The organism is Oceanicola sp. 22II-s10i (assembly GCF_002210105.1).
GTDB lineage: Bacteria > Pseudomonadota > Alphaproteobacteria > Rhodobacterales > Rhodobacteraceae > Pseudooceanicola.
This window is the reverse complement of the sequence record NZ_AQQU01000001.1, coordinates 669,431-782,788: the sequence shown is the minus strand read 5'-3', so window position 1 is coordinate 782,788 and position 113,358 is coordinate 669,431. Positions and strand designations below refer to the sequence as shown.

Genomic DNA, 113,358 nt, shown 5'->3' with positions numbered 1-113,358 from the left:
CGCTCGTCGGGGCCCTGATGACCGCCGTCGTCACCTCGCTGCCCGAGCTGGTCACGACACTTGCCGCCGTCCGGCGCGGCGCGCTGCAGCTTGCGGTCGGGGGGATCATCGGCGGCAACACGTTCGACACGCTGTTCCTGACCGCCGCCGACACCGCCTATCGCGACGGATCGCTCTACCACGCGGCGGGGATGCAGGACTATTTCTGGCTGACCACCGCCGCGCTGATGACCGCCGTGCTGCTCGGCGGGCTGATCGTGCGGGAACGGCGTGGCCCGGCGGGGATCGGGGTGGAAAGCGTGTTGATGCTGGCGATCTACGCCGGCGCCATCGCGATCCAGACGAGCACCGGTTAGTCGCCCTGCAGCTTCAGCCGCAGTTCGCGCAGGATTGGCAGGGCGGCGCGGACGTTCTCCTCGCCCATGTCGCCCACCAGTTCGCGGATCATGGGGGTGATCGCGCTCAGCGCCGTGTCCCGCGCCAGACGCCCGGCGGGCGAGATCGTCACCATCTTGCGCCGCGCGTCGTCCCAGTCGGGCCGGACGTGGATGTAGCCCGACGTTTCCAGCCGGTTCAGCGTGTTGGTCATCGCCCCGCGCGTGACGTGGAACGTCTTGGCCAGCTGCGCCGGGCTGCGTTCGCCCCCGGTCCGGGCAAGGTGGTTCAGGACCGAGAAATGGCTGATCTCCATCCCGCGCGGCAGGACCTTGCCCAGCCGGTTCCGCACCAGCTGGTCAGAGGTCAGGATCTCGCTGAACAGCGTGACCGCGAGAGAGTGGGTCGGGTCATTCATCCGTCCAGCGTGAACTCCCGGTCGTGGGTGATCGAGGGCACCTTGGCCCGCGCCTCGTCCACCCTGGCGATGTCCAGGTCGACATAGGCGATCCCCGGCTCGGTCCCCTGGTCCACGACGACCTCGCCCCAGGGCGCGACCGCGATACCGTGTCCGTGGGTCGACCGGGCCCGGCCGCGCGAGGCCTCGTGCGTGCCGCACTGCGCGGGGGCCAGCACCCAGCACCCGTTCTCGATCGCGCGGGCGCGCAGCAGGCTTTCCCAGTGCGCCTGCCCGGTCAGCGGAGAGAAGGCGGCGGGGATCGTCAGCACCTGCGCCCCGGCATGGGCCAGCGTGCGGTAGAGCCTGGGGAACCGGATGTCATAGCAGACGGTCATCCCGATCTTGGCGAACCCGGCATCGGCCACCACCGCCCGGTCGCCCGGCCGGTAGCCCGCCGATTCGCGATAGGTCTCGGTTTCCGACACCTGCACGTCGAACATGTGGATCTTGTCGTACCACGCCACCTGCGCGCCCTCGGGCGAGATCAGGAAGGAGCGGTTGGCGAAACGCCCGTCGGGATCGGTCGTCTTGACCCCGAGCGAGCCGATCAGCAGCCAGATGCCCAGTTCACGGCAGAGGTCCGGCATGGCGGCGAGGAAGATATCTTCCTCCGGCATGGTCAGCACCTCTTCCTGCCGGGTCCGGCTGGCCGAGACGCAGTTCGTGACCTCGGGCGTCAGGACAAAGCCCGCGCCGTTCGCCGCCGCCTCGCGGATCATCGCGGTCACGGTGGCAAGGTTCGCCGCCGGATCGTCCGACGAGGTGATCTGGAGCAGCGCGGCCTTCATGCGTCGGCCAGCAGCGGGTCGAGCTTGCCCGCCCGGTCGAGCGCATAGAGATCGTCGCAGCCGCCGACATGGGTCTCGCCCACGAAAATCTGCGGCACGGTGTGACGGCCGTGCGCGCGGTCCATCATCTCCTGCCGCCTGTCAGGGGCGCGCATCACGTCGATTTCGTTGAACGCCACGCCCTTCTCGGACAGCAGGCGCTTGGCGGCGTGGCAGAAGCCACAGATCGGGGTTGTGTAGATATCCACGGGTTTCATGGGAGCCTCCGTGCGGAAAACGCTTCCGCCGGAACTTAGGCGCCTTTGGCCACGCGCGCCAGTAGCGCCACGGTCACATCCTGCGCACTGGCGCCGAGTGCGGCCATTGTGCAGGCGGTGAGGGTGGCCCCCGCGGTCATCACGTCGTCGACGATCAGCACCCTTTTGCCCCGCGCGATCCCCTCCCGCCGGGGATGCACCGCGATCGCACCGTCGAGCGTGGTGAACCGCGCCTCGGCCCCCAACCCGTCCAGAACAGGCGTGTGTCGTGTGCGGATCAGCAGATCGGGACAGACCTCCGCCCCCAGTTCCGCCGCCAGCGCCCGCGCCAGCAGCGCCGACTGGTTGTAGCGCCGGCGGATCAATCGTCGCCGGCTGAGCGGCACGGGCGCGACCAGCAGGTCGGAGGTGTCCACATCGTGGAGCGCCTGCGCCATCCAATGACCGCAGGGTCGGGCGAGGTCCTGCCGGTCGCCATGCTTCAGCGCCAGCACCAGCCGTCGCGCGTTGCCGTCGTAGAGCATCGCCGCCCGCCCCTGCCGCCACGGCCGGGTGCGGATCATGCAGTCGTCGCACTGCGCGACCTCTCCGGTGCGCCCGCCGGGCAGCGGCAGGCCGCAGAGATCGCAGCGGAAACCGTCGATGAAGGGCGTGTCCCGCCAGCAGGGCCCGCAGAGGCCGAAGTCGCTTTCCACCATCTCGCCGCAGGTGAGGCAGCGGGGCGGGTAGACCACGCGCAGAACCGTTTGAAAGTTCGCCCTAGCAGGCATACCTAGCTGCCATGTCGACCCCGCCCCGCCTGTCCGATCCGAAAGCCATCGCACGCAACCACGCGCGTCTGCGCGACGAGGCCCTTTTCCTGAAGGATGCGGCTGCGGACGAGATCGAGTATCGGCTGCAACTGGTTAACAGAACCTTTACTGCCCCGCTGATCGTCGGACCCCTCGCCGCTCGCTTCGCCACGCGTCTCGGCCTGCCCGACGCTGTCTGCGTCGACGCGGACGAGGTGCTGGACGTCACCCCCGGCGCACATGACCTCGCCATCCACGCGATGGCCCTGCACTGGGCCAACGACCCCGTCGGCCAGCTGATCCAGACCCGCCGCGCGCTGAAACCGGACGGCCTGCTGCTGGCCTGCCTCTTCGGTGGCCAGACGCTGCACGAACTGCGCGCCGCGCTGGCCGAGGCCGAATCGCGCCTCACCGGGGGCCTGTCCCCCCGCGTCGCCCCGATGGCCGAGATCCGCGACCTCGGCGCCCTGCTCCAGCGCGCGGGCCTCGCCCTGCCCGTGGCCGACAGCGACCGCCTGACCGTCACCTACCCGGACGCGTTCGCCCTGATGCGCGACCTGCGCCACATGGGCGAGGCGAACGCCTTGCACCACCGCCTGCGCCGCCCCACCCGCCGGGCGGTGCTGGCCGAGGCCGCCCGCATCTACGCCGAGACCCATGCCGATGCCGACGGCCGCATCCCCGCGACCTTCGAGATCATCCACCTGTCCGGCTGGGCCCCCGACGACAGCCAGCCGCAGCCCTTGCGGCCCGGATCAGCGACGCATCGTCTCGCCCAGGCCCTCGGGACCGCGGAAACCCCGCTCGAGGATTGACCGCCCGGCGAAAGCCTCTATCTCCGGCGCGACGGACAGGAGAGACATGATGCAAGCCGACGCGAGCCGCCCGACACATGCACCCGCGGACCACCCCGCCATCCCGCGCGAGAAGGTGGGAATCCTGATCGCCAACCTCGGAACCCCGGACGGCACCGACTACTGGTCGATGCGCCGCTACCTGAACGAGTTCCTGTCGGACCAGCGCGTGATCGACTATCCCAAGTGGAAATGGCAGCCGATCCTGCAGGGCATCGTCCTGACCGTCCGCCCGCGCAAGTCCGGCGCCGCCTACCGGTCGATCTGGAACACCGAGGCGAACGAAAGCCCGCTGATGACGATCTCCAAGGCACAGCTGGTCAAGCTGAAGGCCTCGCTGACGGAGGCCTACGGCAACCGGGTGATGGTCGACCTCTGCATGCGCTACGGGAACCCCTCCACCGCGTCCAAGGTCCGCGAGATGGTGGCGGCGGGCTGCACCCGGATCCTGTTCTGCCCGCTCTACCCGCAATACGCCGGGGCCACGACGGCGACCGCGAACGATCAGTTCTTCCGCGCGCTGATGGCCGAGAAGTGGCAGCCCGCCTCGCGCACCCTGCCGCCCTACTACGACGACCCGGATTATATCGACGCGCTCGCCCAGTCCGTGGAACGCGCCTATGCCAAGCTGGAGACCAAGCCGGACATCCTCGTCTGCTCCTACCACGGGCTGCCGTTCCGCTATCTGACCGAGGGCGACCCCTACCACTGCCAGTGCGTGAAGACGACGCGACTGTTGAAGGAACGGCTGGGCTGGGACGATGAAAAAATCACCAGCACCTTCCAGTCCAAGTTCGGACCCGAGGAATGGCTAAAGCCCTACACCGTCGAGGAAGTCGCGGAACTGGCCCGCAGGGGCAAGAAACGAATCGCCGTCATCGCGCCCGCCTTCTCGGCGGACTGCATCGAGACGCTGGAAGAGATCAACGAGGAGATCCGCGAGAGCTTCGAACATGCGGGCGGCGAAAGCTTCACCTACATCCCCTGCCTGAACGACGACGATGCGCATATCGCGGCGCTGACCGGGCGCATCCGCGCGAACCTGTCCGGCTGGCTGGACTGAGGCCGGTCCGGCCCTGTCCGGGGTCGCAAATCACTCCGGATCACGACCTCGGGACAAGAAAAAAGGCGGTGGAAAACCACCGCCTTTTCTTTTGAATTCTTGCCGAAGCAGAATATCAGGCGTTCACTGCAACCACGATGCCGATCACGACCAGCATCAGCAGCGGGATCAGGAGACCCGAAGAGGAGCTGGTGGTTTCTTCGACGATCACCGGTGCTTCGATGACCGGCTCGGCCATGGAGCCTGCGTATGCGGTCGAAGCGGCGGCAACCATGGCAGCAGCGAGAACGAGTTTCTTCATGTTATCCTCCAGATATGCGCCCGATGCCCCCAACAGGTGAAAGGACATGGAGCACCCAAGACTTACCTCGTGCTTTTGTTCTAACCAGCAAAGCTTCGTGATTGCAATTGCCCTTTGCGAGCGGTCAGAAGCACTTGGCCGGAATGTCGTCAAATAAGCAACACTTGCGTGCCTACATTGGTCAGGCCAAACAGCTCTTCGATGTGCTCGTTGTAAAGCCCGATGCATCCGTTGGAGGATCGCCGCCCGATCTTGCGCGTGTCGTGGGTGCCGTGGATGCGGTAGTAGGTCCAGCTCAGGTAAAGCGCGTGCGTGCCCAAGGGGTTGTCCGGCCCCGGCCCGACATAGTCCGGCCATTCAGGGTTGCGCTGCTTCATCTCGGGCGTCGGCCGCCACTCGGGTCCGACGACCTTGCGGACGATGTCGGTCCGGCCGCGGCGGGTCAGCTCTTCGGTCAGCGGAACAGACGTCGGATACAGCTTGTAGACCGACTGATCCTCGGACCAGAAATGCAGGGCCCGGCTGGTGATGTCGACCAGCACCGCGCCGTTCTTCGTGTTCGAGAAATACGGCCGCCAGTCGAGCGAGCGGAAGGACGAAATGTTGCGGCGCACGACCTCGTTCGGATCCCGCTCGACCTCGGTCGAGTTTGCGAAGGGCGCGTTGTAGGCGGCCGTCTGCTGCGCGATGGCGGGCGCGGCCAGCATGGCCGCACCGCTCGCCAGAAAGGCGCGTCGGCCGAGCTTGTTCGATGTGATGGACATTGGTGACTCCTGAACCGGAACTCCACGGGGCTGCACTTTATGGCGACGAAGCCGCAGTCGCAATTCAAACCCCCGTGCCATCCCGATCTCGCGGAGTTGTGGGTTTGTCAAGCAACGCCCCCTGCGCTAAGTGACCCGAACGCTGTACTGACCGGGGGTGTTCCATGCGTTTGCCGCTTCTTCTCGTTCCTGCCCTGATGTTCCTCGCGGCCTGCGATACGCCGACGCCCGCACGTCTGGGCCCGGACGGGAAACCGCTGCCGCGCGTCTACCGCATCGCCAACGGGCAGGAGGCGCGGATCCAGTACGAGATGCTGGATGCGGTCAACGCGCTGCGCCAGGCCTCGGGCGCGACGCCCGTCCAGCTCGATCCCCGGCTGAACGCAGCCGCGGCCACCCATTCCCGCGACATGGCCAACCAGAACCGGCCTTGGCACTTCGGGTCCGACGGGTCCTCGCCCATCGACCGGGTGCGGCGGGTCGGCTACTATGGCGCCATGCTGGGCGAAAACATCTCGGAAACCTACGAAACCGAGATCGAAACCCTGTCGGCCTGGATGGAACAGCCGGACACCCGAGAGGTCGTCCTGGACCGCCGCGCGCAGGACCTCGGGTTCGCTTGGCATCAGGAACCCAACGGCAAGATCTGGTGGACCCTGCTCATGGGCGGCGGCATCCCGGCGACGACGCCGGGGTCGTAAGCCCTTACGGATAAATCGAAATCGGCGTGCCGTCGCGGACCATCGCGTAGATGTCCTCGATCTCCTTGTTGGTCACCGCGATGCAGCCAGCCGTCCAGTCCTGACCGCCCTTGCGATACTTCCAAGGCCGCCCGTGGATGAAGATATCGCCGCCGGGGCTCTTGCCCTGCGAGGACGCAAATTCTCGATCCAGCTTGTTCGGGTAGGAGATGCCGATCGACAGGTGGAACTCCGAATTGGGGTTCCGGCGGTCGATGGTGTATTCGCCTTCGGGCGTCTTGCCGTCATTGCGGAACTGCTTGTGCCCGACCGGGGTGAAGCCGAGACCGAAGTCATAGGCCTTTAGCACCTCCTGATTGTGCAGCAGGTACATCTTGCGCTGCTCCTTGTAGACCACCACGCGGGTCACTTCGGGCCCGTCGTAATGCTTGAACTTGGAACACGCCGTGACGCCGAGCGTCAGCGCGAGAATCACGAGTATGCGCAGGAATGCCATGTCCGAACTGCCTTTGGAGATCTTGGTCGCCTTACGCGCCTTTTACCTTTTGCCGGGCGATTTGCGAAGTCCCGATCCGCTCACGCCATCGTGAAGCCGGCGACCAGCTCCACATGCCCTGACCACCGGAACTGGTCCACCACCGTGACCGGCCCCATGTCGTAGCCGGCAGCGATCAGCACCGCCGCCTCGCGGGCGAAGGTCGCAGGGTTGCAGGACACATGCGCGACCATCGGCACCCGCGCTTTCGCGATCTCCGCCACCTGCGCCTGAGCCCCCGCGCGCGGCGGGTCGATGACCACGGCATCGAACCGTTTCAGCTCGTCAGGCATGAGCGGCCGCCGGAACAGGTCGCGCGCCTCGTGCGTCACGCGCTTCAGCCCCTGCGCCTGCCGCCATCCCTTGTCGAGCGCGTCCAGCATCGCCGCATCGCCCTCGACGGCATGAACCTCGGCCCCTTCGGCCATCGGCAGGCTGAATGTCCCGCATCCCGCGAACAGGTCGGCGATGGCGGTTTTCCCCTGCACCAGGGCCGAAACCGCCGCCAGCAGCGCCGCTTCGCCATCCGCCGTCGCCTGCAGGAAGGCACCCGGCGGCGGCACCACACGCACGCGGCCGAACACCTGCACCGGCGGATGCGCCATCGCCACGACTTCGTCGTCCCATGCCAGCCGCGCCAGTCCCAGCCGTTCCGCCTCGGCCGCCAGCGCGATCCTGAGCGGCCCGTCCAGCGGCTTGCCACCGGTCACGGCCACGTCCAGACCGGAGAGCGACAGCGTCGCCGCGACCGACAGCTCGCCCTTGCGCGACCCTCCGGCGACCGCCAGCGCCTCGGCCACCGGCAGGGCGGCCATCAGGTCGGGGTGCAGCAGGTGGCAGTCCGGGATCTCGACGATGACATCCGATCCTCGCGCATGAAACCCTGCCATCGCCCCCTTCTTGGTCCGCCGCACCGACAAGGTCGCACGCCGCCGCGACCGGGCGGGCGAGGTGTGAACAGAGCCGATTTCGCCTGAAATCCCCTGCGCACTCAGCGCCTGACGCACGACATCGGCCTTCCATCCGGCGATGAACTCCGGCGCGGCGTGCTGCAGGGAACAGCCGCCGCAGGTCCGGAAATGCCGGCAGGGCGCGGATATACGCTCGGCCGAAGGAGTGACGATCTTCACCTCCTCCAGCCGCTGGCCGTCGAGCCGCCCGGTCACCTCTTCGCCCGGCAAGGTCAGGGGTGCAAAGACCGGGCCGGGGGCGATGCCGTCCCCGTGCTGGCCAAGCCGTTCTATGCGATATGTCTCCATCCCCGCCCGATACAGCGCCGGCACCGACGCCGCCAAGCCCTATTCGGCGGCATCCGCGTTCAGGAACCCGCCCGACTGCCGCGACCAGAACCGGGCATATAGCCCGTCGCGCGCCAGCAGCTCGTCATGCGTCCCGCTCTCGGCGATCCGGCCCGCGTCCATGACAACGATCCGGTCCATGTGGCTGATCGTCGACAGCCGGTGCGCGATGGCGATAACGGTCTTGCCGCGCATCACCCGCTCCAGCGCCTCCTGGATCTCGGCCTCGACCTCGGAATCCAGCGCCGATGTCGCCTCGTCCAGCACCAGCACCGGCGCGTCCTTGAGGATCGCCCGCGCGATCGCCACCCGCTGCCGCTGTCCGCCCGACAGCTTCACGCCCCGCTCACCCAGATGCGCGTCATACCCCTCGCGCCCGCGGTGATCGCGCAGCTCGCGGATGAAGCCGTCGGCGGCGGCATTGCGCGCGGCCTCCTCGACCTCGGCATCCGTCGCCTCGGGACGGCCATAGCGGATGTTCTCCAGCGCGGAGCGATTGAACATCGCCGTCTCCTGCCGGACCACAGCGATCTGCCGCCGCAGCGCCTCCTGCGTGATGTCGCGGATGTCGGTGCCGCCGAACAGAATGCGACCCTGTTCCACGTCATACAGCCGCAGCAGCAGCGACATCGCCGTCGATTTCCCCGCGCCCGAGGCACCGACCAGCGCGATCTTCTCGCCCGGTTTCACGGTCAGGTCGAAGTCGTCCAGCGCCGGCTGGCCGGGCCGCCCGAAGGTGAATGTCAGATGCTCGAACCGCAGCCCGTCGCGCAACGGCGCCTCGGTCGCCGCGCCCTCGCGATCCGCAATCTCGTGCGGCGGGGTCAGGGTCGCGATCCCGTCCTGCACCTCGCCGAGGTTGGTGAAGATCGACACCGCCGCCCGGCCCATCCGGTTCGTCACCATCGACAGCCGGGTCGAGGCCATGGACGCCATCGCGATGTCCCCCGCCGTCGCCGCGCCGCGCGACCAGAGCCACAGCGACCCGCCAAGTGCGATCAGCGGCAGCAGCCCGCCCAGCGTCAGCAGCACCAGCCGATAGGTCACCGACAGCATCCCGAAGTCGAGCGCCCGTTCGAGGAACCGTTTCAGCGCGGACAGGGTCGCACGGTCCTCGTGGTCGTGATGCGCGAAAAGCTTGACCGTCGTGATGTTCGACAGCGTGTCGACCACCTGCCCCGTCACCGCGGCCCGTGCCCCCGCGCGATGTGCCGCGCTCGCCTGCACGCGCGGGATGAACCACACCAGCGCGGCGATATAGAACGCGCCCCAGACGATGAACCCCAGCAGCAGCCGCGCGTCGATCGAGGCCAGCAGGAACATCGTCCCGATGAAGATCGCGAAGCCGTAGAAAAACGCGTCCGAGAACTCCAACACGATGTCGGTCAGCGCGCGGGCGGTCTGCATCGCCTTCTGGCTGATCCGCCCGGCGAAATCGTTGTCGAAGAACCGCATCGAATGACCCAGCGTCCAGCGGTTCAGCCGTTGCAGGATCAGCGGGAACAGGTGCGGGCCGATCAGCAAGCTGGTCGTCGCTGAATCGACGGCAAAGATCACTGGTCGGACGGCGAGGTAGAACAGCGCCATCGCCAGCAGAAGCGGCCAGTAGAGCGTGATCAAGTCGCCCGGCCCCTGCTCCGTCGCCGTGTCGATGACCCAGCCGGTCAACCAGGCCGCGAAGACCTCGGTCGAGCCCGCCAGAAGCGAGATGCCGTAGGTCAGCGCCAGCGCCGGGCCAGCGCCGCGCAGCGCCCAGCGGACGAAGGGGAACAGCCGCGAGGGCGGCGGCCCGTCGGCCGGGCGAAAGGCGTCGATCATCGACAGAAGCTTGCGAACCGGTGCGATCATTCCGCGGCGTCCGCCTGATCCTTGAGGCCGAGGAACCCGCCCGACTGCCGCGACCAGTACCGCGCATACAGCCCGTCCTGCGCCAGAAGCTCTTCGTGAGAGCCGATTTCCGCGATCCGCCCCGCCTCCAGCACCACGATCCGGTCCATGTGGCTGATGGTCGACAGCCGGTGCGCGATGGCCAGCACCGTCTTGCCTTCCATCACCCGCTCCAGCGCGCCCTGGATCGCCGCCTCGACCTCGGAATCGAGCGCCGAGGTCGCCTCGTCCAGCACGAGGATCGGCGCGTCCTTTAGGATGGCGCGGGCCAGCGCGATCCGTTGACGCTGGCCGCCCGACAGCTTGACGCCGCGCTCGCCCAGCCGGGCCTCGTAACCCTCGCGCCCGGTGTGGTCGATCAGGTCGCCGATGAAGTCATGCGCCTCGGCCTTCTCGGCCGCGCGGACCAGATCGTCCTCACCCGCCTCCGGATTGCCGTAGAGGATGTTGTCCCGCGCCGAGCGGTTGAACATCATCGTTTCCTGCGTGACCATGCCGATCTGCCGCCTCAGGCTGACCTGCGTCACGTCGCGGATGTCCTGTCCGTCGATCAGGATGCGACCCTGTTCCGGGTCGTACATGCGCAGCAGCAACGCCACGAGCGTCGATTTCCCGGCCCCCGAAGCGCCCACGATCCCCAGCTTTTCGCCCGGCGCGATGTCCAGCGCGATGTCCTGCACCCCGCCCTTTTCGCGGCCGTAGGCGAAGCCCACGTTCTCGAAGGTCACGAGCCCTTCCGTCACCCGCAGCACGTTCGCACCCGGTTCATCCTCCAGCCGCACGGACCGCGCGAGCGTGCGCATCCCGTCCTCGACCTCGCCGATATTGGCGTAGGTGTTCATCAGCGCGAAACTGACCCACCCGGTCATCTGCGCCACCCGCATCGCGATCGTCCCGGCGGCCACCGCATCGCCAATCGTCGCCTGCCCCAGCGACCACAGCCACAGCGATCCGCCGACAAGGAACAGCGGCAGGGTCCCCGCCAGCGCGTTCAGCAGCACGCGGAAGGTCGCGGCGAGATATCCGAACTCCAGCACCCGCGTCCGAAAACCGCCCATGGCATTCAGCGCCGCGCGGTCCTCGTGGTCGTCATGGGCGAACAGCTTGACCGTCTTGATGTTGGTGATCGTGTCGACGATCTGCCCGGTCACCATCGCCCGCGCCGCCGCACGGGTTTTCGCCCGTTCGCGGATACGGGGCAGGAAATAGCGGATCAGGGCGAGATAGACACAGAGCCAGACCACGAACCCAAGCGCCAGACGCCAGTCGATCCCCACGATCAGCGCCACGGCCCCGACCAGCGAGGCGAGCGCGAAGGCGACCGTGTTGATCATCTCGACCGTCACGTCGGTCAGCGCGCGGGCGGCCTGCATCTGCTTCTGCGCGATGCGCCCGGCGAAGTCGTTGTCGAAGAACACGACCGACTGCCCCAGCGTCCAGCGATGCAGCCGCGCCAGAACCATCGTGTCGACATTGGGCGAGACGACGATGGACCCGGCCGCCGAGGACAGGCCAAAGAACAGCGGGCGCGCGATCAGGAAGAAGCCGACGGACAGCACCAGAAGGCCGATGTTCTCGGGCGCGAAGAAGCCCTCCGACCCGGTTTCCGTCGCACGGTCGATGACCTTGCCGAGGATCCACGCCGTTCCCGCCTCCATCGCGCCCGCGAGCGCCGACAGGAACGCCGCCAGCCACAGCGCCGGGAAGGCGCCGCGCAGGGACCAGCGGATAAAGCGCATGAGCGTCGTGGGGGGCGGCCCTTCGGCGGGCCGGAACGCGTCGATCAACCTGTCCGGCCGCATCGGTATCTCCTTTGCCGGGGATACTGACGTTCCGGCGGGCGGGGTCAAGCCACGCTCACGCGCCGTTCAACAGCTCACTGCGCGTCAATGCGAAACCCGAGGCGATCCAGCGCGCCTCGATCTCCTTCAGCTTCGCGCCAAGCGCCGCGCCCTCGTATTCGGGTATGAGGTCCTCCGCCCTCACTGGCAGTGTCCTCTGCGCCCCGCGGATGGTGAGGTCCAGCGCGTCGGGGGCCGGGGGCTGGCCGAGACTGGCGGCGAGGATCAGGACGGCATCGCGTGCGGCCTCGACGCCGTGGCGATAGCCCAGCACTTCCGGTCCTGCGCCGTCATCGACCGCCCGCGCGATGTGGTCCAGCCGCTTTGCCTCGGCCCGGCTGAGGCGCAGGCGGTCGTCGACGCTCTCTCCGCCCAGCGCAGCCAGACGGCGCATGGCGTCCGGCGCGACAGCCGCCTCAGCTTCCAGGTGGACCAGCGGGGCAAGTGCCCGATCGTCCGCTCCCGGCAGAACCTGCATCAGCACCCCGGTCGCCCGCATCGCGGCGACCGAGGGCGCCGGGTCCGGCGCGCCGAGCAGACGCTTGATCTCGTGGCCGATCCGCTCGGCCGAAAGTGTCTCTATTCCGCCCGAAAGCGCGGCAATCGCGGCCAGCGCATCGGCGTCCATCCCGGCGTCGGGGTCGCCGTACCAGGCGTGAAACCGGAAGAACCGCAGGATACGCAGATAGTCCTCGCGGATCCGCACTTCCGGATCCTCGATGAACCGCACCCGCCGCGCGGCGAGGTCCCTGAGCCCCGAGCCGAGGGGATCGGAGACCGCACCCCGCGCATCGGCATAAAGCGCGTTCATCGTGAAATCGCGCCGCCGGGCGTCCTCCTCGACCGTATCGGCGAAGGCGACCACGGCGCGGCGGCCATCCGTCTCCACGTCCCGGCGAAAGGTCGTGACTTCGTGCGGCACGCCGTCCGACACCACCGTCACCGTTCCGTGGTCGATCCCCGTCGGCACCGCGCGCAACCCCGCCGCCCCGGCCAGCGCCGTCACCACCTCGGGCCGCGCATCCGTCGCGATGTCGATATCGCCCACCGCGCGCCCGACCAATGCGTCGCGGACGCAGCCACCGACGAACAGCGCCCTGTGCCCCGCGTCCTCAAGCATCCGGCACACGGCCTGTGTCGCGGGCCGGTCCAGCCAGTCGCCCGCGATCCGTGTCACGGCGCCACCCGGTCCGCCAGCACCCGCAACATGCGCGCCGTGGCGCCCCAGATGTAGTAGGGTCCGTAGGGCACGACGTAATACAGCCGCCGCGTCCCGCGCCAGCGGCGACCCTCTTTCATGTAGTTCGACGGCTCCGCCAGATGCGACAGCGGCACGGCAAAGACCTCGGCCACCTCGCCCGGTTCGGCAATCGGCGTGAACGGCGCCAGAACCTTCGCCACAACGGGCCGGACGCGGAAGTTGGTCACCGTGTCATGCTCGGGCAGGAACCCCAGCACCTCCACGTTGTCGCGCGGCAGGCCGATCTCTTCCTCGGCCTCGCGCAGCGCGGCATCGGTGGCGTCACGATCCACCGGATCGACCTTGCCGCCGGGAAAGGCGATCTGGCCCGGATGATGTTTCAGGGCCGACGACCGCTTGGTCAGCCAGACGAACGGCTCGCCCCCGCGCATCTCGATGGCGATCAGCACGCCGGCCGGGCGGGTCGGCTTGTCGGGGACGAAAACGCCGGGGTTCAGTTCGTAATCCGAGGTGGGCTTGCCCTCCTCCCCGAGGGTGCGCCGCAGATGCTCGAAAACGTCACTCACCCGTGTCGTCCCCCTTTTCCGCCTCGAACCCGACCGTCTTGGGGTCCAGCACGTAATGCGCCCCGCAGAACTGGCAGTCGGCGGTGACCGTGCCCTCGTCGGTGGTCATCTTCTGGATGTCCTTGGCCGAGTAGATCGACAGCGACTGCCGCACCTTGTCCTCGGAGCACGAGCAGCCGAACCGCACCGGCTGCGCGTCGAAAACGCGTGGCTGCTCCTCGTGGAACAGGCGGACCAGCAGGTCGGTCGGGGCCACGGTCGGGCCGGTCAGCTCCATCGCCTCGACGGTGTCGAGGTGGAAGTTGACGCGATTCCAGTCCTCTTCCTGATCGCCGTCGACCAGATCGGCGGCGAGGATCAGCCCGCCCTCGCCGGACCCGCCGCCCGACAGGGGGCTGGCCTTGGGCATGGTCTGGATCATAACACCGCCGCCGCGCCAGTGCTCGGCCCCACCCGCCTCGGTCGACAGGCCGAAGCTGAGCGAAAAGCGGGTCGGCAGCTGTTCGGACTGCGCGAAATAGGCCTCGGCACTGCGGGCCAGACCGCCGGGGGTGATCGGGGTGATGCCCTGATAGGGGGTCATCCCCTCACCCTGGTCCAGCATGATCGCGAAATACCCGTTGCCGACCTGCTCCATCGGGACGTCGCCGGTGATCCGGTCGCGGTCGAAGCTGGCATACGCGCGGATGCGCGCCGGCTCGCCTTCTTCCTCGGGGCCGTAGTAGTCGCAGGCGATCATCCGGACCGGGCCATCCGACTGAAGTTGCAGCTGCAATTTCCAGCGCAGCTTGATCGACTGTCCGATGAGGGCCGCAAGCAGCGCCATTTCCGCCACCAGTGCCTCGACAACCACGGGGTAATCGTGTTGCTTCAGGATGCCGTCCAGCACGCCATCGAGGCGCGCGACGCGGCCCCGAATATCCGAATTGTCCAGCTGGAACGGCAGAACCGTGTCGTCCCAGGCCAGTTTGGAACCTATTGTCATTGGGTGTCCTTTGCGCTTGTCCCTGTCCTAAACCGACAGGCAGGCAGCGGCAAGAAGCCCCCCGCGGAAGGATGGATCACGATGCGGCGTTTCGGAGACCCGGTCAGGCCCGATGTCAGCTACACGCACCGGCCCGGTGTCTATGCCATCCTGCCGCGCGACGGCGCACTGCTGCTGACCCACCAGTTGGAGCCGGAGCCCGAGTTCCAGCTGCCCGGCGGCGGCATCGATCCCGGCGAATCACCGATGCGGGCGCTGCACCGCGAGGTCTACGAGGAAACCGGCTGGCGCATCGGCACGCCGCGCCGCGTGGGGGTCTACAAGCGGTTCGCCTACATGCCCGAATATGACCTGTGGGCCGAGAAGATCTGCACCATCTGGATGGCCCGCCCGATCCGGCCGATGGGGCCGCCGACCGAACCGGGGCACATGGCGCTCTGGACCCCCGCCGAAGCCGCGCTGGAGCTGCTGGCCAACGACGGCGAGCGGGCGATCCTCGCTCAGATCCTCGCCGCCGCGCCGCGGTAGTCGAACAGCACACCGGAAATATCGTCGGGGAAGTCGGCCCCGCCACCCTGTTCGCCGAGCATCCAGACCAGCGTTTCCATCAGGGCCGGGCCCTCTGTCGTGGCGAGTGCCTCTAGCATCCCCGCCAGCCGCACCTCGCCCACGATGCCTCCGTCCGCATCGGGGCATTCGATCATCCCGTCGGACACGATGAGCAGCCGGTCGCCGGGCCCCAGCCGCAGCGACACTGTGTCGAACCGCGCATCCTCGATCAGGCCGACAGGCAGGCCGCCGCCGCCCACGGGTTCGATCCGCCCGTCGGCCCGCTGGATCAGCGGATGCGGATGACCCGCCTGCACCAGCTCGACCACGCCGGAGCCGAGATCGCACAGGGCGAGAACCATCGTCAGGTAGTGTTCGCCCCCCGCCTCCTCCAGCACGAGGCGACTGAGCTGGGCGACCACCTCGTCGGGCGCGCGCGCCGCATAGCCTGTGCGCGTGCGTTTCAGGGCAAGGTTCTGATCCGGCGCGGCGGCCGAGAAATAGCCGGCCAGCCGCGCGGTCATAAGCGCGGAGCTGATCCCGTGCCCCGCCACGTCGAGCGCGAAAAGCCCCAGCCGACCCTCTTCCGCGGGAAAGAACCCGACGAGGTCGCCGCCGACGCGCCCGGCGGGCGACAGCATCAGCGACACCTGCGCGCTGCCAAAGTCGCGGAACCGTTCCCGAACAAGGCTCTGCTGCAGCTTGCGCGCCTCGATCAGGTCGCCGTCGATGGAATCGTGGATCGCCTGCAGTTCCGCCAGCGTTGCACTGAGCAGGCGGTTGTTGTCCGCCAGCCGCCGCTGCATTGCTGTCAGCCGCTCCCCCGCCCGGATGCGCGCACGCAGTTCGTCGGCATTCACCGGCTTGGTCAGGAAGTCGTCGGCGCCGGAGTCCAGCCCCTCGGCCACATGGGCCTTGTCGCTTTTCGAGGTCAGCAGGATGAAATAGCCATAGCTGTCCCCCTCGAGCGCGCGAAAGGCGCGGCAGAATTCCAGCCCGTCCATGCTGGGCATCATCCAGTCCGACAGGATCATGCAGGGCGGCCGGTCGCGGCATATCTCTAGCGCGTCGGCGCCGCTGGCCGCCTCTTCCACTTCGTAGCCCCAACGGGTCAGCATGGCGCGCAGCACCCGGCGCTGAAGGCGGCTGTCGTCCACCACCAGCACCCGGCGCGGACTGTCCGTGGCCAGCCCCGCGCCCGAAGGGTTCAGTCGTTTTGCCTGCACGATCCTGCCTTTCCCGGCCCTGCGGCTTGGTAGGCCCACCGGCTTAAAACGCGGTAAAGACGCGACCCGCGTCCCGGTCAGGCAGATGTTAAGCCCCCGCCGTTAGAGTCCCGGCACTGGACAGGAGGATGCGATGATCGACTGGACCCGGCTTGCCGCCCTGGCCGATGAGGTCGGGCAGGATGATTTCGACGACGTGGTGGACCTGTTCCTGACGGACACGGCAGACACGGTCGATGCCCTGCTGCCCGGCCCCGGCCTGCCCGACCGTCTGCATTATCTGAAAGGCAGCGCCGCGACCCTGGGCTTTGTCGCGCTGGCCCGGCTCTGCGGGCGGGCGGAACAGACCGCGCTGGCGGGCGGAGCGGTCGACCTGGCGGCGATCCGCGACACTTTCCGCGCCTCGCGGGATCTGCTTATGGAAACCGGCCAAACCGCGGCGCTGACCCCGACCGGGCCGGATCAGATCAGGAACTCGGCCAGGATCTGATCGTCCGTCGTATCGCGATAGACAAAGCCCGTGTCATCCAGCCGCCGGAACAGCGCGTCGAAATTGCCCGCCTGCTTGGTCTCGATCCCGATCAGGACCGACCCGAAGTTGCGCGCGGATTTCTTGAGGTATTCGAACCGCGTGATGTCGTCCTCGGGCCCCAGCACGTCCAGAAACTCGTGCAGCGCGCCGGGGCGCTGCGGCAGCCGCAGGATCAGGTACTTCTTCAGACCCGCATAGCGCTGCGCCCGTTCCTTCACGTCCGGCAGGCGTTCGAAGTCGAAATTCCCGCCCGAGGTGATGCAGACCACCCGCGTGCCGACGATTTCATCCGCGATGTCCTTCAGGGCATCGACCGCAAGCGCCCCCGCCGGTTCCAGAACGATCCCCTCGACATTCAGCATGTCGAGGATCGTGGTGCAGATCCGGTTCTCGGGCGCCGCCAGGATATCACCGCGCGGTGTGTCCTTCAGCACCTCCCACGGCGCGGCACCGATCCGCGCGACCGCGGCGCCGTCGACGAAATTGTCCACCTTGTTGAGCGTGACCGGCCCCCCGGCCTCGATCGCGGCGGCAAAGCTCTTGCCGCCTTCGGGTTCCACGAAGGTCAGCGCGACCTCATCGCCGAAATACGACCGGATGCCCGCCGCCAGGCCACCGCCGCCCACCGGCAGCACGATCCGATCCGGCAGTGCGTCCATCTGCGCTTCAATCTCCACCGCGACGCTGGCCTGCCCCTCGATCACGTCGCGATCGTCGAACGGGGCGAGGAAATGCCCCCCGACCCGCGCGCAGAAGGCCTGCGCCTCTCCTAACGTTGCGTCAAAATAGTCACCCACCAGACGAATTTCGATAAATTCTCCGCCGAAAATCCGGGTCTTGTCGATCTTCTGCTGGGGCGTGGTGACGGGCATGAAAACCACCCCCGGAACCCCGAAGTGACGGCACATATAGGCCATCCCCTGCGCGTGGTTACCAGCGCTTGCGCAAACGAACATAGACGCCTGTTCCACCTTGCGCATGGCATTGAACGCGCCGCGCAGCTTATAACTGCGCACAGGGCTGAGATCCTCGCGTTTCAGCCATATGTCGGCGCGGAACAAAGCCGAGAGGTGATCGTTCCTCTGACACGGCGTCTGCGGAAAGACGACGCGCATGTCCTGTGTGGCCCGTTGGGCGGATGAGCGGAAAGCTTGCATGGGATACCAATGAACCCTGTGCGCATGGCGTTCAAGCGGTTGGGACAAATACAGCTTTGGTTTTCTGCGCCACGCGGGGAACAGGGGTAGAAGAATGACAAATATGCGCATGGCATGCGCGACACTTGCGATTGCGGCGCTCTGCATCTCGCCGCTCGCCACATCCGTGCCCCTTGTCGGGGCAGCACCGGCCTTTGCGAAAGGGCCCGGTGGCGGCGGAGGCGGCGGCAATGGAGGCGGTAACGGCGGTGGCAATGGCGGCGGCAGCGCGAACGGCGGTGGCAAGGGCCAAGGCGCCGGCAAGAGCAATGCCGGCGGCAACGGGCGTGGCAATGGCAATGGCAAATCCCACGGCAACGGATCCAACGGCATAGGCAAGGCGCTCGGCGCCATTTTCGGCGCCCCCGTGGGTCAGGCGAAACGCGGGACGGGGTCCAAGACCACCGTGAATCGCGGCCCGCGCGTCAGAACGGCTGTCCCCACCTCGCCGCGTCCGAAATCACGGCCCGAGCACAGCAACGGTGCGATAGCCTCGGAGCTCAAATCCCTGAACGCGGCCCATGCCAGCCCGGTCGCCTACAGCAACGCCGCCGCCACCAGCCGCGTCGGTCAGATCGCGGCATATGCCATCGCGGCGCAGAAGGCGGCCTCGACCGAAGAGGATCTGGCCGCCGCCCGGTCCGAGCTTGAGGCGGCCAAGACCAAGCAGGCCGATCTGGAACAGCGCCTCGAGGCCCGCCAGCAACAGCTGAAGGATGCGCAGGCGGTCGAGAATCCCGACCTCGGCCAGATCGACGCGCTGAAATCCGACGTCAGGTATGCAGAGGACGCGGCGGCGGAAAACGCCGAACGCATCAAATCGCTCGAAGATCAGGTCCGGACGCTGGAATCCGAGCTGGAAGAGGCGAGCCTTGTCGGTGAGGACGCCTTTGCCAAGGCATCGGGCGGCCGCACCATCGAGGACCTGTCCCCCGAGGCCCGCGAAGCGTTCGAGGGTCTGATCGACGGCAAGACCACGCCCGAGGACGCCGTCGGCATCCTCGACGCTCAGGACGACTATGCGCGCGAAACGGTCGTGCCGACCGACGATTACCTGATCGTCCCGGTCGTGGACGACTGATCGGCATCCGCCGGACCCCGCCCGGCCCTTGTTCCCCGCCCGAAAACGCGCTACGCGCCTGACCGTTCAAGTCAGGAGCTGCCCATGTCCGCGCCCAAGAAAGTCGTACTTGCCTATTCCGGCGGTCTCGACACCTCGATCATCCTGAAATGGCTGCAGGTTCAGTACCAGTGCGAGGTCGTGACCTTCACTGCCGACCTCGGCCAGGGTGAAGAGCTTGAGCCGGCGCGACAGAAGGCCGAACTGCTGGGCATCAACCCGGCGAACATCTATATCGAGGACGTGCGCGAGGAATTCGTCCGCGACTTCGTCTTCCCGATGTTCCGCGCCAACGCCACCTACGAAGGTCTCTACCTGCTCGGCACCTCGATCGCCCGCCCGCTGATCTCCAAGCGGCTGGTGGAAATCGCCGCCGAAACCGGGGCCGATGCCGTGGCGCACGGCGCGACCGGCAAGGGCAACGACCAAGTCCGCTTCGAACTGAGCGCCTACGCGCTGAACCCCGACATCAAGGTGATCGCGCCCTGGCGTCTGTGGGACCTGACCTCGCGCACGAAACTCATCGAGTTCGCCGAGAAGAACCAGATCCCTATCGCCAAGGACAAGCGCGGCGAGGCGCCGTTCTCGGTCGACGCGAACCTGCTGCACACCTCGTCCGAGGGCAAGGTTCTGGAAGATCCCGCCGAAATGGCCCCGGACTATGTCTACCAGCGCACCGACGATCCGGTCGGCGCGCCGGACCAGCCGGAATACATCGAGATCACCTTCGAAAAGGGCGACGCGGTCGCGATCAACGGCGAGGCGATGAGCCCGGCGACGATCCTCACCAAGCTGAACGCCTACGGCAAGACCCACGGGATCGGCCGTCTCGACTTTGTCGAGAACCGGTTCGTCGGGATGAAGTCGCGCGGGATCTACGAAACCCCCGGCGGCACCATCCTGCTCGAGGCGCATCGCGGGATCGAACAGATCACGCTCGACCCCGGCGCGGGGCACCTGAAGGACTCGATCATGCCGCGCTACGCGGAACTGATCTACAACGGCTTCTGGTTCAGCCCGGAGCGCGAGATGCTGCAGGCGCTGATCGACAAGAGCCAGGAATACGTGTCGGGCACCGTTCGCCTGATGCTGTACAAGGGCGCCGCCCGCACCGTCGCCCGCTGGTCTGACGCCTCGCTCTATTCCGAAGCGCATGTGACCTTCGAAGAGGACGCGGGCGCCTACGACCAGAAGGACGCGCAGGGCTTCATCCAGCTCAACGCGCTGCGGCTGAAGCTGCTGGCCTCGCGCAAGCGTCGCCTGGGCTGAGCGGACCGGATTTCAGGAAAGGGCGCGCGGCACGAGCGGCGCGCCCTTTTCCGTGTCCATGGCGTTGACCCAAAGGCAACTGCGGCCGACACTGTCCCCTTTCCCGAGGAGGACACGATGTTCAAAGTCATTTGCACCGCCGCCCTGATCCTGACCCCCACCCTGATACGCGCCGACGGCATCGGCACGGTCGACGCGACCTTCGACGGCGAGGCGCGGACCTATCACACCATTTCCGTCAAGCACGGTGAGGATACCGCTGCCACGGCCACCTACAACAACACCAGTCGGCTGTCCTCGCTCAGCATCCAGGCGCATCCAGCGCCGCGCTTCACGTCCACCGATGTCCTGTCGATCAGCATCGACTGGATCGGCGAAATCGACGCGGCAAAATCCCCGATGTCGGTCGAGGTGCTGTATCTGCCGCAAGGGATGAGCAAGCCGTTCTACACGACGGACCAGATGCCCGAAGCGCCGAAGATCACTTTCGACAGTCTCGACATCTCGGCTTCGCCCGGTCACGCCACCGGCACGGTCGAGGCGACACTCTGCCTCGTGCCCAAGCTCTACGAGGCGCCGGACCCGACCGACTGCATGCAGATCACTGCCGGTTTCGACACCGCGATCTACGCGCGGTAGCAAACCACAAAGCATGAAAAAGGGCCGGAACAGAGACTGTTCCGGCCCGAAAAGTTCAACCGCGGATTACTGTGCGGTGATCGTCGTCATCACGAGGTTCCCGTCCGGCTTGATCGGGCCATCCTCGGTTGCGCCCAGCGTGTATTCGAACACGCCGGTCTGCGTGCCGCCCGCTTCGGAGTGCACCATCAGCATCAGCATGTCGCCCGACGCGACCTCTTCCTGCAGGATCGCGGCGACGTCCATGTTCTCGCCCATCCGCAGCGGTGCGTAGCCGACGACCGGGCCCGGCTTCATTTCGGAATCCGTGCGGTGCACGACCAGCCAGCCGTTTTCGCCGGCCATGACTTTGGTCGCGCTGACGACGCCGTTGGACACGTCCTGGTCGGCGGCCTCGACCATCGGCGCCATGCTGTGGCTTGCGGCAAAGGCCATGCTGGCAGTCATGGCGAAGGCGGCGGTCATCATAAGCTTTTTCATAAGGTGTCTCCCTGTTGAACTCAGGCCGGATAATCCCGGCGTGTGCTTCATCTACGGAGAGGATCGCGATACAGTTTCACGCGAACACGAAAACGTCAGACCGACAGGCGCTCCCGGTGCAGCCGGTCGTAACTTTCCATCGCGGCCTGGACCATTTCCGCCGCCGATTCGCCAAGTTGCGGCAAGGGACCGTCCGGCGGTGCAAACCCGGTGGACCGGTGCACGGCATCGTACCAGTGCGGTGCCCAGACCCCGTCAAAGGCGCGCGGACCCGCGGGCCAGCGCAGCACGGCCGGATTCCAGTCCAGGCCGATCGCATCGCAGAGCCCGCGCAGCATCCCCTCGGGATCGCGGCGGATGTCGTCGGCATCCAGCACGACGGTATCGCCCTGCCCCGACACCATGTCGAACAGCGCCGCCTGCTGCAGAAAACCGATATCCTCCAGCGTCACGCCGTCCCACTTGGCCGAGAAGCTGGCGACGACACGGGCCGGGTGGCGGATCAGGAAGACGTTGGTCATGCCGCCGATCCAGTCACGGCGGATCCCCGGCAGCATGTGCTGGGTCATGTGCTTGTGCCAGACATGCCTCCGGCCATCGGGCACCGGCCCCTCGAGCGCCGCGATCACCGCCTCCGGATCCTGCGGTTGCGAGGTGAGGATCTCCGCCCGCATCGGATGATCCTTGCCCGTCCGGGCAAGGTAGGCGGCGTAAAACGGTTCATCCACCGCCGCGAAGTCCGGGCGATTGCCAAAGGCGTACATCATCGCCGTCGACAGGTTGCGCGGGCCGGACCAGCAGGCGATTTTCATGACCGATCCTTCCGGTTCGTCATCAGGAGTCCGTGCCGAACGCCTCGACCTCGCGCCGCGCGGGGATGGCATCGGCGGTGCCCTGCCGCGTGACCTTGAGCGCGGCGGCACGGATGGCAAGGTCGACGGCATCCACCATGTGCATCCCCTGATCCAGTCCCGCGAGCAGGAAGCCGGTAAAGGTGTCCCCGGCCCCTGTCGTGTCGACCGCCTCGACCGGGAAGGCGTCGAACTTGGCCACCTGTTCGGCCTCTCGGTCGATCCAGACCACGCCCTCGGCGCCGAGCGTGACGACGACGTCCGTGACCGGAAGCTCATCGGTGGACAGGCCCGTCGCCTCTTCCAGCTGGGCGGCCTCGACCGCGTTCAGGATCAGCATGTCCGTCACCGGCAGCATCGCCTGCACGGCATCCGCATCGAACGGGGCGGCGGCATAGACCACCCGCATCCCCAGCGACCGGGCAAAGGTGGCGGCCTCGACCTGCTGGTTGGTCTCGTTCTGGCACAGGAACATATCGCCCGCCGCGCGGCGGGTCAGGGCGCGGCGCACCTCGGCCCCGCGCAGCACACGGTTGGCGCCCGCAAAGATCAGAATCTGGTTCTCGCCCGCCGGATCGACCGCGATGATCGCGTGCCCCGACGGTTCGGCCACATCGACAATATGCCCGACCGAGACGCCGTAGCCCTTCAGCCGGTCGCGCATCCATCCGCCATCCAGCCCGACCGCGCCGATCAGTTCGACCCGCGATCCGGCCCGTGCGATGGCGACGGCCATGTTCGCGCCCTTGCCGCCCAGTCCCCGGTCAAAGCTGGTAGCCGCCAGCGTCTCGCCCGGCTCCGGCAGATGCGGCACCCGGTAGAAGCTGTCGGCATTGACCGACCCGAGGCACCAGACCGTCACGTCAGCCCACCTTGCACGCCGCGAGCAGCGCCATGTTCATGATGTCGTTGACGGTGCTGCCCGTGGAACAGATCTGGATCGGCGTGTCGATGCCCGACAGGATCGGCCCGATCACCGTCGCGCCCGCCATTTCCTGCATCAGCTTGACGCTGATACTGGCCGAATGCCGCGCCGGAACAACGAGGATGTTGGCCGGGCCCGTCAAACGCGAGAACGGGAAATGCCGCGCCGCGTCCATGTTCAGGGCCACGTCGACGGTCATCTCGCCTTCGAACTCGAAATCCACGCCGCGCTTTTCCAGCACGCGGGGCGCGATGTGCATCTTTTCCGCCCGTTCCGATACCGGATAGCCGAAGGTCGAGAAGCTGACGAAGGCGACGCGCGGCTCCAACCCCAGATCCCGTGCGACCGAGGCGGCGCGTTCCGCGATATTCGCCAGGTCGTTCTCGTCCGGCCATTCGTGCACCAGCGTGTCCGCGATCAGCACGATCCGCCCCTTGTGAAGCAGCGCCGTCACCCCCGCCGCGCCCGTCTGGGTGTTGGCGTCGAAGACGTGGTTGATCAGCTCCAGCACATGGGCCGACTTGCGCGTCGCGCCCGTGACCAGCCCGTCGCCGACCCCGTGCGCCAGCAGCAGCGCGCTGAACACGTGCCGGTCGCGCGCGGCCAGACGGTGGATGTCGATCTGGTCATACCCTTTCCGCTGCAGGCGGCGGTAGAGGAAGTCCTTGTAGGTATCCAGATGCTTGGTGATCGCCGCGTTGGTCACGGTCAGCTCGCCGACCGCATCGCCCATGCCCGCCGCTTCCAGCTTGGCCTTCACATCGGCCTCGCGGCCCACGACGATCGCCTCGCCGTAGCCGTTGCGCTGATAGGTGACGGCGGCGCGCAACACACGCGGATCGTCGCCCTCGGCAAAGATCATCCGCGCCTGCGCCCGCCGGGCCCGTGCGGCGATCCCGCGCAGGATGCTCGCGGTCGGGTCCATCCGCGACTTCAGGCTCAGCTCGTAGGCGTCCATGTCGATGATCGGCCGCCGCGCCGCGCCGGTGTCCATGCCGGCCCGCGCAACGGCGGGCGGAATGCGGTGGATCAGCCGGGGGTCGAACGGCGTCGGGATGATGTAGTCGCGCCCGAAGGTCAGCGTCTTGCCATAAGCGATCGCCACCTCGTCCGGCACATCCTCGCGCGCCAGCGCCGCCAGGGCCTCGGCACAGGCGATCTTCATCTCGTCGTTGATCGCGCGGGCATGGATGTCGAGCGCGCCGCGGAACAGGTAGGGAAAGCCGAGGACGTTGTTCACCTGGTTCGGATAGTCGGACCGCCCCGTCGCGACGATCGCATCCTCGCGGATCTCATGCGCCTCTTCCGGCGTGATCTCCGGATCAGGGTTCGCCATGGCAAAGATCACCGGGTCCGGCCCCATGCTCTCGACCATCTTGGCCGTCACCGCACCCTTGACCGACACGCCGAGGAACACGTCGGCATCCACCATCGCCTGTTCCAGTGTCCGCAGGTCGGTCTTGACCGCATGCGCCGACTTCCACTGGTTCATCCCGTCGGTGCGGCCCTGGTAGATGACGCCCTTGGTATCGCAGACGATGCAGTTCTCGTGCTTCGCCCCCATCCGCTTCAACAGCTCGATACAGGCGATCCCCGCCGCACCGGCCCCGTTCAGCACGATCTTGCAGTCGGCGATGTCCTTGCCGTTCAGATGCAGCGCGTTGATCAGCCCCGCCGCACAGATCACAGCCGTGCCGTGCTGGTCGTCGTGGAAGACCGGGATCTCCATCTCTTCCTTGAGCCGCTGCTCAATGATGAAGCACTCGGGCGCCTTGATGTCCTCGAGGTTGATGCCGCCGAAGGTCGGCTCCATCAGCTTCACCGCGTCGATGAAACGCTCCACGTCCTCGGTGTCCAGCTCGATGTCGATGGAGTTCACGTCGGCGAACCGCTTGAACAGCACCGCCTTGCCCTCCATCACCGGCTTGGACGCCAGCGCGCCGAGGTTGCCGAGGCCCAGAACCGCCGTCCCGTTGGAAATGACCGCGACGAGGTTACCCTTGGTCGTATAGTCATACGCCGTCTCGGGGTGCTGGTGGATCGCCTCGCAGGGCACGGCCACGCCGGGGCTGTAGGCGAGGCTCAGATCCCGCTGCGTCGTCATCGGCACGGTCGCCGCGATCTCCAGCTTGCCGGGCGTCGGCTCCAGATGGAATTGCAGCGCTTCTTCCGGCGTGATCCGGCTGCGGGTGCGAGTCATGCCCCATGTCCTCCCTTAAAGGCTTGGGCCTCTTACACGGGCCTTGCGCGCGTCTCAACCAAAACGCGCTTTCGCCTTTAACCATAGTGTCGCGGCCATTAGAATCGCCACCAAAGCAGGGATGGGACCGGTGAACGAGCAGACGACAGCCGTCACGCCGATGATGGCGCAATATCTGGAGATCAAGGCGCAGTATCCCGACGCGCTGCTGTTCTACCGGATGGGCGATTTCTACGAGATGTTCTTTGACGACGCGGTCGCCGCGTCCGAGGCGCTGGATATCGCCCTGACCAAGCGCGGCAAGCACCTGGGCGAGGACATCCCCATGTGCGGCGTCCCCGTGCATGCGGCCGAGAATTACCTGCTGACCCTCATCCGCAAGGGCTTCCGCGTCGCCGTCGGCGAACAGATGGAAAGCCCGGAAGAGGCGAAGAAGCGCGGGTCGAAATCCGTGGTCATGCGCGATGTCGTCCGGCTGGTGACGCCCGGCACGCTGACCGAGGACTCGCTGCTCGACGCCCGCCGTCACAACTTCCTCTGCGCCTATGCGCTGGTCCGGGACGAAGGTGCGCTGGCATGGGTCGACATCTCGACCGGCGCGTTCCACGTGATGCCCCTGCCTGCGGTGCGTCTGGGACCGGAACTGGCGCGGCTGGCCCCGTCCGAAGTGCTGATGTCCGAGGCGATCGAGCGCGATTTCGCTGAAACAGTGTCTGATATCGGCCCCGCGCTGACGCCCCTGTCCCGCGCCAGCTTCGACAGCACGAACGGTGAAAAGCGCCTGCTGGGCCTGTTCGACGTCTCCACGCTCGACGCTTTCGGCAACTTCTCGCGCCCGGAACTCGCGGCCATGGGCGCGATCGTCGACTACCTCGAGATCACGCAGCGCGGCAAACTCCCCCTGCTCCGCCCCCCGGTCCGCGAGGCCGAGGAACGCGTGATGCAGATCGACGCCGCCACGCGCCGCAACCTGGAACTGACGCATGCCCTGTCCGGCGGCCGCGCCGGGTCGCTGCTGGCCACCATCGACCGCACCGTCACCCCCGGCGGCGCGCGTCTGCTGGAACGCCGCCTGTCCTCGCCCTCCCGCGTGGTGGACGTGATTGACGGTCGCCTCGCCGCCGTCGATTTCGCGCTGGACCAGTCGCGCCTGTCTGCGGACCTGCGCGATGCGCTGCGCAAGGTCCCCGACCTCGACCGCGCGCTGTCACGCCTGTCACTCGACCGCGGCGGCCCCCGCGACCTCGCCGCCATCCGCAACGGCCTGACGCAGGCCGAAACGCTGCGCGAGATGACAGCGGGCGCCGAGCTGCCCGACCTCCTGCGTGCGGCCGTCGCCGATCTGTCGGGCCATAACGATCTGCTCGACCTGCTCGACGCCGCGCTGATCGCCGAACCCCCGCTGATGGTCCGCGACGGCGGCTTCATCGCGCCGGGATATGACGCGGACCTCGACGCCGCGCGCGAACTGCGGGACGAAGGGCGCGGGATCATCGCCAAAATGCAGGGGCAATACGCCGAACAGACCGGCATCTCCTCGATCAAGATCAAGCACAACAACGTCCTCGGTTACTTCATCGAGGTCACGGCGACCCATGCCGACAAGATGCTGTCCGAACCGCTCTCGGACACCTTCCGCCACCGCCAGACGACCGCGAACCAGCTCCGCTTCACCACGCCCGAGCTGAGCGAGATCGAAACCCGCATCCACAACGCGGCAGGCGAGGCATTGGAGATCGAAAAGCGGCTCTATGACAGACTGAAAGCCGCCATTCTGGATGCCGCAGCGCATATCGCCGCCACCGCCCGTGCCCTGTCGGAGTTCGATCTGGCCACCGCCCTCGCCGACCTGTCGCGGGCCGAGAACTGGACCCGCCCCCGCATCACCCGCGACCGCGCGCTCAGGATCGAAGGCGGGCGTCATCCGGTGGTCGAGGCCGCGTTGTCGAAACAGGGCGCGCCCTTCATTGCCAACGGCTGCGACCTGTCCGACGATCCGGCGCGCATCTGGCTGCTGACCGGCCCCAACATGGCCGGTAAATCGACTTTCCTCCGCCAGAACGCGCTGATCGTCCTGCTCGCCCAGATGGGCAGCCATGTCCCCGCCACCGCAGCCGAGATCGGCGTGGTCAGCCAGCTTTTTTCCCGCGTCGGCGCGTCCGACGACCTCGCCCGTGGCCGGTCGACCTTCATGGTTGAAATGGTCGAAACCGCCGCGATCCTGAACCAGGCGGATGCGCAGGCGCTGGTGATCCTCGACGAGATCGGCCGTGGAACAGCGACCTACGACGGCCTCTCCATCGCATGGGCGACGCTCGAACACCTGCACGAGGTCAACGGCTGCCGCGCCCTCTTCGCGACGCACTATCACGAAATGACCACCCTCGCCGGCAAGCTGACCGGCGTCGACAACGCCACGGTCACGGTCCGCGAACACGACGGCGACGTCATCTTCATGCACGAGGTGAAGCGCGGTGCCGCCGACCGCAGCTACGGCGTGCAAGTCGCCCGCCTCGCCGGTCTGCCCCACGCGGTCGTCACCCGCGCCCGCGCGATCCTCGACATGCTGGAAAAGGGCGATCGCGAGGGCGGCAAAACCGCCACGCTGATCGACGACCTCCCCCTCTTCGCCGCCGCACCGCCACCGCGCGCGGAGAAGAAGGCCGACCCGATCCCCGCGCAATACCGGCAGGTCGCCGACCTGCTGGACGGCACGAACCCGGACGACCTCTCGCCGCGCGAGGCTCTCGACATCCTCTACAAACTGAAAGAAGCGTCCCGCACCTGAGCGGAACGCCTCTATCTTCATCTGGCCCTTAAACTCCGGGGGCTCCGGGGGCTGGCCCCCGGTCCCGAACCTTCCGCCAGATCAACCGGTGAACGAAGACACCCCGACCTGCGCCGGCCGCAGCAGCCGGTCATGCAGCATGAACCCTTCGGCGGCGATCTGGATGATCTCGCCCGCCTTGGTCCCCGGCACCGGTGCCTCGAACATCGCCTGATGCACTTTGGGATCGAACTTGTCGCCGATTTCCGGCGCGATCGGCTCGATCCCGTGCTTGCGGAACACGTTCAGCAGCTCGCGCATCGTCAGTTCGATGCCTTCGATCAGGGCGGCGTTCTCCTCGCCCAGCCCCTGCGCGGCCTCGACGGCGCGTTTCATGTTGTCGAACACCGGCAGCATGTCGCGCGACAGCTTGGACCCGCCATAGTTCTCGGCCTCGCGCCGGTCCTTGTCGGCCCGCTTCCGCGCGTTCTCGGCATCCGCAAGCGCCCGCATGAAACGGTCGCGCAGTTCGTCACGTTCGGCCCTCAGCGCGTCGATCTCGACCGCCTCGTCATCCAGCTCGGCCATCTCCTCGGCATAGACCTCGGATTCCGCGGCCTCCACGTCATCAAGGAAATCGTCTTCTCTCGGCTCTGCCATTCTTCACCTCTAGCCCCGGTCGGACAGCACGCGGCCGACCAGTTGCGCTGTATAATCCACGATCGGCACGATCCGTCCGTAGTTCAGACGTGTGGGTCCGATGACCCCGACCGCACCGATGATCTTCCGGTCAGCGTTCATATATGGAGAAACCACCAGAGAGGAACCCGAAAGTGAGAAAAGTTTGTTCTCTGACCCGATGAAGATCCGGACACCTTCGCCGCCTTCGGCCAGTTCCAGGAAGTCCTCGATGTCCCGCTTGCGCTCCAGATCGTCGAAGAGTTCGCGGATGCGGTCGAGGTCCTCTTCGGCGGTCTCGCCGCCCAGCAGATTGGCCCGGCCGCGCACGATCAGGCGTTCGTGCCGCTCGCCCTCGTTCTCCCACACCGCGATGCCGCTTTCCACGAGATCGCGCGCGAGCTGATCGAGTTCCTGCCGCCGCACCGAGACCTCGCGCGCGATCAGGCCGCGCAGTTCGCCCAGCGTCCGGCCTTCGATCAGCGCGTTCAGAAAGTTCGCCGCCTCGCGCATGGAACTGGGGGTCTGGCCCGCGGGCGGATGAAAGATGCGGTTCTCGACATGGCCGTCGGCAAAGACCAGCACCACCAGGGCCCGGTCATGGCCCAGACCGACGAATTCGATATGCTTGATCGGCGCCTCGCGCTTGGGCGCCAGCACCAGCGAAGCGCCGCGGGTCGCGCCGGACAGGGCCGATCCGATCCGGTCCAGCATGGTCGCCACGTCGGCACCGTTGTCACCGACGGTCGCGTCGATCATCGCGCGGTCGTTGTTTTCCAGGTCACGGACCTCGAGCAGGCCGTCGACGAACATCCGCAGGCCGCGCTGCGTCGGAACGCGCCCGGCCGAGACGTGGGGCGAATCCAGCAGGCCGAGGAATTCGAGATCCTGCATCACGTTGCGGATGGTCGCCGCGCTGACCTTTTCGCTCATCAGGCGGGTCAGCGTCCGCGACCCCACCGGTTCGCCGTTGTCCAGATAGCCTTCGACCACGCGGCGAAACACTTCGCGCGAGCGGTCATTGAGTTCATCGAGGATCGATATCTGTTCTGTCATGCCTGTCATCCACGACGATGCCACGCCTTGGCGGTCCATTAAAGAAGCCGAAACGGAAAAATCAATCATGCTTGCCATCGACACACGGGAGTGTCATGCCGACCGCAAACAGGAGGAGCCCCGATGCGACCGTCAGGACGAGAATTGAGCGAAATGCGCAAGGTTTCGATCGAAACCGGCGTGACCAAGCATGCCGAGGGGTCCTGCATGATCCGCGTGGGCGATACCCATGTGCTGTGCACCGCGACGATCGAGGACCGGGTGCCGCCGTTCATCAAGGGCTCGGGACTGGGCTGGGTGACGGCGGAATACGGAATGCTGCCGCGGTCGACCACCAGCCGGATGCGGCGCGAATCCGCTGCGGGCAAACAGCAGGGCCGCACGGTCGAGATCCAGCGCCTGATCGGGCGCAGCCTGCGCGCCGGGGTGGACCGGGTCGCGCTTGGCGAGCGGCAGATCACCGTGGACTGCGACGTCATCCAGGCGGACGGCGGAACGCGCTGCGCCTCGATCACCGGGGGCTGGGTCGCGCTGAAACTTGCAGTGAACAAGCTGATGAAGACCGGGCTGGTCGTGTCCGATCCACTGATCGACCCGGTGGCCGCCGTGTCGTGTGGCATCTATGCCGGTCAGCCGGTGTTGGACCTCGACTATCCCGAGGACAGCGAAGCCGGTGTCGACGGGAACTTCATCATGACCGGCGCTGGCCAGCTGATCGAAGTGCAGATGTCCGCCGAGGGCGCGACGTTCTCGCGTGGGCAGATGACGGAACTGCTGGACCTCGCACAGAAAGGCGTCGACGAACTGGTCGCGGCGCAGAAGGCGGCGGTCGGTGCGTAAGTTCGACGGCGACAGGCTGGTCATCGCCACCCACAACGCGGGCAAGCTGCGCGAGATCGCGGCCCTGCTGGCGCCGTACGGGGTGACGGTCAGTTCTGCCGCCGATCACGGGCTGGAGGAACCGGCCGAGACCGAGGATAATTTTGCCGGCAATGCCCGGATCAAGGCGCATTTCGCAGCGAAGGCCACGGGTCTGCCTGCCCTGTCCGACGACAGCGGGCTGTCGGTCGATGCGCTCGACGGCGCGCCCGGCGTCTACACGGCGGACTGGGCGGAAACGCCGAACGGACGCGATTTTCCGATGGCGATGGAAAAGGTCTGGTCCCTGCTGGAGGCGAAGTCGGTGCCGGAGCCGCGTCAGGCGCAGTTCAACTGCACGCTTTGCCTGGCTTGGCCCGACGGACATGACGAGATTTTCGCTGGGCTGGTTCATGGCCGTATCGTTTGGCCGATGCGGGGCACGCAGGGGTTCGGGTTCGATCCGGTCTTTGTGCCGGACGGCGAAACCGAAACATTCGGCGAGATGGACCCGGCCAGAAAGCACGGGATGTCGCACCGCGCCGTCGCCTTCGACAAGCTGGTGAAGGGTTGTTTTGCCTGACCCGCTGACAGAGGACTGGCGCGCCGGCGGGTTCGGCATCTATCTTCACTGGCCGTTCTGTCAGGCCAAATGCCCCTATTGCGACTTCAATAGCCACGTCGCCGCCCGGATCGACACCGGGCGCTGGACACAGTCCTATCTGAGCGAGATCGACCGTCACGCGGCGCTGGTGCCGGGACGAGTGGTGAATAGCATCTTTATCGGGGGCGGAACGCCGTCGTTGATGCCCGGCGAGATGGTGGATGCCATACTGTCCCGCATCCGGTCCCACTGGCCCATGGCAAACGACGTCGAAATCACGATGGAAGCCAATCCGGGCTCTTCCGATGCGGATCGGTTCCGCAGCTATGCCGACGCAGGCGTCAATCGGCTGTCGATGGGCGTACAGGCTTTGAACGACCGCGACCTGTTACGGCTGGGCCGTATCCACACGGTGGACGAGGCGCTGGCGGCGTTTTCCGTTGCGCGGGAAGTTTTCGGGCGCGTCAGTTTCGACCTGATCTATGCGAGGCAGGATCAGGGGCTGGACGAATGGCGCGCGGAGCTGGACCGGGCGCTTGGGCTCGCCGTGGATCACATATCGCTCTATCAGCTTACGGTTGAGGACGGGACCGCGTTCGCGGACCGGTTCAGGCGCGGCGGCCTGAAGGGGCTGCCTGATGAAGATCGCGCCGCGGATATGTATGAACTGACCCAGGAGATGGCCGCGTCGCACGGGTTTTCAGCCTACGAAGTGTCGAATCTGGCCCGACCCGGCGCCGAGTCGATCCACAACCGGATCTACTGGCGCTATGGAGATTATCTTGGGATCGGGCCCGGCGCGCATGGACGAGTGACTCTGTCGGGACGCCGCCATGCCACGGAGGCCGTCCGTGCGCCAGGCCTCTGGCTGGAACGCGTCGCCTCGGGCGGTGTGCCGGATCAGGTTGAGGTGCTGACTGCGGAAGAGGCGGGCGAGGAGTTCCTGATCATGGGACTGCGTCTGTCCGAGGGGATCGAGCTCGCCAGATATGCCGGGATCACTGGCGTGCCGCTGGATGCCGAGAGAATTGCCGCTCTCGAAGCTCTTGGGATGATTGTGCAGCAGAACGGTCGGCTCATGGCGACGGCGCAGGGTCGGCTGGTTCTGAACGCCATCATACGCGATCTGGCCGGAGCATAGAATGCGCGTGGTCTGGGGGGTTCTTGGCGGGCTGGCGTTGTTGTTCGGACTGGTCGGGATTGTTTTGCCCCTGCTTCCTACCGTGCCGTTCCTGCTGCTTGCTGCATTCTGTTTTGCGCGATCAAGTGACCGACTCCACTCTTGGTTGGTTGAACACCCAAGATTTGGTGGTCCTATTGAGGATTGGCGTAGATATGGTGCCATTTCGCGCAGAGGAAAGCGTCTTGCGACGCTTTCCATTGGTGCCGTATTCTTGCTGTCTGTCGTGATGCAGGTTCCGGCCCATGTTCTGGCCATTCAGGCCGTGACACTTGGCCTGGTTCTTACATTTATCTGGACGCGCCCTAACGGCCCGCGTTGAGCAGACGGCAGAGCGCGTCGAGACCATCAAAGTTCTCGTAGCTGACCGTCAGCGATCCCGCCTCGGTCCCAGGCTTGTGGTCGATGCTGACTTGCATACCGATCGCCGCACTCAGATCCGCCTCGAGCGCGCGGGTGTCCGCGTCTTTCTCGGCGCCAGCGCGTGGCTTGGAACTGCGAGGCTGAGCCGCTCCCGTTTCAGCGGGCTTGGCCAGCTTTTCAGCTTCGCGCACCGAAAGCCCCCGATCGACAACTTGGCGGGCGAGCGCGACCGGATCAGACGCCGTGATCAGAGCCCTTGCGTGACCCATCGACAATTGGCCGTCGCGAAGCATGGACTGGACCTGATCAGGCAGATGCAGAAGGCGCAACAGGTTCGCGATATGGCTTCTGCTTTTCCCGAGGGCCTCGGCCAATTTCTCTTGCGTATGACCGAACCGGTCCATCAGTTGACGATACCCTGCCGCCTCTTCGATCGGGTTCAGATCGGCGCGTTGGATATTCTCGATGATCGCAACTTCGAGCACTTCGGTATCATCGAAAGCGCGAACGATCACGGGGACCTCGTGCAGTTGGGCCCGCTGCGCCGCGCGCCACCGCCGCTCACCCGCGACGATTTCGTACCGGGCCGCTCCGTTCTCTTTTTCCCGGACTATGAGGGGCTGAATGATCCCCTTTTCACGGACCGACGAGGACAGTTCGTTCAACGCATCCTCGCTGAACGTCCGGCGCGGCTGATCCGGGTTCGGAGCGATCTGTTCAATTGGCACGAAAAGGTCCGCCCGGCGCGGCGCTTCGGGCTGGCCGGTCGTGCTGTCCTGGCTGACATCGGCCATGAGCGCAGACAATCCGCGGCCCAGACCCCGGCGTTTTGTTGTGTCATTCATCTGCTCTCTCCCTTCAGGCTGCTGCGCCGGCCTGGCGTTGCAGGATTTCCAGTGCAAGGCTGCGGTACGCTTCCGCGCCCTTGGATGCTGTATCGTAATTCAACACCGGCATGGCATGCGACGGCGCCTCGCTCACACGGACATTGCGCGGGATCACCGTGTTGAACACCATAGCACCCAGATTGTCTCGGGCGTCCGCTTCGACCTGTTGGGACAGGTTGTTGCGCCGATCATACATCGTCAGAACCACGCCTTCGACCTGCAGCGCGGGGTTGGCCGACTGGCGAACCTCGCGGATGGTCAGGATAAGTTGCGACAGACCTTCGAGGGCGAAGAACTCGCTCTGCAGGGGAACCAGGACGGAATCGGACGCCACCATCGCATTGACAGTGAGCAGGTTCAGCGAGGGCGGGCAGTCGATCAGGATGAAGTCGTAGGCCAACGGCTCGATGGCGGGCTGGCGCAAGGCGTCATGCAGGAGGAAGCTGCGTTTTTCATTCGACATCAATTCGAGGTCGGCAGAGCTGAGGTCCACTGTCGCCGGGATGATGTGGAGATTTTCGATATCCGTGGTCAGAATGATCTCGGTCAGGGCGATATCTCCGAGCAGGAGATCGTACGTCGTATAGGTGCGTTCGTCCGACTCGACCCCCAATCCGGTTGACGCATTCCCCTGGGGATCAAGGTCCACGATCAGCACGCGGCTTCCAACCTCGGCCAGGGCCGCGGCGAGGTTGATGGTGGTCGTGGTCTTGCCGACGCCGCCCTTCTGGTTGGCAATCGCCATGATCTTGGGCTGGCGGGCTCGGAATACGTCAGACACGGTGGCGGGCTCCCACTTTCAGGACTACTGATCCCTTGTTTGTAGTACTCGGCGTTGCCACCCAGTCAAAGCGCCAATGTTCTTCGGCCTTGGCGATTTCCGTTTTCCAGCTCTCCCCCTTTGGGAAAAGTGCCGTGCCATCCGGTTTCAGGTGCCGCTCCGCGTATTCCAGCAGCTTGACGAGCGGTGCCAATGCCCGCGCCGTCAGGACATCCACCCCAGCGGGCGGCGCAACTTCTATCCGAGCGTCAACCACCTTTGCCGATACGCCGGTCTCGCGAAGAACGGTCGCCAGGAAGGAGCACTTGCGCTGATCGGATTCCATCAGCGTCATATGAAAATCAGCATCCTCTGCACCAAGAATGGCTAGAACGATGCCGGGGAATCCACCGCCGCTCCCGAGGTCCAGCCATTGGCCATTCAGGGGTTGTATGAAAGAGATCTGTTGGGAATCCGCAATATGACGCGTCCAGAGGTCCGGGAGCGTGGCCGGAGCCACCATGTTGATCTTCGGATTCCACTTCTGGAGCAGCTCCGCGTAGATTTTCAGGCGTTCGATTGTTTCACGTGAAACATCGCCCACGAACCCCACTTGATCATTCATGCTGAAAGATCTCGCTGCGTTCGACGCAGACGGGCCAACAACAACGTCAACGCCGCCGGAGTCATTCCGTCGATACGTGCCGCCTGTCCGATATTTTCGGGCCGGACTTGCGTGAGCTTCAGCTTCAGTTCGTTGGACAAGCCGTCGATCGCCATATAATCAACATCGGAACCGAGGATCAGCGCTTCGTCCCGCTTCAGCGCCTCAACATCTCGCGTTTGACGGGCGATATAATTGGCGTAGGTCGCATCGATCTTGAGCTGACGCCCGATGTGCGATGGCAGATCCCTCAGCGATTCATTCAACGGAACGAGATCACCAAGTTCTACATCGGGAAATGCGAGAACCTGGTACAACGTGCGCCGCGTGCCATCCTGACCGAGTGACAGGCCGGCCCGCCCCAGGTCAGAAGGTGTGAAAGTCCCATCCTCAAGCATCCCGCGACCGGACGCCAAGGCATCCATTTTGTCAGCGAACTTCCTGGCACGCACGTCTCCGACACATCCGATCGCAATCCCTCGTTCCGTCAAGCGCTGATCCGCATTGTCGGCACGCAGAGACAACCGGAACTCGGCCCGTGACGTAAACATGCGATAAGGTTCGGTAACACCGCGCGTCGTAAGATCGTCGATCATGACGCCGATGTAGGAGTCCGAACGGCTGAACTCGACCCGCGGAAGATTCAGGCTTTCTGCGGCCGCATTCAGGCCGGCAACCAACCCCTGTGCCGCGGCCTCTTCATATCCAGTGGTGCCATTGATCTGCCCCGCCAGATATAAGCCGGGCACGGACTTCACAGCCAGCCGCAGGTCGAGCGCGCGCGGATCAACGTAATCGTATTCAATGGCATAGCCCGGCTGCAGTATTCTCGCTTCTTCCAGACCACGGATCGAATGAACATAGGCCTCCTGCACATCCTCCGGCAGCGAGGTGGAAATTCCGTTGGGATACACGGTATCGTCGTTCAGACCTTCCGGCTCCAGAAAGACCTGGTGCCCCGTCTTTTCTGCAAATCGAACAACCTTGTCTTCGATCGACGGGCAGTAGCGGGGCCCGACGCCAGAGATGTGCCCGCCGTACATCGCCGACCGATCAAGGTTCCGACGAATAATATCGTGGGTTCGTTCGTTCGTATGCGTGATCCCGCAATTCACCTGACGCGCCACGGGTGTGCTGTTCAGGAACGAGAACATCACGGGCTCATCGTCACCGGGTTGAGTTTCCAGGATATCCCAATCAATGGTTCGCCCGTCCAGCCGTGGCGGGGTACCGGTCTTGAGCCGCCCCAATGGCAAACCAAACGCGTCGATCCGTTCTGCCAGTTTGACCGAGGGCTTGTCTCCCATTCGGCCGCCCGGGCGGGACACATCACCGATATGAATCACTCCGCGCAGGAAGGTTCCGGTGGTCAGCACCACCGCACGGGAATGCAAAATACTACCGTCCAGCAGGACAACGCCTGCCACCCGGTTTTTCTCCATGACGAGATCGACGACCTCCCCCTCGACAATCGTGAGGTTAGGCGCCTTTTCCATCTCCGCCAGCATCGCCTCGCGATAGATCTTGCGATCCGCTTGTGCCCTGGGGCCCTGGACTGCCGGCCCCTTGCGGCGATTCAGCAAACGGAACTGGATACCAGCCATATCCGCAACGCGACCCATGACGCCGTCCATTGCGTCGATCTCGCGAACGAGGTGTCCCTTTCCCAAACCGCCAATAGCCGGATTGCAGGACATGACTCCGATGCCATCCCGCTTCAGCGTGATCAAAGCCGTGCGTGCGCCAAGGCGGGCCGATGCGTGAGCAGCCTCGCTGCCTGCATGGCCCCCGCCTATGACGATTATGTCAAAAGAATGTTCCACGTGAAACACTCCTACTTTCCGATACAGAAGGAACTGAATATTTCGTCGAGCAACATCTCGACATCCACACGACCTACCAGAGAATCGAGCGCACGAACAGCCGCCCGAACCTCTTCGGCCAGCAGATCACTTGCATGATCAACACCCATAAGCCCGGCAGCGGCCTCAAGATGCGTCGTTGCGCGCGCCATGGCTTGTCGATGGCGTTCTCGCGTGGCAGTTCCGATCGCTGCAGTCCGCCGAGCCAGCTCGCTCCGGACCCGCTCAACCAGCTCCGACACGCCCTCACCGGTCAGACCGGACACGCCAGCCCCACCGTTAAGGTCCACTTTGCTGGCCACCACGATATCGCCCTCAAGCAGAACGACACCGTCCGGAACCTCACCGTTCTCGGAAAGAACAACGCGCAGGTCCGCCGATGCCGCCCGATCACGAGCCCGAGCGATGCCGATACCTTCGACCTTGTCCTCAGTTTCCCGCAATCCGGCCGTATCCAGCACAGTCACCGGCAAACCGCCAAGGTCCATCCGGACCTCGATGACATCACGCGTTGTCCCAGCGACATCCGATGTGATCGCCGCGTCCCGACCCGCCAAAGCGTTCAGCAACGTCGACTTGCCAACATTCGGCGCCCCGAGAATCGCAACCTCGAAACCGGTACGAACACGCTCCGCCGCTCCGACCCCTGCCATTTCCTGTGCAAGTTCAGCCCGAACTTCATCAAGAAGTGAACCGACCTCCGGAAAGACATCTTCCGGCACATCCTCGTCAGCGAAATCGATCGTCGCTTCGATCAGCGCGGCGGCGCGGATCAGCCTGACCCGCCAACCTTCCGCCCGATCCCCAAGATGACCAGACAACACCCGAACGGCCTGACGCCGCTGCGCCTCGGTTTCGGCATCTATCAGATCGGCAAGCCCTTCTACCTGGGCCAGGTCAAGCCGCCCGTTCTCCAACGCGCGGCGGGTGAATTCCCCAGCTTCCGCAGTACGTAAACCGGGAATGTCGGAAAGCTCACTCAGGACGGCGGACACAACCGCAACGCTGCCGTGAACCTGGAACTCGACGATATCCTCACCGGTGAAACTCGCCCCGGCCGGAAACCGCAGCACGATCCCCTCGTCCAGCATCCCGCCATCGCGATCCCGCAGGAGACGCACGCCAGCCCGACGCATCTCGGGCAGATCGCCAGCCAACAGCTCGGCCGCCGAGAATGCTGCCGGTCCCGAAATCCGGATCACGGCGACGCCAGCAGCTCCCGCCGCCGAGGCAAGGGCAAAGATCGTGTCCATCCCACGCTCCGATTTTCCGGGGCAAGCGCCCTCAGGTGTTCATGGAATCGAAGAACTCGGAATTTGTCTTGGTCTGCTTCAGCTTCGAGATCAGGAACTCGATCGCATCGGTCGTGCCCATCGGGTTCAGGATGCGCCGCAGGACAAAGGTCTTCTGCAGGTCGACCTTCTCGACCAGCAGGTCTTCTTTCCGCGTCCCCGACTTGAGGATGTCCATCGCCGGGAACACGCGCTTGTCCGCAACCTTCCGGTCCAGAACGATCTCGGAGTTGCCGGTGCCCTTGAACTCTTCGAAGATCACTTCGTCCATTCGCGAGCCGGTGTCGATCAGCGCCGTCGCGATGATCGTCAGCGACCCGCCCTCTTCGATGTTCCGCGCCGCACCAAAGAAACGCTTGGGCCGCTGCAGCGCATTCGCATCCACACCACCGGTCAGGACCTTACCAGAGGACGGCACGACGGTGTTGAACGCCCTACCAAGTCTGGTGATCGAGTCGAGCAGGATCACAACATCTCGTTTATGTTCAACCAGCCGCTTGGCTTTTTCGATCACCATTTCCGAAACTGCAACGTGCCGTGTCGCCGGTTCGTCGAACGTCGACGAGATCACCTCGCCCTTCACCGACCGCTGCATGTCCGTCACCTCTTCGGGACGTTCGTCGATCAACAGGACGATCAGGTAGCACTCCGGATGATTGGTCTCGATCGAATGCGCGATGTTCTGCAACAGCACCGTCTTGCCGGTCCGCGGCGGCGCCACGATCAGCGACCGCTGCCCCTTCCCGATCGGCGCCACCAGGTCGATGATCCGGGCCGAGCGGTCCTTGATCGTCGGATCCTCGATCTCCATCTTCAGCCGCTCGTCGGGATAGAGAGGCGTCAGGTTGTCGAACGACACCTTGTGCCGCGCCCGCTCCGGGTCCTCGAAATTGATCGAGCTCACCGTCGTCAGCGCGAAATACCGCTCGTTCTCCTCGGGCGCCTTCATCAGCCCCTCGATGGTGTCCCCGGTCCGCAGCGAATACTGGCGGATCATGTCGGGCGAAACATAGATGTCATCCGGACCCGGCAGATAGTTCGCCTCGACCGAGCGCAGGAACCCGAACCCGTCCTGCAGCACTTCCAGAACACCGTCGCCGCCGATCTCCCAGCCCTCGTCCGCCATCTCGCGGAGGATCTGGAACATCATCTCGCCCTTGCGCATGGTCGAGGCGTTCTCGATCTCCAGCTCCTCGGCCATGGACAGCAGGTCCTTGGGGCTCTTCGCCTTGAGGTCGGACAGGTTCAGTCGTTCGGTTGTCATGGAAATATCCCGGATCGCGTCACCGAAGTGACGGTCGTTCTGCCTAGCAATGTCAGTCGTATTGGGCTGAGTCCGCGCCCGGACGGGCGGGTTGAGGCCGCATATAGGATCCGCCCCGGCCCGAGTCAATCGCGGCCTAGAATTTCAACACCACCGAGAAGACGATCAGCACCAACAGCAGCGTCGGCAATTCGTTCATCATCCGGTAGCGCCGTCCCGGCAGGCTGTTCCGCCCCGCCGCGAAATCCTTGCGCCGCAGCCCCAGCCAGTGATGAAACCACGTCATCGCCACAACGCCCGCCGCCTTGGTCCAGGGCCAGACCATGCCCCAGTCCACGATCCCGGGCGTGAACATCAGCATCAGGCCGAAGACCCATGTCGCAATCATCGAGGGGTTCATGATCAGCCGCAGCAGCTTGCGCTCCATCTCCTGGAACAGCGCATCGGTCTCCGTCCCCGCGGTGATCTTCTCTGCATGATAGACAAACAGACGGGGCAGGTAAAAGATGCCCGCCATCCATGCCACGACCGACACGATATGAAGCGCCTTGGTCCATGGATACAGGCTGGCAAGAATGTCGGTCATGGGCGGGTCCTTCGGCTTCGCGCTTCTCATAATAAAAGAAAAGAAAAAGATATAGATGATGATGTAGGGGGGGCCGGATCCTGTGGATCAAATGGTTACACAGGAATGGGCCACAGCCCCGCGCAGATGTTGACAACCCTGTTGACGAATTGTGGCAACATTTGGGCAAACTCAGATAACCTATAAATTTCAAATAATTATCAGGCGTATTCCCCCCATGGCGCCGGTGGATGAAACTTCGGGGGACTCAGTGAGTGATCGCTGAACTGTGGATGACGCGGTTATCCTTTTCCACCCATGGATGAAACCGGGACGACGGTGCATAAGGGCCGGGTTGTCCCCCGCCTTGCATCGCCGCGGGCCTTTTGCCAGAACCACGCACACGGCCCTACATATTCTATTCAGGACTTATCAACATGGCACAGGGGATCGTCCTTGCCTCCGGTTCCGCCACCCGCGCCGGGATGCTGCGGAACGCCGGGGTTCCGTTCACGGCGATCACGCCCCGCGTCGACGAAGAAGCCCTCCGCGCCTCGCTCGCGGTCGAGGAAGTTTCGCCCCGCGACATGTCCGATGCGCTGGCCGAGATGAAGGCGCTCCGGGTCAGCCAGCGCCAGCCCGGCGACCTGGTGATCGGGTCGGACCAGATCCTTGCCCTGGACCGCACCGTGTTCGCCAAGGCCGAAACCCGAGAGGACGCGCGCGACACGCTCCGGCAACTGTCCGGCCTGCGGCATTCGCTGTTATCCGCCGCCGTGATCTGCGAGGACGGCAGGCCGGTCTGGCGTCATGTCACCGAAGTGAAACTGCAGATGCGCACCCTCACGGACAGTTACATCGACAGCTACCTGGACCGGAACTGGCCCGCCGTGCAGGGGGCGGTCGGGGCCTATCATGTCGAGGGCGAAGGGATCCGCTTGTTCTCGGCGATCACTGGCGATTACTTTGCGATCCTGGGCATGCCGCTGTTGCCGCTGCTCAATTACCTGATCACACGGGGTCTGATCGACGGATGAGCGCACTGAAAATCCCCCTCGCCGGTGTCATCGGCCATCCGATCGCCCATTCCCGATCCCCTGCCCTGCATGGCCACTGGCTGCGCCGGCATGGCATCCGGGGGCACTACATTCCGATGGATGTGGACCCGGCCGATCTGGAAACCGTTCTGCGCACCCTGCCCCGGATGGGCTTTGTCGGGGTCAACATCACCGTCCCGCACAAGGAAGCGGTGATGAAGATCGCGGACCTGCTGACCGACCGCGCGATCCTCATGGGGGCGGCCAACACCTTGATTTTCCGTCGTGACGGCAAGATTCATGCCGACAATACAGATGGGTATGGTTTCATCGAGAACCTGCATCAGGGCGCACCGGGGTGGAACCCGGCAGCGGGCCCGGCGGCCATCCTTGGCGCGGGCGGCGCGGCGCGGGCGGTGGTTTCGGCGCTGATCGACAAGGGCGTGCCAGAGGTCTGGATCGCCAACCGCACCCGGCTGCGGGCCGAGAAACTGGCGCAGGATTTCGGCAAGCGGGTTCAGGTCGTCGAATGGGTCAAGGCCGGCGACATGATCGAGGAGGCCGCGCTTGTGGTGAACACCACCTCGCTCGGGATGGAGGGCAAGCCGCCGTTGCGGGTGCCGTTGGATGGACTGCACGCGGGACAGGTCGTGACCGATCTCGTCTATGCCCCGCTCAAGACCGGCCTGCTGGCCGAGGCAGAGCGCAAGGGTTGCACGGCGGTCGACGGTCTGGGCATGCTGTTTCATCAGGCCGTGCCCGCATTCGAGCGCTGGTTCGGCATCCGGCCGCAGGTGGACGCGGATCTCAGACGGGCAGTGTATCCATGACCTATCTTCTCGGCCTCACCGGCTCCATCGGCATGGGCAAGAGCACGACGGCAAAGATGTTCGCCGAAGCGGGCTGCGCCGTATGGGACGCGGATGCCGCGGTTCACCGGCTCTACGCACCCGGCGGTGCCGCGGTCGCGCCGATGGCCGAAGCGTTTCCCGACGCGATCGTCGATGGCGGCGTGTCGCGCGATGCTTTGAAACGGATCATCGCCGAGGATCCGACCGCGCTGCGCCGGATCGAGGTGATCGTGCATCCGCTGGTCGGCGCCGATCGGCAGGCCTTCATCGCCGGTGTGGACAGCGACATCGTCGTCCTCGACATCCCGCTGCTGTTCGAAGGCCGCAACGCCGATGCCTTCGACGCCGTGGTCGTCGTCACCGCGCCCGAAAACATCCAGCGCGAACGGGTTCTCGCCCGTGGAACCATGACCGAGGCGCAGTTCGAGGCGATCAAGGCCAAGCAGATGCCGGATGCCGAAAAACGCGCCCGCGCCGATTTCATCGTCCAGACGGATACGCTGGAGAATGCGCGGGACCAGGTGGCGGCCATCGTGGCCGGGATCAGAAAGGGGCTGGCCGATGCGTGAGATCGTCCTCGACACCGAAACCACGGGGTTTGAGCCCGAACAGGGCGATCGCATCGTCGAAATCGGCGGGGTCGAGCTGTGGAACCACGTCCCGACCGGCAACACCTATCACGTCTACATCAACCCGCAGCGCGACATGCCGCAGGAAGCCTTCGAGGTCCACGGCCTGTCCGAAGAGTTCCTGCGCGACAAGCCGGTCTTCAAGCAGATTGCCCGCGAGTTCCTTGAATTTGTCGGCGATGCAAAGCTGGTGATCCACAACGCCACCTTCGACATGAAATTCCTGAACGCCGAGCTGGGCTGGCTGAACCTGCCCCGCCTGCCCGACCATCAGGCCATCGACACGCTGGCCATCGCACGCAAGAAGTTTCCAGGCTCGCCCGCCTCGCTCGACGCGTTGTGCCGCCGGTTCGGGATCGACAACTCGGCCCGGACCCTGCACGGCGCGCTGCTCGACAGTGAAATCCTGGCCGAGGTCTATCTGGAACTGATCGGCGGCCGTCAGCCGGACTTTGCGCTGTCGGGTGCCGGTGCCGGTCCGACCGGTGGCACCGACGCGGACCAGAACTGGCGCCCTGCCCCGAGGCCCAAAAAATTACCGCCCCGGATCACCGGGGCGGAACGGGAGGCACATGAGGCATTTGTCGCGAAAATGGGCGACAAGGCCCTGTGGTCGCGGTTCGGTCAGGCCTGAGCGCCGTTCGGCTGGGCCGTTGCCTGACGACGGGCGACCTCCTGGCGGAAGATCTGAAGGAAGTCGATGTTGTCCAGGTTCAGCGGCGGGAAGCCACCGTCGCGGGTCACGTCGCTGACGATCCGGCGCAGGAACGGGAAGGTCTGGCGCGGGCATTCGATCAGCAGGAACGGCTGAAGCTGGTCGTTCGGCACGCCTTCGATGCGGAACAGGCCGACATAGTCGATTTCCAGCACGAAAATCGTATCGTCCGTGTCCTTGATCTTGGACACGATGTTCAGCTTGGTCGCGACCTCGTACATATTATCGGCGTCGCGCTTTTTCGCGTCCAGACCGACCTGCACCTGAACGTCCGGCGTGTATTCGCCGTTCTGCTGCTTGCGGGCGGCGATATTCTCGAACGACATGTCCCGGACGAACTGGTTCAGGACAGAGAATTTCAGCTGCGGCTGTTCCGTCGGTGCGGCGGGCGTGTCGGTCATGAGTTTTCTCCGAAAGCGGATTAGGAATGCCGCGGCTGTCTAGCAGCAAGTTTTCGGCGCCTCAATGCAAATGGGTCAGTGACGGGTCCATTGCGACGGGTGATGCGTCGGGCGCTTGTCCGGGTCGAGCTCCGTGAACTCGGCATCCACCACGTCCGGTCCGACGCGCCCGCCCTGCTGCGGCGATCCCGGTCGGCTGGCCGAAGTCGATGACCGCATCACGAAGGCGGAACCCTTCATCCGGCGGCGCAGCCAGCCAAAGACCACATGCCGCACCGGCGGCATCAGCAGCGAAAACCCGACGGCATCCGTGAAGAACCCCGGCGTGAGCAGCAACGCGCCGGCGAGCAGGATCATCGCCCCCTCGGCCAGCGGCTGGGTCGGATCGTTCAGCTCGTTGATCGACCGGCGGATACGCTCGATCGCCTGAAAGCCCTGCGCGCGCACCAGCCAGGTGCCCAGAATGGCCGTCAGCAGCACGATCGCCAGTGTCCATCCCAGCCCGATCACCCCGCCAACCTGAATGAACAGGGCGATTTCGATCATCGGAACGGCTATAAACGCCAAAAGCAGCCACATGGCACATCTCCTTGCAGGGCGGTGCGGTGGACTCGCCCCTATCGACCACCTACATAGGTAGCAGCTTTCGATATTGCCATGCCGCCGCAGAGGACCCGCATGAACTCGCCCATTCTACAGCTTCTTGTTCTGGCCGGTATCGCGGTGTTCCTGATCCTGCGCCTGCGCAGCGTTCTGGGCACCCGCGAGGGGTTCGAGAAAACCCCGGTGCCCCGTCAGGACGAGGGGCCGTCGCGCCCCCGTAACTTCGATGTGATCGAGGGCGGCCCGGACCGCGACATCATCGACCACGTCACCGAGGGCAGCTCGAATGCCCGCGCACTCGAGGCGATGAAGCGCGTTGAGCCGTCGTTCAACGTGGCCGAGTTCCTCGGCGGTGCACGCGGCGCCTACGAGATGATCCTGATGAGCTTCGAACGCGGCGATCTGTCCGAGATCAAGCCGTTCCTGTCGTCGGACGTCTACGACAGCTTTGCCGAGGTTGTCGCCGCCCGCGAGGCGCAGGGCCTGAAGATCGAGGCCGAGTTCGTCGGCGTCCGCGAACTGACCCTGCACGAAGTCGACTTCGATCCCGACACGGGCGAGGCGGAACTGACCGTCCGCTTTACCGGCCAGCTGACCTCGGTCGTGCGTGACAGCAGCGGCGAGGTGGTCGAGGGCAAGCCGGGTGAAATCAAGACCCAGCGTGACAGCTGGACCTTCGCGCGCCGGATGGGTTCGGACGATCCCAACTGGCAACTGGTCGCCACTGGCGAATGACGGGGCGCTGGCTTGCGGCGCTCTGTGCGGTGCTTGTCATGAGCGGTCCGCCCGACACCTCGGCCAGCGAAGACTCGCCTGAGATAACGCGCCGCATTCTCGACTTCGCCCAGCTCGATGGCTGGGCGAATGACGATCACACCAGTGCCCTCGCCGTATTCCTGAACACCTGCCAGGACATGAAGGACCCCGACTGGCGCGCCATCTGCGCCGCCGCGGGGCACCAGAAACCCGAAAGCGCACGGGCGTTCTTCGAACTGTTCTTCCGCCCGGTCCTGATCGAAGACGGCAGCCCGATGCTGTTCACCGGTTACTTCGAACCGGAACTCGACGGCAGCCGGATTCCCGACAGCCGCTATCGCTATCCCGTCTACCGGATGCCGCCGGAGGCACGCGGCGGCAATTTCCTCAGCCGGCGTGAAATCGAAACTTCCGGCATGATGACCGGGCGCGGGCTGGAAATCGCGTGGGTGGACGATCCGGTCGAATTGTTCTTCCTCCAGATCCAGGGGTCCGGCCGTATTCGCCTGCCCGACGGCAGTGCGGTGCGGGTTGGCTATGGCGGCAAGAACGGCCACCCCTACCGCTCCATCGGGCAGGAGCTGGTGCGCCGCGGCGTCTACGAACCGCATCAGGTGTCGGCGCAGGTGATCCGCAACTGGGTCCGCCGCAATCCCTTCGACGGGCAGGAGCTGCTGTATCACAATCCGTCCTACGTGTTCTTCCGCCAGGTCGACCATGTCCCGGCTGACAAGGGTCCGCTCGGCGCGATGAACCGGTCAATCACCCCGATGCGGTCCATTGCCGTCGATCCGCGATACACGCCGCTCGGCGCGCCGGTCTGGATCGAGAAAGAAGGCCACGGCCCCCTGCACCGGCTGATGATCGCGCAGGACACAGGGTCTGCGATCAAGGGCGCGCAGCGGGCGGATATCTTCTATGGCACCGGCGATGCGGCGGGCCGGGCGGCGGGCCGGATGAAGGATCCGGGGCGTATGGTCGTTCTGATGCCGATCCAGCGGGCCTATGCCATGGCCGAGGACCCGGTATGAGCCGCAAGTTGCGGCCCGAAGAGGTCGACCTGTGGCGCAAGGTGGCGGATACGACGGATCGCAAGCAGATGGCTTGTTGGCCCGAGCCTGCGCCGAAGTCGCGGCCCGAGCCGAAGAAGCCCGACCCGGCGCCGCGTGCCGAGCTGCCGCAGTTCCGCATCGGCCAGTCGACGCGCGATCGCGGCGCGGCGCATGACCTGCTGAACCCGATCCACGATCACCTGCGCAACGCCCCGGTCCGGATGGACCGCAAGGCGCACACCAAGATGACGCGCGGCAAGCTCAAGCCGGACGCGCGGATCGACCTGCACGGGATGACGGTGGACCGCGCCCATACGGCACTGACCGGTTTCATCCTGCGCGCGCATCGCGAAGGGTTCCGGCTGGTCCTCGTCATCACCGGAAAGGGCCGCGACAGCGACGATGACGGACCGATCCCCGTCCGGCGCGGCGTGCTGCGGCATCAGGTGCCGCACTGGCTGACCGTGCCGCCGCTCGGCGGGCTGGTCCTGCAGGTCGCGCCCGCGCATCTGCGCCACGGCGGCGGCGGGGCCTATTACGTCTATCTCAGGAAGAACCGCGGCTGACTCAATACGCCAGCGCACGGGAGCTTTCAGCCGAGGGCCGCGCGGCCATTCGATCGAACCATTCGGGCAGTTTCACCAGAGACGGATCGCGCGTCAGAACCTCGCGCTGTTCGGCGAAATCCATCATGCAATACATGATGATATCGGCCAGGCTCATGCGGTCGCCGGCAAGAAACGGCCCCACCATGTTCGTCTCGATCCATGCCTCGCCGTCCCGCGCCAGCGATTTCAGCTCAGGCGTCGCCTCGGGAATGCAGCGCATCCGTTCGCCGAACAGCGCCAGCGCATGACCATAGCGATAGGCGTCGATCATCGGCCGGACATAGAGCTGTTCCACCCGCCGGACCCACATCCGAGTCTCGGCGCGTTCCTCTGACGTGGGGCCGATAAACGCGGGTTCCGGCGCAACGTCTTCCACGTATTCGCAGATCGGAACCGTCTCGGCGATCACCTGACCCGAAGCGAGCCGCAGTGCTGGCATCTGCCCGCCGGGGTTCATCTCCAGGTATGGCGCGCGGCGGTTTTCCCCGCCGCGCAGGTCGATCACCTGTTCCGGGATCGTCACGCCCTTTTCCGCAAGGAACATGCGCACCAGCCGCGGGTTCGGCCCTACGGATACGTATAGTGTCGCGCCGTCAAAGGACATAACGGCTGACATCCGCGCTTTCGGCAAGCTTGCCGACGTTCTCCTGCACGAAGGCCGCGTCGATGGTGATCTCCTCGCCCGCGCGGTCCGGGGCGGTGAAGCTCAGCTCTTCGAACACCCGCTCGATTACGGTGTAGAGCCGCCGTGCGCCAATGTTCTCGACCGTCGTGTTCACGTCGGCGGCGATCTTCGCCATCGCGGCGATGCCATCGTCGGTGAAGGTGACTTTCACCTCCTCCGTCCCCATCAGCGCGGAATACTGCAGGGTCAGGGCGTTGTCGGTTTCGGTCAGGATGCGCACGAAATCCTCTTCGGTCAGCGCCCGCAGTTCGACGCGGATCGGCAGGCGGCCCTGAAGTTCCGGCAGCAGGTCCGACGGCTTGGCGATGTGGAATGCGCCCGAGGCGATGAACAGGATGTGGTCCGTCTTGACCGGCCCGTGCTTGGTCGAAACGGTCGTGCCCTCGATCAGCGGCAGCAGGTCGCGCTGCACACCTTCGCGGCTGACATCGCCGCCACGGACATCCGCCCGCGCGCAGACCTTGTCGATCTCGTCGAGGAAGACGATCCCGTTTTCCTCGACCGCCTTCAGCGCGGCCAGCTTGACCTGTTCGTCGTCCAGCAGCTTGTCCGCTTCCTCGCCGATCAGGATCTCGTAGCTGTCGCGCACCTTGAGCCGCTTGGTCACCTTGCGCCCGCCGAAGGCCTTACCGAACAGGTCGCCGATGTTCATCATCCCCATCTGGCCGCCGCCCGGCTGGCCGGGGATCTCGAACATTCCCATCGGGTTCGAGGTATCCGCGATCTCCAGTTCGATCTCCTGATCGTCCAGCAGGCCGTCGCGCAGCTTCTTGCGGAACATCTCGCGCGTGCCGTCGCGGGCGTCGGCGCCGGCAATCGCCTCGATCACCCGGTCCTCGGCGGCCTTGTGGGCGTTGGCCTTGACGTCCTCGCGCATGTATTCGCGCGTCTGCGCCATCGCGGCGTCCACCAGATCGCGGACGATCTGTTCCACGTCGCGCCCGACATAGCCGACCTCGGTAAACTTGGTCGCCTCGACCTTGATGAAGGGCGCGCGGGCGAGCTTCGCCAGACGGCGGCTGATCTCGGTCTTGCCGACACCGGTCGGTCCGATCATCAGGATGTTCTTGGGATAGACCTCGTCACGCAGATCATCCGACAACTTTTTGCGCCGCCAGCGGTTGCGCAGGGCCACGGCCACGGCGCGCTTGGCGTCCTTCTGGCCGATGATGAAACGGTCGAGCTCGCTGACGATCTCGCGGGGGGTCAGGTCGGTCATGCTGTCAGGTCCTTCATGTGCCGCATGATCAGGCTGTCGCCGGTGCGGCCCTCGAGTTCTGCGACCGGGACAAAGCCGGCCTTGGTATAGGCCCGGACGGCACGGTGATTGGCCGGGTCCGGGTCGATGATGATGACGTCGTGGCCACGCTCGCGCAGCATCGCGACGAAGTTGCGGAGCGCGGCCGAGCCGATGCCACGGGACACGCCGGCCTCGGCAGAGAGCGAGAGATCGACGCCGACGGCACCTTTCGGCAACTGCAACATCCAGGGTGCCTCGGTCAGCCACGGCTCCACGAGGTTGTCCGCGATACGCCACATCTGGATGTATCCGGCGGGCACGCCGTCGAGCAGGATGAAATAGGGCTCGGTCGTATCCGCGCCCTCGATCATCTCGCGGACATAGCCCAGCTCGACCTCGGGATCGCCCCACCATTCGCGCCAGTGCGGCTGCACCATCCACTCCCCCAACAGGGGAAGGTCGTCCGCGGTCATGCGCCGGAACGTGATGTCTCCGACGGTGGCGACGGTGTCAGGCACCGATCGTCTCCACGGTCAGGTTGCCGTTGGTGTAGACGCAGATGTCGGCGGCAATCGCCATCGCCTTGCGCGCGATTTCCTCGGCGGTGTGATCGGTGTCGATCAGCGCCCGCGCGGCGGCGAGGGCATAGTTCCCCCCCGACCCGATGGCGGTGACGTCATGTTCGGGTTCCAGCACGTCGCCCGCGCCGGTGATGACGAAGATGTCCTTGCCGTCCGACACGATCAGCATCGCCTCGAGCTTCTGCAGGTACTTGTCCGTCCGCCAGTCCTTGGCCAGTTCCACGCTCGCCCGCGCCAGCTGACCGGGGGTCGCTTCCAGCTTGGCCTCCAGCCGTTCCAGCAGGGCGAAGGCATCGGCGGTCGATCCGGCGAAACCCGCGACGATCTCGTGCCCGCCGGGGGACAGGCGGCGCACCTTGCGCGCGGTGCCCTTCATCACGGTCTGGCCCATCGAGACCTGACCGTCGCCCGCGATCACCACCTTGCCGCCCTTGCGGACACCGACGATCGTCGTGCCGTGCCAGCCGGGAAAGTCCTCTGCCATGTAATCCTCCGCTTTTGCGTTCCCGCCTATATGCGGGCAGGACCATCGGGCGACAAGGGTCGGTCTTGCCTGACCCGGCGACCCGGCTTAGCGTTTCCGCCATGAAACAGGGTGCCGTCCGCTTCCATCTGGACCCCGAGCTGCTGGCCAGCGCGCGGGAGGGGCGGCATAATTTTCTTCAGAAAATCCAGAATGTTGTGGAGCGGGCGGGGCTGGAGGTCGAACTGATCCCCAATGCCCCCGCCACGCGGAAACGCGCCGCCTCGGTGCCCGGTTGGGATCTGTTCCACATGGACCCGCCGACCCACGACCGCGCGGTCACGATCCGGCGCGTGTATCACTACCCGTTCTGGGCCATCGAGCGCGCTGCCGAACGGTGGGACTGGGATGTCGCCCGCGCGGAGTTTCCCGGCGCTCAGGACCGGGCCGAGGCTGACCGCTTCGCCCGGTTCTGGCGCAGGCGGTTGTTCGGGGAGCTTGAGGTTTCGGAGCGGGGCCACGTTTATGTCCCCCTTCAGGGGAAGATCCGGGAACACCGGTCGTTTCAGGCCTGTTCGCCGCTCGACATGCTGCGGTCGGTGCTGCGGCGCGAGCCGGAGCGCCCGGTCGTCGCGACGCTGCATCCCAACGAGTTCTACGACGAAAAGGACATCGCCGCGCTGGAACGGCTGGAGCAGGACAACCCCCGCCTGACCGTCGCTTTCGGGGAGATGGAGCGCCACCTGCCCGGCTGCGCCTATGTCGTCACGCAGAATTCGGCGGCGGCGTTCAACGGCTATTTCTTCGGGAAACCGGCAGTGATCTTTGCGCGGATCGACTTTCACCACATCGCGGCCAACGTGATGAGCCTTGGCGAGGACGCGGCCTTTGCGCAGGTCCGCGAGATGCGGCCGGATTACGCGGGCTACATCCACTGGTTCTGGCAGATCATGTCGATCAACGCGGGCCGACCGGAGGCCGAGGACCGGATCGCCAAAACCCTACGCGGCCACGGCTGGCCCGTCTGAAACGAAGACGGGCGCCGCAGAGGGCGCCCGTTCCGTATTCCTGGCCGAAGGGCCTGTCAGATCGAGTCGTTGATCCAGCTTTGCAGCGCGGCCTTGGGCGCGGCGCCGGTGCGGTTCGAGATGATCTGGCCGTCCTTGAAGATGAACAGCGCGGGGATGCCGCGCACGCCCATCGACATCACCGAATTCGGGTTCGAGTCGGCGTCGACCTTCACGATCTTGACCTTGTCTTTCATCTCTTCCGACAGCTCTTCCAGCGCCGGCCCGATCTGTTTGCAGGGCCCGCACCACTCCGCCCAGATGTCCACCACCACGGGCAGGTCGGATTTGAGGACTTCGGCTTCGAACGTGTCGTCCGTTGCAGCTACGGTCGCCATTGGTGTCTCCAAAGGATAGCGGATGTCGGCCACCAAGGTAGGCTTCGGCCCGCGGATGGTCAAGGAGTGCTTGTTGCCGCCAGCGCGGCGACCACAATATCGTGAGGCAGGGGCATCAGCGTGGCGTTCCGCGTCCACAGGATCGCCGTCTCGATCCGCTTGCCGGGGAAAACCTGTTCCAGCGCAACGGCATAGGCGCCCATCTGTGCCAACAGGCCGTCGGGCACATCCTCGGCCCGGTCGGGCAGGACGGCGTTGGTCTTGAAATCGACGGCCAGAACGCGGTCGCCGTCGATCACCAGCCGGTCGATCACGCCATGGATTCGTTTTCCGCCGATCTGGGGCAGGGTCGCGCTGACCGGCACCTCGGCCAGCGCCTCGCCGGTGAACAGCGGGGCAAGCGTGTCGCGCGTCAGCACCCGCCGCGCCTCGTCCAGCAGCAGCGTCAGTTCCTCGCCCTCTGCCCCGTCCGGCCCGTCCGACAGCAGGCGGGCGGCGGTATCCTCCCAGCTTGCAGCCGGGAACAGCGGCAGATGTTCCAGCAGCGTGTGCACCTGCCGGCCCCGCCGCTTGGCCTGCGCCTCGTCCAGCCCGGCTTCGCCCGGCAGCGCCTTGGCCCCGCCAAGGTCCGAGGGGCTGAGCGTCGTGAACCGCTCGGGCGGTGGCCCGGCCGGGCGTTCGAAGAACGGGTCGAGCTGGGGAATGGGTGCCTCCGCGACCGTAGCGGCCTCAACGGCATCGGCAAGCCAGTCGCCACCTTCCAGCCGTAGCCCCTGCCCGGTCGGAAACGCCTGCGTCTCCGCGCCCATGCTCTCCAGCGCGACGCGCACCCGGTCGTGCCATGCCGCGCCGTCCTTGCCCAGATCGCCCGCGGCGGCGACGATCAGCCAGCTCTCGGCGCGGGTCAGCGCGACATAGAGCAGGCGCTCGTTCTCGTTCCTGCGCGTCTCGACCAGCCCGGCGCGGGCGGCGGCCAGCGGTGGCGGCATCTCGTCCACCGGCGGGGCCCATGCCATGCGGTCGCCAAGGGGCAGCAGCCGGTCCACGTTCGGCGGCCGTCGCGCACCGGTGTCGGGCAGGATGACGATAGGGCTTTCCAGCCCCTTCGCCCCGTGCACCGTCATGACCCGGATCCGGTCCCCCGCGCTGTCCAGTTGGCGTTTGATCTCCAGCTCGCCCGCCTCCATCCAGACGAGGAACCCGGTCAGGCTGGGCACTGACGACCGTTCATAGGCCAGCGCCTGATCCAGAAGGGCGTCGATCCCGTCCTCGGCCTCTTCCCCCAGCCGGGCCAACAGCCGGCGGCGGCCGTCGTGGCGGGTCAGGATGCGCTCGATCAACTCGTAGGGCCGCAGGAAGTCGGTCTGGAACCGCAGATCGTCGAGCATCGCGAAGGTCTCGGGGAATTCCTCGCGCCGCTCGCGCAGCGCGGGCCAGAGCCGCGTCGTCTCGCGCCGGTGGGCAAGGTCGAACAGGCGCTGTTCGTCCCAGCCGAAGAGCGGCGATTTCAGCGCGACGGCCAGTGACAGGTCATCCTCGGGCGTGGCGAGGAAGCTGAGCAGCGCCGCGAGGTCCCGAACGGCCAGTTCCGCGCCGACCTTCAGCCGGTCGGCCCCGGCGATCGGCAGACCCCGTTCCTTGCAGGCGCGGATGATCTCGTGGAACAGCTCGGACCGGCGCTGAACGAGGATCAGGAAGTCGCCGGGCCGCACGGATCGCATCCCGAAGGTGCCGCTGTGACCCTGTTCCTGCGGAATACGCACTTTCTCGCGCAGCATCCGTTCGATTTCGGCCGCGACCTCGCCCGCCAGCCGGACCCGGTGATCATTCTGCCCAAGCTGGTCCACCGGATCGGTCCAAGCCCTGTCGTCCGGATCGTCGACCTTCTCCACCACCGGCCACAGATCGACGCGTCCCGGCATCGCCGCCTTGAACGCGCGGTGCGGTTCCTCGCCGCCGAAACCCGCCGCGTCGCGCCCTTCGAACACCGTGTCGACCAGCCCCAGCACCACCGGAGCCGAACGGAAGGAAAAGGCCAGTTCCAGCACCTGAAGCGGTCGGGGCGAGGCGGCCAGACGGGCGGCGAAGTCGGCGCGCATCCGGTCGAACGCCTCGGGGTCTGCGCCCTGGAAGGAATAGATCGACTGCTTCTTGTCACCGACGACAAAGATCGTCCGCACCCTGTCGGCCCGCGCGCCTTCGCCCGCCGTGAATTCCCGCGCGAGCCGTTCGATCACTTCCCACTGCACCGGGCTGGTGTCCTGCGCCTCGTCCACGAGGATGTGGTCGATCCCGCCGTCCAGCCGGTAGAGCACCCAGGCCGCGACGGTCGGATCGGACAGCAGATCGCGCGCGCGGGTGATGAGGTCGTCGAAATCCAGCCAGCCGCGCTGTTGTTTGGCGGTCTCGTAGGCACTCAGGAACAGGTCCGCGAAATCGGCCAGCGCGCGCATCCGGCGCGCGGCGGCAAGGGCAAGGCGCAGCGGCCGCGCCTCTTCGACTGCGCGCATCCATGCGTCGAGATCGGGCAGGATGTCGGTGATCGTGCTGGCTGTGGCCTTGGTCGGAAAAGACCCGATCTTGGCGGAAAACGGTTCCTTCGCGCCCTTGCCGGTCAGGAACACACCTTCGAGCATCGGCAGGTCAGGCAGCCCCGGCGCGGTCAGGTCCTTCAGCTTGTCCCACGCCTTCTTGTCGTTGGTCGATCCCTGCGCCAAGGCGGGGACGAGAGCGGACAAAACGGCGGAAGCGCCGGGTGGAAAGGCCAGATCGGCCAGCTGCGCGTCATCGAACCCGACCGGCAGGCCGAGCAGGCGATGAATCTCCTCATCTCCGATCCCCGACCGGAAGGCATCGGCGTTTCCGGCAATGTCGCGGGTCAGCTGGTCAAAGCTCTCGTCCGTCAGATGCGCCGCAACTGCCGCCAGCCGATGCGACTGCGGCCCCTCGGCCAGCGACTCCACGATCTCCGCCCGCAACAGTGTGGCTGCACGCTCCTCGGCCTCGGTGAACTGGGGACTGACCCCGGCCTCGAGCGGGAAGCGGCGCAGCAGACCGGCGCAGAAGGAGTGGATGGTCTGGATCTTGAGTCCGCCCGGGGTCTCGATCGCCTTGGCGAACAACGTCCGCGCGGCTCCGAGCCGAACATCTTCCTCCGCGCCCAGCGAGATCAACGCATTGCGCAGGTCATCGTCGGGCAGCATCGCCCATTCCCCGAGCCGCCGGAACAGCCGGTTCTGCATCTCGCTCGCCGCGGCCTTGGTGTAGGTCAGGCACAGGATGCGTTGCGGATCGACCCCGGACAGCAGCAGTCGCGCGACCCGGTCGGTCAGCACGCGTGTCTTGCCCGAGCCGGCGTTGGCCGACAGCCAAGTCGACAGGTCCGGCGTCGCCGCCCTGATCTGGCGTTCCGTCGCCTCGTCGCGGGCCGGGATCATGTCAGCGCCCTCCGGTCCGGTGGCGTCGTGACGTCCCATTCGCCAAAGCGCGCCAGCTGGTCATAGTCGCTGACATCCGAGGTGTTGAACATCGCGCGCCGCGCCGTGAACCCCTGAGTTTCCCCGTGATAGAGCCGGATCAGTTCGGTCAGATCCTCCCAGGCCTTGCCCGGCGGCACCGCGTCCAGCGGCGCCGGCATCTCGCCCGGCTTGGAGCCAAGGCCGATATAGACCGCGCCCGCCACCCGCTTGGGCATGATCCCCTCGAACGCCCCGCGTTCCACCATCGCGGCGGAGAGTAGAAGCTGACGGTCGAACTGGATCTGCTCGGCCTCGGATTTCAGCCGCCCGGTCTTGTAGTCGTAGAGATAGGCATTGCCGGACCCGTCGATGTCGATGCGGTCGGCCTTGCCCCTGAGCGTAAACCCGAGGCTGGGAATCTGCGCCGTGCCATCCCTCTCGAAAGCGACGGGCCGGGCGATGCCCTGCCGCACCGCCTCGTCCGCAAGGAACGGCGTGGCGACCCGCGCCAGCCGTGCATGCCAGAGGAACCGCGCCTCGGCCCATGGCACCAGCGTGTCCAGAACCTCCCTCGCCGTGGCCAGCAAGCTGTCGGCCCGGAGATCGCGGCCATGATCGCGGATGAATATCTCCAGCACCTTGTGCAGCACGGTGCCGCGCAACAGGGCGTCGGGCATCCGCATCAGCGGGTCGAGTTTCCGCAGTCGCAGGACCCGGCGGGCATAGACGGCGTAGGGATCGCGGATCAGACGCTCGATCTCGGTCACCGACATCTCGGTCGGCCGCGCGCCGGGGGGCGGGCAGGGCGCGGGGCGCGGCGCCGGGTCGATCCGCGCCACGGTTTCCAACGCCTGCGCGCGGGCGATCCACGCGGCACCGCGCGACTTCATCCCGGCCAGCGCCGCCTGACCCTCGCCCGGCAGTCCGGCCAGCAGGTTGGTCAGCCGGCTGATCCAGCGCGACGGCACGGTCTCGGCGTCCTGCGAACGGACGGCACGGGTCAGCCAGACCTCGCGGGCGGCGGCCGCCTGCTGGAAATCATGCGCCGAGAGGCCGATCTTTCGGTCCGGCAGCAACAGCCCCGCCTTGTGCCGCATCTCGCGGTTCATCCACGGATCGGGCGGGGGAAGCTCCGGCCACGACCCTTCGTTCAGGCCACCGAGGATCACCAGATCGGCCCCCTGCACCCGCGCTTCGAGCGTGCCCCAGATCAGGACATTGGCATGGCCCGTATCCCGTTCGCGCACCTCGGCCCCGGTCAGGACCGTGGAAAACAGCGCGTCATAGTCCATCGCGTTCAGCGGTCCGCCGTGCCCGGCCTCCCGCTCCAGCCCGGCGACGGTATCGCGGGCGCTGCGTCCTGCGGGTCCGGTCCACAGGTTGCCGGAGCCTTCGCCGGTATGTCCCTGCGCGATCCGCTCGGCCAGTCCGATATGCGCGTCGAGCAGATCGGCGAGCGGCATAGGTGCGGCGACAACGCGGTCCAGAACCTCGCGGATCAGCCAGTCGACCCAATCGCTCGCGATCGCGTCCTTCCGCCCCGCCGAGAAGGTGCGCAGATAGGCGGCATCCGGGAACGGAGGCCCGCCGCGCCGCAGGTCCAGTTCCAGCGCGCGGGTCAGCAACAGGTGCGGGCCCCGGTCGGTGCCGGTGTGGGTCAGCGGATGCTTGAGCAGGGTCAGCAGCGCCTCGGCGGTCAGCCTGCGCGAGAACAGGCCGCCGACATGACGCAGGAAGCGGCCCGGCGGCGAAAGATGCAGTGGCTGACCGGCGGAGTCGTCCGGCACGATGTCCCATCGGTCGAGCGCGGCGGCCACCTGGCGTGTCAGCATCCGGTCCGGCGTGATGAGCGCGGCGGTGACGCCTTCTTCCGCCGCCTGCCGCAGGCGCATCGCGATGGCCAGCGCTTCGGCACGGGGTGACGGCGCTTCGAGCAGGGTGACGCCGTTCATACCCGTCTCTATTCCGTCCAGATCCGGACCTTCGTGCATCCACTGGTCGGTGACGGGGGCGGGGCGCAGCGCCAGCGAAAGAACCCGGTTCCGCTCCGGCGCCGGGGTATCGGAGGGCCATAGCGCGACCTGTTCCGGACCGAGTCCGAGCGAGGTCATGATCCGGGCGAAACGGTACTGGGGATGGTCCTCGCTGGACAGCGGATCGGTCAGCGTAGCCCAGACCGCCTCGGGCATGTCGAAGTCGAACCCGGGCAGCACCACGGCGCCCTGCGGCAGTCGGGCAATCGCCTGCATCAGCAGAAAGGTCGACCCCCGTGATCCGGTCGACCCGGCCAGGATCACCGGATCGGCGGGCGGATGCGCGGCCCAGTCCGCCGCCGTCGTCTCCGCCAGCAGCCGCTGCCGCGCCTCGGGGCCAAGCGCGCCGCTCCCGTCCTGAAACCCGCGCGCGATGGTGAGGAACCGGAGCGCCCGCGCCCAATGGCCGGACAGGTCGGTGACGTCGAGCTGCTCCAGCGCCTCGGGCGGGACACCTTCGTCATCCATCTCGCCCAGAATGCGGGCGAGGCTGTCTGCCAGATCGAACAGCGCCGCGCGCGGGGCGAGGTCGGGTTGCGCGTCGAGAAGGGCGGCGATCAGCTCTACCAGTTCAAGACGGCGGCGCAGGGGCGGTGTCGCCGGGGGCAGGTCCGCGGAGACGGCGGAAATGCCCAGATCGGTGACCAGTTCGATCCGCGGCAAGAGCAGGGCGGGGCCACGGTCGAACAGGTCGCGGATCCGGCGCGCCATCCGGCGCGTGTTCACGATCAGGCGGACACGGGCCAGGTCCTGCGGCGGCCGGTCGGCGTAGCTGCGGCTCAGGTGTTCGACCAGGGCGGCGGGGAAATCGGCGCCGGGCGGCATCCCGTAGACGCGGGGATGCGGCAGCGGATCAAACATGGTCCGCCCCGAGCATCCCCTCGGCCATCCCGATCCCCTCGGGCCGGCCCACGTCGCACCACTGGCCGGGATATGTCAGACCGAACAGACGACCCCGCGCGATCATCAGGTCCCAGACCCGGTTCAGCGAAAACGCGGGATCGGGGATCGCGGACAGATCGTCCGTCGCGATCACCTGCGCACCACCATAGATGACCTGACCGCCGCGTGTCAGACGGCCCTCGGCGTCCGGATCGAAGTCGCCTGCCCCGAGGCGCCCGACCGCCGCTTTCGGATCGACGCAGAGCAGCAGCGCATCCATCCGAACCGGATCCCATGCGGCGCGCAGCATGCTCAGCGGGTTCGGCCCGTGCCAGACGACGTCGGGGTTCAGCGTCATCACCGTATCGGCGCCGAGCAGGGGCAGCGCCTGCCTCAATCCGCCGCCGGTTTCGAGGATCGCATCCGCTTCGTCGGAGATCGCCACCCCTGACCCCTGCAGATGCCGCGCGATCTGGTCGCCTCGGTAGTGCGTGTTCACCACGATCCGCCCCAGCCCCTCGTCCCGCGCAAGGCCGAGCGCCCGGTCCAGCAGCGTCTGGCCGCCGACTTCGACCAGCGGCTTGGGCCGGTCCGCCGTCAGCGCGCCCATCCGGGTGCCAAACCCGGCGGCGAAGATCATCAGGCTGTCCGGCGTGTTCCGCATAGGTCCTTGAGCGTCTTGAGCCGGTCCGGCGTGGGCTCCGGCAGGGCAGGGCGGAGGATCGCGGCGAAGGCAGCCAGCGACGGATCGTCCAGATCGCGCTGAAGATGGCCCCAGACGCGCGGGATCAGGTCGACGTAATGCGGTTTGCCATCGCGCAGGCAGAGCCGGGCAAAGACACCGAGGATCCGCATGTTGCGCTGCAGGCCGAGCAGCCGATAGGCGCGGGTGAACGCCTCGGGCTCTGCCCCGGTCGCATCGCAGTAGCGGGCGATCATCGCGGTTTCGGTTTCCGGCAGGACCTCGCGCCGCGCGTCCTGCAGCATCGAGACGAGGTCATAGGCAGGATGGCCGACCATCGCGTCTTGGAAATCGAGCAGTCCGACACGGGCAGGTCCGTCGCGATCCGGCAGCCAGAGCAGGTTCTCGGCATGGTAATCGCGCAGGATCATGACCTCGGGCATCGCGCGGGCGATCCCGGCCAGGGCATCGGCCATGGTGCCGACCAGTGCGGACCGTGCGTCCGGGGCGGACATGCCGAGGGCCGGCAGATACCAGTCGAACGGCAAAGCGGCGAGGTTCGGCATCACATCGGCATAGCGCGGCAGATCGGCCGGATAGGGCGCACGATGCAGGGCGACAAGCACATCGGTTGCGGCGGAATAGAGCCTGTTTTCCTGCGCCCGCAGGTCGGCCCCCTCAAGCGGTTTGAGGAGCCGCGCATAGAGGTCGTCGCCCAGGTCCTCGAGGATCAGGAACCCGTCCTCAGGATCCTCGGACAGAATTTCCGGAGCGGACAGGCCGATGGCCCTGAGGTGCCGCGCGATGCGGATGAAAGGGCGCACGTCCTCGCCCTTCTCGGCGGGGGCGTCCATAAGGATCACGCTGCCGGTGCCGGTATTGATCCGTTCATACCTGCGGTTTGACGCATCGCCCGACACCGGCGCACGGTGGCCGGCAGCATAGCCGGTGTCGGCCAGGAAACGTGTGCAGGCTTCGGTTCGGTCAAACAAGTGCGGCCTCGTCAAGAACATGGCGCCAGCGCGCCGGATCACCGGTGATGGTTAGCGTGCGGGCGGAGTCACCGGCAAGGGCAAAGCCGAGGAAAAGCGCGCTGTCCGGCATCAGTTCGCCCAGCCGGTCAGGCCATTCGACAAGGCAGATGGCCGTTTCGAACGCTTCGGTCAGGCCCAGTTCGGCGACCTCGTCGGGATGTCCCAGCCGGTAGAGATCTGCGTGCCAGATTTCGCCGTGCGGGCTGTCATAGATCTGCACCAGCGTGAAGGTGGGCGAGGGTACGTCCTCGGGCTCTTGGAGCAGAGACTGGATCAGGGCGCGGGCGAAATGGGTCTTGCCCGCACCGATGCCGCCCTCCAGCAACAGGACATCGCCGGGCCGCAGAAGCGCGCCGATGCGACGGGCCAGCGCGGTGGTCGCATCGGGGGTGGGCAGGTCGATCTGGCAGGTGGTGTTCCCCATGCCTCAGGATGGCGCGTCGGCCGTTGTCCGACAAGGGGCGCAGGTTCATCCGGCGCTTGCCGTTGCGTCGGAAACCACACTGCGGCTGACGGGCGCGGTGAGCTGCCGGAACCCCGCCAGCGTGGCACCGTCCGCCAGCGGCGTGAAACGGCAGGCCATGACGCGGCCGTCCCGGAACCTCACGTCGCTGGTCCATTCGCAGCGCGGACCGAGAGCCACCGCGTAGTCCCGCAGTTCACCCCATGTGCGGTCCGGTCCGGCGACGGCCTCCCACTGGCGTGTCGCCTCATGCACCGTCACATCGGTCAGCCCGCCCCCGCTCCCGATATCCCACAGGCTCAGGTAGGCGTCGTTTGCGGTCAGAACCCGGCCCTGTCGTGAAAACACGACGACCGCCTCGTCCAGCGAATCCAGCACGGACTGGGCCAGCTGGATATGCTGGTTGAACCGCCGCGACATCTCGATTTCCGATGTGATGTCCTCGAACAGAAAGGCGATCGCCCCGTTGGGATAGGGTCGCCCGGTTACGCGATAGGTCTGACCGGTCGGCAGGCTCCAGGTTTCCTCGAAGCGGCCATCGGCGGCGCGGGCGGCGACATCTCCGATCGCCTCACGCCAGCCGATGTAGTTCTTGGGCTCCGGCATCACCTGACGTTCGCGCAGCGCGTCGAAGAACGACGCGAGATCCGGGCGCCCGGACAGAAACTCGGGCGCCATGGCGGTCAGTTCGATCAGCGCCGGGTTGAACAGCGTCAGGCGCCGGGTCTGGTCAAAGATCGCCAGCCCCATGTTCAGCAGGGCGAATGTCTTGGTCAGGGTCTGCACGAATTCGCGCTGGGCGATCTCTGCCTTCACCACCGGTGTCATGTCGATCGCATAATTCAGTTGCGCCCCTTCCAACTTGGTGACGGTCACGTCGAACCACCGTGCGCCAGACGTCGTCCCCGAAGGATTGGCGACCTCGACACGGGTTGTCCTGGCGACATCGGTACCGGGCGGGGGCAGGCCGCTGTCCAGCAACCGGGCCGGGCCGAGTCCAGTTTCCAGACCGAGCGCGCGAAAGGCGGCGTTCGTCAGGATTGCATCACGGTCTGTCTCGTTGACCCAGATCGGAAAGGGGGCCCGCTCGAACACGGCTTCGAACTGGCGCAGGCGGGCCAGCGCGCTGTGCATCAGGTGCAAGTGACCTGCACTGGGAATTGCCGCCTCCATCACCCGGAGGCGGACCGCGTCATCCGTGGCCGTTATTTCCATCACGCCCGGATCGTCCGCGCCGTCGGCGGAGATCCTCAGCGTGCCCGCGCGGGGTGCGGTGACAGGGCAGTCGCTGAACCGGTGTGCCAGCGCGCTCCGGATGCGGTCCCAATCGCCAAGATCCCTGTCCCGGCAGCCGATCACCTGCCGCGCCTCGGGCGAGGCATCGGTGATCTGGCCGTGGCGGACAAGCAGCGAGAGTTCCCCCGGTGCCGCACCGCCGGAATCGGAAACGGCGGATCCGGGCTGACCTAGGGGCCGTGTGAGGACAGCGGCAATTCCGAGCGCCGCAGCCGCCGCCACGAAACATACCGACCCGAGGGCGGCAATGTCGTAATTGAACAGGTCCATGAAGCTCTTTCCCGCAACCAGCATTCACGGGATCTGGACCCAAAAGAGTAAACAAAGTGTAAACGTGATGCGAGTTGGCGTCAGGCCGTGATCGGCTGGTTCTTTCCGAAGGCGGGGGCGTTGATACCCGGCCGGGCCTCGATCTTGGACCGCGGCCAGACCACTTCGATCACCGCGCCGGTGCGGGCGGCAAAGGCGATGTCGCCGGGGTATCTGTCCGGCCCGTTCGCAAAGCTCAGCTCGGCACCCGACCGTTCCAGCAGCGTCTTGGCGATAAACAGCCCCAGACCCATGCCTTCGTATTCCGGCCTCTGGCGTGTATCGACCGGCGTCCGGCGGCGCCGCACGAAGGGATCGCCGATCCGGCCGATGACCTGCGGCGAATATCCCCGCCCGTCGTCCATGATGCGGACCGACACCGTGTCGGTGCCCCACTGGCATTCCACCCAGACATTCCCGCGGGCGAAATCCACCGCGTTCTGGACCAGGTTGCGCAGCCCGTGGATCACCTCGGGCTGACGCAGGATCAGCGGTTGCGGGCCATCGTGCCCTGCGATCGGCGCCTCTTCGAAATGAATGATCTTGCCCCGGTCGCGATGCGGTTCCGCCGCCTCTTCGACGACGGCGGTCAGGGGGGCCTGCCGCATCTGCAGGTCGTCCTTGCCGGCCCGTCCCATCGATCGCAGGATGTCGCGGCAGCGGTCGGCCTGTTCCCGGATCAGGCCGGCATCCTCGCGCAGGTCGGGCCGGTCCTCCAGTTCCTCGAACAGCTCGGACGAGGCCAGCTTGATCGTCGCCAGCGGGGTGCCCAGTTCATGCGCCGCCGCGGCGACGACGCCGCCGAGATCGGTCAGCTTCTGTTCGCGCGCCAGTGCCATCTGGGTCGCCTGCAGGGCGTCGGACATGTTGTGCATCTCGGACGCGATCCAGCGCGAGTAGACGCCGAGGAAGATGACGGCGATCACGATGGCCAGCCAGTTGCCGAAGACGAAGAGGTCGGCCACCTCCAGCTCGTCCCCGGTTGCCGTGGTTAGCGGCAGGTGGAACCGCGCCAGCACCGTGACGGCGATGATCGCCGCGATGGCCGTGAACAGGGTCGACCGGGCCGTCAGCGCGGCGGCGGAGACCGTCACGGGCCCGACGATCAGGATCGAGAACGGATTGTGCAGCCCGCCGGTCAGGTAGAGCAGCAATGCAAGCTGGACGAGGTCGAACAGCACCATCATCTGGTTTTCGCCCTCAGTCAGGCGCTTGCTTTCGGGGAAGGCCAGCATCCATACGAGGTTGCTCAGGACCGAAGTGCCGACCACCAGCAGGCACAGTCCGTATTCCAGTTTCAGCCCGAACACCTGGTAGGCGACGAACAGCGCCGACAGCTGACCGGCGATCGCGCCCCATCTGAGCAGGATCGTCGTGCGCAGCCGGATCCAGTTGCCGCGCTGCTGTCCCTTGAGAAGTCCGAGGTCCGTATCGTTCATCTGCCGCGCGCCTTTGACCCGTTGCATCGCCCGGATCAGAGGTTAGATGTGCCCCGTGCCGCAGGCAATGCCGCCGGGGCGGCGCGACTGGAGGTTGTGACCATGACCCGAACGATTGCCATTCTGGCGGGAACCGTGATGGCGCTGTTTCTTGCCGGGATCTATGTCTTCACACTCGGTCGCTCCGGTGATGACAAGTTCGCCCAGTGCCGTGCCTCCTCGGTTGCCGGTGGCGCCGCCACGATCGGCGGACCATTCACGCTGGTGGACGAGGACGGGCAGACCGTGACGGACAAGGACGTGCTGGATCAGCCCGCTCTGATCTACTTCGGTTACACCTACTGCCCCGACGTCTGCCCGATGGACACCGCGCGGAATGCCCAGGCGATCACCCTGCTCGAAGAGCGCGGGAGCATGGTCAAGCCGGTGTTCATCACCATCGACCCGGCGCGCGACACGCCCGAGCAGCTGAAGGATTTCACCGACTACCTTCACCCGCGTATGGTCGGCCTGACGGGGACCGAGGATCAGGTCAACGAGGCCAAGTCGGCCTACCGCGCCTTCGGCGCCAAGGCCGCCGGGGGCGATCCCGACTATTACCTGATGGATCACTCGACCTTCACCTATCTCACCACCCCCGAGGACGGTTTCCTTGAGTTCTTCCGCCGCGAAACCACCGCCGAGGACATGGCTGATCGCGTTCAATGTTTTCTGGACGCGCGATAGTGACCTGCGAAAGTTTGACGCAGCATTGCGCGGCATGTAAAAACGTCCGACCGTGGGGGTGCAGCGTATCGGGGAAAAGGGGCGCATGATGCAGGACATGGCTGAACTCGGCGACGACCGGACGTTGCTGCTTGTCGATGATGACGAACCCTTTCTGCGCCGTCTGGCCAAGGCGATGGAAAAACGCGGGTTCGAGGTCGAGACCGCCGACAGCGTTGCCGGTGGCAAGGCCATCGCGAATGTCCGCCCGCCTGCCTACGCGGTCTGCGACCTGCGGCTGGAGGACGGCAACGGGCTCGATGTGGTCGAGGCGATCCGGGAAAAGCGGCCAGATGCGCGGATCGTGGTGCTGACCGGTTACGGGGCCATCGCCACGGCTGTCGCTGCGGTCAAGATCGGGGCGACCGACTATCTGTCCAAGCCTGCCGACGCCACCGACATCACCAACGCGCTGCTGGCCAAGGGTGAGGCCCTGCCGCCGCCGCCGGAAAACCCGATGAGCGCGGACCGCGTCCGCTGGGAACATATCCAGCGCGTCTATGAGCTGTGCGACCGCAATGTCAGCGAGACGGCCCGCCGCCTGAACATGCACCGCCGCACCCTGCAGCGTATCCTCGCCAAGCGCTCGCCCCGCTAATCGCCGGTTCCGAAGCTGTCCTTCAGCCAGTCGATGAAGACCTGCACCCGCTGACGGCGGGGGCCGGGGGCGGTGACGATGAAATAGGCGGCCTCGGGCAGGATATCGCAGGGGATTTCCACCAGACGCCCGGCCTCCAGCTCCGTTCTGACGATGCTTTCGACCCCGAACATCAGGCCATAGCCTTGGACGGCCGACGCGACTTCCAGCACGGGGCTGGCGATTTCTGTAACGCGCAGTGTCTTGGGATCCAGCCCCAGCTGGGCGAGCCAGCGCGGTTCCGACCCGTTCCGGGGGTCGAAAATCCACGGCATGTGCTGCAGATCGGCCGTCGTTCGCACCCGCGCGGCAAGGTCCGGCGCGCCGATCAGGATGTAACGGCTGCGCATCAGCAGTTCGGCTTCGGTGCCCGGCCATGAGAAATCGGCGGGACCGGAGCGGATGGCGATGTCGATCCTGCCGTCGCCCAGATCGGCCAGCTTCGACGTGATGTCCATCGACACCCGTATGTCTGGATGCGCCTCCCAGAACCGTGCGAGACCGGGCATCATCACCCATTGCGCAAAGCCCTGCGTGGTCGACACGCGGACGCTGCGTTGCGCCTCGTCCTGACGGACGCGGGTGACGGCTTCGGCGATGGTCCCGAACCCGTCGGTCAGCGCGGCGACCAGCCCCGCGCCCTCCGGCGTCAGCACGAGCCCGCGTCCCTGCCGCCGCACCAGCGTGACGCCCAGCTCGGCTTCCAGTCCGCGCACCTGCTGCGCCACGGCGGCGGGGGTCACGTTCAACGCCCGCGCGGCGGCGCTGAATCCGTCCAGCCGCGCCGTCGCCTCGAACGCGCGTAGCGAGGAGAGCGAAGGCAGGTCGCGCCAGTCGATGTCGGACATATGATAGCTCAGCTTTAAACAGGGCCAGAATTGCTGACTCGGATATGCACAGGGAAAGGCGTATCTGAGAGGAAACCAGACGATACCGTCAGAGGCAATCCTATGATCAGGCTACCAGATGAAATGCTGCGGGCGATGCGGCCCGACCCCGTACTGCACCCGAAGCCCGAGGCCGTCGTGACCAAGCCATCACTGTTCTCGAGGCTGTTCGGAACCACCCAACCGCCGCGACCGCTCAGAGCGCATATCGCTTGATGACCTTGTCCACGATGGTCCCGTCGTCCAGCGTGACACCGTTGCGCCGGGCCACGTCCTCGAACCCGCGCGACTGGTAATAGGCCAGCCCGCCGCTGTTGTCGGCGCGGCTCTCGGCCTCGATTTCGCGAAAGCCCGCCGCACGCGCCGCCTCGACGGTCGCCGCGAATAGCCGTGATCCGATGCCAAGCTGGGTGCGGCCCCTGCGGGCGAAGGTGGCGATATGGCAGAGGCGCGTTTCGTCCGGGTCCCACTGGTCGACCCACTGGAACCCCAGCAGGTCGCCGCCCGCATCCTCGGCGATGTGCCAGACCGAACGCGGGTCCCGCGCCATCCAGTCCAGCAGGTCCTGCCGGGTGACGGTGCCGGTGATCGCCGTGGTGCCGCCTGCCGCGATGATCTCGTTCAGCAGCTCGGCCATTTGCGCGGCGTCGAGCGGTCCGGCGCGGCGGATGTGCATGGTCACAACACCCTCAGCAGTTCGTCGTGTCGCGCCGTGTAATCGTCCCGGACGGCGACCGGCGGGCGCAGGCGGATGGCGAGCCCCTCGATCAACGCGGGGTCAGGGCGTCCGAAGAACCGCGTCGCCTCATCCTCGGCGAAACCGGCGATCTGGATCGCCTCCATCCATGCGCTGATCCGGTCGGCCTTCTTGATCCGGGTCTTGACCGGCTTGGGCAATGCGGCGGGCAGGCCGAACCGCAGGTGGATCGCCGCGGTCAGCTTTTCGTCCAGCGTACCATAGCCCGGTCCGACGGCCGCCTTGACCGGGGAAATCATGTCGCCGATCACGTATTCCGGCGCGTCGTGCAACAGGGCAGCCAGCCGCCATTTCACCGGCGCCCTGGGGTCCATGCGGCCAAAAATCTCCTCGACCAGCAGGGAATGCTCGGCCACCGAATAGGCGAAGTCGCCCTTGGTCTGGCCGTTCCACCGGGCGACAAAGGCCAGCCCGTGGGCAATGTCCTCGATCTCGATATCCACGGGGGTCGGGTCCAGCAGGTCGAGCCTGCGGCCGGACAGCATCCGTTGCCACGCGCGGGGTTGTTTCGCCATGCCTCACCTCTCTGCGCCGGGGATAGCGCGACCGCGCGCCACTGTCACCCGGATCGCAGAGCGGGGGTCAGAGCACGACGGGCCCGGTGGACAGAACCAGCCGGTCACTCAGCCGGCCGCTGAGCCGATAGCCGAGCGGTTCGAGGTGGCGCAGATACCAGCGCTGCCGTCCGGGGCTGGACAGGACGAGGATGGGCCGATGCGTGAGGATCGTGCGCCGCGCGCCGCGCATCGCCTCGGCCTCCTGACCTGGCATGTCGACGGACAGGACGGAAACCAGACGATCCAGTGGCCGCGCGTCGTCGAGGCGCAGCGCAGTGATCGTGTCTGGCCCGTCGGTCGAGGTCATGACATAGCCCGCGCCCTCGGAAGCGCCGTCGACCGGCGGATAGAGGCGCCCGTTGTCGGACCATGCGACGGCAAAACGCAGGCTGACATTCCAGATCTGGCCTTCCGTCACTGCCTGACCGCACAAAGAGTGCACCGTCGGATCGCCCTGCGCGATCCACAATTCCGCATCCTTGGCCAGCGCGGCAGAGATCGGTTCGATCGCATCCAGAGAAAACGCGCCCGCGTGCAGGATGTCGCCCTTGCCCACGTTGCGTATCAGAAAGGCCGCGACCCGTGGATCGAGCCCCCGCCCCGTGGGGACCGGCGATCCAGGCAGCACGTCCGACGCCCCCGGCTCGCTCGGCATGTCTTGTTGCGCAGTCTTCATCCTACCCCCCTAACCGATTACCACCTTAACCAATCGGCAGAAAAATCCCGTTCCGTTCCAGCGCGCCCACCATCCTGTAACCCAGCTCGGGAAACTTCTGCTTCAGGTCGCGCTGATACTGACGCTGACGCCGCGGCCTGTTCGCCTCCAGCAGGATCATCGGGCGGTTTTCCCGAATGATACGGCTTGCGCCGAGGATGGCCGGCCATTCGTGCCCTTCGATATCAAGCTGCAGCACCGTCACCCTGCGGCCCGGCGGCACCAGATCGTCCAGCCGCCGCATCGCCACCTCGATGGTCTGATCTTCTCGCGCCGCATCGACGATGCGGGCGCGGGCCGCCATCGGCTTGTCGTGACCGGTCGCCACCTGCAGATGCATCCGGCCCGAGGCTTCGCCGACCGCAACCCTGTGCAGGCAGATGTTGGTCAGCCCGTTCAGTCCGATGGTCAGCAGGGCCGACGCATGGCTGACCGGGTTCGGCTCGAACGAATGCAGCAGCCTGCCGGGCGCCAGCGCCTCGCTGATCGCGGGAAAGAAATCGCCGACAAAGCCCCCGCCCGCGATCACGTCGCCACCGGCCAGCTTGCGCCGGATCAGCTTGAGCGTGGCAGGCTCGTAAACGCCGCCTGACCGCAGCACCTTCGGCACTTCGCGGTCCATGTACGCGGTGGGTATGCAGTAGAATCCGTATTCGTTTGCGGCGATCTCATGTGGGAAATCCGGGGCGCGCAGAGCTGCACGGGTCGGTATGACCCCGAGCTCATTGTCTTCGGACGCGACGGAATTTTGTGCCATTCCGCTGATTTGCCCCTCGATCAGTGCCAGTGTCACCGGTCTTTCGTATTACGATAGCCGTATGCGTTGCGGCAGGGAACCGTGAATGCTAGGCGCAACCCGAACTGAGTTGGAGAAGACACATGCCCAAGGACTACATCGTCAAGGACATCTCGCTGGCCGGCTACGGACGCAAGGAACTGGACATTGCGGAGACCGAGATGCCGGGGCTGATGGCCCTGCGCGAGGAATACGGCGCCAGCCAGCCCTTGAAGGGCGCGCGGATCGCCGGGTCGCTGCACATGACCATCCAGACCGCCGTACTGATCGAAACGCTCGTGGCGCTGGGCGCCGAGGTCCGCTGGGCGTCGTGCAACATCTTCTCGACCCAGGACCACGCCGCAGCCGCCATCGCCGAGGCGGGCGTGCCGGTCTTTGCGGTCAAGGGCGAAACGCTCGAGGACTACTGGGCCTACACCGACAAGATCTTCCAGTTCGCGGACGGCACCTGCAACATGATCCTCGACGACGGCGGGGATGCGACGCTCTACATCCTGATGGGCGCGCGGGTCGAGGAAGGCGAAACCGACCTGATCGAAACGCCGACCTCCGAGGAGGAGACCTTCCTCTTCGCGCAGATCAAGAAGCGGCTGAAGGAATCGCCGGGCTGGTTCGTCAAGCAGCGCCACGCCATCCAGGGTGTTTCCGAGGAAACGACGACCGGTGTGCACCGCCTCTACAAGATGATGGAGAAGGGTCACCTGCCGTTCCCCGCTATCAACGTGAACGACAGCGTCACCAAGTCCAAGTTCGACAACAAGTACGGCTGCAAGGAATCGCTGGTCGACGGCATCCGTCGCGCGACCGACGTGATGATGGCCGGCAAGGTCGCCGTGGTCTGCGGCTACGGTGACGTGGGCAAGGGTTCGGCCGCGTCGCTGGCCGGTGCCGGCGCACGCGTGAAGGTGACCGAGGTCGATCCGATCTGCGCACTTCAGGCCGCGATGGACGGGTTCGAGGTCGTCGTGCTGGAAGACGTCGTCGACAGTGCCGACATCTTCATCACCACCACCGGCAACAAGGACGTGATCCGCATCGAGCACATGCGCGAGATGAAGAACATGGCCATCGTCGGCAACATCGGCCACTTCGACAATGAGATTCAGGTCGCCAACCTGAAGAACCACAAGTGGACCAACATCAAGGACCAGGTCGACATGATCGAGATGCCCTCGGGCAACAAGATCATCCTGCTGTCCGAAGGCCGCCTTCTGAACCTCGGCAACGCGACCGGTCACCCGTCCTTCGTGATGTCCGCCTCCTTCACCAACCAGGTGCTGGCGCAGATCGAGCTGTGGACCAAGGGCGACCAGTACGAAAACAAGGTCTACATCCTGCCCAAGCATCTGGACGAGAAGGTCGCGCGCCTGCACCTCGACCGGATCGGGGTCAAGCTGACCAAGCTGCGTGACGATCAAGCGGACTATATCGGCGTCAAGCCCGAGGGCCCGTTCAAGGCGGAGCATTACCGCTACTGATCCCGGCGCCATCGCTGAAAGACCGGCAACAGTACTACGCCGCCAGGGTAACTCCCCTGGCGGCGTTTGCTTTTCTCGTCCTCCTCCCATGTGCGGGAAATCGGGCCCTGCAACCGACGCGTGGGAACGCATTTACGTAACGGCAGGCGGGGACGTCTTTCTGCCGGCCCGAACAGCGTTTCGTTTTTCCCTTTGTCTCACATGGGTCAGGGGCTAACGTGCCCACACTCAAAAAGGGGACAGGGACCGCGGGGTGGTCCCGAAAATCGGAGTGACATGATGGGAAAACGCGACGACCTGATCGCGAAATACGCGGACGATCTGAAATCCAAATGCGGCATGACGCCGGATATGGACCTGCTGACCAAGGTGACCATCGGCTGCGGGCCGTCGATCTACGACGCCGATGCCAGCACGGTGGCCGGGTCCCAGCCGGGTGAGCTGGAAACGGTCAAGACCAACTTCCTGATGAAGAAGCTCGGTCTCAAGGACGGGCCCGAACTGATGGAAGCGATCAATTCGGTCATCGAGACCTACGGCAAGTCCGAGCGGAACAAGTATCGCGCGGTGATCTATTACATGCTGACCAAGCATTTCAAGAAAGAGGCCGTCTACGGCTGATCCTGCCTGCGCGGTGCCTAATGGCGCCGCGCCTTCCCCATCCATTGCATCCAATTCTAGGGACTTTCGCTTTGAAGCGCGGGTCGGATTCGGGGTATGCAGGGGCGACCGGCCAGGATGGCTGGAACCTGTTCAGTTTCACGTGTGGTGCGTAGGGAGCACGTGGGGTGGCGGAGGGTTCCGGTATCCGCCGGATCCTCCGCCTTTTAATCTGTGATCCGTCTGTTTGCGCGTCAGAACAGGCCGAGCACCAGACCGATAACCCCCGGCCCCAGGATCGAATAGCCACCGTCCAGCAGGGTCAGCTTGGGTTTGCGATCCGCATAGGCATAGTTCATCGCGACCCACGGGGTGATGAAGAACGCCCCGACCCCCAGCCCGGCCAACAGGCCCTTGCCGGCCCCTTCGATCCCCGACATGGCGAACATGTGCCGCATCATGCCGGCCACGAGGATCATCGCGATCCCCGAAATGACAAAGGGCAACGGCGACCCGCTGCCCTTCGGCCTGCCATTCTCGTCGACCGGTATCCCGACCGCCTCGATCCATGGCTTGGACAGGGTCATGTACCAGACCGCCCCCATCCCGAACCCCGCGGCCGCGGCCACGAGCACTGCAATCAGTCCCATCTGAACAGACCCTTCCGTTCCGTTTCGCGGGGACAGGATGCCGCAGGTCCGGGAGTCGGGCTAGGGTTTTGTCCCGCCCAGATCGCAGACCGCGCGCCATTCCTCCTCGGTCACCGGCTGGACGGAGAGACGCGTGTTGTTGACCAGCACCATATCGGCCAGCCGGGGATCGGCCTTGCAGTCGGCCAGCGTCACGGGTTTTTCGAACGGGCGCACCGCCCTGATGTCCACGCAGTCCCAGCGGGGATCGTCGGTGGTGCTGTCGGGATGGCTTTCGGCGCAGACCTCGACGATGCCGACGACCGCCTTGTCGGTCTGGGAGTGGTAGAAGAACCCCAGATCGCCCGTCTTCATCTCGCGCATGAAGTTCCGGGCCTGGTAGTTGCGGACCCCGTTCCATTCCTCGCCCGCGTCGCCCTTCTTCTGCTGGTCCTGCCAGCTCCAGGTGTCGGGTTCGGACTTGAACAGCCAGTAGCGCATCAGCCGATGACCTTCTTCCACGCGATCAGTTCGACGCCCGAGAAGAGCCCGGCCTTGGCGTAGGGATCGCCATCGGCCCATGCCTGTGCCGCGGCCATGTCCTCGACATCGAGGATCACCAGCGACCCACACATCGCGCCGGCATCGTCCAGCAGCGGGCCGGCCTGTGCGACGACGCCGGTCGACTCGATATAGGCGAGGTGGTCGGCGCGGTTGTCCATCCGGGTCTGCAGCGCGCCGGGCTTGTCACGGGCGATAAGGGCGATCAGCATGTCATTCCTCCTTGAGCGGTCGGGACAACAGAAGCCCCAGAGCGGTCTCCATGTCCAGCGCACCATCGATCAGGCGCGTCACGACCTCGGTGATCGGCATTTCGATCCCCTGCCGCGCGGCCTCGTCCCGGACAGCGCGGGCGGTCGCGGCACCCTCGACGGTGATCGAGGCGTCGAACGTCTCGCCCCGGCCCAGCGACAGGCCGAAGGCATAGTTGCGCGACTGGGTGGACGTGCAGGTCAGCGCCAGATCGCCGAGCCCGGACAGGCCCGCCAGTGTCTCGGCCCGCGCGCCGCGCCGGGTGGCAAGGCGCACCATCTCGGCATAGCCGCGCGTCATGACGGCGGCGCGGGCGCTTTCACCGAACCCGGCGCCGATGGCTGCGCCGCAGGCGATGGCGATGACGTTCTTCATCGCGCCGCCGGTTTCGGCGCCCGTGACATCGTCGGTGCGGTAGAGGCGCAGGTTCGGGGTGGCGATTGCTTTTTGCAACTGCTCGGCCACGGTGCCGTCCGCGCAGGCCAGCGTCAGGGCGGTTGGCAGACCCCGCGCGATGTCGGCGGCAAAGCTTGGGCCGGTCAGCAATGCGACCGTCGCGTCGGGCAGAACCTCGGCCAGCACCTGGCTGGGGCCGAGGCCGGTGGCCAGTTCGATCCCCTTGCAGCAGGCGACCAGCGGGTGACCGGCCAGCATCGCAGCATGGGCTGTCGCGACCTCGCGCAGTTTCTGCATGGGAACGGCCAGAAGGATGGGCACTTCGACCGGAATAGACCCTGTTTCGGCGGTTGCCGTGATCGTTTCGGGCAACTCGACACCCGGCAGGCGCGGTGTGCTGCGATCCGCCTGCATCCGCGCCACGGCATCCGCATCACGGGCCCAGAGCGTCACCGCCTCGCCGCCCCGCGCGATGGACACCGCCAGCGCCGTGCCGAACGCGCCGGCCCCCATCACTGCGATCATGCCTTGGCCCCTTTCTTGCCGCCGCCGAGCAGCGCGGGCTGTGACCGGTCGAGAGGCCAGCGGGGCCGCGCCATCAGCTCCATCCCGTCAACGTGGCCAAGCGCCAGACGTTCCAGCCCGGCGTAAGCGATCATCGCGGCATTGTCGGTGCAGAGCCTGAGCGGCGGGGCGAGGAAGTTCGCACCGGCCTCGTGCGCGACCTCTTCAAGCGCCGCGCGGATCGCCTTGTTCGCGGCCACGCCGCCGGCCACCGCCAGCAGCGGCACGTCGGGTGCGTCGTGCATGTAGATCGCCAGCGCACGGCGCGTCTTTTCCGCCAGCACCTCGGCCACCGCCCGCTGGAACCCGGCGCACATGTCCGCCCGGTCACGGCGGCGCAGGCGATTGCCGTCCATAAGGCCGTCGCGGGTGCGGAGGAGGGCGGTCTTGAGGCCGGAAAAGCTCATGTCGCAGCCGGGACGGTCGAGAAGCGGACGGGGAAAGGCGAACCGGGCAGGATCGCCATGTTCCGCCTCGGCCTCGACCGCGGGGCCGCCGGGCTGCGGCAGTGCGAGCAGGCGGGCGGTCTTGTCGAACGCCTCGCCCGGCGCGTCGTCGATGGTGCCGCCGAGCCGGGCGTAGTCCTCGGGCCCGCGCACGATCAGGAACTGGCAGTGACCGCCCGACACCAGCAGCATCAGGAACGGAAACGCGGCCCCGTCCGTCAGGCGCGGCGTCAGCGCATGGCCGGCAAGGTGGTTCACCCCGATCAGCGGCAGGCCCGCCCCCGCGGCCAGCCCCTTGGCGCACATGACGCCGGACAGCACACCACCGATCAGCCCCGGCCCTGCGGTGACGGCGACCGCGTCGACGTCGGACAGCCGCAGCCCCGCCTCGTCCAGTGCTGCCGCGACGCAGGTGTCGAGCTTTTCTGCATGGGCCCGCGCGGCGATCTCGGGCACCACGCCGCCGAATGCCGCGTGCAGGTCGGTCTGACCCGCGACGACGGACGACAGTATCCGCGCGTCGCCGGGCACGCCCGTGACCACGGCGGCGGCGGTGTCGTCGCAGCTGCTTTCCAGCCCAAGTATGACACGCGCCTCAGTCATCTGCCGTCCGTTGCATCCGTGATGAGCGGCAGGTAACACCCATGCGTCATGCAAACAACTGCGCCCGTCATCCTGCTGACCCGGCCCGCCGAGGATTCGGAGGCCTTCGCATCGGCGCTCAGGGACCGGCTGGGGCCGGATGTGCGCATCGTCATCTCTCCGCTTCTGTCGATCCGCCTTGCCACGGCGCTGCCCGACACCACGGGGCTTGCGGGCCTCATCTTCACCTCGCGCAACGGCGTCCGGGCGTGGCAGGCGATGAACGGTCCCGCTCTACCCTGCTACTGCGTGGGCGAGGCGACCGCGGCGGCCGCGCGGGCCGCCGGGATGAGCGCCATGGTTGGCGAAGGCGACGGGGCCGCGTTGGCGCGGCAGATCGCGGGTGACCGGCCCACGGGATGCTGGCTGCATGTTCACGGAGCACATATGCGGGTCGATCTGGCCGCCGAGCTTGCCCCGCTCGGGATCGCGGTGACCGGGTTCGAAGCCTATGCGCAGGACGCCCTGCCGCTGACCGAAGAGGCCCGCGCGCTGCTGTCAGGCGCGGCCCCGGTGATCCTGCCGGTATTCTCTCCGCGCACCGGAAAGATGCTGGCACGGGGTGAAACACCGGCCGCCCCCGTCTATATCGTTGCATTGAGCGCTGCTGTGGCCGCTGCCGTGGCCCCGCTATCGCCCCGGAACTGCACGATTTCCACGCAACCGGATGCTGACGCGATGCTGGCTGCGACAGAGGCGCAATGGCGCAGGGCTGCGGGTTGAGAGCGCGCGGGACGCAAAGTAAGGTCGGAATGCTGCCGAGCAGCGAAACAGAATCGAAGGGGTCGAGACGTGGCGGACAAGAAAAAATCCTCCGAACCCGAGAAGGATCAGGTCGAGTCCTCCGCGACGGATGCGGAAACGCTGACCGACGCCGATGACACCCTGGGCACCGGCCCGGACGAACCTGCGGACGAAACCATCGTCGTCGAGGGCACCGATACCGTCGCCGGAGCGGAAGACAGCGACACCCTTGCCGCCGCCGAGGCGGAAGATGAGGTCGTGACGCCCGAACCCGGTACCGAGCCAGACACGGCCGATCAGGCGGAGGACAAACCGGCGGATTTCGAGGACGCCGAGGTCGTGGCGCCCGGACACACGACCGAGGCCGACCCGGAGCCGCGGGAAAAACCGGTGACATCCGACGCTGCTCCCCCGCCCCCGCCGCCCGCGAAATCCGGCGGCGGCTTCCTGCCCGGCTTTTTCGGCGGCCTGATTGCCGCCGCGGTCATCATGGCCGCCGGCTTTTACTGGCAGGGCCAGCAGGACAACTCCGACCAGATCGACGCGGTGAATGCCAAGCTGACCCAGCAGGGCACCCAGATCGCCGAACTGAGCGACGCGGTCGCCGCCGGCCCCGACCTTGCCCCGGTGACGGCCCGTGTCGACGACGTGGCCAGCCGGGTCGATACCCTTGGCACACGCATCGACGAGGTCGCGAACAGCCAGTCCGGCCTGATGGACCGCATCACCGAGATCGAGAAGCGCCCGATCACCGAGAGCGTTTCGCCGGACGCGATCCGCGCCTACGAACAGGAGCTGGAGCGTCTGAAACAGGCGATGGCGGACCAACGGCGCGAGGTCGAGGCGCTGATCGACCAGGCCCGCCAGATGGAAGACGATGCAAGCGCCACGGCCGAGGCCACCCTGCGCCGCGCCGCGCTGACCCGCATCCTCTCCGCGCTCGACAACGGCTCGCCCTATTCCGGCGCTCTGAACGACCTGCGTGAGGCCGGGCAGGACGTGCCCGAGGCGCTGGCCCGTAATGCGGAAAGCGGCGTCGCATCCATGTCGCAGCTGCGCGACGGTTTCCCCGAAGCTGCGCGTCTGGCGCTCGCCACCGCGCGGGCCGAGGGCAATGGCGGCGGCAATTTCTTCGACTTCCTGCGCGACCAGTTGGGCGCGCGGTCGCTTGAACCGCGCGAAGGCGGGGATGCCGACGCGATCCTGTCCCGCGCCGAGGCCGCACTGAAATCCGGTCGTCTGGGCGACGCGCTGGCCGAACTCGATTCCCTGTCCGACGGGGCAAAGGCCGAGATGTCGGACTGGATCGACACCGCCACGACCCGCCACGAGGCCGTCAAGGCCGCCGAAGACCTTTCCGCCGCGCTGAACGCGGGCTGACACGAACCGCGCCGGACCCCTGCGGCCCGGCGCGCCGAATAGAGATTAGGAAGACCGCCACATGCTCTGGTCGCTTGTTAAGATCATTCTCTTCGTCGTTCTGGTGGCCGCGGCCACGCTTGGGGCGAGCTATCTGCTGGACATGGACGGCGGTGTGCGCATCGCCTTCGGCGGGATGGAGTTCAACCTCACCCCGCTGAAATCCGTGATCGCGATGGTCCTGCTGGTCCTCGGGGTCTGGCTGTTCCTCAAGCTCTTCGGCCTGCTGATCGCGGTGCTCAAGTTCATCAACGGCGACGAGACCTCGCTGTCGCGGTATTTCGACCGCAACCGCGAGCGCAAGGGCTTCCAGGCGCTGCGCGAGGGCATGATCGCGCTGGCCTCGGGCGAGGCGCGGCTGGCGATGGCCAAGGCGCAGAAGGCGCAGAAACTACTGGACAGCCCGGAACTGACCAACCTCATCACCGCGCAGGCGGCCGAGATGACCGGCGACCGCCGCCGGGCCGAGGAAGCCTACAAGGCGCTGCTGACCGACGACCGGACCCGTTTCGTCGGCGTGCGCGGAATCATGAAGCAGAAGCTGGCCGACGGTGACACCGAAACCGCGCTGAAGCTGGCCGAGAAGGCCTTTGCCATCAAGCCCGCGCATCGCGAGGTGCAGGACACGCTGCTGCAGCTTCAGGCGCAGAAAGCCGACTGGAAGGGCGCCCGCGCCACGCTGAACGCCAAGCTGCGTCACGGCACCCTGCCGCGCGACGTGCACAAGCGCCGCGACGCCGTGCTGGCGTTGAGCGAGGCCAAGGGCGTGCTGGACGAGGGCCAGACGATCGAGGCGCGCGAAGCGGCGATCGAGGCCAACCGCCTTTCGCCGGACCTGATCCCCGCCGCCGTCATGGCGGCCCGGTCCTACGTCGAGCAAGGCAAGCCGAAATACGCGACCCGCGTGCTGAAGAAGGCATGGGAGGTCTCGCCGCATCCCGACCTCGCCTCGGCCTTCGGGGCGATCGAGCCGAACGAGGATCCCAAGGCGCGGCTGAAGCGGTTCAAGACGCTGACCAAGTCGCAGCCCGATCACCGCGAGACCCGGCTGCTGCTGGCCGAACTCAACATCGCGGCCGAGGACTTCCCCGAGGCGCGCCGCGCGCTCGGCGATCTGGCCGTGACCTCGCCCGACGCGCGGTCGCTGACGATGATGGCCGCGATCGAGCGGGGCGAGGGCAAGCCCGACGCCGTGGTCCGCGGCTGGCTGACCCGCGCCGTTACGGCCCCGCGCGGGCCGCAGTGGACCTGCGACAACTGCCACCACGTGCAGGGCGAATGGGGCCCGGTCTGCGACAACTGCGGGGCCTTCGACACGCTCAGCTGGCGCGACACCCCGGCCAGTGAACTGTCCGGCCTCGTGTCCAGCGCGATGCTGCCGATGCTGGTCGGCAAGCTGGACGAACCCGCCCCCGTCGCCGAAACCCCGCCGGCACCCGCCCCGGCGCCGACCCTGCCCGAAGCGGCGGAAGAGGTCCCGGACGCCGAGATCCTGCCCCCCGACGGGGCTTCGGCCACAGGTGCGGACCGGCCGGAAGCCGAGCGAAAATAGCCCTTTTCGAGCGGTCCGGGCGATGCTATAGCGCCCCACGCATCGCCCCTCCGGGGCGACGCGGGCCGCTGTAGCTCAGCTGGTAGAGCACGTCATTCGTAATGATGGGGTCGGGGGTTCGAGTCCCTTCAGCGGCACCACACACTTTCCGGAAACGGAAAGTGCCACTCCCTCCGACATAGCCCGCAACGGATCACTGCGTCGCGCAGGCCGACTCCGCACGGAACGCCCCGGCCTTGGCGGCGTGCAGAAATGCGTGCAGGCCGTAGTCGAAGCGTTCGCGCCAGGCTTCGGCTGAGGGGCGGGACTGGGGGCTGCCAAGCACCTCGATGATCGGCAGATGCACCATGTCCATCAGCAGCGCGGCTGCCTTTTCGGTGTCGCCAATGGCCAGTTCGTTACGCGCCACGGCCAGGTCCAGCTCATGCCTGAGGCGGGCCTGCTTGGTCCGCGGCCCTTCGTCCAGGCACCGGCGGGCGAGGCGAGGGTGATGGGGGGCCTCGGCGATGGCGAGGCGGAGCAGGGCGATCGGCAGGTCCCAGGCCTCGGCGGGTTCGTCGAAGCGGAACAGATGACGCAGGCGGGTCTCGAAATCCGCGCCGTCATCTGCCGGCCCGACCGGAGTATCGAGTTCGGACATCCGCCATTCGAGATAGGCTTCGAACAGCGTATCGCGATCGCGAAAGATGTCGTAGAGCGTCTGCTTCGACATGCCCGCCCGCCGGGCGATGGCGGTCATCGTCATTCCCGCCAGGCCGACCTCGCGGAACAACAGGTCGAGGGCCGAGAGGATCTTCTCGCGCCGCGCCTCTGGCGTCATCACCACCGGGCGACCCATTGCCCGTCGGGTCGTCTTGCGTGCAGGCGTGTTGTCGTCCTGCGAATTATTGGTCACTTCGCGCCCCCCTGACACATTTGCACATCCGGTGTTCGCGGAATCGGCTTGCGGAACGGTCCCACTGCGAATTAAGAGACCCACAAGTCTTGTATGTCACCCAAGGGCCGCTTCCAAGCGGAATTCCCTCGACACCCGGAAGGAGCCAGTCATGGCCAGGAGCGTTCGGACGCCGGTCACGGCGATCATGCTTGCCGTCGCGATCAGCCTCGGCGGTGCTGCGACGGCGCAGCAGGCCGGACAGATGCCGCCGCCGCAGGTGACGGTCGTCACGATGCAGCCGCAGACGATCACGCTGTCGGCCACGCTGCCCGGACGGGTCCGTGCCTCGGCCGAGGCCGAGGTGCGGCCACAGGTCAACGGCATCATCACCGAGCGGCTGTTCCGCGAAGGATCCATGGTGGCCGAAGGCGACGTGCTCTACCGCATCGACCCCACCACCTACGAGGCGGCTGTCGCGCAGGCGCAGGCCTCGGTCAGTTCCGCCGAGGCGCAGCTCCGCGCGGCAGAGCGCGAGTTCAACCGCGTCAACGAGCTGCGCGAGCGGGGTGTCGCGACCCAGCAGGCCACCGATGCGGCGGTTTCGGCGCGCGACACGGCGCTGGCGCAGGTCGACGTGGCGAATGCCGCGCTGCGCACCGCCCAGATCCAGCTGGAGCACAGCGAGGTCAAGGCGCGGCTGTCCGGGCGGATCGGCCTGTCGGAGGTGTCGCCGGGGTCGCTTGTCACGGCTGGGCAGAGCGTCGCTATGGCCACGATCCGCAAGCTGGACACGGTGCATGTCGACGTCACCCAGTCGGCGGCGGAATTGCTGCAGCGGCGGCGGGGCGGGTCGAACGGCAATCTGGACGATGTCGAGGTGTCGCTGACGCTGGCGGACGGATCGGCCTATGAGCAGACCGGCCTGCTGACGGCGGCCGAGCCCCATGTGGACGAGCTGACCGGCGTCGTCGTCCTGCGGATCGAGTTTCCCAATCCCGACATGCTGCTGCTGCCGGGCATGTATGTGCAGGTCGATATGCCGACCGCGATGATCGAGAACGCCTACCTCGTCCCGCAGGAGGCCGTCACGCGCGACCGGCGCGGCAATCCGCAGACGATGATCGTCAATGCCGAGGGCGCGGTCGAGGTGCGCGCCCTGACCGTCGCACAGGACAGCGGCGCGAACTGGGTGGTGACCGACGGATTGACCGCGGGCGACCGGGTGATCGTCGCCGGACTGCAGCGTATCGCCCCCGGCGCGACGGTGCAGCCGCAGGAACGGACCGAAACCGCAGCCGCGGCACCCGCAGAGTAAGGGCCTGACATGGCACGATTCTTTATCGACCGGCCCATCTTTGCGTGGGTCATCTCCATCATCATCATGGGCGTCGGGGTCCTGTCGATCCTGACGCTGCCGGTCGCGCAGTATCCGCAGATCGCGCCGCCCTCGATTTCCGTCAGCGCGGTCTATCCGGGCGCCTCGGCGCAGACGGTGGCCAATACCGTGACGCAGGTGATCGAACAGCAGATGACCGGTCTCGACGGCATGCGCTACATGTCGTCCAACTCGTCATCCGCCGGGACGGCGTCGATCACTCTGACCTTCGAGACGGGGACGGACCCGGACATCGCGCAGGTGCAGGTCCAGAACAAGCTGTCACAGGCGACACCCCTGCTGCCCGAAAGCGTGCAGCGGCAGGGGGTCACGGTGCGCAAGTCCTCGGCCGGGTTCCTCATGGTGATCTCGCTGATCTCGCCCGACGGGTCGATGGACGAGACGGACCTTGCCGACTACCTGCAGACCAACCTCGTCGACGAGATGTCGCGGATCGAGGGCGTCGGCTCGGTGCAGGTCTTCGGCTCGCCCTATGCGATGCGGATCTGGCTGGATCCGTCCAAGCTGTCGGCCTTCGAACTGACGCCGTCGGATGTGGTGGCGGCGGTCTCGACCGAGAACGCGCAGATCTCGGCCGGCGCCTTCGGCAACCGCCCGGCGCCCGAGGGGCAGATGCTAAACGCCACGATCACGGCGCAGTCGCTGCTGCAGACGCCCGAGGATTTCCGCCAGATCGTCCTGCGCGCGCAGCCGAACGGCGGGCTGGTCCTGCTGGGCGACGTGGCCGAGGTCGAGATCGGGGCGCAGGGCTACAACTTCACCGCCACCTATAACGGGCAGGCGGCGACCGGCATGGCGATCAGCCTTGCCCCCGGCGCGAACGCGCTGGACACCTCGCAGCTGGTGCATGACCGGATGGCCGAGTTCGCGGAGTTCTTTCCCGAGGGGATCGATTACGTCATTCCCTACGACACCACGCCGTTCGTCGAGATCTCGATCGAGTCGGTGGTCCACACGCTGATCGAGGCGATCGTGCTGGTGTTCCTCGTGATGTACCTGTTCCTGCAGAACCTGCGCGCGACGCTGATCCCGACGCTGGCGGTGCCGGTCGTCCTGCTGGGCACCTTCGGCATCATGGCGGCCATGGGATTCACCATCAACACGCTGACCATGCTGGCCATGGTGCTGGCCATCGGCCTGCTGGTCGATGACGCCATCGTGGTGGTCGAGAACGTCGAGCGGGTGATGGAAGAGGACGGGCTCGGCCCCTACGAGGCGACGAAAAAGTCGATGGGCCAGATCACCGGCGCGCTGATCGGGATCGCGATGGTGCTGTCGGCGGTGTTCGTGCCGATGGCCTTCTTCGGCGGGTCGACGGGCGTGATTTATCAGCAGTTCGCGATCACCATCGTGTCGGCCATGGCGCTGTCGGTCGTGGTGGCGCTGACCCTTACGCCCGCGCTCTGCGCGACGATGCTGCGGCAGAGCCACGGCAAGCGGGGCGGCTTCTTCGGCCTCTTCAACCGGGGCTTCGACGCCACGCTGCGCGGCTATGGCCGGTCCGTCGGCGGAATTGTCAAACGGCCGTTCCGGATGACGCTGGTCTACCTGGCGCTTGTCGCTGCCATGGGCCTGCTGTTCATGCGGACGCCGACCGGGTTCCTGCCGGACGAGGACCAGGGGATGATGCTGGTCATGATCCAGGCCCCGACTGGCGCGACGCTGGAACGGACCGAGGCGGTGATCGACCGGGTCGAGACCTACTTCCTCGAGAACGAGGCCGATGCGGTCGACGCGGTGTTCGGCGTCGCGGGCTTCGGCTTCGCGGGGCAGGGGCAGAACATGGCGCTGGCCTTTGTCCGGATGAAGGACTGGGACGATCGGGAAAGCCCGGCGCTGTCGGTGCAGGCGGTCGCGGGGCGGGCCTATGGCGCGCTGTCCCAGATACAGGACGCGATGGTGTTCCCCATCGTGCCGCCCTCGGTGCCGGAACTTGGCAATGCCTCGGGCTTCGACTTCTTCCTGCAGGCGCGCGGGGGGCAGAGCCATGACGAACTCGTGGCGGCCCGCAACCAGCTGCTCGGCATGGCGGCGCAGAGCTCGCTGCTGGCGGGGGTCCGGCCGAACGGGCTGGAGGACGCGTCGCAATTCAACCTCGATATCGACTGGCGCAAGGCCGGGGCCATGGGGATTTCCGCGTCGAACGTGTCGACCCTGCTGGGGATTGCCTGGGCCGGGGCCTATGTGAACGACTTCATCGACCGGGGCCGGATCAAGCGCGTCTACGTGCAGGGTCAGGCCAACAGCCGCGCGACGCCCTCCGACATTTCCAAGTGGCGGGTGCGGAACGCCTCGGGCGGGCTGGTGCCGTTTGCCAACTTCGCCGAAGGGTCGTGGGCGCTCGGCGCGCAGGGGATCTACCGCTACAACGGCGTCCCCGCCATGCAGATCCAGGGCAACCCCGCGCCCGGCGTCACCTCGGGCGAGGCGATGGCCGAGATGGAGCGGCTGGCGGCGCAGCTGCCGCAGGGCTTCGGCATCTCGTGGACCGGCCTGTCGCTGGAAGAGCGGCAATCGGGCAACCAGGCGCCGCTGCTCTACGCGCTGTCACTGGCGGCGGTGTTCCTGTCGCTGGCCGCGCTCTATGAAAGCTGGTCGATCCCCTTTGCCGTGATGCTGGCCATGCCCATCGGTGTGCTGGGCGCGCTGGTCGGGGCCTGGGCGGGCAGCTATGAAAACGGCGTCTTCTTCCAGGTCGGCCTGCTGACGGTCATCGGCCTGACCGGCAAGAACGCGATCCTGATCGTGGAATTCGCACGGGACAGGGTCGAATCCGGCGAGCCGTTGCTGACCGCCACGGTCGAGGCGGCGAAACAGCGGTTCCGGCCGATCGTCATGACCTCGATGGCGTTCTCGCTGGGGGTTCTGCCGCTGGTGCTTTCCACCGGCGCGGGTTCTGGCGGGCGCAACGCCATTGGCGCGGGCGTGCTGGGCGGGACGCTGTCGGCGACCGTGCTGGGCGTGCTTCTGGTGCCGCTGTTCTTCGTGATCGTGAACCGGCTGTTCACGCGGCGAAAGGCAAAGGCCAAAGCTCAGGCGCCTGCCCACGGCACGACCTAGTGCTGGGGCATGTCCGGCTGCACCGGTTTGAGCGGGAAATCCTCGTGCCGGGGGACGGACTGGCGTTCGATCAGGCGATGCACCCTGGGCCGTCCCGGCCCGCGGTGCAGCGCCAGCAGCGCCTCGAAGCTTTCCAGATCGGATTTGGTCCGGCGTGAGTTGTGGCGCAGGTAGTCGTTCCACGTCGCGACGTGGAACCGCTCGCTCCAAAGGTCCGGGTTCTCCAGATCGCGCAGCAGCGACCAGTGCCGCGCGCCGTCGCGGATTCGCACCCGCCGTCGCCGGTGGATCAGGGCCAGGAATTCGTCCACGTCCTCTTCGGCGATGACATAGTCGATCATGATGACGATCGGCCCGGACCGCGCCCTGAGGTCGATGCGCAGCTGCGGCTCGGCAAAGGTGTTCAGCGGATCGAGGTCCAGCGAGCCGTATTCCCCCAGCCCGATCCAGCGCCCGATGAAGGCCCCCGCCACCAGCACGATGCTCGCCAGCAGCAGCGCGGTGGTCACCGACTGATACTCGGCCACGACCCCCCATATCCACGCGCCGAGCGCCATGCCCCCGAAGGTCGCCATCTGGTAGACCGACAGCGCCCGGCCCACGACCCAGCGGGGCGTCGACAGCTGGACCGTCACGTTGAACAGCGACAGCGCCAGCACCCATGCCGCCCCCGCGATCATCAGCCCGACCGCGCTGACCGCGATGTGCCGCCCGAGGGCGAGGATGACGATCCCGGCCGCAAAGGCGACGAAGGCTGCGGCGACGATCCGTTCGTTGGCGTATTTCGACCGGACGCGGCTGTTCATCAGCACGCCGCCGATGGCGCCGAGGCCGAAGAACCCGAGCAGAAGACCGTAGGTCAGCGCCGTGCCCTGCAGCACGTCCCGCGCCACCAGCGGCATCAGCGCCATCGCCGACGAGGCCGCGAAACCGAACATGGCGCTGCGGACGAGCACCTTGAGCAGATGCGGCGACATCGACATGTAGCGCAGCCCGGCACCGAGCGCCTGCCCGAGCGGTTCGCGCGGCAGCGATTCCGATTTGGCAGGCGGCTTCCACCGCCAGAGCGCCAGCGTGGTCGGCAGGTAGCTGACGGCATTGAACGCAAAGGCTGAGGCCGCGCCAGCGATCGCCACGAGGATCCCGCCGAGCGCGGGGCCGACCGAACGCATCAGGTTGAACCCCATGGCGTTCAGACCGACCGCCGCCGACAGGTTCTGGCGGCTGACGATATCGCCCATGCTGGCCTGCCACGACGGGTTATACAGCGCCATGCCCGACCCGATGGCAAATGTGAAACCCAGCAGGCCCCAGGGCCCCAGAATGTCGAAATAGGCGCTGACGGCCAGCGCCGCCGACACGAGCAGCATGAAGATCTGAGCGCTCAGCAGGATGCGCCGCCGGTCATAGCTGTCGGCCAGCGCCCCGGCGATCAGGGAAAACACCATGATCGGCAGCGTGTTCGAAGCCTGGACCAGCGCGACCATCCCGCTGCTGTCCGAGAGCGAGGTCATCAGCCAGCCTGCCCCCACCATCTGCACCAGACCGCCGAGGTTCGACATCTGCGAGGCAATCCACAGTTCGAGGAACGTGCGGTTCCTGAGGGGGCCGAAGGTGCTGGTCTTGGGTTCTATGGCCTTGCTCCGATCCGGTAGGTCGCGGCGACGGGAGGATGCGACGGCGCTCCGCTCTGCGAATAACGCCCGCAAATCGCGCCGGTCGCAAGGGGGCGCGGATAGGCAGGCCCGTGTTTGCCCCCTCAGGGCCGCTGTCCGGCGGCCCACTCGTCCAGCAGGTGGCGCATTTCGGCGACGAAGGTCTGCACGGCGGTCTTCTGCGCGTCGGCACCCATCGTGATGGCCTGAATTTCGATCGGCAGCTCCGGCTCCAGCGGCAGGGTGACCAGCCCGGCCACGCCATGAAAGGCGGCGGTGAATTCATCGACCACAGCCGCGCGGTCCATCGCCTTGACCAGATGCGGGACCGAAACCAGCGAGTTGCCGGTGATCGTGTCGTCATAGGGCAGGCCGCGTTCGACCAGCGCCTCGTTCAGCACGCGGCCGAGCGGCCCGCGCGCGGTCAGACCCAGCATCGGGACGGCGACGAGATCCTCCAGCGTGACGGTCTTCAGCCGGGTCAGCGGCCCGTTTTCGGGGCTGAGCACGACCAGCCGCCCCCGGCCGATGGATTCCGACACGATGTCAGGTTCCGCGAATTTGCCGACGACCAGCCCGACCTCGACCATGCCCGCGCGCATGAAGGTTGTCTGCTGTTCCGCCGTTCCGATGTCGACGGTGACACGCAGGCCGGGCAGCACATCCATCGTCCGTTTCAGCGCCATCGGCACGAAATGCGGGCTGAGCAGGCCCACCGACATCACCGGCAGCCGCGTGCCGGTGCCCTTGCGCAGCGACTCGATCCGGCGTTCCAGACGCGCGATCCCGTCCTCGAGGAACCGGCTCTCGTTGTAGATCGAATCGGCTTCGGGCGTCGGCAGGACGCGGCCCTTGTCGAGAACGAACAGCGTTAGGCCAAGCGCCGCCTCGAAATCGCGCAGATGGCGGCTGACCGTGGGTTGCGACAGTTTCATGTCTCGTGCGGCCGCAGTGATCGAGTGCCGTTCGTAGACCGAGCAGAAGACCTGAAGGCGTTGAAGTGTAAGCGGTTTCATGAACGAGGCCCTGATCTGCGCGGCGAGGAGTCATAGCAATATGCTATGCGATCCTGAAATCATTTCTATTTCTTTTTCACAATCCCGCTCTCACGCTTGAAGCAGTCAGAAACGGGAAAGGTCGAACAAAGATGCAGGCGCCGTTCATCGTGGCATTCACGATCCTCGGGCTGCTCGCCGGATCGGCGATCGCTTACGTGATCGGCGCATCGGCGATCCTGACCTTCTTCGTGGCCGAACGCGAAAGTTTCATGGCGGCGTTGCCGCAGCGGCTGTTCAGCCAGCTCGACGTCTTTGCCTTCCTTGCCATGCCGCTCTTTATCTTCGCGGGCGACCTGATGAACCGGGGCGGGCTGGCGACGGCGCTGATCGACTTCTGCATGTCCTTTCTCGGGCGGCTCAAGGGCGGCCTCGGGCATGTGAACGTCATGACCTCGGTCTTCTTCGCGGGCGTTTCCGGCTCGGCCGTCTCGGACGCGGCCGCGCTCGGCAACTCGCTGGTGCCTGAGATGCGCAGGCGGGGCTATTCGCTGGACTACGCGGCGGCGATCACCGGCGCCTCGTCGATCATCGGGCCGATCATTCCGCCCTCGTCGATCCTGATCTTCTACGGCGCGCTGATGGAAACGAACGTCACCGCGCTGTTTGCCGCCGGCATCGTGCCGGGGCTGCTGCTGGCCGCTGTCCTGATGGCGATGAACGCCTTCTACGCCTGGCGCGACGACCATCCGGGTGGGGCGGGGGACGATGTGCCGCCGTTCCTGCCCTCGCTGCTCAAGGCGATCCCGGCGATGCTGCTGCCGGTCATCATTCTCGGCGGCACGCTGTTCGGCTTCATGACTCCGGCCGAGGCGGCGGCGGTCGCGGTCATCGCGGCGCTGATCATCGGCTTCGCCTACGGGAACATGACGCTTGCGGACCTGCTGGCCAGCATCCAGCGCACCGCCGTCATGCTGGGCGCGCTGTTCATCCTGCTCTGCGCGATCTCGACCTTCTCCTACCTCGCGGCGCTGCTGCAGTGGCCGCAGGCCATCGCGCGGACGGTCGAGGGCTGGGGGCTGGGGCCGACGCAGTACCTGCTGCTGATCAACGCGATCTTCCTGGTCGCCGGGATGGTCATGGACGTGAAGGCCGCCGTGGCGCTGTTCGCTCCGATCTTTGTCCCCGTCGCGCTGAGCATGGGGATCGACCCGGTGCACCTTGGGATCGTCATCTGCTTCAACATCACCACCGGCCTGCTGTCGCCGCCGCTTGGCGGGGTGCTGCTGATCCTCGCGACGACCGTGCGGATGAACTACTGGCGGCTGATCCGCGCCACTCTGCCGTTCTTCATCGCCGAAGTGCTGCTGCTCTTCGTGCTCACCTACGTGCCCGACATCTCGCTGGCGCTGCCGCGCTGGCTGGGTCTGGCCTGAACCACCAACCGAGGAGAAACACCATGAACGCCATTTCCAAACTGCTTTCCGCCAGCGCCATCGCGCTGATCGGCGCCGCCGCGCAGGCATCCGAGGTCAAGGTCGCCTTCAACGGCGCCGACGATCCGACGACCAACGCCGAAGCGGCGTTCGTCGCAGGCTTTGCCAAGGCGCTGGAAGGGACGGAGTTCGATGTGAAATCCTTCCCCTCCGACACGCTCGGGTCGGAAAAGGAGCGCTATGACCAGGTGTCCCAGGGCCTGATCGAGGTCGATCTGGCCGCGCTGTCGTCGACCTTTGGCCAGTCGCCCTTTGCCAAGGGCATCCAGCTGCCGTTCTTCTTCCAGAGCCGGGACGAACTGGACGCGGTCGCCAAGGACACCGACGTCATGGCGACGATCAACGAGCCGCTGCTGGAGAACGGCGTGCGGATGGTCGGGCTGAACTACATCGGCATGGACATCGGCATCCACAACACCAAGAAGCCCGTCGCCACGGTCGCCGACCTGGCCGACCTGCGCTTCCGGGCGCTGAACTCCGAACAGCTGGCGCTGCAGGAGGCGCTTGGCACCACCGGCACCATCATCTCGTGGTCCGAAGTGGCGAACGCGCTGCAAACCGGCGTGGCGGACGGCTACTTCAACCCGCCGAACTCGGCCATCCGGACCGGGCACACCGAGTTCCTCAAGCACTTCACCCCCGTCGACCTGACGCCCTCGACCCGCGTCGTGCTGATTTCCGAGGACTGGTATTCGGCCCTGTCCGACGAGGAGAAGGGTCAGATCGACGCAGCCATCGAGGCGGGCGTTCAGGCCAACCGCGACTGGGTCAACGCATGGGCCGGCGAAGTGCGCGCCAAGCACGAGGCCGCGGGCGTGACGATCACCGAGCTTGAGCCGGGCGAGCGTGAAAAGATGGAAGAGCTGGCCCGCGCCACCTGGACCACCTCGCTCAGCGAGGACGAGCTGAAGGCATGGCAGGACGCCAAGGCGTCCGTCGCCCAGTAAAACGATTGGTGGCCCCCATGAGCACGCTGTCCCGCACCGTCATCGGCCTCAGCACGATCCTCGACCGGATCGCGTCGGTGCTGGCGGGCGCGGCGATCGTCGTGCTCGTGGGGGCCGTCATGCTGCAGGTCATCGCCCGCTACGTCTTCAGCCAGCCCCCGGCCTACACCGAGGAACTGGCGCGCTACGCGATGATCTGGGCTGGTCTGATCGGCGCGTCCATGTCGTTCAAGCGGCGGTTCGACCCGGCGCTGTTCAACGGGATCACCAAGGGCCCGGTCTGGCTGCGGGCCGGGGCGGAGCTGGTGAAATCGCTGGTGGTGCTGATCTACCTGCTGCCGATCCTGTGGCACGTCTTTTTCGGCCCCGGCATGAACCCGGCGCGCGGCTTCCTTCTGCGCCACAGCCGGACGATGGCGGACGCGCTGCCGTTCTCGACCGTCTGGGTCGCGATCGCGGTGCCGCTGATGATCGTGCTGGTCCTGATCCATCTGGTCGCCCGCTGGTTCGGCGACGCCGGCCCGGCTGAGCCGGACCGGGACGCAACCTGACAACAGAACAACACGAACGGAGACCCTATGCAGGCTGATCTCATCATTCGAGGTGCGGACATCATCGACGGCACCGGCGCCCCGCGCCGCAGGGGCGACGTGGCCGTGACCGACGACCGGATCGTCGCCACCGGCGATCTGAAACACTGGAAGGCGGGCCGCGAGGTCGACGCCGCCGGCCGCGTGGTCGCGCCGGGCTTCATCGACCCGCACGTCCACCACGACGGTGCGATGCTGACCCACCCGGACATGGAGTTCATGACCTCGCAGGGGGTCACGACGGTCATCAACGGCAACTGCGGCTTCTCCATCGCGCCGCTGAAACAGATGGGATCGGTCCCCGGCCCGCTGCGCATGATCATCGAGGACGAGAGCTATACCTTCCCGACCTACGCCGCCTATCGCGACCGGATGCTGTCGGCCCCGGCAGCGGTGAACGCCGCCTGCCTGATCGGCCATTCGACCCTGCGGATCAACGAGGTGCCCGACCTCGGCAAGGCGGCGGATGCGGACCAGATCAAGGCGATGGCCCGCACGCTGGACCAGGCGCTGGCCGAAGGCGCCATCGGCCTGTCCACCGGCACCTTCTACCCGCCATCCCGCGCCGCCCCGACCGAGGAGCTGATCGAGCTGGCCAAGATCGCGCACCAGCACAGCAAGCTCTACGTCACCCACATGCGGGACGAGGGCGACCGCGTGATCGAGGCGCTGGAGGAGACGTTCCAGGTCGGTCGCGAAAGCGGCTGCGGGGTGCATGTGTCTCATCACAAATGCGCCGGGCTGGCGAACCACGGGAAATCCGAGATCACGCTCAAGATGATCGACGAGGCGATCAAGCGGCAGGATGTCGGACTCGACACCACGCCGTGGGTCGCATCCTCGACCATCCTCGATTCCGGCCGCCACAAGCAGGCGACGCGGGTGATCGTGGCCGAAAGCGAGCCCTATCCCGAACTGGCGGGCCGCGATCTGGACGACATCGCCCGGCAGTGGAACACTGACATCGACGACGCGCTGCAGCGGCTGCTGCCCGCCACCGGCATCTTCTTCATCATGGACGAAGAGGACGTGCAGCGGATCATGTCCTATGAACACACGATGATCTGTTCCGACGGCATCCCCTCCGGATCGCACCCCCACCCCCGCGTCTGGGGCACCTTCCCGCGCGTGCTGGGGCGCTATGCCCGCGATGTGGGTCTGTTCACGCTGGAAGAGGCGGTGAAACGCATGACTTCGATGCCCGCCGACCGGTTCGGTCTGGGCGGTCGCGGTCGGATCGCGGTCGGGGGCTTTGCCGATCTGGTGATCTTCGATCCCAGGACGATCGAGGAAGGCGCGACCTTCGAGGCGCCGATCGCACCGGCCAAGGGGATCGACCGGGTCTTCGTGAACGGACGCGAGGTCTGGACCGACGGCGTCAAGACCGGCGCGCGTCCGGGGCGTCCGCTGGAACAGTCGGCACCGGTTCAGGTCGTCTGAGTCTGACGAAGCAGGGGCGGGGTCACTCGCCCCGCTTCTCACGCTCCTTCACCCGCTTGCGCGCCTCGTAGGCGTTGCGGATGTGATCGCTGGCCCGCTGCTCGGCCAGCGCGACGTCACGGTTGGCGATGGCTTCGGCCAACGCGCGGTGCTCGCCGATCACCGCCTGCCGCCGCTCCATGTCGACCAGCGAAGACCCCCGGTGATCCGCCGCGACGATGTCGTCGAGGGTCGAGATGAACTTGGTCAGGTAGCGGTTGTGCGCCCCCTGCCGGATGGCGCCGTGAAAGGTTTTGTTCACCTCGATCATGGCATTGCGGTCGTGGATCAGCTCGGGCTCCTGATCCGACGCGGCGACGATGGCGTCCAGTTCCGGCCCCGAGGCGTTGCGCGCGGCCAGCCCGGCCAGCGCACGTTCCATGACCTCGCGCGCCGCGAAGACCTCCTTCAGCGCCTCGGCATCGACCGAGGCGACGACCAGACCGCGGCGGGGGTGATGGGTCAGCAGACCCTCGGATTCGAGCCGCAGCAGACCTTCACGCGCGGGGGTGCGGCTGATGTTCAGCCAGTCCGCCGTTTTGTATTCCGAAATGCGATCGCCCGGCGCAAGCTTGCCGTGTTCGATCGCATCGCGGACGGCCTCGTAGGCGTGCTGCGCCAGACCCGTCGCGTTCCCCTTGCGTGCAGCCATCTTGGCCCCTTTTCCGTTTGCCAGCTTATGATAGCGGCCACCTTCCGGCCCTACAATACGACCTTCAGGCAGGGTGAACCGCACATTGCGGAAAAACGGTATGCCATATGGGTGAAATATCCCGCCGGGCGGCGCGTCGCGCCGCGCCGCGATGCTAGGCTCACCCAACGCCAACCCGAGGGAGGTCACAGTGAACACCGAGATCAGGCGCCCGGCTAAGCGGCGCGAGGACGTCAGGCTCATCACCGGCCGGGGGCGATACGTGGACGACATCCCCTGCGACGGCGCGCTGCATGTGGCGTTTGTCCGGGCGGATGTGCCCTCGGCGCGGATCGTGTCGCTGGATACTGCGCCCGCGCTTGAGGCTGGGGCGGTCGCGGTGCTGACCGCCAGCGAGCTGGAGGCGGACGGGGTGAAGGCTGTGGTGCCCGCGTTCAAGCAACCGCATCCGGACGGGCATGACGGCACGCACACACCGCGTCCGCTGCTGGCCGGGGACCTGATCCGGTTCCAGGGCGAACCGGTGGCGATGGTGCTGGCCGCGACGCGCACGGCGGCCGAGGATGCGGCCGAGGCGGTTGTGCTGGAGTATGAGGAGCTGCCGGCGGTCATGACCATCGACGACGCCAAGGCCGAAGGCGCGCCGCTGGTCTGGGAGGACCGGCCGGGCAACCTGATCTTCCACTGGGCCAAGGGAGACGGCGATGCGGTGATGAAGGCCATCGACGGTGCGGCCCATGTCACCCGCCTGCGCAGCCGCGTGACCCGCGTGTCCGCCAACGCGATGGAGCCGCGCGCCGCACTGGCCTATCGCGACGACGCCGGGCGGATGACGATCTGCGTCAGCCATCAGAGCCCGCATGCCTTCGGGCAGGTCGTCGCGGCCTCTTTCGGCCTGAAGAGTGACGAATTCCGGGTTATCGCGCCCGATGTCGGCGGGTCCTTTGGCATGAAATCCGGCCCCCTGCGCGAGGAGATCCTGACCGCATGGGCCGCGCGACACCTGGGCCGTCCGGTGCGCTGGACCGCGACGCGGGCCGAGAGCCTGCTGTCCGACGAACACGCGCGCGACCTGTGGGGCGACACCGCGCTGGCACTGGATGCCGACGGCAATTTCCTGGCGCTGCACGTGCGCTACGAGGTGAACTGCGGGGCTTTCGTGTCGGGCCGGTCCAATGCGCCGATCGGGAACTTCGGCGGGATCGCCGGGGTCTACAAGACGCCCGCGATCCTTGGCGAATGCATCGGCTATGTCACCCACACCCAGCAGACCGCGCCCTATCGCGGGGCGGGACGGCCGGATGCGACCTACATGATCGAGCGGATCATCGACCTCGCCGCGATGGAAACCGGGCGGGATCCGGCGGAGCTGCGGCGGCAGAACCTGATCGCGCCGACAGCGATGCCCTACCAGACGCCCTTCGTCTTCCGCTACGACTGCGGCGATTTCGGGCGGGTGCTGAACCGGGCGCTGGAGCTGGCCGATTACGCCGGGTTCGAAGGGCGGCGGGCGGAGTCGGCAGACCGGGGCCTGTTGCGCGGGATCGGGCTGGCGAACCCGATCGAAGTGGCCTCGGGGCCGTGGACCAAGCCGACAACGGATTTCGCCACGCTGAGGGTGGAGACGGATGGCCGGATCACGCTCTATTCCGGCTCTATGTCGGTGGGACAGGGGCTGGAAACCGCCCTGACCGCCGTCGCGGCGGAAAGCATGGGTGTCGGCTACGAGGCGGTGAATTACGCGCAGGGCGACACCGACTGGGGCGGCAAGGGCCGGGGCTCGGGCGGCAGTTCGGCGCTGTCACTCTGCGGGTCGGCCATCACGCTGGGGGCCGAGGCGCTGATCGACACGCTCAAGACGGAGGCGGCGCAGATGCTGGGCGTGTCGCAGGGCGAGATCGAATACGACCAGGGCCTGCTGCGGGCCGAGGGCAACAAGGTCGTCAGCCTGTCCGAAATTGCGACCCGCGCCGCCGAGGACGGCAAGGTGCTGGAAGGCGCGGGCGAGTTTTCGTCACCGCAGGCGACATTCCCGAACGGCTGTCACATCTGCGAGGTGGAAATCGACCCTGATACGGGGAAAGTCGACGTTCTGACCTACACTTCGGTCGAGGACGTGGGCACCGTCCTGAACCCCTACTTGGTCGAGGGCCAGCTGCACGGCGGTGCGGTGCAGGGCATCGGGCAGGCGCTGTTCGAGGAGGTTGGCTATTCCCCCGACGGCCAGCTGCTGAGCGGGACCTTCATGGACTACGCCATGCCCCGCGCCTCGGACCTCGGGCCGATGCGCAGCGGATTCGTCGAGGTGCCGACCGAACTGAACCTGCTGGGCGTCAAGGGCGTGGGCGAGGCGGGCACCGTGGGCGGCATGGCGGCGGCGATGAACGCGATCTGCCATGCGCTGTCCGCGCGGGGCATCCGGCATATCGACATGCCGGCGTCGCCCGCGCGGGTGTGGGCTGCGCTGAACGCCTAGGTGCCGGTGAAGGTCGGGTTGCGCTTCTCCATGAACGCGGTCCGGCCTTCGCGGTAGTCGTTGCTGTCCAGCGCCTCGTTGCTCAGCTGCTCCATCGCGGCAAAGTCGAGATCGCGGTCGCGGCCGAGGTACTGGCCGATGATCTTTTTCGACCCGCGGATCGACAGCGGCGCGTTGTTCGCGATCAGCGTCGCGGTCTCGCGGACCACCTCGTCCAGCTTCTCGGGCGTCGTGACCTCTTCGATCAGACCGATACGCAGGGCCTCTTCGGCCTTCATCCGGCGGCCGGTGTAGAGGATCTTGCGCGCATGCCCCGGCCCGACCAGGTCGACCAGCGCCTTGATCGCGTCTGCGGGATAGACCAGCCCCATGCGGGCGGCGGGGATGCCGAACTCGGCCTCGTCGGTCGAGATGCGGAAATCGGCGGCCATCGCGACGGCCAGGCCACCGCCGATGCAGAACCCACGGATCATCGCGATCAGCGGTTTCTCGATATTGGCCAGCCGCTCGCGCGCACCGCCCGAGATGCGGGCGTATTCCTCGGCCACCTCGGCGTTGCTGCGGCTTTTCTCGAATTGGGAAATGTCGGCGCCCGATACGAAGGCACGGTCGCCCGCGCCCTTCATCACCACGACCCGCACATCGGGATCGGCGGCAAAGGCGTCAAGCGCGTCGGACGTGCCCTGCCACATCTCGAGGCTCATGGCGTTGCGCTTTTCCGGCTGGTTGAACGTCAGCCAGCCAATGCCGTTCTCGACCTCGGCGATGATCTTGTCGGTGTTCAGTTTCATCGGACCCTCCCGCCCTGCCGGGCTGTTTCGCGTTGCCCCGGTTTTGACATTCCGGGTCGGGGACTGCCAGCGAAATGCACCCGCGGTGCCCCGACCGGCCCCTCCGCTACGCTTGTGTTTGTGCGAAACCGGTTGCTTGACAGGGTATACCATCCTCATACGCTACCTACCGCTCGGTCAGGAAATTGGCCGTCTGATAGTCTACGGGGAAGAGCATATGTCCGAGGTCGATTACGCAGCCTTCGAGGCTGAAGTAAGAGAGTTTGCCGAAACGAAATGTCCGCCGGACATCCGCGAGATCGTGCGCAATGCGCAGAAGTTGACGCGCGAACCCTGGGCCCGCTGGCAGAAGGTTCTCTACGATCACGGCTGGGGCGCGCCGAACTGGCCGGTTGCGGTCGGCGGCACCGGCTGGGACACGCGTCAGCGGTATATTTTCGACACTGTTCTGGCGGAAACCCACTGTCCCCCGCAGTATCACCATGGTCTGCGGCACCTCGGGCCCGTGCTGCTGAAATACGGCACCGACGAACAGCGCGAACGGTTCCTGCCGGGCATCCTCAAGGGTGACGACTGGTGGTGCCAGGGCTATTCGGAGCCGGGCTCGGGCTCGGACCTCGCCTCGCTCCGGACCAAGGCCGAGCTGGACGACGACGACTACGTGGTGAACGGGCAGAAGATCTGGACCAGCCACGCGCACGAGGCCGACTGGATCTATACCCTCGTCCGCACCTCGACCGAGGACAAGAAACAGAAGGGCATCACCCTGCTGCTGATCCCGATCAGTTCGCCGGGCATCACGGTGAAAGAGATCAAGACGATCGACGGCATCCACCACGTGAACGAGGTGTTCTTCGAAAACGTCCGCGTCCCGGTGGCCAATCGCGTGGGAGAAGAGGGTCAGGGCTGGACCTATGGCAAGTACCTGCTGTCCCACGAACGGCTGGGCGGGGCGAACACCGCGCCGATCTTTCAGCTGTTCGACGCGGTCAAACGGCTGTCCGAGAAACAACCGAACGGCGCGCTCCGCCGGGCGGACACCCGGCTGCGGCTGATCGAGATCGAAAGCAAGATGCTGGGTCTCAAGGAACAGGGCCGTGCTGCCGTCGGCATGGCGATGCGGGGCGAAAACCTCGGCATCGTGCCGTCGGCGATCAAGGTGACGTCCTGCAACATCCAGCAGGCGATCTGCGACATCGCGGTCGAAACGGTGGGGCCAACCCACGCCGCCCGGCGCGGAACCGAAAGCCCGGATGACAAGGACACCGAGGCGCTGCGCTGGATCTCGACCTATTTCCTGAACCGGTCGCGGACCATTGTCGGCGGGTCCGACGAGGTGCAGAAGAACCTCGTGTCCGCGCAGCTGTTCGGGACGGAGATCGACAGGCTTTCGCCCCCGCTCGTCGCAGGCGCGATGTTCGAAGAGGCGGAGCGCGCCGCGCGGGGCGGGCTGAAGTCCTGGGCGGACATCGCCGCGCTCGGCTGGCCGATGACACTGGTGCCAGAAGAGTCCGGCGGTGCCGGCGCGGAGCTGGCCGACCTCGCGGCGATCGTCGAGGGCGCGGCACGGGGCGGGCTCACGCAGTCGCTGCCGATGGCCTGCGCTGTCACGCCGTTGCTGCTGGCGCATGCGCCAGCGGGCGCGGCGCGCGATGCGGCGTTGGCGGCGCATATGGACGGCTCGGCCCGCGTCGTCACGGCGCTGCTGACCGAAGAGGGTGGGCTGGACCGGCGTGACTTCAGTCTCTCCACCGGCGCAAAACCTTCGATCTCGGGCCTGCTCGGCGGGGTCGAGGGGCTGGCCGATCCGACGCATCTGCTGCTCGCCTCGGCGGATCAGCTGGTGCTGGTGGACCTTGCGCAGGGCGTCACCGTGACGCCGAACCAGACGCTGGATGGTCGGCCCACGCTGGACTTCACCTTCGACGGTGCCACGGGCACGACGCTGGCGGATGGCGGCAAGGCCGCGCGGGCATTGTCGATGGCGCAGCCGGTCGGCACGCTGTTGACCTGCGTCGATGCCGTCGGGTCCATGGTGCCGGTGATCCAGCAGACCATCGACTACCTGCTGAACCGCAAGCAATTCGACCAGCCGCTCGCCCAGTTCCAGGTGCTGCGGCACAAGGTGGCCGAGCTGTTCATGACATACCTCAACGCCTCGGCCACGACCCTGCGTGCGCTGAACGACATGAGCGCGGGCGACATCAGCCCCCGGTCACTGGCGATGGCCAAGCTGAGGGTCAGCCGCGACGCCCGGCAGGTCGCGCATGGCGCGATCCAGCTGCACGGCGGGATGGGCATGACCGAGGAACTGGCCGTCACCCGCCTGAACAAGCGGCTGCTGCAGTCGGGTTTCGATTTCGGCGATGCGATGCTCTACGCCGAACGGCTGGCAGAGGCGAACGCCTGAGGGGACCCCCTCAGGCGCGCAGCCCGGCGAGCGAGAGGCGGAGGAATTCGTCAGAAACCTCCATCACGTTCATCTTGCCACCGGGGCGGTGCCAGCGCGGGATGTAGTTGAGCCAGGACAGGAGCATCCGGGTCACCATGCCCGGATCCTCCTTGCGCAGGATGCCCTGATCCATGGCGCGGACGACCTCGTTCTTGAGCAGCGATTCAAAGTGATCGCGCAGCTCGATCATTTCCTCGCGGTCGGGAATATTGGCAATCGACCAGAAGATCCGCGCACCGACGACCCAGCCGGACCGGTCCGTGTCGATCTGTTTGGCGCAGGCCATGAGGAAGGCGCGGATGCGGTCCAGCGGATCGTCCCCGACGCCTTCCAGACCCTTTTCCACCGTCGCGTTCAGCCGTGTCATCCGCGCCTTGACGACGGCCTTGAGCAGGCTTTCCTTGTCCGGGTAGTGGTAATAGAGCGCGGCCTTGGTCATTCCGCATTTCTCGGCCACGTCACGCAGCGATGTGCCGACATAGCCGGCCTCGGCAAAAAGCTCTGTCGCGGCGCGGATGATCTGTTCCTTGCGCTGCTCGGACGGCATCTTGCCGCTGGCGGGAGAGGGCTGGTTCACGGCGGCCTCCGGTCTATTGTGGCGGGCAGGCCCGCAGAATGGAAAGACTCTAACGATTTGATACCACAACGGAAAGGGAATTGCCTGCCGGCAGGGAGGTATTCCCCATCCGTGTCGTTACGTCATACGGTCCGGCTGAGTGACGCGCGAATGCCGTTCCCGGCCAGCGCCTGAAGCTCGGGTCCGGGCGGGTCCTGAACGAACGTCGGTTCGATGTCGAGGAGCATGGTGCCGCAGGTCTCCCCGTCATAGGGATCCCATTGCGGCAATCCGGGCGCGTTCGGGTCGCCGGTGCGGGCGAAGGCGATCCACGCCCCCATGACCTTGTCGCAGAGCGGGCCGAGTTCGGGGCCGGTTCCGACGAGTTCGGTCGCGGTGTCCATTGTGCCGAAGACGAAGGGCACCTCGATCGTGTGGATCGCGCGATACTTGCCGCCCTGCGCCGGGCTGTTCCAGGTGAAGCGATAGAGATAGGCGGGGGCCGTTCCCTGTTCCGCCTTGAGCCGCGCGCAGCGGAGCGAATTCATCCGGAACCGCTGGTCGGTCAGGACATCGGCGTAGACGTCGACCGGTTTGTTGCCGGGCGTCTTCTGGTCGTAGAGGGTATAGATCTCTTCGGCCGCGGCCTTTTCGAGGTTGTTCAGAGCCTGAATTCGCCCGACCGCATCCTCGCGTGTCATCTCGAACGCGCCTTTCTGCTCGATCAGCAGGTAATAGGCCTCGTTGTTGCAGGTGCCGATCATGATCGGGATCCCGGCCGAGATCTCGGGCGCGCCCTCGGAGAACGGCGCTTCGGGCAGGTTGTGCCCGTCCGGGATCGGCTCGAACGGATCGAAACCGAGCGCGTCGACCGTCTTGAGGCGGGCGGCCAGCAGTTTGTCCGAGGGCACGTCGCGCAGTTTCGCCGCCTCGGCGGGTGTCCAGCCGAACTGCTCCAGCAGATGCGCGGCGGCTTTCGAACCTTGTTCGGGCGTGGCCGAGCGAAGGCCGCTGGATTGCAGGATGGCGCGGTGGAACAGACCCTTGGCCGCCGGCATGTGCAGCAGCCGCCCGACCTTGCCGCCGCCACCGGACTCGCCGAATATCGTCACGCTGTCCGGGTCGCCGCCGAAGGCCGCGATGTTGTCCCGCACCCATTCGAGCGAGGCGACGAGGTCCAGCATCCCGGCGTTCGCGCTGTCGGCAAAGTTGTCGTCCGCATCGGGGCCGGGGTGGAAGTAGCCAAAGACGTTCAGCCGATGGTTCACCGTCACGACCACGACGTCCCCGCGCCGTGCCAGCGCCGAGCCTTCGAACCCCGGCGCGGTCCCGGCCCCGGTGGCGAAGGCGCCGCCGTGATACCAGACCATCACCGGACGCTTCTTGCCATCCGGCGCGGGGGTGAAGACGTTGAGGTAGAGGCAATCCTCGTTCTCGGTCATCGCCGAGCGATACCAGCGCAGCAGGCCGGTATCGAAGCGGCGTTCCTGCGGGCAGCTTTCGGGCCATGCCTTCGCCTCGCGGATACCGCTCCAGCCTGCGGCGGGGGCGGGGGCGCGGAAGCGACGGTCGCCTGTCGGCGGGGCGGCATAGGGGATGCCACGGAAGATTTCGACGCCGTTGCGACTGACCCCGCGCAGCTTGCCAAGTGTGGTCGAAACCACCGCCCCGTCGGTTTCCCTGATCTGTTCATCGACGCTCATCGCGCGCTTCCTTCTGTCGTCCGGCCCGCAGGCATGGGCAAGCTTCCCTGCGGTTTCGCGGACCGGGCAAGCTGTTTCCCGGTCTCGCCACGAGTCTGAAAACATCGCCGCCCGCAATTGGCGGGAGGTTCCGCCTATCGGATAAGAATTCCGATCTGGGACGTCGGACCGGGCGATTTCGCCGCGACGAAACACCGGAAAGGACCCCCAAATGGACCAAGCCGTCACCCGTCAGCCGCTGCCCGACGACTTCTTCCGCCCCGCCTCGATGGCGTTCATCGGGGCGACGCCGGACGTGCACACCATCCGGGGGCGTCTGTTCCACTTCACGCACAAGAACGGCTACACCGGCGCGCTCTATCCCGTGCATCCCAAGTATGACGAGATCGGTGGCTACAAGTGCTACCCCACCATCGGTGATGTGCCGGAGCCGGTGGACCTGGCCGTGATCGCGATCCCGGCCAAGCTGGTGCCCGACGTGGTCGAGGACTGCGCGCAGGCGGGGGCCAGGAACGTCATGATCATCTCTTCGGGCTTTGCCGAGGAAGGGGGCGACGCGCTGGCCTTGCAGGAGCGGCTTCTGGAGATCTCCCGCCGGTCGGGCATGCGGATCATCGGGCCGAACAGCGAAGGCTATTTCAACGTCGTCGACCCGGTCTGCGCGACCTTCTCTCCGGTCGTCGAGGCGCTGGACAAGGACGAGATGATCCACGCCGCGCCCGACCGGCGGGTCGGCGTGGTGTCGCAGTCGGGCGGCATGGGGTTCGCGATCTTCACCCGTGGCCGCGACTTCGGGCTCAGCTTCAGCCACGTGATCTCGACCGGGAACGAGGTGGACCTGTCGATCGCCGACTACATGGACGTCATGGTCCGCGATCCGCACACGCAGGTGATCGTCATCCTGTGCGAGTCGATCCGCGACGGTGCGGGGTTCGCGCGGTCGGCGGCGGCGGCGCGGGCGGCGGGCAAGCCGGTGATCGTCTGCAAGATGGGCCGCTCCGGGGCGGGGGCGCGGGCGGCCGCGTCGCATACCGCCTCGCTGACCGGGGAACATTCGGCCTATCAGGCGGTCTTCCGCAAATACGGGGTCGTCGAGGCGGGCGAGATGGACGAGGCGGTCGCGCTCGCCGCCGTCTTCGCCACCTGTGCGCGGCCCTTGGGTCGGCGGGTCGGGATCGTCACCACCTCGGGCGGGGGCGGGACCACGGCGGCGGATATCATGGAGGATTTCGGGCTGACGGTGCCGGAACTGTCACCCGCACTGCAGGCGAAGATCGAGCCGCTGATCCCGAACCACGCCTCGGCCCTGAACCCGGTGGACACGACGGCGCAGGGGGCATCGACTGGACCGGTGGCGATGCAGATCTCCGAGATGCTGGAGGAGAGTGGCGAGGTCGACATCATCCTCAACATCGTCTCTGCGGCGCGGGAAAACGCTGTGGCGCTGATTCCGGAAAAGCTGATCGGCATCACCGGGCGCGGCAAGGTGCCGATGATGGTCTGGGCCTATACGCTCGCCTCGCGCTTTGCCAAAAGGACGGCCGCGGAGGGCGGGACGGTGCTGATGACCGACCTGCGCGAATGCGTGGCGGCGCTGTCCAAGCTCGTCACCTACGCGGAACACCAGTCCGACGCCGTGGTGCCCGACGGCCCCGATCTGGCGCGGCCTGACACGACGGCGGGCGCACTGACGGAGTTCGAGGCCAAGCGCTGGCTCAAGGACTACGGCATCGGCGGCGATGGCGACGTGCTGGCGCGATCGGCGGACGAGGCGGTGACGGCGGCCGAGGGCATGGGCTATCCGGTCGTGCTGAAGATCCAGTCGCCCGACATCCTGCACAAGACCGAGGTCGGCGGGGTGCGCGTGGCGCTGCCCGATGCGGACGCGGTGCGGGCGGCCTATGACGACATCATCGCGAGCGCCGCCGAAAAGGCCAGGGGCGCGGCGGTGAGCGGCGTGCTGGTGCAGAAGATGGCGCCCAAGGGTGTCGAACTGGTCGTCGGCGTGGTGAACGACGCGACCTTCGGCCCGATCATGATGATCGGCGCGGGCGGCGTGGCGGTCGAGCTTTATGGCGATGTCAGTCACTATCCCGCCCCGATCGGCCCCGCGCGGGCCGAGGCGCTGCTGCGCGGGTTGAAATCCGCACCGCTGTTCTCGGGCTTTCGCGGGTCCGCGCCCATCGACCTCGCCCCGGCGGCCGAGCTGATATCCCGCATCAGCCGCGCGGCGATGGCGGGGCGCGAGGTGATCGCCGAGATGGAGTTCAACCCGGTGATCCTGCATGCCGACGGATCCGGCGTGACGGTGGCCGACGCGGTGGTGATCCTGAAGGACGGGGCCTGAGCCATGGATTTCACGCTGACCGAGGAACAGCAGATGCTGCGCGACCTCGCGCGGCGGTTCATGCGCGACAATGTCATGCCGTTCGAGCCGGTGGTCATGCAGCGCGAGGCCGAGGGCGGCGGCATGGCGCTGACCGCCGAGGAACGGGCGGGGCTCGACGCCAAGGCGAAGGACCTGGGCCTCTACGCGCTCGACGGGCCTGAGGAATACGGCGGGTCGAACCTCGACGCCGTCACGATGATCGGGGTGTGGGAAGAGATGGCGCAGACCTGCGTCGACTACTACTTCCCGCCCGACAGTCCGAACCTGCGGATGCTCATGCAGACCTGCAACGACGAGCAGAAGGCGCGGTATCTGGAGCCCTATGCGCGGGGTGAACTGATCAGCGCCATTGGCATCAGCGAACCCGGCGGCGGCGGCGATCCGGCGTCGATGAAGACCCGCGCGGTGCAGGACGGCAACGGCTGGGTCATCAACGGGCGCAAGATCTGGATCGGCAAGGCGGGCTACGCGGATTTCACGATCCTCATGGCCTCGACCGATCCCGAGAAAGGCGCGCGGGGCGGGATCAGCGCCTTCCTCGTCGACAGGGGCACGCCCGGTTTCGAGGTCGCGCGCCGGATCCCGATGCTGGGCGGGCGCTATACCTACGAGATCGCCATCGACGACCTCAAGCTGCCGGGCAGTGCCCTGCTGGGCGAGCTTGGAAACGGTTTTGGCCCGATGCAGATGCGGCTGTCGGTGCGGCGGGTGCAGATGGCAGCGTGGTGCGCGGGCAAGACGCGGCGCGCGCTGGACCTGATGAAGGAATGGGTCAAGCAGCGGAAGACATTCGGCGACCTGCTGGCGAACCGGCAGTCCATCCAGTGGTGGATCGCGGATGCCGAGATGAAACTGCACGCCCTGCGGCTGATGATCTACAACACGGCGGCCAAGATCGACCGGGGCGAACAGGCCCGGACGGAGTGTTCGATGATCAAGCTCTGGGGGACCGAGCTGGCATGGGACACCATCGACAAGTCCATGCAGAGTTTCGGCGCAATGGGCATGACCAAGGAACTGCCCTTGCAGATGATGGCAAATCATGTGCGTCTTATGCGCGTCTACGAAGGGCCGAGCGAGGTGCACAGGATGCTGATCGCCCGCCACGCCCTGCAGGATCGAATTCCCGGCCTGTGAGCCGGTTCATGAGGAGGAAAACACTTGAGCGACGTTAAGATCACCCGCGACGGCCATGTCGGCATCGTCGAACTGCAGCGCGGCCCGAACAACTTTGTCGATATCGACGCCATCGCCGCAATTGCCGATGCCTATGACGAACTGGACGCCGACAAGGAGATCCGTGCGATCGTCCAGTGTTCCGAAGGGAAACACTTCTCGGCTGGCGCGAACCTGGCCGAGCGGGTCAAGGACGACGGCGATTCCATCACGCAGGAGGCCACGCGCCACCTCTATCAGGAAGCGCATCGTCTGATGGCCGCCAAGACCCCGGTCATCGCCGCCGTGTCCGGCGCCGCCGTCGGCGCGGGTATCGGCCTGGCGCTGGCTGCGGACTTCCGCGTCGGCAGCAGCGAGACGCGGCTCTCCGCCAACTTCTGCCGTCAGGGCTATCACCCCGGCTTCGGCACCACCTACACGCTGCCGCGGATCGTGGGCGAGCAGAAGGCGGCCTGGCTGTTCTACACCGGCCGCCGCGTGCCGGGCGACGAGGCCTATGAGATGGGTCTGCTCGACTGGCTGGTGCCCTCGGATCAGGTCCGTGCCAAGGCCATCGAGGTCGCGCAGGAGATCGCCGTTTCCGCCCCGCTGGCGGTGGAGTTCACCCGCAAGACCCTGCGCAACGGCGTGCTGGAGGCGTTCCGTCAGGCGACCTACAACGAGGCGTTCGAGCAGAACCTGCTGCGCGTGACGCATGACTTCAAGGAAGGCGTCAAGGCGATGAACGAACGCCGGACGCCGGACTTCAAAGGCTACTGAGCCGATGTGCGGCGGCGGCCCCAAGGGGTCGCCGCCCGCCGCCGGGTCATGCGATTCCGGCCTGAAGAGAGACGATTTCCCCATGAGCCACCCCGCCGCGCTGTGCCAGCCCGATGACCTGCTGGACCGCCTGTCGTCGACCGCCGAGCGTGTGGATACCGACAGCGATGGCCGCCGCGTCGCCTGGCGGATTTGGGGTCAGGGCAAGCCGGTGCTCTGCCTGCACGGCGGCTCCGGATCGTGGAAGCACTGGGTCCGCAGCATCGAGCCGCTTGCGAAAGGCAACCGTGTGCTGGTGCCCGATCTGCCTGGCTATGGTGACTCGGACGAACCGGCTGAACCGACCTCTGTCATGAACATGGCGCGGGACGTGACCGCCGGTCTGGACAGCCTGATCGGACCGGACACACCCTATGCCATCGCCGCCTTTTCCTTCGGCGGCGCGATGACGGCGCAGCTCCTGCAGCTTCATGCCAACCGCATCCGGGGTCTGTTCCTGTGCTCGCCCGCCGGGATCATGGCCCCGAACCCGCCGCCGACCGCCAAGGTCCGGGGCAAGTCGGGCGATGAACTGGTCGAGGCGCATCGGTTCAACCTTGGCAGCATCATGCTGGCGGATCCTGCGCTGGTCGACGCCCGGACCCTGCGCATCCAGCACGAGAACACGGTGCAGGCGCGGCTGAACCAGCTGAAGGTCAAGCGCGGCAAGCTTCTGCCCGAGGTGCTGGACGGGTTCACCGGCCCCGTCGTCTCGATCTGGGGCGAAAAGGACGCTTTCGTCGCGCCCGGCACGATGGAGACCCGCGTCGGCATCCTGCGCGACGCCTATCCCGCAGCCGAGATCGAGGTGCTGGACGGTGCGGGGCACTGGGTGAACTACGAGGCCGCCGAGCGCATCAACCAGATGCTGCTGGATTTTCTCGCCCGCCTCGACTGATCCGACACGTCCCTGCAATCGCCCGAACCCTGCCTTGCCGCCCCGGCGGCCCGGTCCTAGCGTCCGCGTGACGCTTTACAGGAGGACGCGATGCAGGGACCACTCGACGGGATCAGGGTCATCGACCTGACGCAGATCTACAACGGCCCCTATGCGACCTTCCTTATGGCCATGGCCGGGGCCGAGGTCATCAAGGTCGAGCCGCCCGAGGGCGAGCACACCCGCCGCCGGCAGAAGGACGCGGGGCGGGCGTTCATCCCGCATGCGATGCTGAACTCGGGCAAGCACTTCGTGACGCTCGACCTCAAGACCGACGAGGGCAAGGCCGATCTGGAGGACCTGATCCGCACCTCCGACGTGCTGGTCGAGAACTTCCGCCCCGGCGTCATGGCCCGCCTTGGCTTCCCGCGCGAACGGCTGGAGGAGTTGAACCCCCGCCTCGTCTACGCGGCTTCGTCCGGCTATGGCACCACCGGCCCCTATTCGCGGTTCCCGGCGATGGACCTCGCCGTGCAGGCGATGTCGGGGGTGATGAGCATCACCGGCTTCCCGGAAAACCCGCCGCTCAAGGCCGGGCCCGCGATCTGTGACTTCAACGCGGGCGTCCACCTCTACGCGGGCGTCATGACCGCGCTGGTCGAACGCGAACGCACGGGCCGCGCGCGCAGCGTCGAGGTGTCGATGTTCGAGGCGATCTATCCCGCGCTCGCCTCGAACCTCGGGCTGGTCGGGACGGGGGTGAACCCGCAGACCGGCAACCACCACGGCGGGCTGTCGCTGTGTCCCTACAACGTCTATCGCGCCGCCGACGGCTGGCTGGCGATCCTGTGCAACAGCGATGCGATGTGGCGTAGGCTGACCGGCTATTTCGGGCAGGACTGGGCGGCGGACGATCCGCGCTACGTGACCATGCGCGAACGCTGCAACCGGATGGCCGAGGTCGATGCGCTGATCGACGAATGGCTGACCGGGCGCCCCAAGGCCGAAGTGTTCGCCGGGCTGGTCGATGCGGGGGTCCCCTGCGCGCCGGTGCGCGAGATCCCCGAAGTCATGGCCGACGAACACATGCACGCGCGCGGGATGCTGCAGAACGTCGACCACCCGCTGTTCGGCGACGTGGTCCTGCCGTCCTCGCCCATCATCTACGAGGATCTGGAACGCGGCTATCGCTGGCCGTCCAAGGCGCTCGGCGAGGACAACGATCGCATCCTCGCCTCGCGGAAGAAGGCGGAATAGGCTCTGTTCAGATGGCGGCCTGCGTCGCGCCCGACCCCTTGTCCGTCGAATAGGCGGGCAGGGTTTCGAACAGTGTCCTGAGCTCCGGCATCGGGTCGTCCATCATCCCGCAGGTGTCGTCGAAGATCATCGTCGGACGATCCCCGGCGTTGTAGGGCCGCCAAGCGGGCAGGCTGTCGGTGTTCGGATCGCCGGTGCGGGCAAAGGCCAGCCACGCGTCCTGCGCCTTGTCCGACAGCGCGCGCGCCTCGCGCGGGCGGCCCAGCAGTTCCGACGCGCTTTCGGTGGTGCCGAAGACCATCGGAATGCAGAAGGTGTGCGGACAGGCGAGGTGGCCGTTCAGGGCGGCGGTTTTCCAGCGGAACAGGTAGGAATAGGTCGGCGCCGCGCCGGGATGGGCCGAGCGGATGTCGGCGGCCAGCCGGTCGTTGCGGCGATACATCTGTTCCGACATGGCGCGCGATGCGATCTGCGCCGGGCTCTCGCCGGGGAACATGGCCGCGATGGCGTCGAAGACCTTGCCGCCCTCGGCGGCCTCGATGCCGATGAAATGCGCGATCCGCTTCTTCGCGGTCTCGGCCTCCATCTTGTGGAACTCGGGGTCGGCGGAGGCGAGGAAGAAGGTGATCTCGTCCTCGCAGACGCCGATCAGGAGCGGGATCTTCGCGGAACGTTCGAGCGACTCCGGCTCGAACGGGTTGGCGGGCATCACGGTGCCGTCAACCACGGGGCGGAAGTCATCCACCCCGCCGTTCCGCGCCACGGCGCGCAGGCGGGCGGCGAGGACCTCCTGCGTCGTGGGTTTGGCCAGCGCCTCGGGTGTGGGATTCTTGATGCCCAGTTCCTCGAGCATCAGTTTCGCGCAGGCGGTGGCGCGTTCCGGGGTCGCCATCGTCAGGAGTGTCGACGCGCTCTGGATCACGGCACGGTGGAACAGGCCCTCGGCCGAGGGCATGGCCATCAGCGCCGCGACCTTGCCGCCGCCGCCGGACTGGCCGAAGATCGTGACGTTTCCGGCATCTCCGCCGAACGCCGCAGCATTGTCGCGCACCCATTCCAGCGCCGCGACAAGGTCTGTGACGCCGCAGTTGATGCCCTCATGGCCGGGCATCAGCTCGGCCAGGTAGGTAAAGCCGAAGGCGTTCAGCCGGTGGTTCAGGGTAATGACCACCACATCGCCACGGTCAGCCATGCGCGACCCGTCCACGCAGTTGCGCCCGCCCGAGCCCGAGATGAAGCCGCCGCCGTGGAACCACACCATCACCGGGCGCGGTTTGGTCGCCGGGCGGTCGGGGACGTAGACGTTCAGGCGCAGGCAATCCTCGGACATGGGCGAGGTGTCGGACAGGAACGACATCCAGCTGCCGCCGCCGCGGCCGGGGGTCTGCGGGCAGCGGTCGCCGAGGCGGTGCGCGGAAAAGGGGGTGTTCCACGCCTTGGGGCGGCGGGCTGGGCCGAAGCGGTCGGCCACGGCATAGGGCACGCCGAGAAAGCGGATGGCGCCGGAGCCCTGGATGCCGTCGATCGGACCCTCGGTGGTCTGGACCCTGTTGCCGGTCTTGTGCAGCGTGTTCATCCCGTCTCCTCTCCGCCGTGATGGTATGCTGGCACGATATGGGCCGGGGCGGGGGGTGGAAAGCGGCATGTTCGTGATCGGCGGATCCTTACACGGATGCGGGAAATCGGGGTGGCCGATTGGGGGTGCGCCGGACCGGTGACATGGTTTCGGCAACCGGCAGGGAGGAGCCATCATGACCCAGAGCCAACCGATCTACGACCTCATCGCCCGCGCGGTCCACGCCGAGGGCGTCCGCGCGCAGTTCGCCCTGATGGGCGACGGCAACATGCACTTCTCGACCGTGCTGTCCAAGTTGCCGGAGGTGGAGACGATCCACCTGCGCCACGAACACTGCACCGTCGCCGCCGCGATGGCGTGGTCGGGCGCGACCGGCGGGATCGGGCTGGCCTCCGTCACCTGCGGGCCGGGCGTGACGCAGCTGATGACCGCGCTGACCCAGGCCGCGCGGACCCGGATGCCGCTGATCTGCTTCGTGGGCGAGGCGCCGATGCACAAGCCGTGGTATTCGCAGGACATCGACCAGGCCGCGCTGATCGCGCCGACCGGGGCGCATTACGTCGCCGCCCGTTCGCCCAAGACGATCCACGAGAACGTGCAGCGCGCCTTCATGCTGGCGCGTCGGGACCGGCTGCCGGTGGTGATCGGCGTGCCCTACGACCTGCAGAAGGAACCGGCGGACGGGCGGGCCTACCAGCCCGCGCCATGGCCCGCCAAGCGCCCCGCGCTGCCGCCAGAGGAAGGCGCGGTCGCCATGCTGGCCGATGCGCTTGCCGGAGCGCAGCGTCCGATGATCCTCGCCGGGCGCGGGGTGATCAACAGCGGTGCGACCGATGCGGTCGAGGCGCTGGCCGAGGCATCGGGGGCGCTCTTGTCCAACACGCTGCCGGCCATGGGGCTGTTCGATCACAATCCGTATTCCATCGGTGTGGCCGGGGGCTATGCCCGCGAATACGCCATCGAACTGGCGCACGAGGCGGATGTCGTCGTGGCCTTTGGCGCGAGCCTGTCGGTCCACACGCTGGGCGGCGGCGGGTTCTTCGGCAAGGCGCGGACGATCCAGGTCGATCTGGATCCGGCGGGCATGTTCGAGGGTGTCTGGGGCGCCGATGACTGGGTGATCGCCGATGCGGGGCGGACCGCGACGGCGGTGACCAAGGCGCTCAAGGGGCGCAAGGTGGCCTCCGGCGTGCGGACCAAGGAGGTCGCGGACAAGCTGGCGCGCGACGTGAACGACAGCGCGCAGCGGGTGCAGGAGCCCGACCGGCTGGACCCGCGCACCGCGACCGAGGTGATCGAGGCGACGCTCGACAAGGAGATGGGGCTGGTGCAGGGCAACGGTCACCAGTCGTTCTGGCAGGCCGGGATGCGCGGCTTCAAGGGCGGCAACAGCCACGTCTACAAGAACTTTTCCGCCATCGGCAGCGGGCTTTCCTTTGCCATCGGCGCCTCGGTGGCGGCAGGGAACGACCGGCTGGCCTTCATCGAGGGCGACGGCAGCCTGATGATGCACGTGCAGGAGCTGGACACGATCCGGCGGCACGGGCTGAAGATGCTGATCATGGTGATGAACGACGGGGCCTACGGGTCCGAGATCCACAAGCTGAGGGCGCAGGGGATCGACGATTCCGAGGCGATCCACGGGATTTCCGACATCGGTGCGATCGCACGCGGGTTCGGTCTGCGCGGGGTCAGCGTGACGACGGTGGATGAGCTGAAGGCGGCGATCGAGAGCTATGACGAGGGCGAGGGGACGCTGGTGATCAACATCCACATCTCGGATCAGGTCGCGACGCCCCGGATGCGGGCTCAGGTGAGCGGGAAGGGGCATTGAGGCCATAGGCACAGGCGCGGAATCAAGGCCGCAGGCCGCCGCGCCATCGTCGGGCCGCCCCCCGGCCCGGCGATTGGCTTCCGCTTGCGCGACGTTCGTTCTGTGCGATGGCGTGGCTGAAATAAAGCGCCCAAGCTCGACGCCCAGGATCGCCGCGCCGCGGCCCGTCGATGGCGCGGCTTCGCGCTACACCCGCAGGTCGCGCAATGCTGGCGCTCTGACCCACAACACCGCCGCGAACACCACCACGACGCTCGCCATCCCGGCCATCGCGTAGCGCGCGCCGATCATCGCGGCGAGCGTCGCGGTCGTCGCCGTCCCCAGCGACATCACCCCTCGCGTCATGATCAGCGTCGACAGCACCCGACCGCGATATTCGTCCTCGACCGTCAGTTGCAGCATGGTGCTGTTCGACGAGGCATAGGCGATGTGCATCATCCCCACCAGGAACACGAGCGGCACCGCCAGCCAGATCGTCGGCGCGAAGGAGAACGCCACCAGCATCGCGCCGAACATACCCATGAAGCCCAGCATCACCGTCCCCCTCCGCCCGTCGCGCTGGACATGCGCGGCGACCAGACCGCCGCAGACCGACCCGAAGGCGGCGGTGGCCACCATGATCCCGAGCCCGGTGGAGCCGACGGCGAAGACGTCCTTGGCGAAGATCGCGAGGATGTTGAGGTAGGGCTGGCAGAAGAACGTCGGCACGATCCCGACAAAGACCAGCAGCATCAGCGTCCGGTCGCCGCGCAGGTAGCGGAAGCCTTCGCGCATGTCGGTCCAGACGCGGTTGCGGCGGCGGTCGCGGACCTCCTTGGGCGGCAGCTTGATGAACAGCAGCATCAGCAGCACGACCGTGAAGCTGGCGGCGTTCACCGCGAAACACGTGGCGATGTCGAAGACGGCGATGATCCCGGCGGCGGCCAGCGGGCCCAGCACCTTGGCGGAGTTGATGGTGACCGAGTTCAGCGCCACCGCGCTCGCCACGTCCTCGCGCGGGACAAGCTGGAAGATCACCGAATGCCGTGCGGGCAGGTTGAAGGCGACGACGATGCCCCGGCAGGTCGCCAGCACCGCGATGATCCAGATGTTCACCTCGCCCGACCACACCACGGCGGCCAGCAGGACCGAGACGAGCATGGTCGCCGTCTGGGTCGACATCAGGTATTTGCGCCGGTCGAACCGGTCCGCCATCACCCCGCCGAAGATCGAGAAGATCATGATCGGCACGCCGCGCCCGAGGTTCACGAGCCCCAGCATCACCGGGTCGCCGGTGGTCGAAATCACCAGCCAGTTCAGCGCGACCTGATCCAGCCAGTCGCCGGTCATGGAGACGAGGTTGCCGAACCAGAACAGCCGGTAGTTGCGGTGCCTCAGCGCGGTAAAAACCCCCGCCCGTTTCGGGGCGGGGGCGCTTTCGTCAGGCGTCAAAGGTGATCACGCTCCGCGCCACGTTGCCGCCCTTGAGCGCGTCGAAGCCTTCGTTGATCTCGCTCAGCTTGATCCGCTTGGAGATCATCTTGTCCAGCGGCAGCGCGCCCTGCATGTAGAAGTCGCAAAGCCGCGGGATGTCGGTCGGGAACTGGTTCGAGCCCATCAGGCAGCCGAGGATCTTCTTCTGCCGGTAGAACAGGTCGCGGCCCGAGAATTCGATCATCATGTCGCCCGGCATCACGCCCATCAGGGTCGTCGTGCCGCCGGTGCCGGTCATGCGGATCGCCTGTTCCGCCGTCGCCTTGCCGCCGATGCACTCGAAGCTGTAGTTCACGCCGCCCTTGGTCATCTCGATGACCGCCTCGACCGGGTTCACCTCCTTGGCGTTGACCACGTCGGTCGCGCCGAATTCCTTGGCCAGCTCCAGCTTGTTCGGCAGCACGTCGATGGCGATGATGCGCAGCGCGCCGGCCATCTTGGCCCCCATGATCGCGGACAGCCCGACGCCGCCGCAGCCGATCACCGCGACGGTGGACCCCGGCGGCACCTTGGCGGTGCGGATGACCGAGCCGGTGCCGGTCAGCACGCCGCAGCCGATCAGCGCGGCGCGGTCCAGCGGCATGTCGTCCCGGATCTTCACGATGGCATTTTCGTGCACCAGCATCTCCTCGGCGAAGGCGCCGAGGTTGAAGCCCTGACCCACGTGCACCCCGTCGCGGGTGATGCGGCGGGCGACGCCGGGGGCGTGCTTGACCTCGGGGTTCGAACATTCGACGAGATTGCCGGAAATGCAGTGCGAGCAGGTCCCGCAGAACACCGACAGGCAGCCGACGACATGATCGCCGACCTTGAAGCGGGTGACGTGGCTGCCGACCTCTTCCACGATGCCGGACGCCTCGTGGCCCAGCACGACGGGCATCGGCTGGGCGACGGTGCCGTCGATATAGTGCAGGTCCGAATGGCACAGGCCGCAGGCGGCGGTGCGGATCCGCACCTCGTGCGGGCCAAGGTTGCCCAGGGCCACGTCCGCGATGATCAACGGCTTGTTGGCCTGCTCAAGAATGGCAGCTTTCATGTCGGTCTCCTCCCTCCCGCATAGCGGTTCCGATTACATGACCGGAGCTTACAGCCGACCCCGCCGCGCGCAAGCACGCGCGGCGGTCATCCTTGGATGTGGCAGGTCACCATGCGTCGATGAAGCGGGCCTTGCGGTGCTTCGGACGGTTCCAGGTGTTGGCGAGGCAGTTCAGCAGCCATGCGCGGGTGTCGGCGGGGTCGATGACATCGTCGATGGAGCGGTCCATCGCCTTGGACATCGCCTTGCCCTCTTCGATCAACTGGTTCAGGTGCCGGTCGAATATCGCCTGCTTTTCCGCCGGGTCGTCGGCCGCGTCCATCTCCTTGCGGTAGGCGAGGCGGACCGCGCCTTCGAGGTTCATCGCCCCGAATTCGCCGGTCGGCCATGCGCAGGCGGCGTCGATGGTGTTGAACGACCCGCCGATCATCGCCGCCTTGCCGAGGCCGTAGCCCTTGCGCACCGTCACGGCGAACATCGGCACGCTGAGGTTCGCGCCGACGATCATCAGCCGGGCGGAATGGCGGACGAGGGCGGTCTTTTCCACCTCGGGCCCGACCATGATGCCGGGCGTGTCGATGACCGAGAGCAGCGGGATGCCGTAGCTGTCGCACATCTGCATGAAGCGCGCGGCCTTGTCCGCCGCGTCGCTGTCGATGGCGCCGCCGATGATCTTGGGGTTGTTCGCGAACAGACCGAAGGGCTTGCCCTCGATCCGCACGAAGGCGGTGATCATCGCTCGCCCGAACTCGGGCCGCAGCTCCTGCACCGAACCTTCGTCGCAGAGCGTATGGATCAGCTCGTGCATGTCATAGCCGCGACGGCGGTTGTCCGGGACGATCCGGCGCAGCTGGCGCTGATCGGGCGCGGACCATTCGGGGATCGCGCCTTGCCAGTAGGACAGCGTCCGCTTGGCCTCTCGCACCGCTTCGGCCTCGTCTTCGACAAGGATGTCGATCACGCCGCTCGCGGTCTGGACGTGGTCCGGCCCGATCTCCTGCGGCTGGTAAATACCAAGCCCGCCGCCCTCGATCATCGCCGGGCCGCCCATGCCGATGTTCGATCCTTTGACCGCGATGATGACGTCGGACACCCCGAGGAAGGCTGCGTTGCCGGCAAAGCAGTAACCGGCGGTGATGCCGATGATCGGGGCCTTGCCGGACAGGCGGGCGATGATGTTGAAGCTGGACGAGGTGTTGAAGCTGCCCTCGGTGTCGCCGGGCCGTCCACCGCCGCCCTCGCCGAACTGGATCAGGGGCAGGTTGTTCTCGATCGCGACTTCGATCACGCGGTCGGTCTTCATGTGGTTCATGTGGCCCTGCGTGCCCGCAAGGACGGTGTAGTCATAGGCCATGACAGCACAGCGGGACCGGTCGGGGAACAGGTCGCCGTTGACCGAACCGATGCCTGTGATCTGTCCATCCGCAGGCGTATTGCGGATCAGGTCGTCCTCGCTCCGCCGCTTGCGCTGCATGGCGATGGTGTAGCGGCCATATTCGACGAAGCTGTCGGGATCGACCAGGTCGGCAAGGTTCTCGCGCGCCATGCGCAGACCCTTGGCGTGGCGCTTCGCGACCGCGTCGGGGCGGGCCTCGTCCTCGGTCAGGCGGCGGCGTTCGTAGAGCTCGGCCAGATCGGGGCGGATGTGGTCCAGGTCCACCTCATCCTCGGCCTGCGCGGCGTCGAGCTGTTCGTCCACCGGTTCCAGCCAGCCGATGACATCGCCCTCGCTCACCGCGTCGCCTGTTTCCAGCGCCGGGACGAAACGGCCCCCGGCGGGTGAAGAGACGGTGTTCTCCATCTTCATCGCCTCGATTACCGCCGCCTCGCCGCCCTCGGGCACCAGCGCGCCCTCGTCGGGCAGGGCGATGACCACGCCGGTCATCGGTGCGAAGACCCCGGTGCATCCGGCGGGCACTTCGGTGACGTGGTGGTAGTGCGCGTGACCGTCCGCGGCGACCTCGGGGAACAGGTCGTGGGTGTCGGGCTTCGCGGCGGGCAGGCGTTCGACCAGCCCGGTGTCGGCGGTGCCGGCCGCCAGTTCCGGCAGGGCGACGAGGCGCAGCAGCAGGTCGCGGTTGGTGTCGACGCCGCCGATGCGGAACCGTTTCAAGGCTCGGGCCGAGCGGGACAGGGCGTCGGTCAGGTCGCCGGGGGCGTGGACGATCAGCTTGGCCAGCAGGCTGTCGAAGCGCGGGTTGGGGGTGTAGCCGCCATACGCATGGGTATCCACCCGGATGCCCGGCCCGCCCGGCGGGTCGAACTGGGCGATCCGGCCCGAGGCGGGGACGGGCGTGCCATCCGGTCCGGCCTTTTCCGCGTTGACGCGGAGCTGGACGGCGAA

Annotated in this window: 106 protein-coding genes and 1 tRNA gene (2 of these 107 only partly in view); 44 read left to right on the top strand and 63 right to left on the bottom strand. The window is 66.5% G+C overall.

Annotated features, from left to right (window positions below; genetic code table 11):
* Window positions 1-356, top strand: partial view of a sodium:calcium antiporter gene (locus ATO6_RS03885; protein ID WP_088622602.1) — the 3' end only. The gene continues 682 nt to the left of window position 1, outside the view; the window shows 356 of its 1,038 coding nt (coding positions 683-1,038); its start codon lies beyond the left edge, outside the window; its stop codon occupies window positions 354-356.
* Here the strand turns inward: ATO6_RS03885 and ATO6_RS03880 are convergent.
* The 4 genes from ATO6_RS03880 to ATO6_RS03865 are packed head-to-tail and all read right to left on the bottom strand — an operon-like array spanning window position 353 to window position 2,650.
* Complete coding sequence (locus tag ATO6_RS03880; RefSeq protein WP_088622601.1) at window positions 353-793, bottom strand: MarR family winged helix-turn-helix transcriptional regulator; 441 nt, start codon at window positions 791-793, stop codon at window positions 353-355. The genes ATO6_RS03885 and ATO6_RS03880 overlap by 4 nt on opposite strands.
* Window positions 790-1,623, bottom strand: a complete 834-nt coding sequence (locus ATO6_RS03875; protein WP_088622600.1) for a carbon-nitrogen hydrolase family protein — start codon at window positions 1,621-1,623, stop codon at window positions 790-792. Before ATO6_RS03875 ends, ATO6_RS03880 begins: the two co-directional genes overlap by 4 nt.
* Window positions 1,620-1,880 (bottom strand): glutaredoxin 3, encoded by a 261-nt coding sequence (grxC, locus tag ATO6_RS03870; protein ID WP_088622599.1) that lies wholly within the window; start codon window positions 1,878-1,880, stop codon window positions 1,620-1,622. Before grxC ends, ATO6_RS03875 begins: the two co-directional genes overlap by 4 nt.
* A gap of 35 nt (window positions 1,881-1,915) precedes the next feature.
* Window positions 1,916-2,650: a double zinc ribbon domain-containing protein gene (locus ATO6_RS03865; RefSeq protein ID WP_088622598.1), complete on the bottom strand. Its 735-nt coding sequence runs from the start codon at window positions 2,648-2,650 to the stop codon at window positions 1,916-1,918.
* A gap of 11 nt (window positions 2,651-2,661) precedes the next feature.
* Between ATO6_RS03865 and ATO6_RS03860 the strand changes: the two genes are divergently transcribed.
* Together ATO6_RS03860 and hemH are read left to right on the top strand one after the other, a co-directional pair.
* Entirely contained in the window at window positions 2,662-3,486 is an 825-nt protein-coding gene (locus tag ATO6_RS03860) for an SAM-dependent methyltransferase (RefSeq protein WP_088622597.1), read from the top strand.
* A gap of 49 nt (window positions 3,487-3,535) precedes the next feature.
* Window positions 3,536-4,588, top strand: a complete 1,053-nt coding sequence (gene hemH / locus ATO6_RS03855; RefSeq protein WP_088623400.1) for a ferrochelatase — start codon at window positions 3,536-3,538, stop codon at window positions 4,586-4,588.
* A 115-nt stretch (window positions 4,589-4,703) separates the two neighbouring features.
* On the opposite strand, the gene ATO6_RS03850 is transcribed toward hemH, so the two are convergent.
* Entirely contained in the window at window positions 4,704-4,889 is a 186-nt protein-coding gene (locus tag ATO6_RS03850; protein WP_088622596.1) for a hypothetical protein, read from the bottom strand.
* A 149-nt stretch (window positions 4,890-5,038) separates the two neighbouring features.
* Complete coding sequence (locus ATO6_RS03845) at window positions 5,039-5,653, bottom strand: L,D-transpeptidase (protein ID WP_088622595.1); 615 nt, start codon at window positions 5,651-5,653, stop codon at window positions 5,039-5,041.
* A 164-nt stretch (window positions 5,654-5,817) separates the two neighbouring features.
* Here ATO6_RS03845 and ATO6_RS03840 point away from each other — a divergent pair, with 164 nt between their 5' ends.
* Window positions 5,818-6,354, top strand: a complete 537-nt coding sequence (locus tag ATO6_RS03840; RefSeq protein WP_254919064.1) for a CAP domain-containing protein — start codon at window positions 5,818-5,820, stop codon at window positions 6,352-6,354.
* 4 nt (window positions 6,355-6,358) lie between these two features.
* Here ATO6_RS03840 and ATO6_RS03835 read toward each other — a convergent pair whose 3' ends face one another.
* From ATO6_RS03835 to ATO6_RS03805, 7 genes are all read right to left on the bottom strand, one after another.
* Window positions 6,359-6,850, bottom strand: coding sequence for a murein L,D-transpeptidase family protein (locus ATO6_RS03835; protein WP_088622594.1), 492 nt, complete (start codon window positions 6,848-6,850; stop codon window positions 6,359-6,361).
* Window positions 6,851-6,930: 80 nt separating this feature from the next.
* Window positions 6,931-8,148, bottom strand: coding sequence for a class I SAM-dependent RNA methyltransferase (locus ATO6_RS03830; protein WP_088623398.1), 1,218 nt, complete (start codon window positions 8,146-8,148; stop codon window positions 6,931-6,933).
* A 39-nt stretch (window positions 8,149-8,187) separates the two neighbouring features.
* The gene (locus tag ATO6_RS03825) at window positions 8,188-10,035 is read right to left on the bottom strand and encodes an ABC transporter ATP-binding protein (RefSeq protein WP_088622593.1); all 1,848 of its coding nucleotides are present in this window, start codon (window positions 10,033-10,035) and stop codon (window positions 8,188-8,190) included.
* On the bottom strand, window positions 10,032-11,876 hold the full coding sequence (locus ATO6_RS03820; RefSeq protein WP_088622592.1) for an ABC transporter ATP-binding protein: 1,845 nt from the start codon (window positions 11,874-11,876) through the stop codon (window positions 10,032-10,034). Before ATO6_RS03820 ends, ATO6_RS03825 begins: the two co-directional genes overlap by 4 nt.
* 55 nt (window positions 11,877-11,931) lie before the next feature.
* Window positions 11,932-13,092 carry a CCA tRNA nucleotidyltransferase gene (locus ATO6_RS03815; protein WP_254919063.1) on the bottom strand — a complete coding sequence of 387 codons (1,161 nt, stop codon included), beginning with the start codon at window positions 13,090-13,092 and terminating at the stop codon, window positions 11,932-11,934.
* Window positions 13,089-13,682 (bottom strand): CoA pyrophosphatase, encoded by a 594-nt coding sequence (locus tag ATO6_RS03810; RefSeq protein ID WP_088622591.1) that lies wholly within the window; start codon window positions 13,680-13,682, stop codon window positions 13,089-13,091. Before ATO6_RS03810 ends, ATO6_RS03815 begins: the two co-directional genes overlap by 4 nt.
* Window positions 13,675-14,667, bottom strand: coding sequence for an Hsp33 family molecular chaperone HslO (locus ATO6_RS03805; protein WP_088622590.1), 993 nt, complete (start codon window positions 14,665-14,667; stop codon window positions 13,675-13,677). Before ATO6_RS03805 ends, ATO6_RS03810 begins: the two co-directional genes overlap by 8 nt.
* 81 nt (window positions 14,668-14,748) lie before the next feature.
* Between ATO6_RS03805 and ATO6_RS03800 the strand changes: the two genes are divergently transcribed.
* Window positions 14,749-15,195: an NUDIX domain-containing protein gene (locus tag ATO6_RS03800; protein ID WP_088622589.1), complete on the top strand. Its 447-nt coding sequence runs from the start codon at window positions 14,749-14,751 to the stop codon at window positions 15,193-15,195.
* Here the strand turns inward: ATO6_RS03800 and ATO6_RS03795 are convergent.
* Window positions 15,168-16,442, bottom strand: coding sequence for a PP2C family protein-serine/threonine phosphatase (locus ATO6_RS03795; protein WP_254919062.1), 1,275 nt, complete (start codon window positions 16,440-16,442; stop codon window positions 15,168-15,170). The genes ATO6_RS03800 and ATO6_RS03795 overlap by 28 nt on opposite strands.
* A 133-nt stretch (window positions 16,443-16,575) precedes the next feature.
* Between ATO6_RS03795 and ATO6_RS03790 the strand changes: the two genes are divergently transcribed.
* A complete protein-coding gene (locus ATO6_RS03790; RefSeq protein WP_088622588.1) occupies window positions 16,576-16,932 on the top strand; it encodes an Hpt domain-containing protein in 357 nt (118 codons plus the stop codon).
* Here the strand turns inward: ATO6_RS03790 and ilvA are convergent.
* Window positions 16,905-18,131: a threonine ammonia-lyase IlvA gene (ilvA, locus tag ATO6_RS03785; RefSeq protein WP_088622587.1), complete on the bottom strand. Its 1,227-nt coding sequence runs from the start codon at window positions 18,129-18,131 to the stop codon at window positions 16,905-16,907. The genes ATO6_RS03790 and ilvA overlap by 28 nt on opposite strands.
* Before the next feature lie 94 nt (window positions 18,132-18,225).
* Here ilvA and ATO6_RS03780 point away from each other — a divergent pair, with 94 nt between their 5' ends.
* From ATO6_RS03780 to ATO6_RS03770, 3 genes are all read left to right on the top strand, one after another.
* Window positions 18,226-19,251, top strand: a complete 1,026-nt coding sequence (locus tag ATO6_RS03780; RefSeq protein ID WP_141101927.1) for a hypothetical protein — start codon at window positions 18,226-18,228, stop codon at window positions 19,249-19,251.
* Between the two features lie 84 nt (window positions 19,252-19,335).
* On the top strand, window positions 19,336-20,559 hold the full coding sequence (locus ATO6_RS03775) for an argininosuccinate synthase (protein WP_088622585.1): 1,224 nt from the start codon (window positions 19,336-19,338) through the stop codon (window positions 20,557-20,559).
* A gap of 117 nt (window positions 20,560-20,676) precedes the next feature.
* Window positions 20,677-21,198, top strand: coding sequence for a hypothetical protein (locus ATO6_RS03770; RefSeq protein WP_088622584.1), 522 nt, complete (start codon window positions 20,677-20,679; stop codon window positions 21,196-21,198).
* 66 nt (window positions 21,199-21,264) lie between these two features.
* On the opposite strand, the gene ATO6_RS03765 is transcribed toward ATO6_RS03770, so the two are convergent.
* From ATO6_RS03765 to ATO6_RS03750, 4 genes are all read right to left on the bottom strand, one after another.
* Window positions 21,265-21,678: a hypothetical protein gene (locus ATO6_RS03765; protein WP_088622583.1), complete on the bottom strand. Its 414-nt coding sequence runs from the start codon at window positions 21,676-21,678 to the stop codon at window positions 21,265-21,267.
* Window positions 21,679-21,773: 95 nt separating this feature from the next.
* Entirely contained in the window at window positions 21,774-22,490 is a 717-nt protein-coding gene (locus ATO6_RS03760; RefSeq protein WP_088622582.1) for a sulfotransferase family protein, read from the bottom strand.
* Between the two features lie 22 nt (window positions 22,491-22,512).
* Window positions 22,513-23,391, bottom strand: coding sequence for a ribokinase (locus ATO6_RS03755; RefSeq protein WP_088622581.1), 879 nt, complete (start codon window positions 23,389-23,391; stop codon window positions 22,513-22,515).
* A 1-nt stretch (window position 23,392) separates the two neighbouring features.
* Window positions 23,393-25,654, bottom strand: coding sequence for an NADP-dependent malic enzyme (locus ATO6_RS03750; RefSeq protein WP_088622580.1), 2,262 nt, complete (start codon window positions 25,652-25,654; stop codon window positions 23,393-23,395).
* Window positions 25,655-25,814: 160 nt separating this feature from the next.
* Here ATO6_RS03750 and mutS point away from each other — a divergent pair, with 160 nt between their 5' ends.
* Window positions 25,815-28,442: a DNA mismatch repair protein MutS gene (gene mutS, locus ATO6_RS03745; protein ID WP_088623395.1), complete on the top strand. Its 2,628-nt coding sequence runs from the start codon at window positions 25,815-25,817 to the stop codon at window positions 28,440-28,442.
* Window positions 28,443-28,523: 81 nt separating this feature from the next.
* Here the strand turns inward: mutS and ATO6_RS03740 are convergent, their stop codons facing one another.
* Entirely contained in the window at window positions 28,524-29,081 is a 558-nt protein-coding gene (locus ATO6_RS03740; RefSeq protein ID WP_088622579.1) for a nucleotide exchange factor GrpE, read from the bottom strand.
* A gap of 9 nt (window positions 29,082-29,090) precedes the next feature.
* Window positions 29,091-30,155 (bottom strand): heat-inducible transcriptional repressor HrcA, encoded by a 1,065-nt coding sequence (hrcA, locus tag ATO6_RS03735; RefSeq protein WP_088622578.1) that lies wholly within the window; start codon window positions 30,153-30,155, stop codon window positions 29,091-29,093.
* A gap of 123 nt (window positions 30,156-30,278) precedes the next feature.
* On the opposite strand from hrcA, the gene rph reads away from it, so the two are divergent.
* Genes rph through ATO6_RS03715 form a run of 4 tightly spaced genes read left to right on the top strand, consistent with a single transcriptional unit; the run spans window position 30,279 to window position 33,119 of the window.
* A complete protein-coding gene (rph, locus tag ATO6_RS03730; RefSeq protein WP_088622577.1) occupies window positions 30,279-30,995 on the top strand; it encodes a ribonuclease PH in 717 nt (238 codons plus the stop codon).
* Window positions 30,988-31,596: an RdgB/HAM1 family non-canonical purine NTP pyrophosphatase gene (gene rdgB, locus ATO6_RS03725; RefSeq protein ID WP_088622576.1), complete on the top strand. Its 609-nt coding sequence runs from the start codon at window positions 30,988-30,990 to the stop codon at window positions 31,594-31,596. Before rph ends, rdgB begins: the two co-directional genes overlap by 8 nt.
* Complete coding sequence (hemW, locus tag ATO6_RS03720; RefSeq protein WP_254919061.1) at window positions 31,589-32,758, top strand: radical SAM family heme chaperone HemW; 1,170 nt, start codon at window positions 31,589-31,591, stop codon at window positions 32,756-32,758. The genes rdgB and hemW overlap by 8 nt, the downstream gene beginning before the upstream one ends.
* 1 nt (window position 32,759) lies before the next feature.
* Window positions 32,760-33,119 (top strand): YbaN family protein, encoded by a 360-nt coding sequence (locus ATO6_RS03715; RefSeq protein ID WP_088622575.1) that lies wholly within the window; start codon window positions 32,760-32,762, stop codon window positions 33,117-33,119.
* Here ATO6_RS03715 and ATO6_RS03710 read toward each other — a convergent pair.
* The 7 genes from ATO6_RS03710 to ATO6_RS03680 all read right to left on the bottom strand — a co-directional run bounded on the left by ATO6_RS03710 (window position 33,103) and on the right by ATO6_RS03680 (window position 40,475).
* A complete protein-coding gene (locus ATO6_RS03710; protein ID WP_088622574.1) occupies window positions 33,103-34,005 on the bottom strand; it encodes a ParB/RepB/Spo0J family partition protein in 903 nt (300 codons plus the stop codon). The genes ATO6_RS03715 and ATO6_RS03710 overlap by 17 nt on opposite strands.
* 13 nt (window positions 34,006-34,018) lie before the next feature.
* The gene (locus tag ATO6_RS03705) at window positions 34,019-34,828 is read right to left on the bottom strand and encodes a ParA family protein (RefSeq protein ID WP_088622573.1); all 810 of its coding nucleotides are present in this window, start codon (window positions 34,826-34,828) and stop codon (window positions 34,019-34,021) included.
* Complete coding sequence (gene rsmG / locus ATO6_RS03700) at window positions 34,821-35,432, bottom strand: 16S rRNA (guanine(527)-N(7))-methyltransferase RsmG (protein ID WP_088622572.1); 612 nt, start codon at window positions 35,430-35,432, stop codon at window positions 34,821-34,823. The genes ATO6_RS03705 and rsmG overlap by 8 nt, the downstream gene beginning before the upstream one ends.
* On the bottom strand, window positions 35,429-37,294 hold the full coding sequence (gene mnmG / locus ATO6_RS03695; RefSeq protein ID WP_088623393.1) for a tRNA uridine-5-carboxymethylaminomethyl(34) synthesis enzyme MnmG: 1,866 nt from the start codon (window positions 37,292-37,294) through the stop codon (window positions 35,429-35,431). Before mnmG ends, rsmG begins: the two co-directional genes overlap by 4 nt.
* 11 nt (window positions 37,295-37,305) lie before the next feature.
* Window positions 37,306-38,586, bottom strand: coding sequence for a tRNA uridine-5-carboxymethylaminomethyl(34) synthesis GTPase MnmE (gene mnmE / locus ATO6_RS03690; protein WP_088622571.1), 1,281 nt, complete (start codon window positions 38,584-38,586; stop codon window positions 37,306-37,308).
* 31 nt (window positions 38,587-38,617) lie between these two features.
* Window positions 38,618-39,889, bottom strand: coding sequence for a transcription termination factor Rho (gene rho, locus ATO6_RS03685; protein WP_088622570.1), 1,272 nt, complete (start codon window positions 39,887-39,889; stop codon window positions 38,618-38,620).
* A 136-nt stretch (window positions 39,890-40,025) separates the two neighbouring features.
* The gene (locus tag ATO6_RS03680) at window positions 40,026-40,475 is read right to left on the bottom strand and encodes a CopD family protein (protein ID WP_088622569.1); all 450 of its coding nucleotides are present in this window, start codon (window positions 40,473-40,475) and stop codon (window positions 40,026-40,028) included.
* Window positions 40,476-40,891: 416 nt separating this feature from the next.
* Between ATO6_RS03680 and ATO6_RS03675 the strand changes: the two genes are divergently transcribed.
* The 4 genes from ATO6_RS03675 to dnaQ are packed head-to-tail and all read left to right on the top strand — an operon-like array spanning window position 40,892 to window position 43,605.
* Window positions 40,892-41,491, top strand: a complete 600-nt coding sequence (locus ATO6_RS03675) for a Maf family protein (RefSeq protein ID WP_088622568.1) — start codon at window positions 40,892-40,894, stop codon at window positions 41,489-41,491.
* Window positions 41,488-42,321 carry a shikimate dehydrogenase gene (locus tag ATO6_RS03670; protein ID WP_088622567.1) on the top strand — a complete coding sequence of 278 codons (834 nt, stop codon included), beginning with the start codon at window positions 41,488-41,490 and terminating at the stop codon, window positions 42,319-42,321. Before ATO6_RS03675 ends, ATO6_RS03670 begins: the two co-directional genes overlap by 4 nt.
* A complete protein-coding gene (gene coaE / locus ATO6_RS03665; RefSeq protein WP_088622566.1) occupies window positions 42,318-42,911 on the top strand; it encodes a dephospho-CoA kinase in 594 nt (197 codons plus the stop codon). The genes ATO6_RS03670 and coaE overlap by 4 nt, the downstream gene beginning before the upstream one ends.
* Window positions 42,904-43,605, top strand: a complete 702-nt coding sequence (gene dnaQ, locus ATO6_RS03660; protein WP_088622565.1) for a DNA polymerase III subunit epsilon — start codon at window positions 42,904-42,906, stop codon at window positions 43,603-43,605. Before coaE ends, dnaQ begins: the two co-directional genes overlap by 8 nt.
* Here the strand turns inward: dnaQ and secB are convergent.
* A complete protein-coding gene (secB, locus tag ATO6_RS03655; RefSeq protein WP_088622564.1) occupies window positions 43,596-44,087 on the bottom strand; it encodes a protein-export chaperone SecB in 492 nt (163 codons plus the stop codon). The two genes, dnaQ and secB, sit on opposite strands and share 10 nt — an antisense overlap.
* Before the next feature lie 75 nt (window positions 44,088-44,162).
* Window positions 44,163-44,666 (bottom strand): FxsA family protein, encoded by a 504-nt coding sequence (locus ATO6_RS03650; protein WP_088622563.1) that lies wholly within the window; start codon window positions 44,664-44,666, stop codon window positions 44,163-44,165.
* A 99-nt stretch (window positions 44,667-44,765) separates the two neighbouring features.
* Between ATO6_RS03650 and ATO6_RS03645 the strand changes: the two genes are divergently transcribed.
* Genes ATO6_RS03645 through ATO6_RS03635 form a run of 3 tightly spaced genes read left to right on the top strand, consistent with a single transcriptional unit; the run spans window position 44,766 to window position 47,064 of the window.
* Window positions 44,766-45,425, top strand: coding sequence for a Tim44/TimA family putative adaptor protein (locus ATO6_RS03645; protein ID WP_088622562.1), 660 nt, complete (start codon window positions 44,766-44,768; stop codon window positions 45,423-45,425).
* A gap of 38 nt (window positions 45,426-45,463) precedes the next feature.
* Window positions 45,464-46,477: a murein transglycosylase A gene (locus ATO6_RS03640; RefSeq protein WP_254919060.1), complete on the top strand. Its 1,014-nt coding sequence runs from the start codon at window positions 45,464-45,466 to the stop codon at window positions 46,475-46,477.
* The gene (locus ATO6_RS03635; RefSeq protein ID WP_088622560.1) at window positions 46,474-47,064 is read left to right on the top strand and encodes a Smr/MutS family protein; all 591 of its coding nucleotides are present in this window, start codon (window positions 46,474-46,476) and stop codon (window positions 47,062-47,064) included. Before ATO6_RS03640 ends, ATO6_RS03635 begins: the two co-directional genes overlap by 4 nt.
* 1 nt (window position 47,065) lies before the next feature.
* Here the strand turns inward: ATO6_RS03635 and ATO6_RS03630 are convergent, their stop codons facing one another.
* The 4 genes from ATO6_RS03630 to hslV are packed head-to-tail and all read right to left on the bottom strand — an operon-like array spanning window position 47,066 to window position 50,096.
* Window positions 47,066-47,722, bottom strand: a complete 657-nt coding sequence (locus ATO6_RS03630) for a glutathione S-transferase family protein (RefSeq protein WP_217898966.1) — start codon at window positions 47,720-47,722, stop codon at window positions 47,066-47,068.
* Window positions 47,700-49,010: an ATP-dependent protease ATPase subunit HslU gene (gene hslU, locus ATO6_RS03625; RefSeq protein WP_088622558.1), complete on the bottom strand. Its 1,311-nt coding sequence runs from the start codon at window positions 49,008-49,010 to the stop codon at window positions 47,700-47,702. The genes ATO6_RS03630 and hslU overlap by 23 nt, the downstream gene beginning before the upstream one ends.
* Window positions 49,007-49,549, bottom strand: a complete 543-nt coding sequence (locus tag ATO6_RS03620) for a GNAT family N-acetyltransferase (RefSeq protein ID WP_217898965.1) — start codon at window positions 49,547-49,549, stop codon at window positions 49,007-49,009. Before ATO6_RS03620 ends, hslU begins: the two co-directional genes overlap by 4 nt.
* Window positions 49,542-50,096, bottom strand: coding sequence for an ATP-dependent protease subunit HslV (hslV, locus tag ATO6_RS03615; RefSeq protein WP_088622557.1), 555 nt, complete (start codon window positions 50,094-50,096; stop codon window positions 49,542-49,544). Before hslV ends, ATO6_RS03620 begins: the two co-directional genes overlap by 8 nt.
* 101 nt (window positions 50,097-50,197) lie before the next feature.
* Here hslV and ATO6_RS03610 point away from each other — a divergent pair, with 101 nt between their 5' ends.
* Entirely contained in the window at window positions 50,198-51,103 is a 906-nt protein-coding gene (locus ATO6_RS03610) for a hypothetical protein (protein ID WP_088622556.1), read from the top strand.
* A gap of 56 nt (window positions 51,104-51,159) precedes the next feature.
* Here ATO6_RS03610 and trxA read toward each other — a convergent pair whose 3' ends face one another.
* From trxA to regB, 8 genes are all read right to left on the bottom strand, one after another.
* Entirely contained in the window at window positions 51,160-51,480 is a 321-nt protein-coding gene (gene trxA / locus ATO6_RS03605) for a thioredoxin (RefSeq protein ID WP_088622555.1), read from the bottom strand.
* Between the two features lie 59 nt (window positions 51,481-51,539).
* A complete protein-coding gene (gene addA, locus ATO6_RS03600; RefSeq protein WP_254919059.1) occupies window positions 51,540-54,917 on the bottom strand; it encodes a double-strand break repair helicase AddA in 3,378 nt (1,125 codons plus the stop codon).
* Window positions 54,914-57,832, bottom strand: coding sequence for a double-strand break repair protein AddB (gene addB / locus ATO6_RS03595; protein WP_088622554.1), 2,919 nt, complete (start codon window positions 57,830-57,832; stop codon window positions 54,914-54,916). The genes addA and addB overlap by 4 nt, the downstream gene beginning before the upstream one ends.
* Entirely contained in the window at window positions 57,825-58,493 is a 669-nt protein-coding gene (locus ATO6_RS03590) for a nucleotidyltransferase family protein (protein ID WP_254919058.1), read from the bottom strand. The genes addB and ATO6_RS03590 overlap by 8 nt, the downstream gene beginning before the upstream one ends.
* The gene (locus ATO6_RS03585) at window positions 58,493-59,527 is read right to left on the bottom strand and encodes an aminoglycoside phosphotransferase family protein (protein WP_254919057.1); all 1,035 of its coding nucleotides are present in this window, start codon (window positions 59,525-59,527) and stop codon (window positions 58,493-58,495) included. The genes ATO6_RS03590 and ATO6_RS03585 overlap by 1 nt, the downstream gene beginning before the upstream one ends.
* Window positions 59,520-59,993 carry a tRNA (adenosine(37)-N6)-threonylcarbamoyltransferase complex ATPase subunit type 1 TsaE gene (gene tsaE / locus ATO6_RS03580; protein ID WP_088622551.1) on the bottom strand — a complete coding sequence of 158 codons (474 nt, stop codon included), beginning with the start codon at window positions 59,991-59,993 and terminating at the stop codon, window positions 59,520-59,522. The genes ATO6_RS03585 and tsaE overlap by 8 nt, the downstream gene beginning before the upstream one ends.
* 45 nt (window positions 59,994-60,038) lie before the next feature.
* Window positions 60,039-61,598: a PAS-domain containing protein gene (locus ATO6_RS03575; protein ID WP_176440814.1), complete on the bottom strand. Its 1,560-nt coding sequence runs from the start codon at window positions 61,596-61,598 to the stop codon at window positions 60,039-60,041.
* A gap of 80 nt (window positions 61,599-61,678) precedes the next feature.
* The gene (gene regB, locus ATO6_RS03570; protein WP_088622549.1) at window positions 61,679-63,076 is read right to left on the bottom strand and encodes a sensor histidine kinase RegB; all 1,398 of its coding nucleotides are present in this window, start codon (window positions 63,074-63,076) and stop codon (window positions 61,679-61,681) included.
* A 102-nt stretch (window positions 63,077-63,178) separates the two neighbouring features.
* Between regB and ATO6_RS03565 the strand changes: the two genes are divergently transcribed.
* Together ATO6_RS03565 and ATO6_RS03560 are read left to right on the top strand one after the other, a co-directional pair.
* Window positions 63,179-63,802: an SCO family protein gene (locus tag ATO6_RS03565; RefSeq protein WP_088622548.1), complete on the top strand. Its 624-nt coding sequence runs from the start codon at window positions 63,179-63,181 to the stop codon at window positions 63,800-63,802.
* An 85-nt stretch (window positions 63,803-63,887) separates the two neighbouring features.
* Entirely contained in the window at window positions 63,888-64,439 is a 552-nt protein-coding gene (locus ATO6_RS03560; protein ID WP_088622547.1) for an ActR/PrrA/RegA family redox response regulator transcription factor, read from the top strand.
* Here the strand turns inward: ATO6_RS03560 and ATO6_RS03555 are convergent.
* The 5 genes from ATO6_RS03555 to ATO6_RS03535 all read right to left on the bottom strand — a co-directional run bounded on the left by ATO6_RS03555 (window position 64,436) and on the right by ATO6_RS03535 (window position 68,016).
* The gene (locus ATO6_RS03555) at window positions 64,436-65,326 is read right to left on the bottom strand and encodes a LysR substrate-binding domain-containing protein (protein ID WP_088622546.1); all 891 of its coding nucleotides are present in this window, start codon (window positions 65,324-65,326) and stop codon (window positions 64,436-64,438) included. The two genes, ATO6_RS03560 and ATO6_RS03555, sit on opposite strands and share 4 nt — an antisense overlap.
* Before the next feature lie 235 nt (window positions 65,327-65,561).
* On the bottom strand, window positions 65,562-66,041 hold the full coding sequence (locus ATO6_RS03550) for a GNAT family N-acetyltransferase (protein ID WP_088622545.1): 480 nt from the start codon (window positions 66,039-66,041) through the stop codon (window positions 65,562-65,564).
* A 2-nt stretch (window positions 66,042-66,043) separates the two neighbouring features.
* Window positions 66,044-66,637, bottom strand: a complete 594-nt coding sequence (locus tag ATO6_RS03545; RefSeq protein ID WP_088622544.1) for an HD domain-containing protein — start codon at window positions 66,635-66,637, stop codon at window positions 66,044-66,046.
* A 67-nt stretch (window positions 66,638-66,704) separates the two neighbouring features.
* Complete coding sequence (locus ATO6_RS03540) at window positions 66,705-67,355, bottom strand: hypothetical protein (RefSeq protein WP_141101926.1); 651 nt, start codon at window positions 67,353-67,355, stop codon at window positions 66,705-66,707.
* Window positions 67,356-67,380: 25 nt separating this feature from the next.
* Entirely contained in the window at window positions 67,381-68,016 is a 636-nt protein-coding gene (locus ATO6_RS03535; protein WP_176440813.1) for an FkbM family methyltransferase, read from the bottom strand.
* A 257-nt stretch (window positions 68,017-68,273) separates the two neighbouring features.
* On the opposite strand from ATO6_RS03535, the gene ahcY reads away from it, so the two are divergent.
* Complete coding sequence (gene ahcY / locus ATO6_RS03530; RefSeq protein ID WP_088622541.1) at window positions 68,274-69,668, top strand: adenosylhomocysteinase; 1,395 nt, start codon at window positions 68,274-68,276, stop codon at window positions 69,666-69,668.
* A 279-nt stretch (window positions 69,669-69,947) separates the two neighbouring features.
* Window positions 69,948-70,289: a DUF2853 family protein gene (locus ATO6_RS03525; RefSeq protein WP_088623390.1), complete on the top strand. Its 342-nt coding sequence runs from the start codon at window positions 69,948-69,950 to the stop codon at window positions 70,287-70,289.
* Between the two features lie 233 nt (window positions 70,290-70,522).
* Here ATO6_RS03525 and ATO6_RS03520 read toward each other — a convergent pair whose 3' ends face one another.
* Genes ATO6_RS03520 through tsaD form a run of 5 tightly spaced genes read right to left on the bottom strand, consistent with a single transcriptional unit; the run spans window position 70,523 to window position 73,719 of the window.
* Entirely contained in the window at window positions 70,523-70,918 is a 396-nt protein-coding gene (locus ATO6_RS03520; protein ID WP_088622540.1) for a DUF1761 domain-containing protein, read from the bottom strand.
* Window positions 70,919-70,978: 60 nt separating this feature from the next.
* Entirely contained in the window at window positions 70,979-71,398 is a 420-nt protein-coding gene (locus ATO6_RS03515; protein ID WP_088622539.1) for an EVE domain-containing protein, read from the bottom strand.
* Window positions 71,398-71,670, bottom strand: a complete 273-nt coding sequence (locus ATO6_RS03510; protein ID WP_088622538.1) for a YciI family protein — start codon at window positions 71,668-71,670, stop codon at window positions 71,398-71,400. The genes ATO6_RS03515 and ATO6_RS03510 overlap by 1 nt, the downstream gene beginning before the upstream one ends.
* A gap of 1 nt (window position 71,671) precedes the next feature.
* Window positions 71,672-72,631: an NAD(P)H-dependent glycerol-3-phosphate dehydrogenase gene (locus ATO6_RS03505; protein ID WP_088622537.1), complete on the bottom strand. Its 960-nt coding sequence runs from the start codon at window positions 72,629-72,631 to the stop codon at window positions 71,672-71,674.
* Window positions 72,628-73,719, bottom strand: coding sequence for a tRNA (adenosine(37)-N6)-threonylcarbamoyltransferase complex transferase subunit TsaD (gene tsaD, locus ATO6_RS03500; RefSeq protein WP_088622536.1), 1,092 nt, complete (start codon window positions 73,717-73,719; stop codon window positions 72,628-72,630). The genes ATO6_RS03505 and tsaD overlap by 4 nt, the downstream gene beginning before the upstream one ends.
* A gap of 48 nt (window positions 73,720-73,767) precedes the next feature.
* On the opposite strand from tsaD, the gene ATO6_RS03495 reads away from it, so the two are divergent.
* The 4 genes from ATO6_RS03495 (at window position 73,768) to ATO6_RS03480 (ending at window position 77,613) form a co-directional block, all read left to right on the top strand.
* Entirely contained in the window at window positions 73,768-74,481 is a 714-nt protein-coding gene (locus ATO6_RS03495; RefSeq protein WP_088622535.1) for a uroporphyrinogen-III synthase, read from the top strand.
* Window positions 74,482-74,550: 69 nt separating this feature from the next.
* Window positions 74,551-75,882, top strand: coding sequence for a COG4223 family protein (locus ATO6_RS03490; RefSeq protein WP_088622534.1), 1,332 nt, complete (start codon window positions 74,551-74,553; stop codon window positions 75,880-75,882).
* Between the two features lie 61 nt (window positions 75,883-75,943).
* Window positions 75,944-77,473, top strand: a complete 1,530-nt coding sequence (locus ATO6_RS03485) for a heme biosynthesis protein HemY (protein WP_088622533.1) — start codon at window positions 75,944-75,946, stop codon at window positions 77,471-77,473.
* A 64-nt stretch (window positions 77,474-77,537) separates the two neighbouring features.
* Window positions 77,538-77,613, top strand: a tRNA-Thr gene (locus ATO6_RS03480).
* 53 nt (window positions 77,614-77,666) lie between these two features.
* Here ATO6_RS03480 and ATO6_RS03475 read toward each other — a convergent pair.
* The gene (locus ATO6_RS03475; RefSeq protein WP_254919056.1) at window positions 77,667-78,368 is read right to left on the bottom strand and encodes a TetR/AcrR family transcriptional regulator; all 702 of its coding nucleotides are present in this window, start codon (window positions 78,366-78,368) and stop codon (window positions 77,667-77,669) included.
* Window positions 78,369-78,519: 151 nt separating this feature from the next.
* On the opposite strand from ATO6_RS03475, the gene ATO6_RS03470 reads away from it, so the two are divergent.
* Together ATO6_RS03470 and ATO6_RS03465 are read left to right on the top strand one after the other, a co-directional pair.
* A complete protein-coding gene (locus ATO6_RS03470) occupies window positions 78,520-79,665 on the top strand; it encodes an efflux RND transporter periplasmic adaptor subunit (RefSeq protein WP_088622532.1) in 1,146 nt (381 codons plus the stop codon).
* A gap of 9 nt (window positions 79,666-79,674) precedes the next feature.
* Window positions 79,675-82,806, top strand: a complete 3,132-nt coding sequence (locus ATO6_RS03465) for an efflux RND transporter permease subunit (protein ID WP_088622531.1) — start codon at window positions 79,675-79,677, stop codon at window positions 82,804-82,806.
* Here the strand turns inward: ATO6_RS03465 and ATO6_RS03460 are convergent.
* Window positions 82,803-84,440 (bottom strand): MFS transporter, encoded by a 1,638-nt coding sequence (locus ATO6_RS03460; RefSeq protein ID WP_088623388.1) that lies wholly within the window; start codon window positions 84,438-84,440, stop codon window positions 82,803-82,805. The genes ATO6_RS03465 and ATO6_RS03460 overlap by 4 nt on opposite strands.
* A gap of 125 nt (window positions 84,441-84,565) precedes the next feature.
* Entirely contained in the window at window positions 84,566-85,477 is a 912-nt protein-coding gene (locus ATO6_RS03455) for a LysR family transcriptional regulator (protein ID WP_088622530.1), read from the bottom strand.
* A gap of 131 nt (window positions 85,478-85,608) precedes the next feature.
* On the opposite strand from ATO6_RS03455, the gene ATO6_RS03450 reads away from it, so the two are divergent.
* From ATO6_RS03450 to ATO6_RS03435, 4 genes are read left to right on the top strand one after another with little or no spacing between them, the layout of a single operon-like run.
* A complete protein-coding gene (locus ATO6_RS03450; protein WP_088622529.1) occupies window positions 85,609-86,892 on the top strand; it encodes a TRAP transporter large permease in 1,284 nt (427 codons plus the stop codon).
* 23 nt (window positions 86,893-86,915) lie between these two features.
* On the top strand, window positions 86,916-87,899 hold the full coding sequence (locus tag ATO6_RS03445) for a TRAP transporter substrate-binding protein (protein ID WP_088622528.1): 984 nt from the start codon (window positions 86,916-86,918) through the stop codon (window positions 87,897-87,899).
* 17 nt (window positions 87,900-87,916) lie between these two features.
* Entirely contained in the window at window positions 87,917-88,450 is a 534-nt protein-coding gene (locus tag ATO6_RS03440) for a TRAP transporter small permease (RefSeq protein ID WP_088622527.1), read from the top strand.
* A 27-nt stretch (window positions 88,451-88,477) separates the two neighbouring features.
* Window positions 88,478-89,929, top strand: a complete 1,452-nt coding sequence (locus ATO6_RS03435) for an amidohydrolase family protein (RefSeq protein WP_088622526.1) — start codon at window positions 88,478-88,480, stop codon at window positions 89,927-89,929.
* Window positions 89,930-89,951: 22 nt separating this feature from the next.
* On the opposite strand, the gene ATO6_RS24765 is transcribed toward ATO6_RS03435, so the two are convergent.
* Window positions 89,952-90,620 carry a GntR family transcriptional regulator gene (locus ATO6_RS24765; protein ID WP_176440812.1) on the bottom strand — a complete coding sequence of 223 codons (669 nt, stop codon included), beginning with the start codon at window positions 90,618-90,620 and terminating at the stop codon, window positions 89,952-89,954.
* A gap of 190 nt (window positions 90,621-90,810) precedes the next feature.
* Between ATO6_RS24765 and ATO6_RS03420 the strand changes: the two genes are divergently transcribed.
* Window positions 90,811-93,096 carry a xanthine dehydrogenase family protein molybdopterin-binding subunit gene (locus ATO6_RS03420; protein WP_176440811.1) on the top strand — a complete coding sequence of 762 codons (2,286 nt, stop codon included), beginning with the start codon at window positions 90,811-90,813 and terminating at the stop codon, window positions 93,094-93,096.
* Here ATO6_RS03420 and ATO6_RS03415 read toward each other — a convergent pair.
* Complete coding sequence (locus ATO6_RS03415; RefSeq protein ID WP_088622524.1) at window positions 93,093-93,887, bottom strand: enoyl-CoA hydratase; 795 nt, start codon at window positions 93,885-93,887, stop codon at window positions 93,093-93,095. The two genes, ATO6_RS03420 and ATO6_RS03415, sit on opposite strands and share 4 nt — an antisense overlap.
* Before the next feature lie 217 nt (window positions 93,888-94,104).
* Here ATO6_RS03415 and ATO6_RS03410 point away from each other — a divergent pair, with 217 nt between their 5' ends.
* On the top strand, window positions 94,105-96,297 hold the full coding sequence (locus tag ATO6_RS03410; protein WP_088622523.1) for an acyl-CoA dehydrogenase family protein: 2,193 nt from the start codon (window positions 94,105-94,107) through the stop codon (window positions 96,295-96,297).
* A 10-nt stretch (window positions 96,298-96,307) separates the two neighbouring features.
* On the opposite strand, the gene ATO6_RS03405 is transcribed toward ATO6_RS03410, so the two are convergent.
* A complete protein-coding gene (locus ATO6_RS03405; protein ID WP_088622522.1) occupies window positions 96,308-96,916 on the bottom strand; it encodes a TetR/AcrR family transcriptional regulator in 609 nt (202 codons plus the stop codon).
* Between the two features lie 122 nt (window positions 96,917-97,038).
* Complete coding sequence (locus tag ATO6_RS03400; RefSeq protein ID WP_176440810.1) at window positions 97,039-98,598, bottom strand: carboxylesterase/lipase family protein; 1,560 nt, start codon at window positions 98,596-98,598, stop codon at window positions 97,039-97,041.
* A gap of 211 nt (window positions 98,599-98,809) precedes the next feature.
* On the opposite strand from ATO6_RS03400, the gene ATO6_RS03395 reads away from it, so the two are divergent.
* The 5 genes from ATO6_RS03395 (at window position 98,810) to ATO6_RS03375 (ending at window position 105,095) form a co-directional block, all read left to right on the top strand.
* On the top strand, window positions 98,810-100,945 hold the full coding sequence (locus ATO6_RS03395; RefSeq protein WP_088622520.1) for an acetate--CoA ligase family protein: 2,136 nt from the start codon (window positions 98,810-98,812) through the stop codon (window positions 100,943-100,945).
* Between the two features lie 3 nt (window positions 100,946-100,948).
* Window positions 100,949-102,124 (top strand): acyl-CoA dehydrogenase family protein, encoded by a 1,176-nt coding sequence (locus ATO6_RS03390; RefSeq protein WP_088622519.1) that lies wholly within the window; start codon window positions 100,949-100,951, stop codon window positions 102,122-102,124.
* A gap of 24 nt (window positions 102,125-102,148) precedes the next feature.
* Window positions 102,149-102,922 carry an enoyl-CoA hydratase/isomerase family protein gene (locus tag ATO6_RS03385; RefSeq protein WP_088622518.1) on the top strand — a complete coding sequence of 258 codons (774 nt, stop codon included), beginning with the start codon at window positions 102,149-102,151 and terminating at the stop codon, window positions 102,920-102,922.
* An 82-nt stretch (window positions 102,923-103,004) separates the two neighbouring features.
* A complete protein-coding gene (locus ATO6_RS03380) occupies window positions 103,005-103,859 on the top strand; it encodes an alpha/beta fold hydrolase (RefSeq protein WP_176440809.1) in 855 nt (284 codons plus the stop codon).
* 90 nt (window positions 103,860-103,949) lie between these two features.
* A complete protein-coding gene (locus ATO6_RS03375) occupies window positions 103,950-105,095 on the top strand; it encodes a CaiB/BaiF CoA-transferase family protein (RefSeq protein WP_088622516.1) in 1,146 nt (381 codons plus the stop codon).
* 7 nt (window positions 105,096-105,102) lie between these two features.
* Here the strand turns inward: ATO6_RS03375 and ATO6_RS03370 are convergent, their stop codons facing one another.
* On the bottom strand, window positions 105,103-106,671 hold the full coding sequence (locus ATO6_RS03370) for a carboxylesterase/lipase family protein (protein ID WP_176440808.1): 1,569 nt from the start codon (window positions 106,669-106,671) through the stop codon (window positions 105,103-105,105).
* Window positions 106,672-106,846: 175 nt separating this feature from the next.
* Between ATO6_RS03370 and ATO6_RS03365 the strand changes: the two genes are divergently transcribed.
* Entirely contained in the window at window positions 106,847-108,505 is a 1,659-nt protein-coding gene (locus tag ATO6_RS03365; protein ID WP_088622514.1) for a thiamine pyrophosphate-binding protein, read from the top strand.
* A gap of 186 nt (window positions 108,506-108,691) precedes the next feature.
* Here ATO6_RS03365 and ATO6_RS03360 read toward each other — a convergent pair whose 3' ends face one another.
* The 3 genes from ATO6_RS03360 to ATO6_RS03350 form a co-directional block, all read right to left on the bottom strand.
* Entirely contained in the window at window positions 108,692-109,936 is a 1,245-nt protein-coding gene (locus ATO6_RS03360; protein ID WP_088622513.1) for an MFS transporter, read from the bottom strand.
* Window positions 109,926-111,014 carry a Zn-dependent alcohol dehydrogenase gene (locus tag ATO6_RS03355; protein ID WP_088622512.1) on the bottom strand — a complete coding sequence of 363 codons (1,089 nt, stop codon included), beginning with the start codon at window positions 111,012-111,014 and terminating at the stop codon, window positions 109,926-109,928. Before ATO6_RS03355 ends, ATO6_RS03360 begins: the two co-directional genes overlap by 11 nt.
* 106 nt (window positions 111,015-111,120) lie before the next feature.
* Window positions 111,121-113,358 carry the 3' portion of a carboxyl transferase domain-containing protein gene (locus ATO6_RS03350; protein ID WP_088622511.1) on the bottom strand. 999 nt of this gene lie beyond the right edge of the window, so only the last 2,238 of its 3,237 coding nucleotides appear in the window; the start codon falls outside the window, past its right edge; the stop codon is at window positions 111,121-111,123.

Excerpts from the sequence above, each read along its gene's own strand:
- ATO6_RS03710 (WP_088622574.1), bottom strand. The coding sequence starts at position 34,005 with ATGAATGACACAACAAAACGCCGGGGTCTGGGCCGCGGATTGTCTGCG.
- ATO6_RS03740 (WP_088622579.1), bottom strand. The coding sequence starts at position 29,081 with ATGGCAGAGCCGAGAGAAGACGATTTCCTTGATGACGTGGAGGCCGCG.
- ATO6_RS03520 (WP_088622540.1), bottom strand. The coding sequence starts at position 70,918 with ATGGGACTGATTGCAGTGCTCGTGGCCGCGGCCGCGGGGTTCGGGATG.
- ATO6_RS03515 (WP_088622539.1), bottom strand. The coding sequence starts at position 71,398 with ATGCGCTACTGGCTGTTCAAGTCCGAACCCGACACCTGGAGCTGGCAG.
- ATO6_RS03875 (WP_088622600.1), bottom strand. The coding sequence starts at position 1,623 with ATGAAGGCCGCGCTGCTCCAGATCACCTCGTCGGACGATCCGGCGGCG.
- ATO6_RS03380 (WP_176440809.1), top strand. The coding sequence starts at position 103,005 with ATGAGCCACCCCGCCGCGCTGTGCCAGCCCGATGACCTGCTGGACCGC.
- ATO6_RS03375 (WP_088622516.1), top strand. The coding sequence starts at position 103,950 with ATGCAGGGACCACTCGACGGGATCAGGGTCATCGACCTGACGCAGATC.
- addB (WP_088622554.1), bottom strand. The coding sequence starts at position 57,832 with ATGTTTGATCCGCTGCCGCATCCCCGCGTCTACGGGATGCCGCCCGGC.
- ATO6_RS03540 (WP_141101926.1), bottom strand. The coding sequence starts at position 67,355 with ATGAAGACTGCGCAACAAGACATGCCGAGCGAGCCGGGGGCGTCGGAC.
- ATO6_RS03680 (WP_088622569.1), bottom strand. The coding sequence starts at position 40,475 with ATGACCGACATTCTTGCCAGCCTGTATCCATGGACCAAGGCGCTTCAT.
- ATO6_RS03465 (WP_088622531.1), top strand. The coding sequence starts at position 79,675 with ATGGCACGATTCTTTATCGACCGGCCCATCTTTGCGTGGGTCATCTCC.
- ATO6_RS03435 (WP_088622526.1), top strand. The coding sequence starts at position 88,478 with ATGCAGGCTGATCTCATCATTCGAGGTGCGGACATCATCGACGGCACC.
- ATO6_RS03650 (WP_088622563.1), bottom strand. The coding sequence starts at position 44,666 with ATGTGGCTGCTTTTGGCGTTTATAGCCGTTCCGATGATCGAAATCGCC.
- ATO6_RS03415 (WP_088622524.1), bottom strand. The coding sequence starts at position 93,887 with ATGAAACTGAACACCGACAAGATCATCGCCGAGGTCGAGAACGGCATT.
- ATO6_RS03630 (WP_217898966.1), bottom strand. The coding sequence starts at position 47,722 with ATGTCAGCCGTTATGTCCTTTGACGGCGCGACACTATACGTATCCGTA.
- ATO6_RS03830 (WP_088623398.1), bottom strand. The coding sequence starts at position 8,148 with ATGGAGACATATCGCATAGAACGGCTTGGCCAGCACGGGGACGGCATC.
- ATO6_RS03780 (WP_141101927.1), top strand. The coding sequence starts at position 18,226 with ATGACAAATATGCGCATGGCATGCGCGACACTTGCGATTGCGGCGCTC.
- ATO6_RS03610 (WP_088622556.1), top strand. The coding sequence starts at position 50,198 with ATGAAACAGGGTGCCGTCCGCTTCCATCTGGACCCCGAGCTGCTGGCC.
- ATO6_RS03800 (WP_088622589.1), top strand. The coding sequence starts at position 14,749 with ATGCGGCGTTTCGGAGACCCGGTCAGGCCCGATGTCAGCTACACGCAC.
- ATO6_RS03395 (WP_088622520.1), top strand. The coding sequence starts at position 98,810 with ATGGACCAAGCCGTCACCCGTCAGCCGCTGCCCGACGACTTCTTCCGC.
- rsmG (WP_088622572.1), bottom strand. The coding sequence starts at position 35,432 with ATGAATGATCAAGTGGGGTTCGTGGGCGATGTTTCACGTGAAACAATC.
- secB (WP_088622564.1), bottom strand. The coding sequence starts at position 44,087 with ATGACCGACACGCCCGCCGCACCGACGGAACAGCCGCAGCTGAAATTC.
- ATO6_RS03835 (WP_088622594.1), bottom strand. The coding sequence starts at position 6,850 with ATGGCATTCCTGCGCATACTCGTGATTCTCGCGCTGACGCTCGGCGTC.
- ATO6_RS03450 (WP_088622529.1), top strand. The coding sequence starts at position 85,609 with ATGCAGGCGCCGTTCATCGTGGCATTCACGATCCTCGGGCTGCTCGCC.
- ATO6_RS03760 (WP_088622582.1), bottom strand. The coding sequence starts at position 22,490 with ATGAAAATCGCCTGCTGGTCCGGCCCGCGCAACCTGTCGACGGCGATG.
- ATO6_RS03410 (WP_088622523.1), top strand. The coding sequence starts at position 94,105 with ATGTCCGAGGTCGATTACGCAGCCTTCGAGGCTGAAGTAAGAGAGTTT.
- tsaE (WP_088622551.1), bottom strand. The coding sequence starts at position 59,993 with ATGGGGAACACCACCTGCCAGATCGACCTGCCCACCCCCGATGCGACC.
- mnmE (WP_088622571.1), bottom strand. The coding sequence starts at position 38,586 with ATGGACACGATCTTTGCCCTTGCCTCGGCGGCGGGAGCTGCTGGCGTC.
- ATO6_RS03640 (WP_254919060.1), top strand. The coding sequence starts at position 45,464 with ATGAGCGGTCCGCCCGACACCTCGGCCAGCGAAGACTCGCCTGAGATA.
- ATO6_RS03645 (WP_088622562.1), top strand. The coding sequence starts at position 44,766 with ATGAACTCGCCCATTCTACAGCTTCTTGTTCTGGCCGGTATCGCGGTG.
- ATO6_RS03840 (WP_254919064.1), top strand. The coding sequence starts at position 5,818 with ATGCGTTTGCCGCTTCTTCTCGTTCCTGCCCTGATGTTCCTCGCGGCC.
- ATO6_RS03440 (WP_088622527.1), top strand. The coding sequence starts at position 87,917 with ATGAGCACGCTGTCCCGCACCGTCATCGGCCTCAGCACGATCCTCGAC.
- ATO6_RS03485 (WP_088622533.1), top strand. The coding sequence starts at position 75,944 with ATGCTCTGGTCGCTTGTTAAGATCATTCTCTTCGTCGTTCTGGTGGCC.
- ATO6_RS03510 (WP_088622538.1), bottom strand. The coding sequence starts at position 71,670 with ATGCTGATCGCCCTTATCGCCCGTGACAAGCCCGGCGCGCTGCAGACC.
- ATO6_RS03805 (WP_088622590.1), bottom strand. The coding sequence starts at position 14,667 with ATGACAATAGGTTCCAAACTGGCCTGGGACGACACGGTTCTGCCGTTC.
- hrcA (WP_088622578.1), bottom strand. The coding sequence starts at position 30,155 with ATGACAGAACAGATATCGATCCTCGATGAACTCAATGACCGCTCGCGC.
- ATO6_RS03715 (WP_088622575.1), top strand. The coding sequence starts at position 32,760 with ATGCGCGTGGTCTGGGGGGTTCTTGGCGGGCTGGCGTTGTTGTTCGGA.
- grxC (WP_088622599.1), bottom strand. The coding sequence starts at position 1,880 with ATGAAACCCGTGGATATCTACACAACCCCGATCTGTGGCTTCTGCCAC.
- ATO6_RS03565 (WP_088622548.1), top strand. The coding sequence starts at position 63,179 with ATGACCCGAACGATTGCCATTCTGGCGGGAACCGTGATGGCGCTGTTT.
- ATO6_RS03670 (WP_088622567.1), top strand. The coding sequence starts at position 41,488 with ATGAGCGCACTGAAAATCCCCCTCGCCGGTGTCATCGGCCATCCGATC.
- tsaD (WP_088622536.1), bottom strand. The coding sequence starts at position 73,719 with ATGACTGAGGCGCGTGTCATACTTGGGCTGGAAAGCAGCTGCGACGAC.
- ATO6_RS03495 (WP_088622535.1), top strand. The coding sequence starts at position 73,768 with ATGCAAACAACTGCGCCCGTCATCCTGCTGACCCGGCCCGCCGAGGAT.
- ATO6_RS03820 (WP_088622592.1), bottom strand. The coding sequence starts at position 11,876 with ATGCGGCCGGACAGGTTGATCGACGCGTTCCGGCCCGCCGAAGGGCCG.
- ATO6_RS03775 (WP_088622585.1), top strand. The coding sequence starts at position 19,336 with ATGTCCGCGCCCAAGAAAGTCGTACTTGCCTATTCCGGCGGTCTCGAC.
- ATO6_RS03470 (WP_088622532.1), top strand. The coding sequence starts at position 78,520 with ATGGCCAGGAGCGTTCGGACGCCGGTCACGGCGATCATGCTTGCCGTC.
- ATO6_RS24765 (WP_176440812.1), bottom strand. The coding sequence starts at position 90,620 with ATGGCTGCACGCAAGGGGAACGCGACGGGTCTGGCGCAGCACGCCTAC.
- ATO6_RS03525 (WP_088623390.1), top strand. The coding sequence starts at position 69,948 with ATGGGAAAACGCGACGACCTGATCGCGAAATACGCGGACGATCTGAAA.
- ATO6_RS03370 (WP_176440808.1), bottom strand. The coding sequence starts at position 106,671 with ATGAACACGCTGCACAAGACCGGCAACAGGGTCCAGACCACCGAGGGT.
- ATO6_RS03675 (WP_088622568.1), top strand. The coding sequence starts at position 40,892 with ATGGCACAGGGGATCGTCCTTGCCTCCGGTTCCGCCACCCGCGCCGGG.
- ATO6_RS03770 (WP_088622584.1), top strand. The coding sequence starts at position 20,677 with ATGTTCAAAGTCATTTGCACCGCCGCCCTGATCCTGACCCCCACCCTG.
- ahcY (WP_088622541.1), top strand. The coding sequence starts at position 68,274 with ATGCCCAAGGACTACATCGTCAAGGACATCTCGCTGGCCGGCTACGGA.
- ATO6_RS03445 (WP_088622528.1), top strand. The coding sequence starts at position 86,916 with ATGAACGCCATTTCCAAACTGCTTTCCGCCAGCGCCATCGCGCTGATC.
- ATO6_RS03825 (WP_088622593.1), bottom strand. The coding sequence starts at position 10,035 with ATGATCGCACCGGTTCGCAAGCTTCTGTCGATGATCGACGCCTTTCGC.
- regB (WP_088622549.1), bottom strand. The coding sequence starts at position 63,076 with ATGAACGATACGGACCTCGGACTTCTCAAGGGACAGCAGCGCGGCAAC.
- ATO6_RS03390 (WP_088622519.1), top strand. The coding sequence starts at position 100,949 with ATGGATTTCACGCTGACCGAGGAACAGCAGATGCTGCGCGACCTCGCG.
- ATO6_RS03765 (WP_088622583.1), bottom strand. The coding sequence starts at position 21,678 with ATGAAAAAGCTTATGATGACCGCCGCCTTCGCCATGACTGCCAGCATG.
- ATO6_RS03555 (WP_088622546.1), bottom strand. The coding sequence starts at position 65,326 with ATGTCCGACATCGACTGGCGCGACCTGCCTTCGCTCTCCTCGCTACGC.
- hemH (WP_088623400.1), top strand. The coding sequence starts at position 3,536 with ATGCAAGCCGACGCGAGCCGCCCGACACATGCACCCGCGGACCACCCC.
- trxA (WP_088622555.1), bottom strand. The coding sequence starts at position 51,480 with ATGGCGACCGTAGCTGCAACGGACGACACGTTCGAAGCCGAAGTCCTC.
- ATO6_RS03535 (WP_176440813.1), bottom strand. The coding sequence starts at position 68,016 with ATGGACCGCGAAGTGCCGAAGGTGCTGCGGTCAGGCGGCGTTTACGAG.
- ATO6_RS03550 (WP_088622545.1), bottom strand. The coding sequence starts at position 66,041 with ATGCACATCCGCCGCGCCGGACCGCTCGACGCCGCGCAAATGGCCGAG.
- ATO6_RS03860 (WP_088622597.1), top strand. The coding sequence starts at position 2,662 with ATGTCGACCCCGCCCCGCCTGTCCGATCCGAAAGCCATCGCACGCAAC.
- mutS (WP_088623395.1), top strand. The coding sequence starts at position 25,815 with ATGATGGCGCAATATCTGGAGATCAAGGCGCAGTATCCCGACGCGCTG.
- ATO6_RS03865 (WP_088622598.1), bottom strand. The coding sequence starts at position 2,650 with ATGCCTGCTAGGGCGAACTTTCAAACGGTTCTGCGCGTGGTCTACCCG.
- ATO6_RS03590 (WP_254919058.1), bottom strand. The coding sequence starts at position 58,493 with ATGATCTTCGCCGCCGGGTTTGGCACCCGGATGGGCGCGCTGACGGCG.
- ATO6_RS03560 (WP_088622547.1), top strand. The coding sequence starts at position 63,888 with ATGATGCAGGACATGGCTGAACTCGGCGACGACCGGACGTTGCTGCTT.
- ATO6_RS03790 (WP_088622588.1), top strand. The coding sequence starts at position 16,576 with ATGATCGACTGGACCCGGCTTGCCGCCCTGGCCGATGAGGTCGGGCAG.
- ATO6_RS03635 (WP_088622560.1), top strand. The coding sequence starts at position 46,474 with ATGAGCCGCAAGTTGCGGCCCGAAGAGGTCGACCTGTGGCGCAAGGTG.
- hslV (WP_088622557.1), bottom strand. The coding sequence starts at position 50,096 with ATGGCAGAGGACTTTCCCGGCTGGCACGGCACGACGATCGTCGGTGTC.
- ATO6_RS03455 (WP_088622530.1), bottom strand. The coding sequence starts at position 85,477 with ATGAAACCGCTTACACTTCAACGCCTTCAGGTCTTCTGCTCGGTCTAC.
- ATO6_RS03545 (WP_088622544.1), bottom strand. The coding sequence starts at position 66,637 with ATGGCGAAACAACCCCGCGCGTGGCAACGGATGCTGTCCGGCCGCAGG.
- ATO6_RS03505 (WP_088622537.1), bottom strand. The coding sequence starts at position 72,631 with ATGATCGCAGTGATGGGGGCCGGCGCGTTCGGCACGGCGCTGGCGGTG.
- ATO6_RS03400 (WP_176440810.1), bottom strand. The coding sequence starts at position 98,598 with ATGAGCGTCGATGAACAGATCAGGGAAACCGACGGGGCGGTGGTTTCG.
- dnaQ (WP_088622565.1), top strand. The coding sequence starts at position 42,904 with ATGCGTGAGATCGTCCTCGACACCGAAACCACGGGGTTTGAGCCCGAA.
- ATO6_RS03845 (WP_088622595.1), bottom strand. The coding sequence starts at position 5,653 with ATGTCCATCACATCGAACAAGCTCGGCCGACGCGCCTTTCTGGCGAGC.
- hslU (WP_088622558.1), bottom strand. The coding sequence starts at position 49,010 with ATGACCGACCTGACCCCCCGCGAGATCGTCAGCGAGCTCGACCGTTTC.
- coaE (WP_088622566.1), top strand. The coding sequence starts at position 42,318 with ATGACCTATCTTCTCGGCCTCACCGGCTCCATCGGCATGGGCAAGAGC.
- ATO6_RS03365 (WP_088622514.1), top strand. The coding sequence starts at position 106,847 with ATGACCCAGAGCCAACCGATCTACGACCTCATCGCCCGCGCGGTCCAC.
- ATO6_RS03355 (WP_088622512.1), bottom strand. The coding sequence starts at position 111,014 with ATGAAAGCTGCCATTCTTGAGCAGGCCAACAAGCCGTTGATCATCGCG.
- ATO6_RS03880 (WP_088622601.1), bottom strand. The coding sequence starts at position 793 with ATGAATGACCCGACCCACTCTCTCGCGGTCACGCTGTTCAGCGAGATC.
- addA (WP_254919059.1), bottom strand. The coding sequence starts at position 54,917 with ATGATCCCGGCCCGCGACGAGGCGACGGAACGCCAGATCAGGGCGGCG.
- ATO6_RS03575 (WP_176440814.1), bottom strand. The coding sequence starts at position 61,598 with ATGGACCTGTTCAATTACGACATTGCCGCCCTCGGGTCGGTATGTTTC.
- ilvA (WP_088622587.1), bottom strand. The coding sequence starts at position 18,131 with ATGCAAGCTTTCCGCTCATCCGCCCAACGGGCCACACAGGACATGCGC.
- rho (WP_088622570.1), bottom strand. The coding sequence starts at position 39,889 with ATGACAACCGAACGACTGAACCTGTCCGACCTCAAGGCGAAGAGCCCC.
- rph (WP_088622577.1), top strand. The coding sequence starts at position 30,279 with ATGCGACCGTCAGGACGAGAATTGAGCGAAATGCGCAAGGTTTCGATC.
- ATO6_RS03750 (WP_088622580.1), bottom strand. The coding sequence starts at position 25,654 with ATGACTCGCACCCGCAGCCGGATCACGCCGGAAGAAGCGCTGCAATTC.
- ATO6_RS03850 (WP_088622596.1), bottom strand. The coding sequence starts at position 4,889 with ATGAAGAAACTCGTTCTCGCTGCTGCCATGGTTGCCGCCGCTTCGACC.